108 protein-coding genes and 1 tRNA gene (2 of these 109 running past the window's edge) are annotated in these 114,608 nt (G+C 52.2%); 56 read left to right on the top strand and 53 right to left on the bottom strand.

The window, feature by feature from the left end; all coding sequences use genetic code 11:
- Together OQ371_RS24380 and OQ371_RS24385 are read right to left on the bottom strand one after the other, a co-directional pair.
- Window positions 1–384, bottom strand: the 5' portion of a protein-coding gene (locus OQ371_RS24380) for an EcsC family protein (RefSeq protein ID WP_265991036.1). 357 nt of this gene lie to the left of the window's left edge; 384 of the gene's 741 nt are visible here — the first part of the coding sequence; its start codon is at window positions 382–384; the stop codon falls past the left edge of the window.
- A 20-nt stretch (window positions 385–404) separates the two neighbouring features.
- Window positions 405–1,850, bottom strand: coding sequence for a hypothetical protein (locus OQ371_RS24385; RefSeq protein ID WP_265991037.1), 1,446 nt, complete (start codon window positions 1,848–1,850; stop codon window positions 405–407).
- 94 nt (window positions 1,851–1,944) lie between these two features.
- Here OQ371_RS24385 and OQ371_RS24390 point away from each other — a divergent pair, with 94 nt between their 5' ends.
- A complete protein-coding gene (locus tag OQ371_RS24390; RefSeq protein ID WP_265991039.1) occupies window positions 1,945–2,625 on the top strand; it encodes a murein L,D-transpeptidase catalytic domain family protein in 681 nt (226 codons plus the stop codon).
- 4 nt (window positions 2,626–2,629) lie between these two features.
- On the opposite strand, the gene OQ371_RS24395 is transcribed toward OQ371_RS24390, so the two are convergent.
- Window positions 2,630–3,838 (bottom strand): L,D-transpeptidase family protein, encoded by a 1,209-nt coding sequence (locus OQ371_RS24395; protein ID WP_265991041.1) that lies wholly within the window; start codon window positions 3,836–3,838, stop codon window positions 2,630–2,632.
- A gap of 258 nt (window positions 3,839–4,096) precedes the next feature.
- Window positions 4,097–5,059 carry an MBL fold metallo-hydrolase gene (locus OQ371_RS24400; protein ID WP_265991043.1) on the bottom strand — a complete coding sequence of 321 codons (963 nt, stop codon included), beginning with the start codon at window positions 5,057–5,059 and terminating at the stop codon, window positions 4,097–4,099.
- A gap of 237 nt (window positions 5,060–5,296) precedes the next feature.
- Between OQ371_RS24400 and OQ371_RS24405 the strand changes: the two genes are divergently transcribed.
- On the top strand, window positions 5,297–5,596 hold the full coding sequence (locus OQ371_RS24405; protein WP_265991044.1) for a hypothetical protein: 300 nt from the start codon (window positions 5,297–5,299) through the stop codon (window positions 5,594–5,596).
- Here OQ371_RS24405 and OQ371_RS24410 read toward each other — a convergent pair.
- Window positions 5,593–6,345: a DeoR/GlpR family DNA-binding transcription regulator gene (locus OQ371_RS24410; protein ID WP_265991045.1), complete on the bottom strand. Its 753-nt coding sequence runs from the start codon at window positions 6,343–6,345 to the stop codon at window positions 5,593–5,595. The genes OQ371_RS24405 and OQ371_RS24410 overlap by 4 nt on opposite strands.
- 65 nt (window positions 6,346–6,410) lie before the next feature.
- Here OQ371_RS24410 and nudK point away from each other — a divergent pair, with 65 nt between their 5' ends.
- The 4 genes from nudK to OQ371_RS24430 all read left to right on the top strand — a co-directional run bounded on the left by nudK (window position 6,411) and on the right by OQ371_RS24430 (window position 10,797).
- The gene (nudK, locus tag OQ371_RS24415; RefSeq protein WP_265991047.1) at window positions 6,411–6,992 is read left to right on the top strand and encodes a GDP-mannose pyrophosphatase NudK; all 582 of its coding nucleotides are present in this window, start codon (window positions 6,411–6,413) and stop codon (window positions 6,990–6,992) included.
- Window positions 6,993–7,538: 546 nt separating this feature from the next.
- Window positions 7,539–7,802, top strand: a complete 264-nt coding sequence (locus tag OQ371_RS24420; RefSeq protein WP_265991049.1) for a hypothetical protein — start codon at window positions 7,539–7,541, stop codon at window positions 7,800–7,802.
- Window positions 7,803–7,980: 178 nt separating this feature from the next.
- Complete coding sequence (locus OQ371_RS24425) at window positions 7,981–10,113, top strand: Tex family protein (RefSeq protein ID WP_265991051.1); 2,133 nt, start codon at window positions 7,981–7,983, stop codon at window positions 10,111–10,113.
- A 114-nt stretch (window positions 10,114–10,227) separates the two neighbouring features.
- On the top strand, window positions 10,228–10,797 hold the full coding sequence (locus OQ371_RS24430; RefSeq protein ID WP_265991053.1) for a C40 family peptidase: 570 nt from the start codon (window positions 10,228–10,230) through the stop codon (window positions 10,795–10,797).
- On the opposite strand, the gene OQ371_RS24435 is transcribed toward OQ371_RS24430, so the two are convergent.
- From OQ371_RS24435 to OQ371_RS24460, 6 genes are all read right to left on the bottom strand, one after another.
- The gene (locus OQ371_RS24435) at window positions 10,794–11,387 is read right to left on the bottom strand and encodes an NUDIX hydrolase (protein WP_265991055.1); all 594 of its coding nucleotides are present in this window, start codon (window positions 11,385–11,387) and stop codon (window positions 10,794–10,796) included. The genes OQ371_RS24430 and OQ371_RS24435 overlap by 4 nt on opposite strands.
- 77 nt (window positions 11,388–11,464) lie before the next feature.
- Window positions 11,465–12,145, bottom strand: coding sequence for a ClpP family protease (locus OQ371_RS24440; RefSeq protein ID WP_265991056.1), 681 nt, complete (start codon window positions 12,143–12,145; stop codon window positions 11,465–11,467).
- A 117-nt stretch (window positions 12,146–12,262) separates the two neighbouring features.
- Window positions 12,263–12,481: a hypothetical protein gene (locus tag OQ371_RS24445; protein ID WP_265991058.1), complete on the bottom strand. Its 219-nt coding sequence runs from the start codon at window positions 12,479–12,481 to the stop codon at window positions 12,263–12,265.
- A gap of 5 nt (window positions 12,482–12,486) precedes the next feature.
- On the bottom strand, window positions 12,487–13,044 hold the full coding sequence (locus tag OQ371_RS24450; protein ID WP_265991060.1) for an RNA polymerase sigma factor: 558 nt from the start codon (window positions 13,042–13,044) through the stop codon (window positions 12,487–12,489).
- Window positions 13,045–13,168: 124 nt separating this feature from the next.
- Window positions 13,169–13,245, bottom strand: a tRNA-Ala gene (locus OQ371_RS24455).
- Between the two features lie 94 nt (window positions 13,246–13,339).
- Window positions 13,340–13,825, bottom strand: a complete 486-nt coding sequence (locus OQ371_RS24460; protein WP_265991061.1) for a DUF3299 domain-containing protein — start codon at window positions 13,823–13,825, stop codon at window positions 13,340–13,342.
- Window positions 13,826–14,121: 296 nt separating this feature from the next.
- Here OQ371_RS24460 and OQ371_RS24465 point away from each other — a divergent pair, with 296 nt between their 5' ends.
- The 7 genes from OQ371_RS24465 (at window position 14,122) to OQ371_RS24495 (ending at window position 20,856) form a co-directional block, all read left to right on the top strand.
- Complete coding sequence (locus OQ371_RS24465; RefSeq protein ID WP_265991063.1) at window positions 14,122–15,519, top strand: sensor histidine kinase; 1,398 nt, start codon at window positions 14,122–14,124, stop codon at window positions 15,517–15,519.
- Window positions 15,491–16,144, top strand: coding sequence for a response regulator transcription factor (locus tag OQ371_RS24470; protein ID WP_510186336.1), 654 nt, complete (start codon window positions 15,491–15,493; stop codon window positions 16,142–16,144). Before OQ371_RS24465 ends, OQ371_RS24470 begins: the two co-directional genes overlap by 29 nt.
- A gap of 141 nt (window positions 16,145–16,285) precedes the next feature.
- On the top strand, window positions 16,286–16,921 hold the full coding sequence (locus OQ371_RS24475; RefSeq protein WP_111627664.1) for a peroxiredoxin: 636 nt from the start codon (window positions 16,286–16,288) through the stop codon (window positions 16,919–16,921).
- 151 nt (window positions 16,922–17,072) lie between these two features.
- The gene (locus tag OQ371_RS24480; protein WP_265991065.1) at window positions 17,073–17,345 is read left to right on the top strand and encodes a hypothetical protein; all 273 of its coding nucleotides are present in this window, start codon (window positions 17,073–17,075) and stop codon (window positions 17,343–17,345) included.
- 103 nt (window positions 17,346–17,448) lie between these two features.
- On the top strand, window positions 17,449–18,234 hold the full coding sequence (locus OQ371_RS24485; protein WP_265991067.1) for a glycoside hydrolase family 25 protein: 786 nt from the start codon (window positions 17,449–17,451) through the stop codon (window positions 18,232–18,234).
- Window positions 18,235–18,245: 11 nt separating this feature from the next.
- Window positions 18,246–19,916 (top strand): glucose-6-phosphate isomerase, encoded by a 1,671-nt coding sequence (gene pgi / locus OQ371_RS24490; RefSeq protein WP_265991068.1) that lies wholly within the window; start codon window positions 18,246–18,248, stop codon window positions 19,914–19,916.
- 337 nt (window positions 19,917–20,253) lie between these two features.
- On the top strand, window positions 20,254–20,856 hold the full coding sequence (locus OQ371_RS24495) for a hypothetical protein (RefSeq protein ID WP_265991070.1): 603 nt from the start codon (window positions 20,254–20,256) through the stop codon (window positions 20,854–20,856).
- 60 nt (window positions 20,857–20,916) lie between these two features.
- Here the strand turns inward: OQ371_RS24495 and hisS are convergent, their stop codons facing one another.
- Window positions 20,917–22,296 carry a histidine--tRNA ligase gene (hisS, locus tag OQ371_RS24500; protein ID WP_265991071.1) on the bottom strand — a complete coding sequence of 460 codons (1,380 nt, stop codon included), beginning with the start codon at window positions 22,294–22,296 and terminating at the stop codon, window positions 20,917–20,919.
- A 100-nt stretch (window positions 22,297–22,396) separates the two neighbouring features.
- On the opposite strand from hisS, the gene OQ371_RS24505 reads away from it, so the two are divergent.
- A complete protein-coding gene (locus OQ371_RS24505) occupies window positions 22,397–22,564 on the top strand; it encodes a hypothetical protein (protein ID WP_265991072.1) in 168 nt (55 codons plus the stop codon).
- Window positions 22,565–22,624: 60 nt separating this feature from the next.
- Here the strand turns inward: OQ371_RS24505 and OQ371_RS24510 are convergent, their stop codons facing one another.
- On the bottom strand, window positions 22,625–22,915 hold the full coding sequence (locus OQ371_RS24510; protein ID WP_265991074.1) for a hypothetical protein: 291 nt from the start codon (window positions 22,913–22,915) through the stop codon (window positions 22,625–22,627).
- A gap of 184 nt (window positions 22,916–23,099) precedes the next feature.
- On the opposite strand from OQ371_RS24510, the gene OQ371_RS24515 reads away from it, so the two are divergent.
- Entirely contained in the window at window positions 23,100–23,864 is a 765-nt protein-coding gene (locus OQ371_RS24515; RefSeq protein WP_265991076.1) for a methyltransferase domain-containing protein, read from the top strand.
- A gap of 16 nt (window positions 23,865–23,880) precedes the next feature.
- On the opposite strand, the gene OQ371_RS24520 is transcribed toward OQ371_RS24515, so the two are convergent.
- From OQ371_RS24520 to OQ371_RS24555, 8 genes are all read right to left on the bottom strand, one after another.
- Complete coding sequence (locus OQ371_RS24520) at window positions 23,881–24,864, bottom strand: NAD-dependent epimerase/dehydratase family protein (protein ID WP_265991078.1); 984 nt, start codon at window positions 24,862–24,864, stop codon at window positions 23,881–23,883.
- Window positions 24,865–24,971: 107 nt separating this feature from the next.
- Window positions 24,972–25,985 (bottom strand): glycosyltransferase family 2 protein, encoded by a 1,014-nt coding sequence (locus OQ371_RS24525; protein ID WP_265991079.1) that lies wholly within the window; start codon window positions 25,983–25,985, stop codon window positions 24,972–24,974.
- A 42-nt stretch (window positions 25,986–26,027) separates the two neighbouring features.
- Entirely contained in the window at window positions 26,028–26,672 is a 645-nt protein-coding gene (locus tag OQ371_RS24530; protein WP_265991080.1) for an HAD family hydrolase, read from the bottom strand.
- An 11-nt stretch (window positions 26,673–26,683) separates the two neighbouring features.
- Entirely contained in the window at window positions 26,684–27,967 is a 1,284-nt protein-coding gene (gene hemL, locus OQ371_RS24535; RefSeq protein WP_265991081.1) for a glutamate-1-semialdehyde 2,1-aminomutase, read from the bottom strand.
- 99 nt (window positions 27,968–28,066) lie between these two features.
- Window positions 28,067–29,788 (bottom strand): ABC transporter substrate-binding protein, encoded by a 1,722-nt coding sequence (locus OQ371_RS24540; protein ID WP_265991083.1) that lies wholly within the window; start codon window positions 29,786–29,788, stop codon window positions 28,067–28,069.
- 89 nt (window positions 29,789–29,877) lie between these two features.
- Window positions 29,878–31,719 (bottom strand): membrane protein insertase YidC, encoded by a 1,842-nt coding sequence (yidC, locus tag OQ371_RS24545; protein WP_265991085.1) that lies wholly within the window; start codon window positions 31,717–31,719, stop codon window positions 29,878–29,880.
- A 114-nt stretch (window positions 31,720–31,833) separates the two neighbouring features.
- Window positions 31,834–33,498, bottom strand: coding sequence for a CTP synthase (gene pyrG / locus OQ371_RS24550; protein WP_265991087.1), 1,665 nt, complete (start codon window positions 33,496–33,498; stop codon window positions 31,834–31,836).
- A gap of 126 nt (window positions 33,499–33,624) precedes the next feature.
- Complete coding sequence (locus tag OQ371_RS24555; protein ID WP_265991089.1) at window positions 33,625–34,605, bottom strand: GlxA family transcriptional regulator; 981 nt, start codon at window positions 34,603–34,605, stop codon at window positions 33,625–33,627.
- A 241-nt stretch (window positions 34,606–34,846) separates the two neighbouring features.
- On the opposite strand from OQ371_RS24555, the gene OQ371_RS24560 reads away from it, so the two are divergent.
- The 3 genes from OQ371_RS24560 (at window position 34,847) to OQ371_RS24570 (ending at window position 36,401) form a co-directional block, all read left to right on the top strand.
- Complete coding sequence (locus OQ371_RS24560) at window positions 34,847–35,446, top strand: RBBP9/YdeN family alpha/beta hydrolase (protein WP_265991090.1); 600 nt, start codon at window positions 34,847–34,849, stop codon at window positions 35,444–35,446.
- 143 nt (window positions 35,447–35,589) lie between these two features.
- Window positions 35,590–36,030, top strand: a complete 441-nt coding sequence (locus tag OQ371_RS24565; RefSeq protein WP_265991092.1) for a VOC family protein — start codon at window positions 35,590–35,592, stop codon at window positions 36,028–36,030.
- A 149-nt stretch (window positions 36,031–36,179) separates the two neighbouring features.
- A complete protein-coding gene (locus OQ371_RS24570) occupies window positions 36,180–36,401 on the top strand; it encodes a hypothetical protein (RefSeq protein WP_265991094.1) in 222 nt (73 codons plus the stop codon).
- Window positions 36,402–36,539: 138 nt separating this feature from the next.
- On the opposite strand, the gene nspC is transcribed toward OQ371_RS24570, so the two are convergent.
- Entirely contained in the window at window positions 36,540–37,673 is a 1,134-nt protein-coding gene (gene nspC / locus OQ371_RS24575) for a carboxynorspermidine decarboxylase (RefSeq protein WP_265991095.1), read from the bottom strand.
- Between the two features lie 115 nt (window positions 37,674–37,788).
- A complete protein-coding gene (locus tag OQ371_RS24580; protein WP_265991097.1) occupies window positions 37,789–38,610 on the bottom strand; it encodes an energy transducer TonB in 822 nt (273 codons plus the stop codon).
- A 124-nt stretch (window positions 38,611–38,734) separates the two neighbouring features.
- Between OQ371_RS24580 and OQ371_RS24585 the strand changes: the two genes are divergently transcribed.
- Window positions 38,735–40,129 carry a glucoamylase family protein gene (locus OQ371_RS24585; protein WP_265991099.1) on the top strand — a complete coding sequence of 465 codons (1,395 nt, stop codon included), beginning with the start codon at window positions 38,735–38,737 and terminating at the stop codon, window positions 40,127–40,129.
- A 73-nt stretch (window positions 40,130–40,202) separates the two neighbouring features.
- Here OQ371_RS24585 and OQ371_RS24590 read toward each other — a convergent pair whose 3' ends face one another.
- Window positions 40,203–41,441: a saccharopine dehydrogenase family protein gene (locus OQ371_RS24590; RefSeq protein WP_265991101.1), complete on the bottom strand. Its 1,239-nt coding sequence runs from the start codon at window positions 41,439–41,441 to the stop codon at window positions 40,203–40,205.
- A 220-nt stretch (window positions 41,442–41,661) separates the two neighbouring features.
- On the opposite strand from OQ371_RS24590, the gene OQ371_RS24595 reads away from it, so the two are divergent.
- The gene (locus OQ371_RS24595) at window positions 41,662–42,093 is read left to right on the top strand and encodes a WapI family immunity protein (protein WP_265991103.1); all 432 of its coding nucleotides are present in this window, start codon (window positions 41,662–41,664) and stop codon (window positions 42,091–42,093) included.
- A 314-nt stretch (window positions 42,094–42,407) separates the two neighbouring features.
- On the top strand, window positions 42,408–42,974 hold the full coding sequence (locus OQ371_RS24600) for a TetR/AcrR family transcriptional regulator (protein WP_265991104.1): 567 nt from the start codon (window positions 42,408–42,410) through the stop codon (window positions 42,972–42,974).
- 78 nt (window positions 42,975–43,052) lie between these two features.
- Here OQ371_RS24600 and OQ371_RS24605 read toward each other — a convergent pair whose 3' ends face one another.
- Entirely contained in the window at window positions 43,053–44,348 is a 1,296-nt protein-coding gene (locus tag OQ371_RS24605) for an aminopeptidase P family protein (protein WP_265991105.1), read from the bottom strand.
- A gap of 80 nt (window positions 44,349–44,428) precedes the next feature.
- Between OQ371_RS24605 and OQ371_RS24610 the strand changes: the two genes are divergently transcribed.
- Window positions 44,429–45,967: a S8 family serine peptidase gene (locus tag OQ371_RS24610; protein ID WP_265991106.1), complete on the top strand. Its 1,539-nt coding sequence runs from the start codon at window positions 44,429–44,431 to the stop codon at window positions 45,965–45,967.
- Window positions 45,968–46,035: 68 nt separating this feature from the next.
- Here the strand turns inward: OQ371_RS24610 and rfaD are convergent, their stop codons facing one another.
- On the bottom strand, window positions 46,036–47,001 hold the full coding sequence (gene rfaD, locus OQ371_RS24615) for an ADP-glyceromanno-heptose 6-epimerase (protein WP_265991107.1): 966 nt from the start codon (window positions 46,999–47,001) through the stop codon (window positions 46,036–46,038).
- Between the two features lie 310 nt (window positions 47,002–47,311).
- Between rfaD and OQ371_RS24620 the strand changes: the two genes are divergently transcribed.
- On the top strand, window positions 47,312–47,728 hold the full coding sequence (locus OQ371_RS24620) for a 6-pyruvoyl trahydropterin synthase family protein (RefSeq protein ID WP_265991108.1): 417 nt from the start codon (window positions 47,312–47,314) through the stop codon (window positions 47,726–47,728).
- A gap of 3 nt (window positions 47,729–47,731) precedes the next feature.
- Complete coding sequence (gene lpxB / locus OQ371_RS24625) at window positions 47,732–48,844, top strand: lipid-A-disaccharide synthase (protein WP_265991110.1); 1,113 nt, start codon at window positions 47,732–47,734, stop codon at window positions 48,842–48,844.
- A 28-nt stretch (window positions 48,845–48,872) separates the two neighbouring features.
- Here the strand turns inward: lpxB and OQ371_RS24630 are convergent, their stop codons facing one another.
- From OQ371_RS24630 to OQ371_RS24650, 5 genes are all read right to left on the bottom strand, one after another.
- Window positions 48,873–49,439 (bottom strand): 1-acyl-sn-glycerol-3-phosphate acyltransferase, encoded by a 567-nt coding sequence (locus OQ371_RS24630; protein ID WP_265991111.1) that lies wholly within the window; start codon window positions 49,437–49,439, stop codon window positions 48,873–48,875.
- Between the two features lie 36 nt (window positions 49,440–49,475).
- Window positions 49,476–50,621 carry a site-2 protease family protein gene (locus OQ371_RS24635; RefSeq protein ID WP_265991112.1) on the bottom strand — a complete coding sequence of 382 codons (1,146 nt, stop codon included), beginning with the start codon at window positions 50,619–50,621 and terminating at the stop codon, window positions 49,476–49,478.
- Window positions 50,584–51,249: an HAD family hydrolase gene (locus OQ371_RS24640; protein WP_265991113.1), complete on the bottom strand. Its 666-nt coding sequence runs from the start codon at window positions 51,247–51,249 to the stop codon at window positions 50,584–50,586. Before OQ371_RS24640 ends, OQ371_RS24635 begins: the two co-directional genes overlap by 38 nt.
- Before the next feature lie 11 nt (window positions 51,250–51,260).
- Window positions 51,261–52,214, bottom strand: a complete 954-nt coding sequence (locus OQ371_RS24645) for an acetyl-CoA carboxylase carboxyltransferase subunit alpha (RefSeq protein ID WP_265991114.1) — start codon at window positions 52,212–52,214, stop codon at window positions 51,261–51,263.
- Window positions 52,215–52,355: 141 nt separating this feature from the next.
- Window positions 52,356–53,792 (bottom strand): MBL fold metallo-hydrolase RNA specificity domain-containing protein, encoded by a 1,437-nt coding sequence (locus OQ371_RS24650; protein WP_265991115.1) that lies wholly within the window; start codon window positions 53,790–53,792, stop codon window positions 52,356–52,358.
- Window positions 53,793–53,960: 168 nt separating this feature from the next.
- Here OQ371_RS24650 and dacB point away from each other — a divergent pair, with 168 nt between their 5' ends.
- Window positions 53,961–55,475, top strand: a complete 1,515-nt coding sequence (gene dacB, locus OQ371_RS24655) for a D-alanyl-D-alanine carboxypeptidase/D-alanyl-D-alanine endopeptidase (RefSeq protein ID WP_265991116.1) — start codon at window positions 53,961–53,963, stop codon at window positions 55,473–55,475.
- A gap of 15 nt (window positions 55,476–55,490) precedes the next feature.
- Here dacB and OQ371_RS24660 read toward each other — a convergent pair whose 3' ends face one another.
- From OQ371_RS24660 to OQ371_RS24675, 4 genes are all read right to left on the bottom strand, one after another.
- Window positions 55,491–55,910, bottom strand: a complete 420-nt coding sequence (locus OQ371_RS24660) for a response regulator (RefSeq protein WP_374761429.1) — start codon at window positions 55,908–55,910, stop codon at window positions 55,491–55,493.
- Window positions 55,903–57,393, bottom strand: a complete 1,491-nt coding sequence (locus tag OQ371_RS24665) for a sensor histidine kinase (protein ID WP_265991118.1) — start codon at window positions 57,391–57,393, stop codon at window positions 55,903–55,905. Before OQ371_RS24665 ends, OQ371_RS24660 begins: the two co-directional genes overlap by 8 nt.
- A gap of 114 nt (window positions 57,394–57,507) precedes the next feature.
- The gene (gene hslV, locus OQ371_RS24670; protein WP_265991119.1) at window positions 57,508–58,047 is read right to left on the bottom strand and encodes an ATP-dependent protease subunit HslV; all 540 of its coding nucleotides are present in this window, start codon (window positions 58,045–58,047) and stop codon (window positions 57,508–57,510) included.
- A 106-nt stretch (window positions 58,048–58,153) separates the two neighbouring features.
- Complete coding sequence (locus OQ371_RS24675) at window positions 58,154–59,878, bottom strand: pyruvate dehydrogenase complex dihydrolipoamide acetyltransferase (RefSeq protein ID WP_265991120.1); 1,725 nt, start codon at window positions 59,876–59,878, stop codon at window positions 58,154–58,156.
- Window positions 59,879–60,030: 152 nt separating this feature from the next.
- Here OQ371_RS24675 and OQ371_RS24680 point away from each other — a divergent pair, with 152 nt between their 5' ends.
- Window positions 60,031–61,767 carry an FAD-dependent oxidoreductase gene (locus OQ371_RS24680; protein ID WP_265991121.1) on the top strand — a complete coding sequence of 579 codons (1,737 nt, stop codon included), beginning with the start codon at window positions 60,031–60,033 and terminating at the stop codon, window positions 61,765–61,767.
- A gap of 1 nt (window position 61,768) precedes the next feature.
- Here OQ371_RS24680 and OQ371_RS24685 read toward each other — a convergent pair whose 3' ends face one another.
- A complete protein-coding gene (locus OQ371_RS24685; RefSeq protein WP_265991122.1) occupies window positions 61,769–62,581 on the bottom strand; it encodes an oxygenase MpaB family protein in 813 nt (270 codons plus the stop codon).
- A 193-nt stretch (window positions 62,582–62,774) separates the two neighbouring features.
- Between OQ371_RS24685 and OQ371_RS24690 the strand changes: the two genes are divergently transcribed.
- The gene (locus OQ371_RS24690; RefSeq protein ID WP_265991123.1) at window positions 62,775–65,321 is read left to right on the top strand and encodes a TonB-dependent receptor; all 2,547 of its coding nucleotides are present in this window, start codon (window positions 62,775–62,777) and stop codon (window positions 65,319–65,321) included.
- Window positions 65,322–65,414: 93 nt separating this feature from the next.
- On the opposite strand, the gene OQ371_RS24695 is transcribed toward OQ371_RS24690, so the two are convergent.
- From OQ371_RS24695 to OQ371_RS24705, 3 genes are all read right to left on the bottom strand, one after another.
- The gene (locus OQ371_RS24695) at window positions 65,415–66,128 is read right to left on the bottom strand and encodes an OmpA family protein (protein WP_265991124.1); all 714 of its coding nucleotides are present in this window, start codon (window positions 66,126–66,128) and stop codon (window positions 65,415–65,417) included.
- A 115-nt stretch (window positions 66,129–66,243) separates the two neighbouring features.
- Window positions 66,244–68,031, bottom strand: coding sequence for a translation elongation factor 4 (gene lepA / locus OQ371_RS24700; RefSeq protein ID WP_265991125.1), 1,788 nt, complete (start codon window positions 68,029–68,031; stop codon window positions 66,244–66,246).
- 132 nt (window positions 68,032–68,163) lie between these two features.
- The gene (locus OQ371_RS24705) at window positions 68,164–69,390 is read right to left on the bottom strand and encodes a DUF819 family protein (RefSeq protein WP_265991126.1); all 1,227 of its coding nucleotides are present in this window, start codon (window positions 69,388–69,390) and stop codon (window positions 68,164–68,166) included.
- 544 nt (window positions 69,391–69,934) lie between these two features.
- Between OQ371_RS24705 and OQ371_RS24710 the strand changes: the two genes are divergently transcribed.
- Both OQ371_RS24710 and sufB read left to right on the top strand, forming a co-directional pair.
- A complete protein-coding gene (locus OQ371_RS24710; RefSeq protein ID WP_265991127.1) occupies window positions 69,935–70,423 on the top strand; it encodes an Lrp/AsnC ligand binding domain-containing protein in 489 nt (162 codons plus the stop codon).
- A gap of 155 nt (window positions 70,424–70,578) precedes the next feature.
- A complete protein-coding gene (sufB, locus tag OQ371_RS24715) occupies window positions 70,579–72,024 on the top strand; it encodes a Fe-S cluster assembly protein SufB (protein ID WP_265991128.1) in 1,446 nt (481 codons plus the stop codon).
- 94 nt (window positions 72,025–72,118) lie between these two features.
- On the opposite strand, the gene OQ371_RS24720 is transcribed toward sufB, so the two are convergent.
- Both OQ371_RS24720 and OQ371_RS24725 read right to left on the bottom strand, forming a co-directional pair.
- Window positions 72,119–72,415: an HPF/RaiA family ribosome-associated protein gene (locus tag OQ371_RS24720; protein ID WP_265991129.1), complete on the bottom strand. Its 297-nt coding sequence runs from the start codon at window positions 72,413–72,415 to the stop codon at window positions 72,119–72,121.
- 36 nt (window positions 72,416–72,451) lie between these two features.
- On the bottom strand, window positions 72,452–73,618 hold the full coding sequence (locus OQ371_RS24725) for a baeRF7 domain-containing protein (RefSeq protein ID WP_265991130.1): 1,167 nt from the start codon (window positions 73,616–73,618) through the stop codon (window positions 72,452–72,454).
- A 393-nt stretch (window positions 73,619–74,011) separates the two neighbouring features.
- Here OQ371_RS24725 and OQ371_RS24730 point away from each other — a divergent pair, with 393 nt between their 5' ends.
- Window positions 74,012–74,326, top strand: a complete 315-nt coding sequence (locus OQ371_RS24730; RefSeq protein WP_265991131.1) for a DUF3817 domain-containing protein — start codon at window positions 74,012–74,014, stop codon at window positions 74,324–74,326.
- A 157-nt stretch (window positions 74,327–74,483) separates the two neighbouring features.
- Window positions 74,484–75,410, top strand: coding sequence for a polysaccharide deacetylase family protein (locus OQ371_RS24735; protein WP_265991132.1), 927 nt, complete (start codon window positions 74,484–74,486; stop codon window positions 75,408–75,410).
- Between the two features lie 15 nt (window positions 75,411–75,425).
- Here the strand turns inward: OQ371_RS24735 and OQ371_RS24740 are convergent, their stop codons facing one another.
- From OQ371_RS24740 to tilS, 3 genes are all read right to left on the bottom strand, one after another.
- The gene (locus OQ371_RS24740) at window positions 75,426–75,848 is read right to left on the bottom strand and encodes a GNAT family N-acetyltransferase (protein ID WP_265991133.1); all 423 of its coding nucleotides are present in this window, start codon (window positions 75,846–75,848) and stop codon (window positions 75,426–75,428) included.
- 62 nt (window positions 75,849–75,910) lie between these two features.
- A complete protein-coding gene (locus tag OQ371_RS24745) occupies window positions 75,911–78,214 on the bottom strand; it encodes an OmpA family protein (RefSeq protein WP_265991134.1) in 2,304 nt (767 codons plus the stop codon).
- A 124-nt stretch (window positions 78,215–78,338) separates the two neighbouring features.
- Window positions 78,339–79,727, bottom strand: a complete 1,389-nt coding sequence (gene tilS / locus OQ371_RS24750; RefSeq protein ID WP_265991135.1) for a tRNA lysidine(34) synthetase TilS — start codon at window positions 79,725–79,727, stop codon at window positions 78,339–78,341.
- Window positions 79,728–79,909: 182 nt separating this feature from the next.
- On the opposite strand from tilS, the gene OQ371_RS24755 reads away from it, so the two are divergent.
- The 11 genes from OQ371_RS24755 to OQ371_RS24805 all read left to right on the top strand — a co-directional run bounded on the left by OQ371_RS24755 (window position 79,910) and on the right by OQ371_RS24805 (window position 89,869).
- On the top strand, window positions 79,910–81,838 hold the full coding sequence (locus OQ371_RS24755) for an OstA-like protein (protein WP_265991136.1): 1,929 nt from the start codon (window positions 79,910–79,912) through the stop codon (window positions 81,836–81,838).
- A 188-nt stretch (window positions 81,839–82,026) separates the two neighbouring features.
- Window positions 82,027–82,671 carry a T9SS type A sorting domain-containing protein gene (locus OQ371_RS24760; protein WP_265991137.1) on the top strand — a complete coding sequence of 215 codons (645 nt, stop codon included), beginning with the start codon at window positions 82,027–82,029 and terminating at the stop codon, window positions 82,669–82,671.
- 185 nt (window positions 82,672–82,856) lie between these two features.
- On the top strand, window positions 82,857–83,696 hold the full coding sequence (locus tag OQ371_RS24765; RefSeq protein ID WP_265991138.1) for an outer membrane protein assembly factor BamD: 840 nt from the start codon (window positions 82,857–82,859) through the stop codon (window positions 83,694–83,696).
- A 61-nt stretch (window positions 83,697–83,757) separates the two neighbouring features.
- Window positions 83,758–84,078: a DNA-directed RNA polymerase subunit omega gene (locus OQ371_RS24770; protein ID WP_265991139.1), complete on the top strand. Its 321-nt coding sequence runs from the start codon at window positions 83,758–83,760 to the stop codon at window positions 84,076–84,078.
- Between the two features lie 117 nt (window positions 84,079–84,195).
- Window positions 84,196–85,422 carry a bifunctional phosphopantothenoylcysteine decarboxylase/phosphopantothenate--cysteine ligase CoaBC gene (gene coaBC / locus OQ371_RS24775; RefSeq protein WP_265991140.1) on the top strand — a complete coding sequence of 409 codons (1,227 nt, stop codon included), beginning with the start codon at window positions 84,196–84,198 and terminating at the stop codon, window positions 85,420–85,422.
- A complete protein-coding gene (gene porD / locus OQ371_RS24780) occupies window positions 85,419–86,339 on the top strand; it encodes a type IX secretion system protein PorD (RefSeq protein WP_445482326.1) in 921 nt (306 codons plus the stop codon). Before coaBC ends, porD begins: the two co-directional genes overlap by 4 nt.
- 3 nt (window positions 86,340–86,342) lie before the next feature.
- Entirely contained in the window at window positions 86,343–86,585 is a 243-nt protein-coding gene (locus OQ371_RS24785) for a hypothetical protein (protein WP_265991142.1), read from the top strand.
- Between the two features lie 9 nt (window positions 86,586–86,594).
- A complete protein-coding gene (gene recN, locus OQ371_RS24790; RefSeq protein WP_265991143.1) occupies window positions 86,595–88,253 on the top strand; it encodes a DNA repair protein RecN in 1,659 nt (552 codons plus the stop codon).
- Between the two features lie 46 nt (window positions 88,254–88,299).
- Window positions 88,300–88,734, top strand: a complete 435-nt coding sequence (locus tag OQ371_RS24795) for a hypothetical protein (RefSeq protein ID WP_265991144.1) — start codon at window positions 88,300–88,302, stop codon at window positions 88,732–88,734.
- 62 nt (window positions 88,735–88,796) lie between these two features.
- Window positions 88,797–89,444 carry an SCO family protein gene (locus OQ371_RS24800; RefSeq protein ID WP_265991145.1) on the top strand — a complete coding sequence of 216 codons (648 nt, stop codon included), beginning with the start codon at window positions 88,797–88,799 and terminating at the stop codon, window positions 89,442–89,444.
- Window positions 89,441–89,869 (top strand): c-type cytochrome, encoded by a 429-nt coding sequence (locus tag OQ371_RS24805; protein ID WP_265991146.1) that lies wholly within the window; start codon window positions 89,441–89,443, stop codon window positions 89,867–89,869. The genes OQ371_RS24800 and OQ371_RS24805 overlap by 4 nt, the downstream gene beginning before the upstream one ends.
- A 4-nt stretch (window positions 89,870–89,873) precedes the next feature.
- Here OQ371_RS24805 and lptC read toward each other — a convergent pair whose 3' ends face one another.
- The 3 genes from lptC to OQ371_RS24820 all read right to left on the bottom strand — a co-directional run bounded on the left by lptC (window position 89,874) and on the right by OQ371_RS24820 (window position 92,523).
- Entirely contained in the window at window positions 89,874–90,428 is a 555-nt protein-coding gene (lptC, locus tag OQ371_RS24810) for an LPS export ABC transporter periplasmic protein LptC (protein ID WP_265991147.1), read from the bottom strand.
- Between the two features lie 93 nt (window positions 90,429–90,521).
- Window positions 90,522–91,808, bottom strand: coding sequence for a BamG family beta-barrel-assembly machinery protein (gene bamG, locus OQ371_RS24815; protein ID WP_265991148.1), 1,287 nt, complete (start codon window positions 91,806–91,808; stop codon window positions 90,522–90,524).
- Window positions 91,792–92,523 (bottom strand): type III pantothenate kinase, encoded by a 732-nt coding sequence (locus OQ371_RS24820; protein ID WP_265991149.1) that lies wholly within the window; start codon window positions 92,521–92,523, stop codon window positions 91,792–91,794. Before OQ371_RS24820 ends, bamG begins: the two co-directional genes overlap by 17 nt.
- Window positions 92,524–92,591: 68 nt before the next feature.
- Between OQ371_RS24820 and OQ371_RS24825 the strand changes: the two genes are divergently transcribed.
- The 5 genes from OQ371_RS24825 to OQ371_RS24845 all read left to right on the top strand — a co-directional run bounded on the left by OQ371_RS24825 (window position 92,592) and on the right by OQ371_RS24845 (window position 98,382).
- Entirely contained in the window at window positions 92,592–93,713 is a 1,122-nt protein-coding gene (locus tag OQ371_RS24825) for a mechanosensitive ion channel family protein (RefSeq protein ID WP_265991150.1), read from the top strand.
- 428 nt (window positions 93,714–94,141) lie between these two features.
- Window positions 94,142–96,181 (top strand): transcription termination factor Rho, encoded by a 2,040-nt coding sequence (gene rho, locus OQ371_RS24830; protein ID WP_265991151.1) that lies wholly within the window; start codon window positions 94,142–94,144, stop codon window positions 96,179–96,181.
- 374 nt (window positions 96,182–96,555) lie between these two features.
- Entirely contained in the window at window positions 96,556–97,278 is a 723-nt protein-coding gene (locus OQ371_RS24835) for an OmpA family protein (protein WP_265991152.1), read from the top strand.
- A gap of 40 nt (window positions 97,279–97,318) precedes the next feature.
- Window positions 97,319–97,795 (top strand): helix-hairpin-helix domain-containing protein, encoded by a 477-nt coding sequence (locus tag OQ371_RS24840; RefSeq protein WP_310586600.1) that lies wholly within the window; start codon window positions 97,319–97,321, stop codon window positions 97,793–97,795.
- Between the two features lie 32 nt (window positions 97,796–97,827).
- Complete coding sequence (locus OQ371_RS24845; protein WP_265991154.1) at window positions 97,828–98,382, top strand: helix-hairpin-helix domain-containing protein; 555 nt, start codon at window positions 97,828–97,830, stop codon at window positions 98,380–98,382.
- A 78-nt stretch (window positions 98,383–98,460) separates the two neighbouring features.
- Here OQ371_RS24845 and htpG read toward each other — a convergent pair whose 3' ends face one another.
- Window positions 98,461–100,290 (bottom strand): molecular chaperone HtpG, encoded by a 1,830-nt coding sequence (gene htpG / locus OQ371_RS24850; protein ID WP_265991155.1) that lies wholly within the window; start codon window positions 100,288–100,290, stop codon window positions 98,461–98,463.
- Between the two features lie 163 nt (window positions 100,291–100,453).
- On the opposite strand from htpG, the gene OQ371_RS24855 reads away from it, so the two are divergent.
- On the top strand, window positions 100,454–100,873 hold the full coding sequence (locus OQ371_RS24855) for a rhodanese-like domain-containing protein (protein WP_310586601.1): 420 nt from the start codon (window positions 100,454–100,456) through the stop codon (window positions 100,871–100,873).
- A gap of 3 nt (window positions 100,874–100,876) precedes the next feature.
- Here the strand turns inward: OQ371_RS24855 and dapF are convergent, their stop codons facing one another.
- Both dapF and rplS read right to left on the bottom strand, forming a co-directional pair.
- A complete protein-coding gene (dapF, locus tag OQ371_RS24860; RefSeq protein WP_265994357.1) occupies window positions 100,877–101,647 on the bottom strand; it encodes a diaminopimelate epimerase in 771 nt (256 codons plus the stop codon).
- A 152-nt stretch (window positions 101,648–101,799) separates the two neighbouring features.
- Entirely contained in the window at window positions 101,800–102,177 is a 378-nt protein-coding gene (gene rplS / locus OQ371_RS24865) for a 50S ribosomal protein L19 (protein ID WP_265991156.1), read from the bottom strand.
- Between the two features lie 174 nt (window positions 102,178–102,351).
- Between rplS and OQ371_RS24870 the strand changes: the two genes are divergently transcribed.
- Entirely contained in the window at window positions 102,352–103,851 is a 1,500-nt protein-coding gene (locus OQ371_RS24870; RefSeq protein ID WP_265991157.1) for an NAD(P)H-hydrate dehydratase, read from the top strand.
- A 732-nt stretch (window positions 103,852–104,583) separates the two neighbouring features.
- On the opposite strand, the gene feoB is transcribed toward OQ371_RS24870, so the two are convergent.
- On the bottom strand, window positions 104,584–106,722 hold the full coding sequence (gene feoB / locus OQ371_RS24875; RefSeq protein WP_265991158.1) for a ferrous iron transport protein B: 2,139 nt from the start codon (window positions 106,720–106,722) through the stop codon (window positions 104,584–104,586).
- Window positions 106,723–106,781: 59 nt separating this feature from the next.
- Entirely contained in the window at window positions 106,782–107,021 is a 240-nt protein-coding gene (locus OQ371_RS24880; RefSeq protein WP_265991159.1) for a FeoA family protein, read from the bottom strand.
- A 313-nt stretch (window positions 107,022–107,334) separates the two neighbouring features.
- Between OQ371_RS24880 and OQ371_RS24885 the strand changes: the two genes are divergently transcribed.
- The 7 genes from OQ371_RS24885 (at window position 107,335) to OQ371_RS24915 (ending at window position 113,934) form a co-directional block, all read left to right on the top strand.
- Window positions 107,335–108,003, top strand: a complete 669-nt coding sequence (locus tag OQ371_RS24885) for a heme exporter protein CcmB (protein ID WP_265991160.1) — start codon at window positions 107,335–107,337, stop codon at window positions 108,001–108,003.
- Between the two features lie 7 nt (window positions 108,004–108,010).
- Window positions 108,011–108,709, top strand: coding sequence for a cytochrome c biogenesis protein CcsA (gene ccsA / locus OQ371_RS24890; protein WP_265991161.1), 699 nt, complete (start codon window positions 108,011–108,013; stop codon window positions 108,707–108,709).
- 41 nt (window positions 108,710–108,750) lie between these two features.
- Window positions 108,751–108,957, top strand: a complete 207-nt coding sequence (locus OQ371_RS24895; protein WP_265991162.1) for a CcmD family protein — start codon at window positions 108,751–108,753, stop codon at window positions 108,955–108,957.
- Window positions 108,958–109,066: 109 nt separating this feature from the next.
- The gene (locus tag OQ371_RS24900) at window positions 109,067–109,507 is read left to right on the top strand and encodes a cytochrome c maturation protein CcmE domain-containing protein (protein WP_265991163.1); all 441 of its coding nucleotides are present in this window, start codon (window positions 109,067–109,069) and stop codon (window positions 109,505–109,507) included.
- Between the two features lie 105 nt (window positions 109,508–109,612).
- Window positions 109,613–112,264: a cytochrome c biogenesis protein CcsA gene (ccsA, locus tag OQ371_RS24905; protein ID WP_265991164.1), complete on the top strand. Its 2,652-nt coding sequence runs from the start codon at window positions 109,613–109,615 to the stop codon at window positions 112,262–112,264.
- Entirely contained in the window at window positions 112,261–112,488 is a 228-nt protein-coding gene (locus OQ371_RS24910; protein ID WP_265991165.1) for a hypothetical protein, read from the top strand. Before ccsA (OQ371_RS24905) ends, OQ371_RS24910 begins: the two co-directional genes overlap by 4 nt.
- 123 nt (window positions 112,489–112,611) lie before the next feature.
- Entirely contained in the window at window positions 112,612–113,934 is a 1,323-nt protein-coding gene (locus OQ371_RS24915) for a hemolysin family protein (RefSeq protein WP_265991166.1), read from the top strand.
- Window positions 113,935–113,940: 6 nt separating this feature from the next.
- On the opposite strand, the gene OQ371_RS24920 is transcribed toward OQ371_RS24915, so the two are convergent.
- Window positions 113,941–114,608: the 3' portion of a helix-turn-helix transcriptional regulator gene (locus OQ371_RS24920; protein ID WP_265991167.1), read on the bottom strand. The gene runs 289 nt beyond the window's last position; 668 of the gene's 957 nt are visible here — the last part of the coding sequence; its start codon lies off the right edge, out of view; the stop codon is at window positions 113,941–113,943.

Here is a 114,608-nt window from a genome sequence, read left to right on the forward strand (position 1 = left end):
TTCGAAGAGCAACTTCATTTTCAGGGCGAGCAGAATCGGAAAATCGGCCAGACCGAGAAGAATGCCGCCGGCGCCGGTCACGCCCCCCTCTGCAGCTCCGGCGGTTTTGTAGAAGGCGATCCGGGCCCGAGCACGGTCTTCGCGCTCTTCCAGAGAAAGGTGATGCAACACGGGCTGACGGGTCAGGAATTCGGCCCCAAACAACACGGCCCGCGTCATTTGCTTAATGGCGGCTGTAATAGCCTGGTGAATCTTCTCGGGGATGATGCGATTCATCCGGACCTGCAGATTTTTAGAAAGCCGGTTGAACATTGATGGCCGACGCATCATTTTCTGACGCCAGGTGGTTAATTCGCGCACAACAGCGTCTTCGTAGGGAGACATGGTTAATTCTGGTTTTGGCATTAGCGCGGCCCCTGCCGCCGGGTGGTTTGCCGCACCCCCGCACCCATTTTGGCGTTATTCGAGACTTTGTTATAGCCTTCAAACGTTGAATTCTCGACGGTTGTGTTGTAAGAGTCGAGACTCAGTTGAATGGCGGTTCTCGTGCTGTCCGTGGTAATAAACCGGCTTCCGTCCGTGATCCGGCTCTGTTTGATGCGCGCACCCACAATTCCGCTGTTAATAAACTGGCTGTTCTTAACCAGCAATTCGGTAAGCTGGCCGTTGTAATACCGGATGTTGCCCCCCCGGAACGTCGCCCCGTTGACCGTAATCCGGCGCGACCCGGAGTTTTCGTAACTAATGTACGCATCTTTATCAAACTCACAACCGGGCCCGATTAGGGTTTCTTCGTTCGTGGACGCACTTCCTCCGTAATTGGCAAACGAGTTGCGGGCCACGGTATTAACGGTTTTTACCCTGGTGAGCGTCACCGGTCCGCTAAACGTCAGGGCACCGTCGGTATCAGTAGCCTCCAGCCCTTTGCCGCAGTTTCGGGCGGTAAAATTCGTAACCACGATGCGGTACTGATGGTGCAGTCCTTTGATGGCATTCACGCATTGTTCGGCTTCTCCATTCAGGATGGTGGCTTTCACCCGCTCCGAAATTCCGAATCCAACGCGAAAGCCAGTGGCCCGGCAGTGATTCCAGGTCACCCGGTGATCCGAATCGGGTTGTTCTCCCTCAGACCAGAACCCGGCATACGGGCTCGTACCTTTGGTGCTGCGGGCTACGCAGAAGTTAAATACCGTACCGGGAGCATTATCACTGTCGAAGGCATCACCCACACAGTCGGTGACGGTACAGAATTCAAAACGGGTATTCCTGGCGTACCCACCGGCAATAAACGGCGATTTGCCCCCAACGTCGTGGTACCGTTTCTGTCCGGTAGCCCGGCAGTTGCGAAACACGTTGCGATCCGATGCTGCCTTCTTTCCGCCCCCGTTCAGCAGTTCATTTTCCACAACAAACGTCGAGGCATCTGCATTTGAAATGGCCACCCGGTCGGCCCCGCTGCCTGTGCAGCCGCCGAAGTATATACCGCCTTCAATGGGGCTTTTGTCGCAGTCGATGCTCAGGTCCCGGATAAATACGCCCCGCTGCTGGTTCGCCCAGAAGGCGTACCCGCGCTGTGTATTTCGGATGATGACGGTTCGTCCAATACCGGCTCCCTGAATGCTAATTGAGGACCCCGTTATTTCAACCGGCCCCTGCACAAACCGTCCAGCCGGGTATTTTAAGGTACCACCGCCCCGTTTTTTCAAGTCCGCAATGGCCCGGTTAGCCGCTGGTGTCAATTCGGTTTCACCCGGTTTTTTATAGGTTAAAATCGAAACAACGGGCAGTCCAAAAGCCACTGATCCCCAAAACATTAGGATCACAAACGGCATGAAAATTGTTCGAGTCATGCAGAAATTAATTTTGATTAACGAATTTTTACCCCTCGATTGGCGTTAACTACCTACATCCCTTTTTACATAGTAGACACACTTTCAACGTTTTATGAAAAAAGCGCTGTTATTCATTTTTGCCATTCTGCCCCTTAGCCTTGCTAGTATCGGTACAACCGTCAAGCACACTTCCCACTCAACTCTCAACCGAACGAGCCTCTGGTCGGGCGTTTACGACGACCTGAAACTAGACAGCAACGGGCTCCGCAGAGAAGTATTTGAGTATGCACTCCGCGGGCTTCAGAAAACCAATTTTCCTAAATCTGTGCTCAGCATCGTCGATCTGAGCCAGCCCTCCAGCAAAAAGCGGCTCTACGTGATCGATCTTGATACGCGTCGGCTGCTGTTTCAAACGTACGTGGCCCACGGCCGTAACTCGGGCGAGTTGATGGCGGCTACGTTTTCTAATACTCATTCTTCTTATCAATCCAGCCTCGGGTTTTATCAAACGCTCGGCACCTACCAGGGAAAACACGGTTTATCGCTTCAATTGAAGGGTCTGGAGCGGGGTTTCAATGACAACGCTTTCAGCCGCGCCATTGTGATACACGGAGCCGATTATGTCTGCGAAGATTTTATCCGGCGGACCGGTCGGCTGGGTCGCAGTCAGGGCTGCCCGGCGGTTGAAAATGCCCTCAGTAAAGACATTATTCAGGCCATCAAAGGCGGCTCGTGCCTGTTTGTCTTTTCGCCCAACAAAAACTACTTACAGAAATCATCATTTCTGCTTTGATGAATTAGATCGGTCGGCCACCGTCTAACCCGTACACATCTTTATAACCCCGCAGATTGCCGCTCTCATCAACGTCGACCCGGTTGTAAACCACGAATACCGGGAAGGGCTTGGGTAGCTTCAGCGTCTGCGGTTTCTGATCGACCATGCAGCGGTTCATAAACCCTTCGTCGAGTACGGGTTTTTCCATCAGGTAATTGGCCAGCTCAACGGGTTTCTGCACCCGCATACAACCGTGGCTCCGCCAGCGGTCGGAGGTCTGGTCGAACAGGTCACGGGCGTTGGTGTCGTGCAGGTAGATGGCACCGGGGCCGGTCAGGTTAAACTTAATCAGACCCAGTGAATTGCTGCAACCGGACGCCTGCCGGAACCGGTATGGGAAGTTTTCCGCGGAAAGAGAGGCCCAGTCAATCTCGTAAGGATCTACGACCTGTTCTTTGGCGTCCAGCACTTCCATGTTCTGATTTTCCAGATACTGCACGTTTGCCTGTACTTTGGGCAGAATTTCCTTGATGCCAATTCCGCGCGGCACATTCCAGTACGGATACGTAATAATATCCGTCAGGTACGTAGTGAAAAACGGCGTTTTGGAATCTCTTTTACCGGCTATTACGTCCATCGGCAGCAGGCATTTGCCACTCCGGTCGTAGATGTTTAACTGAGCCGCCGGAATATTCACCACCAGGAACCGGTCAAACTCGAAGCGGTTTAAATACCGGTAGAAATTCAGCGTCTGCCGAACATACTTGGCCGTATCGTAAACGCCGGCTTTCCGCAGACGGGTGTAGTGGTTGACCAGGGTGGTATAATGCCCAAAAACTGACGTCTTTTTCAGCGAATCCAGCGCCGACCGCCCTTCGTCTTTTTTCAGCATGGCAATCGCCCATACCGTATCAATTTTCTCGGGCAGTTTGGTGTAAGTAATCCGCGACGGTTTGAGTCCGTACCGCAGTTCCAGCAGCAGGCCGGTGAACTTTTCGCCAAACTCTTTTTTCGTATCGTTGACCTGAAAAGAATACCGGTTGGTATCAATCCCGACCGAGTCGGCCGCCCGGCATAATTGCCGCATCACCACCTCGGCCTGCTCGCGGTTCCAGCCCTCCGCCGGAACGTCATTCTTGTTTAAAACTCCAAAATGCTTCAGCGCAAACCATCCCACAAGCAAAACAACTACGGCGCTGGCAACTAGTATGATAATATTACGGCGTTCCATGATTCAAAACTCACATAGGTTGTACTTACTTTATCTAAAACGATCAGGAAGCCGTTGCTGTTTGAAAAAACTCGGTTTTTGACGATTGAAGTATAAACTCATTGTAACTAATAAGCTTTACCTGGTCGCTTCAATGACCCCATCAGAAGCCTAACCAAACCGAGCAGAATGATGATCGGGCGTTTATTAGCGCAACCCGATTGGCACAAAAAAGCCCCGGAATCACTGACTCCGGGGCTTTCACGCACGCTCTAAACCTTACTTTTTCCGACTGCTTCCAACCAAGTATAAAACCGTTCCGACGATGAATCCGATACCGATGGCCCGGGCCACGTGGTACGAAACCGGGGGCGGCATGTCGACAATGCCCTGCTCATCGGTGTGGGCGGGCTGTTTAACATACCGACCGCCTTTGGGAACTTCTCTATTTTCGAAATTGTGAATCAGGTCTTCCAGTAATTGCGGCAACTGGATTCCCCGGATTGCTTTACCGTGCCCCGTTCCGGCGGCCGTTGGATTCAGCGCGGCCAGTTCCTGAATTGAGCGTTTGGAGGCTACCCAGTCAAAGGTAAAATAAGCCGGCGGGCCGTGCAGTTCCTCTTTTTGAGTCATCACCGCGAACGCCGAATTTTGGTTGGTGTTTGTAAACGCATCACCCGCAATCAGAGACCGGTCACTTTCGCGGAACAGCGAAACATGGCCCGGTGCGTGGCCCGGCGTGTGAATCACCCGCCAGCCGGGTAATTCCGGAATGGTCCCATCTGCGGGAAACGGGCGCACCTGATCACCAAAATCGTAAGGGCTGTTCGGAAACATCCACGATAGATACGCCATGGCACCCCCGCCCACTGCCGGATCCGGTGGCGGATAGTGCGATTTTCCCTGCAGATACGGCAATTCCAGTGGATGTGCATAGATCGGAACATCGCCCCATTCTTTCAGCAGGCTTTCCAGGGATCCAGCGTGATCGAAGTGACCATGTGTCAGCACAATGGCTTGTGGGGGGTTGTTTTCACCGAACAGTTCACGGGCTTTTTGACGAATCGGGTCCGCTCCGCTCGGCGTTCCGGCATCAACCAGAACCCACTTGCCGCCCTGTTGGGCTTCTCCGACAAAGTACACATTCACAAAAATGTTCTTGATTCCGCGCACGTCTTCCGCGACATCGTACGGCCCCAGTTCAACACTGGTACCCGGCTTTGCTGTCATTTGGCTTTCCATACCCTGTTTTTGGTTTGTTTCCTGATTAACTGCAATGTTTCCGGATTGTTGGTGTTCGTTGCGAGTTTAAAGGCTATGGTCTACGGTTGTCTATGGGTATTTTGGGGAAGCAACGGTAATTAAAATCAAGGGTGTCTGCGATCCGCCACCGGGGTTCTGTGCAGTCCTAAAGTAGAAAGCAAATTAGTACCTGGTTGCAAAAATTAGTATCTTTACGGCCGAAAACCGCCGTCGAGAATGCGAGTTCTGAAAGTGACTAAATACAGCCCGATTCTGCACGAACTGCGGGCTTCGTGGGGTGTGCTTCAGGCCGGAAAATATCTTCTGACTGAGTCTATGCAAAATCAGGCCCCACACGAAGACTTTTTCGCCTACCAAAACGCCGTTGCTGAAATCGGGCGAATCGAGCGGAAACTTGATATTTTATTCGATGAAATCCAGGCCGTTGAATTGCTGCACCAGGCCGCTATCCTGATCGGAAACTACGAAGATTTGTCGGACCGTAAACGCTCGGGCGACAGCTCCCCCCTGAACTAATTCATTACCCGGACCCCCCGCTCACGGTATAATGCCAGCACTTCCGGCCGGGCATCCGGGTCCGTCACCAGCGTATGAATCAGACTGAGCGGGGCAAACTGCACGTACTTTTCTTTTTCCAGCTTCGTAGAGTCGCACAGCAGAAAGGTTTCTTCCGCCTGGGCCGCCATCGCCAGTGTCATCCCGGCTTCGGTTTCGCTGTGAGCCGACAACCCGTTGGCCGCCGAAATACCGTCTACTCCCAGAAACGCCTTTTGAGCACGGTAACGGGCGATGTGTTCGTGCGCCATCAGACCGTGAACGGCCTGCCGCTTCGCATCGACCTCCCCACCCACCAGATTAACCGTTACATCTGACGACATCAACTCATTCACCACCGGCAACGAGTTGGTCACTACCTGGATGCGTTTGTTGCGGATAAACGGGCACAGCCGGAACACCGTACTCCCGCAATCCATAAAAATAACGTCTCCCTCCTGAATCTGCTGGGCCGCCAGCCGGCAGATGTGATCTTTGTTTTCGGAATTAACGGCGGTTTTATTGACAAACTGCACCGGGTTATTCGCTAGACTGACTTTCATAGCGCCCCCGTGGGTGCGATAAATCAGGCCGTCGCTCGCCAGCAACGTTAAATCCCGGCGAACGGTGATTTCCGATGTTTGCAACAACTCGGCCAGTTCCTTCACATCAATGGATCCCTTCTCATCGACCGTTTGTAAAATAATCCGCTTTCTGTTTGGGAAATTCATGGCGTTGTAGTTCATTTGTTCGATCAAAACTAATCAACAATAATCAAAAACAAACAAATACTACCATGAATAATGAACGGGTACAATTGGTAAGAGAAGAAGTCTTGTCTGACAACTGGTATATCCTACGGAAGGTCACCTTTAATTACCAGCGAAAAAATGGAATTTGGGAAACGCAGTCGCGGGAAGCGTACGACCGCGGCAACGGCGCTACCATCCTGCTGCACAACCCGGAAAAAAATACCGTTATCCTGACGCGGCAGTTTCGGATGCCTACCTACGTCAACGGTAACAGCAGCGGTTTACTGATTGAAGCCTGCGCGGGTTTGTTGGATAATGACAATCCAGAAGATGCCATTCGTCGGGAAACCGAAGAAGAAACCGGCTTCGTGGTGACCAACATCCGGAAAGTTTTTGAAGCTTACATGAGCCCGGGATCGGTAACCGAGAAGCTTTACTTTTTTACCGCCGACTATTCGGATTCTACCGAGAAGCGGACCGGGGGCGGCATTGAGGAAGAAGAGATTGATGTGCTGGAACTGCCCCTGCCGCAGGCCATGCAGATGATTGCTCAAGGGGAAATCGTGGATGGCAAAACCATCATGCTGCTTCAGCACCTCTGCTTGCAGCAGTTTCAGGCTGCATAAAAAATTCGGCCCCACCTCCCTTCTCACAGGCTTTGCACTGGAGAATGGGGCCAATGTTCAAGTATACGGTGAAAAACGGAATCGGATAGCAACTAAATAAAACTACGTCTCGCATTTCGGCGAATCACCGGCGGCAAACCGCTCAAGTAGAAATCATCGATCGGCTGATTCCAGACTTGCTTGAAACGCTCTTCCAGCGCCCTGCTATCAGGCTGCTTAGTCTTGGTATCTTTCAATTTGTATAACTCATCTCCCATTAAACACGAGAGCAAAAAGAACGAATCGTAATGCATGGCGGTAGGATGATTTTATATTACAAAGTACGGACCGCCCGATTAAAATCGTATGTAATCCAAATTAAACCGGACTTAAATTGCCCTTGAATAGGTCAACACGGATTAAAATGAAATTAAACCCGGTTTAACCCCTGTTGACATATTTCACCCAAAAATACCAACTGTCCGTCGGAAGATGGAGCAGTATGCCAATTCAAAAAATGGTTTTGCGTAAAAAGTTGTTATACGGTTAGAAACCAACTGTTGCACCATGACAACGCTGACTGAAACCTACACGGATATGCTCCGGTCGCTGATTGCGCTCCGGAAATACGTCAAGATTTTTTATACAACCGACCTAAATGAATTGCTCTCGGTGACTTCAATCATGACGGAGTTGCAGTCGGGCCCCGACGGCGATTTTGTCCGGCTGACGTCGGGCCAGTTAATCCGCACCGACCGCCTGGTGAACGTAAACGGGGTATACGCCCCGGGCCACGAAGAATACGAGAGTTGTCTGGATTGCCGGATCTAAGGCGGATTCAAACCGTCAGACACCGGTTCTACTCCAAAAATCAGGCTGTATGGCCTGATTTTTTTTGTCCGCTGAGGCAGAAACAGATACGGCGCCCGGTTGACATTTCTCATTATTTTATATTGACAAACCAGCCTTTCCTGTTTTTTTTGTGGCTCAAATTCAGTAAACCGAATACATGAGCTCATCCCATGAATCTGGTAATGTGCCCGCGCGCATTGCGGCATTGCTCAGTCTGACCGCCCGGCAGGTCGCCAATACCGTTCAATTACTCGATGAGGGCGCAACCGTTCCCTTCATCGCCCGGTACCGCAAAGAGGCCACTTCACAACTGGATGAAGTCCAGATTGGCGCCATCAAAGATACGTATCAAAAGCTGCTGGAACTCGACAAACGCCGGGACGCGATCCTGAAATCCGTTGGAGATCAGGGCAAGCTCACCGTCGAACTTCGTCAGAAAATCGAAGCCGCCGACTCGCTGACCGAACTGGAAGATTTGTATTTGCCCTACAAACCCAAACGGAAAACGCGAGCCACCATCGCCGTTGAAAAAGGATTGGAACCACTGGCCAAGCTTATTTTCAGCCAGCGCGAAAACACCATCGAACGAAAAGCCGCTACGTACCTGAACGATCAGGTTGGCAGTGTGGAAGAGGCCCTACAGGGAGCCCGCGACATCATGGCCGAGTGGATCAGCGAAAACGCCGACGCCCGCCAGCGCATCCGGAATCTGTTCGAGCGGGAAGCCATTATCCGGTCGGTGGTGAAGAAAGATAAGGCGACGGTCGGGATTAAGTACAAAGACTATTTTGATTTTGCCGAACCGCTCCGCCGGGTTCCCTCCCACCGGTTGCTGGCCATCCGGCGCGGAGAAGCCGAGGGCATTTTGTCAGTCAGTATTTCGCCCGACGAAGATGCCGCCCTCGACCGGCTCGACCGGCAGTTTCTGCGTTCGGGTTCGTCGGAAAGCATCGATCAAGTGGCCATTGCCATCAAGGACAGCTACAAACGCCTGATCAAACCGTCCATTGAAACCGAATTCGACAACGTATCCAAAAACAAAGCCGATCAGGAAGCCATCAAGATATTTGCCGACAACCTCCGCCAGTTGCTGCTCTCGCCCCCGCTGGGTCAGAAACGGGTGCTGGCCATCGACCCGGGTTTCCGAACCGGCTGCAAAGTGGTTTGTCTCGATGCGCAGGGTAATTTGCGGGCCAACGACGTGATTTATCCGGACATGCGTCGGGATCAGGCGCAGCAAACGTTGCTGAAGCTGGTTTCCCAACACCAGATTGAAGCCATCACAATTGGAAACGGGACCGCCGGACGCGAAACGGAAGAGTTTGTCCGCAGCCTGGATTTTGGAAAAACCGTTCCGGTGTTCATGGTCAGCGAGCAGGGTGCTTCCATTTATTCGGCCTCGGAAGTGGCCCGTCAGGAGTTCCCGAATCACGACGTGACTGTTCGGGGGGCGGTTTCCATTGGTCGAAGGTTGATGGATCCGCTGGCCGAACTGGTCAAAATTGACCCCAAATCCATCGGTGTGGGGCAATACCAGCACGACGTTGATCAGACGGAACTAAAAAGCAGCCTGGACCGGGTGGTGGAAAGCTGCGTGAACCAGGTGGGCGTCTCGCTCAACACGGCCAGCAGCCACCTGCTGCGCTATGTATCTGGCCTGGGGCCGCAACTGGCCACTAACATTGTGGAATTCCGGGCTCAGAACGGACCGTTCCAATCGCGCGACCAGTTGAAGAAAGTCCCCCGGCTGGGCAACAAAGCCTACGAACAGTGTGCCGGTTTTCTGCGGATTGATGCGGGCAAAAACCCGCTTGATAACAGCGCCGTTCACCCGGAAAGCTACCCGGTGGTGGAGCGCATGGCCCGCGATCTGAGCTGCACGGTTGCGGATTTGATAAAAAAAGCTGACCTCCGCAAGCAGATTAAGCCCGAACAGTACGTTACCGAAACAGTGGGTCTGCCCACGTTGCGCGATATTCTGGCCGAACTCGAGAAGCCGGGTCGTGATCCTCGCGAAATGCTGACGGTTTTTGCGTACGACGAGCGGGTGCGCAAACCGGAGGACCTGCGCGAGGGCATGCAGCTGCCCGGCATTGTTACCAACGTGACGGCTTTCGGCGCGTTTGTCGATATTGGCGTCAAGCAGGACGGGCTGGTGCATATTTCGCAGCTCTCCAATCAATACGTCACGGACCCGCGGCAGGTTGTCAGCGTTCATCAGAAAGTACAGGTGAAGGTGCTGGAAGTGGATTTGCAGCGCAAGCGGATTGCCTTGACGATGAAATTTTGATAGCTTGACCTGCGCATTACGACGCCGGAAGGAATCGGTTCACCCTGGGCTTCTTTCTTCCGGTGTCGTGCTAACTGGACCGTAACCATTCATGCAAAACAACAGAACCCTATAATGAAGACCTTACTACGCCCTTTCTGGCCTGCTGCTCTTCTGGTGTTGACCTTATCGTCCTGTTCTTTTTTTAAGACCTCTCACTATACCCCGCCCGCCCAGCGGAGAACTCCGGTAGCCAATCGCAAGCCGGCCGTATCAAAACCGCTGAAAACCGTCGATACGCGTACTTACCAGAAAGGCTACGTTCCCCAGGTCGTTAAAATTGCCCGGACGTACACCGGAACCCCCTACCGGCTGGGTGGCAATACCTCGTCGGGCATCGATTGCTCGGGCCTGATATTTGCCGCTTTCAACACCGTGGGTCTGCAAATGCCGCGTGTTTCCTGGCAGCAGGCCGAAGTAGGTTTCGAAGTAGAAGTTCCGCAAATTCAGGCGGGAGATCTGCTGTTTTTTGTACCCGATGACGGAAAATCCGGTTACGTCTCGCACACCGGCATTGTCACGGAGGTACTTGGTCCGAACAACATCCGGTTCATTCACGCATCGTCCTCCCGCGGGGTTCGGGAAGACAACCTGTTTTCCAATTATTTCAAGGGCCGGTTTGTCAAAGCCGTGCGTCCGTTTTAACCGTTGTTTTGCAGAAAAGCCGCGGCCATTTCGAGCGTCTTCAGATACGAATACTGCGGTGGTGTGTAATACAGCGAATTTTTCCCGGACCGGAATTCTTCCAGAAGGGTAGCCAGCGAAACGAACTGCAACGCGGCTACCTCGTCGGGTTGCATCACAAACTGGTCGATCGTCCGGTCGGTCTGGAACAGATACACCGCAGCGTGCTCCCGATCGTACAACGAAACCGCTTCGTCGATTGCCACCACGTCTACATTGCCCAGGTAATGAAGTTCGGTTTCCTGGGGCCGTACGCCAATCTCCTCCTCCACTTCCCGAATGGCGCACTGTTCGTAGGTCTCGCCCGGATCGAGGTGACCGCCCACGCACACATCCCAGAAATTCGGCAGGTAGCGCTTATCCGGATGACGCAGGCTCAGCAAGACCTCGTTTTGGTGATTCAGGACAACGATTTCGGAAGTACGGTGCCAGTCGCCGTCGCGGTGGGCATCGGTTTTCGGTTTGGTGAAGCCCAGTGGTTGATTTTGGGCATCGAAGATTTCCAGTAAGTCCATAAAAAAAAGCCGCATGGCTGCGGCTGTTATGTTCATCAACGTGGTTTCAACGCAGCACGGCAAAGATGGCCGTTTTTGCGCATGTGTTCCTACTGGTTTGCCAAAAATTGCGTTCAGACCCGCTGCAACACGTCGTCGATAAACCCGTATTGCCGGGCCTCCTCGGCTTTCATCCAGTAGTCGCGGTCGGCATTGCGCTCCAGTTCCTCGACCGACCGGCCGGTATGACGCGCCATAATTTCGTACAGTTCCTGCCGTAAAATCACAATCTGGCGGGCCGTGATTTCAATATCGACCGACTGCCCCTGAGCCCCTCCGTGCGGCTGGTGGATCATCACGCGGGCGTGCGGCAAAGCCGAACGTTTGCCGGGCGCTCCGGCGCAGAGCAGAACCGCCCCAAAGGAAAGCGCCACACTCGTACAAATGGTTGCAACGTCGGGCCGAACGTACTGCATGGTATCGTAGATGCCCAGACCGGCATAAACCGATCCGCCCGGGCTGTTGATGTACAGCAGAATATCTTTTTTGGGGTCGGCCGATTCCAGAAACAACAACTGCGCAATGATGACATTGGCAATCTTATCGTCGACGGCGGTGCCGAGGAAAACGATCCGGTCGGCCATGAGCCGGGAAAACACATCGACCTCCCGGAAGTTCATGGGCCGCTCTTCAATGACAGCCCGGGTCATGTTTTCAATCTGGTGCAGGTAACGGTCTACCGTCAGGCCGTTCAGGTGCTGCCCGCGCACGGCAAATTTACGAAACTCACGTCGGCTACGTTCGGGATAATACATGATGTAAGAAGGGGTTACGAATGAAAGTTTGGCAAGGGCAATACTGTACCACCCGGCTTCCGGAAGCCGCAATGGAAAGAAGGCAAACTATAAGGTGGGGTATTTTACCGGACCGACTTAGCCGAATAACCGGACGTATATGAAATCCAGTTCGTGACGAAGTTGCTGCCGCCCGGCCAGCCGTAACGCCTGATACGCCCGTTTCTGAGCTGCCAGTTTTTGCTGCCAGTCCTGATCCCAGAGTAACCGAACAGACACCTCAAGCTGCTGTTCTTCGCTCAGGCTACCCTGCAGGTACGCTTCCAGCAATTGTACTTCTTCCAGTTCGGGGCGCATGGCGGTCAGGGTTTGAAATTCTCGATGGACAGATGGCCGACGGCTTTCCGGAGCCGCTCCAGGCACTTGTACTTCTGGACGGTCGCCGATCGAACGGTGCGGTACCCCTGCTGCGTGGCAATTTGCTCGAGTCGCTGGCCGAAGTAGTAGAAACCAACCAGGATAGCTTGACAGGTTTCGCCCAATTGCTCCACAAACGTCAAAAGCTTTAGCGGAGCGGGTTCCTCTTCCCCACCGGACGGCTCCCCGGCGATCTCGGCCTGACTTTCGGTCAACGGCTGCTGCCGCCCCCGTTTTTCGAGTTCCTGCCGCCAGAGGTTCTTGCAAATACCCATCAGGTAGGTACTCACGGAGGCCGTCAGCGTCAGTTGTTCCTGCACCATCTTTTCGTAAAACAGGATCATGGCTTCGTGAAAGATGTCCTTCGCGTCGTCGGTTGTCCCGCCCCGTTCTCTCACGTAATGCCGTACCATCGGAAACGTTTGGGCGTAAATCCGTTCCAATGTTCGCTCCCGGTCGGTTAAGAGGGCGACGTTCATCGACAAACTCTGAGTTGCATTCATACGCTTTTTAACGGTTTATCGGCATTACGCTCACGTATCACCCAAGGGTACGAAAAAAATTTGCAGCAAAAGCCGTAAAACAAAGAAGCCCCAAATCTATCGGATTTGGGGCTTCTGCGAAATCTGGTGGAGATAGTCGGATTCGAACCGACGGCCTCTACAATGCCATTGTAGCGCTCTAGCCAACTGAGCTATACCCCCTTTTTTTCGTGGTGCAAAGATCAGAAAAATCTGAAATAATGCAAGGGGGCCTGAAAAGATTTCGTTTAGCCAGAAAAAACTTTTTACGAATTCCTTATTGCGCCACCATTTCGGCATCGGCAATGATGTAATTCAGTTCGTAGATGTTATCGGCGTTCAACTTGAGTGTACCCCGGAACGTCCGGCGTTCATCCGTCTTGAACTTCATCCCCGGCTTTTTAAACTTGAGTGATACCACCGACTCCGGCCCGGCTCCTCCGCAGAAGAAGCACGCGCTGTAGGGAAAGGCGGAAAGAACATATGTATTCGACTCAATGTCAACCGGAAGCACGTATCCCGTCAGCTCCACCGGCTTGCCACTCAGCTTCTGGATTCCGGCGCCGAAGGTTGGATACAGCATGTACACCGATTCTTCCGGATACCATTTTTTCTTAAAAGTCACATCGCGCAAGGTCTCCCAGGACAGTTTAACCGGCTCGGCAACCGTCGTGACCGGACGCTCACCCACTTCGCTGGACGGGGTAAACGATGCGAAAGTCAACAGTCCTAAAAGAGCGATGAAGCAGCTAGTTTTTTTCATGATCAGGCCGTGTTCAGATAAACACAAATCTACGTCGTTTTACGGTTTAAAAACAACACTATTTACGGTTTGGTTCGGGTTTTCAGACTCATAAATTACGAAGTTAAAGGTGTGTTCCTTTAATTTTCACAAATTTTGTTACCTTTACCTTAATCAACGTTCGTTGCATCATATAAACTGTGTCGGAAGTAGATAACGTTATACCCCAGACCACTCAGCCTTCGGCCCGCCATTTCAACCGTTTATTCCTGATAACACTGGTGTTTATTGCCGTGTTAATAACGGTGGCCGAGGTTGTGACTCAGCTTCAAACCCGACGCGAAGCCGAACGGGTTATGATCATCGGAATGGCTTCGGCCCAGCGCCACCACAGCCAGCGCATTGTCAATAAGATCCTGCAACTCAGTCGTCCCAGCGAACACGCTCGTTTTCAAAGCAATCTGACCGAAATCAAGACGCTGTTTTCGGAGTTTGAAACCAACCACCTGCACATCGAACAGGGAACGGTGCCGGGCTACCCAATTATGGTGCAGAACAGCGACAGCGTCAAAATTCGCTTCCAGTTTCTGAAACCGTATTATTTCGGGTTCCGGGAGTCGGTGCAGCGCGTGATTCAGGAAGCCGAACAGGTCAATAGTCCCGAGGAGTTTACGTCCAAAGTCGACCTGACCGCCTTGCTGGCCAACGAAACACCGTTTCTGGAAAATATGGACGCGGTGGTGCAGCAATACACCCGCGAAACGCTCGCTAATGTAGACACCACCCGCCTGATCGAGTTTACCATTTACCTCTTCACGCTGCTGGCACTGGTGTTTGCCGGTTGGTATATTTTGCGGCCCGCAATCAATAAATTTGAAGCGGTTATCGTTCAACTAGTTGAAGCAGAGACCCGGACGGCTACCACCAACCGGAAACTGCTCTCGCTGAACCGGGCCCTGAAAGAAACCCGTCAGCAACTCTTCGATGCCACTCGCCAGCAATACCAGCAGCAGATGGACGAACAAAAACTTCGGACCTCGTATCTGGTTGCTGGTCAGGAAGAAGAACGAAAGCGGCTTTCCCGCGAACTGCACGACGGTATTGGTCAAATGCTGACAGCTATTAAATTGCAGGTCGAAAGCTTTGAGCGCAGCCTGAACGGCAAGGAAAAAGAGATTAAAAGTTTTGTCGTACTGAAAGACCTGATCGCCCAGACCATTCAGGAAACCCGCAACGTATCAAACAACCTGATGCCAACGGTTTTGAGTGATTTTGGGCTGATCCCGGCGGTAAAAATGCTGGCCGATTCGCACGATAAAAACAGCAAGACAGACATTACTTTTCACACAAATTTGTCCAATGTTCGTCTGGACAAAAGCGTAGAGATTGGCGTTTACCGCATTGCGCAGGAAGCCGTGAGCAACGCGCTCCGTCACGCTGAGCCCACTCAGATAACCATTGATTTATTCGAAAAAGATAATTACTTGCATTTGATTGTCAACGACGATGGCAAAGGGTTCCGGATTCACCGCAGCCGGAAAGAAGACACCAAACGACCGTCGCAGGGCATTCACAACATGCACGAACGAGCCGCCCTGATCAACGGCAAATTCAAGATTTCCTCTGCGCCCGACAAGGGCACTAAAGTCCAGGTAAGTATACCTTTTAAACTTGTACAGCAAGAATATGAGTACACTAAAGTTAATGCTGGTTGATGACCATTCCATCGTCAGAAACGGAATTCGCTCCCTCCTCGAGCAAAATGAAGAATTTGAGATTATCGACGAAGCCGGTGACGGTGAAGAGGCCCTTGAAAAACTGAAGACGCAGCAACCGGACGTGGTGTTGATGGACATTTCGCTGCCCGGCATGTCGGGAATTCAGACGACCCAGATCATCTCACGGCTGTACAAGAACATCAAAACGCTGATGCTTTCGATGCACAACAACGAAGATTACATTCTTCGTTCGGTGGAAGCCGGTGCCTTCGGTTACATTCTGAAAGACTCCTCGAGCGACGAAATGATGAAAGCGCTCCGAACCATTGCCAGTGGCGAAAAATACTTTAGCTCGCCCGTAGCCACGATTATTCTCAACGGCTACATGCACCAGTTGAAGAAAACGGAACGCACCAGCAAAGTCCGGCGCTCGAAGCTTTCGAAGAAGGAAAAAGAGATTCTGCAGTTCCTTGTAGATGGCATGAGCAGCCGCGAAATTGCCGAAAAACTGCAGCTTTCGGTTCGCACCGTCGACAACCACCGCGCCAACATGATGCGCCGTCTTCAGGTGAAAAATGCCGCCGAGTTGGTTAAAATGGCCGTTGAAGAAAAATTGATCTGAAAAACTATTTCGGGCCACGGTAGTGTTATACCGTCGCAGTCTTTTTAAACACATGCAGTGTTTTGCACAAGTTTTATACATTTTTGTAACAAAGACTATAGCATAAGTATAGTATTGTACTTTAACCAAACGAATTTACGTATGGCACTCCGATTAGGTGACATTGCTCCGGATTTCACCGCTGAAACCACCGAGGGCACCATCAATTTCCACGAATGGCTGGGCAATTCCTGGGGAATGATCTTTTCCCACCCCGCCGATTTTACCCCCGTATGCACGACCGAGCTGGGTCGAACGGCTCAATTAAAAGATGAGTTCGAAAAGCGCGGGGTTAAGGTCATAGCGGTCAGCGTTGATCCGCTCGATTCCCACCGGGAGTGGGTGAAAGACATCAACGAGACCCAGAACACCACGGTCGATTTTCCGCTGATTGCCGACCACGACCGTAAAGTGGCCGAACTCTACGACATGATTCACCCCAATGCGTCGGAAAAAGCGACCGTTCGCTCGGTGTTCATCATTGGTCCCGATAAAAAAATCAAACTGACGCTGACATACCCGGCTTCGACGGGCCGCAACTTCTTCGAAATCCTGCGGGTCATCGATTCGCTGCAACTGACGGCCAATTACCAGGTGGCTACCCCCGCCGACTGGCAGGAAGGCCAGGATGTGATTGTCGTACCGGCCGTCAGCACCGAGGACGCCGTGAAGAAATTCCCAAAAGGCGTCAACATCGTAAAGCCGTATCTGCGGACCACTCCGCAACCCAATAAATAAGGTTTCGGCCTGAACCTAAAACGGGTGCTGACTGGTTTCTGAGCCATCAGCACCCGTTTTTGTTTTACAGCCCACCGGAATTTGCCTCATTTTTTCGAACATTCTCTTTTTCTCCTGGTTTGGTTTGTGTAATCACTATTAAACAAACGTTATGAACGTCTTAGAACGCAATCCAACCAAAGGATCGGTGAAAAACCCGAATCCATCGCACAAAGAGGGACCTGTGGCTGAAGCTATCGAAGAGCAAACCGCCAAACTGCCATCTGATCTGTTTCTGTGGGCTTCCGTAGCATCGATGGGTGTTTCCCTGTTTTATAAGTTTCAACATGAAAATGACAAGGCTTTGTTCGTCGGCCAGTGGGCAGCACCCTTTTTGCTGTTAGGTCTCTACAACAAAATTGTGAAGCTGGAAGGCCACGATTAATCCGAAAAAGCCCTGAAGAAGAGAGGCAGAACGGAAAGGGGTAATGGTAACATTCCTTTGTCCATTCTTCCTCTCTTCTTTTTTCTCCTTATTTTTGCCCGGTATGAGCCAGATTGTTCTGTATTTATATCGGAAAAGAAAGTACCTCCGCTGGCCCTTTTTGGCGTTCTGTCTTCTGGTGGTCGGTCTCTGGTGGTACCGTTCCCTCGAAAAGGTCAATGAATTACAGTGGCAATATGTAAACGGCTACGGGATTCGGATGCCGCTGAAGTACACCATTCACGGCATTGACGTTTCACACCACAACAGCCGGATCAACTGGAAACGCGTCTGTCAGGCCCAGGCCAACGGCGTAAGCCTGCAATTTGTTTTTGTAAAGGCCACCGAAGGCGCCACGCTGGTTGACCGCCGGTTTAAACACAACTGGAAGGAAGCCCGGAAGGCCGGTTTGATGCGCGGTGCCTACCATTTTTACCATCCCAAGCGCGATCCCGCCAAACAAGCCCGGAATTTCATCAACACCGTCACGCTCAAACCCGGTGACTTCGCCCCCGTGCTGGACCTCGAACGCAACGACAAAGGCCGGGTGCCCGCCGATAAGTTGATTGCCGATATTCGCGTCTGGCTGCGCCTGGTGGAAGATCATTACGGGATGCGGCCCATTATTTATGTCAACCGGCATTTCTATTTGCTCTACATTGCCGGTAACTTTGACGATTACCCGCTCTGGCTTGCCGATTATTCCAGCGATACACCCCGCCAGTTTAAGGCGGACCGCTTGTATATTTGGCAGCATAACGAAAAAGGCTCTGTAGACGGAATCCGCGGAAAAGTCGACTTTAACGTATTCGTTTGCGAACCCGAACGATTGAAAGAAATTTGTCTTTGACCCCAAATCCAATGTTACCTACCCAATCTTTCCTCCAACTTCCTGCTTATCAGCAGTTGCAGAACCACTATCAGCAAATTAAAGACCGTCACCTGCGGGATTTGTTTGCCGAAAATCCAAAACGGTTTGACCATTTCTCACTGCGGTTTGAAGACATTCTGGTCGATTTCTCCAAAAACCGGATCGACAACGAAACCCTGACCCTGCTGCGCCGACTGGCCAGTGAAGCGGGCCTTTCCGAAGCCATTGAAAAAATGTTTTCCGGCGACCGCATCAACGCAACCGAAAACCGTTCCGTTCTGCACGTAGCCCTGCGAAACCGCTCCAACTCCCCCATCGAGGTAGACGGCAAGGATGTTATGCCGGAGGTAAACGTCGTGCTCGACAAAATGAAAAGCTTCGCCGACCGCCTTACTTCGGGCGAATGGAAAGGCTATACCGGGAAACCGATCACGCAGTTGGTCAACATTGGCATTGGCGGTTCGGATCTGGGTCCGGTTATGGTCACGACGGCGCTGAAGCCGTATGCCGTTCAGAAGGATGGGAAGCCGCAATTTGGAGTCCATTTTGTTTCGAACGTCGATGGTGTGCACATCTACGAAACACTCCAGGACCTCGATCCGGAAACGACGCTGTTCATGATCGCGTCGAAAACTTTCACGACGCAGGAAACCATGGCCAACGCCCACTCGGCCCGCGACTGGTTTCTCAAGCACGCCCAGGACGAATCGGCGGTGGCAAAACATTTTGTTGCCATTTCCACCAATAAGTCGGAGGTTGAAAAATTTGGCATCGACCCCGAAAACATGTTTGTCTTCTGGGATTGGGTCGGCGGACGGTATTCGCTCTGGTCGGCCATCGGTCTGTCGATAGCCTGTTACATCGGATTCGAAAATTTTGCGGAATTGCTGGAAGGTGGTCACGCGATGGATCAGCACTTCAAAAACACGCCCCTGGAGGAAAATATTCCGGCGACACTGGCCCTGGTCGGCATCTGGTACAATAATTTTTTCGGGGCCGAATCGCACGCGATTTTACCGTACGATCAATACATGAGCCGGTTTGCCGCTTATTTCCAGCAGGGCGATATGGAGAGCAACGGAAAGTCTGTCGACCGGAACGGCCAGCCAGCGGCTTACCAGACCGGCCCGGTAATCTGGGGCGAACCCGGCACGAACGGCCAGCACGCTTTTTACCAGCTCATTCACCAGGGCACCAAGCTGATTCCCTGCGACTTCATCGCACCGGCCATTAGCCACCGGCCGCTGGGAGAACACCATAACATGCTGCTTTCCAACTTCTTTGCCCAAACCGAAGCCCTGATGAACGGCAAATCCGGCGAAGAAGTCGTAAGCGAGTTGGAGAAGTCGGGAAAAACCAGGGAAGAAGTCGAACTGCTGATGCCGTTTAAGGTCTTCTCGGGAAATCGCCCCACGAACTCGATTCTCGTCAAGCAGATCACCCCCCGGACGCTCGGCAGTTTGATTGCGCTGTACGAACACAAGATTTTCACCCAGGGCGTTATCTGGAATATCTTTAGTTTTGACCAGTGGGGCGTTGAATTAGGTAAGCAACTGGCGAACCGCATCCTGCCAGAACTGACCGACAACCAACCGGTCTCTTCACACGACAGCTCAACGAATGGATTGATTAATTATTTTAAAGAATTACGTCGGTCGTAAACAATCCAAGAATTCCGTGGTTTAAGAGGTGTATGTGGTGACATACACCCGCTTCGGCGGTCTGATTTTTTTACAAAACTTCAACAACGTTATAATCATGAAACGCAACAGTACAATGCTTGCGCTTTGCCTTTTGGGAACGTGGAGCGCATTTGCTCAGACCATTTCGTCCGATACGACCAGAACGACGACAACAACTGTAACTACCAGCCAAACTGATACAACCTATCGCTCCAACTCGGCGAATTCGTCCAGCTCTACGATGGATAACACGTCGACCACCACACCAGCGAACAGTTCTTCGTATTCGACGACGCCCAGCAACAGCAGCTCATCCATGTCTAGCTCTGCCACCGACAACAGCAGCCGGGAAACGCGCACCAAACGCGAGAAAGCAGAGAAACCTTACAAAGCATTCACCGGCGGTTTTTACGTGGGTGCCAACACAACCCGCTACAAAGGTGAAGACATCGATGGCGACAACCCATCAGGCCGTCTGGGCTACCAGATTGGTGCCTTCGTGCGGGGTGGTGGCCGGTTGTACGGTCAGTTAGGGGTTGAGTATTTTGCGTCCAGCTCCAACTATTTCCGCCCCGGTGACGGTTCTTCGCTTTCGGATATTTCCGGACGAATCAACACCAAATGGCTGCAAATCCCGGTACTTGTGGGTGTGAAACTGGCGCAGTCTGAGCGCGGTATTTCCGCCGTACGTCTGGGTGTTGGTGCTGAATACGCCAACCGGTTGAGCGGTAGCAACACCATTGAAATTGACAACGACGAGATTAAAAGCGGAACCTTCCTGGGGCTGGTCAACCTGGGCTTTGATGTAGGTCCTGTGCTGATCGATCTGATGTACCACCACGGTTTCTCGGACGCTATCGGCGGATTCAATAATTCGCAACGTCGGTCACTGGGTGTAAACTTCGGCTTTAAGTTCTAAGTAGCGTGCTGTTTCCTAGTTGAACGGTGCCACGGCTCAAATTCGTGGCACCGTTTTTTATTATAGCAGCGTAGCCTCCTGCGCTATCTTTTCCACAATCTGGTCGGCCGTTAGCTTTTGCTGCTCCCCCGTTACCATATTCTTAAGCGTCAGTTGACCCGTCTGGATTTCTTCCGAACCGATCAGAACAACGTACGGAATCCGCTTGGCATTGGCGTAATCCAGTTGTTTCTTCACTTTCGCCGTATCCGGATACGCTTCCGCCGAAATATTACTGGCCCGCAGCTGACTCAGCAGAGGCAACCCAATCGAGCGCCCCTCTGCATCCAGGTGAACCACCAGTACTTGGGTTGACTGCAAGCCGGTTTCGGGAAACAACTTCAATTCTTCCATCACGTCGTAAATCCGATCGACGCCCAGCGAAATTCCTACGCCCGACAGGCCCGGCATTCCGAATGCCCCGGTTAGGTTATCGTAACGACCGCCCCCGCTGATGCTGCCGATCTGCACTCCGTTGGCTTTTACCTCGAAAATGGCACCGGTGTAGTAAGACAACCCCCGGGCCAGCGTTACGTCCAGTTGAATTCGGGCATCGGCCAATCCGTACTGCGCCACCAGCGCCCAGACTTCCTCCAATTCCGCAACGCCTTTCAAGCCCACTTCCGAGCCCGCCAGCCAGGTTTTCAATTGCGCAAAAGCCGCCTGAGTTTCGGTTGGAAACTGAAACATGGGTTCCAGCTTTTCAATGGATCCGTCCGAAAAACCGCGCTGCTTCAATTCTTCCACCACTTTTTCCTTCCCGATTTTGTCGAGCTTATCAATGGCAACAGCCAGCGGTCCCTCCTGCCCTTCGGCCCCAACCACCTCTGAAATACCAGTCAAAATCTTCCGGTTATTGATTTTTACCGTAAAATCCCGAATGCCGAGATTGCGCAGACTCTCGTGCAGCATCAGGACGATTTCCGCTTCGCACAGCAGCGAGTCCGTCCCTACTACATCGGCGTCGCACTGCACAAACTCCCGGTAACGACCCTTCTGAGGCCGGTCGGCCCGCCAGACCGGCTGAATCTGATACCGTTTAAACGGCATGGCCAGGGCGTGCCGGTTCATGACTACGTAGCGGGCGAAGGGCACCGTTAGATCGTAACGTAGTCCTTTTTCCGAAATTTTCAGCGTTAACTTCCGGGCATTTTCCTGCCAGTCGGCTCCGGTCAAACCGTTGGCAAAGTCGCCCGAATTAAGAATCTTAAACAGCAATTGATCCCCTTCCTCGCCGTATTTTCCCATCAGCACCGACAGGTTTTCGAGGGCGGGTGTTTCAATGGGTTGAAAGCCATAACGCCGGAATGTCTGCCGGATGGTTTCCAGCAGAAAAAGCCGTTTGCTCATTTGCTCCGGCCCAAAATCGCGGGTTCCGCGGGGTACACTCGGTTTTTGCATGGCGCAAAAATAGCAAGCCCGGCGGATAGATTATTGGTTTTGTGCAGCTTTTCCGCTAATTTTGCGGACCATTTGGAATCAACTTATTATTTATACAATCATGGGAGTTACAGAACTGAAACGGAAGGACAAAAAAAATAAAGCGCGGGCCAACAACAAAACGGCGAAAATCAAACAATTGCTACGCCGTCCTGACATCAAAAACGTTGATGTAGACGCGATCAAAGCCTCTTTTGCGGAGAAAAAAGGCCAGACAACGGAAGCGTAAGCTACCGGGTCGGCTGCTCAGTTTTTTTTGCAAACTGGTCACTGTCACTTGATTGCCTCGTTACGCTCGACGGACGGGGTTTTCTTTTTTTTGCCGCTCCCGTAGCATCTTTTTCAGGTACCGGCGAATTGTTCTGCGGTTTTCAATTCGCACCCGGAAAATAATAGCCTGCCCAAACAGCGCAATTCCAGCGTTGATGACGATGAGGCTATACGTTCCGAGCAGAAACCAGCGGTTGAATGGTTCGTTGGCGTGCATTAGGTTCGCAGCCTGGCTAAACACGCACAAGCCGTAGCCAATCAGCATGAGGCTGAAAGGAGCCAGCAAAAGCCATTTGGTGCGCGTACTCATTCGCTTAAGAAGTCGCCGACCGGGAGGTTTAGAAGAAGCGATGGCCATCGTGTTTATTTTCTACGTGGATCAAAGCTCTAATTTAACAGACGAAGTCGCATTTCTTTTATAATCTGTTAATAATTGCTTATTCGGACCCAATACGGCCACTGTCGGTTGACTGGGCTTCCGAGTTTGAGGGGGTATGAAACAGCTCATCAGCTTTATATTACGCAACGTACCGCGCCCGGCCTTACAGCGCGTCAGCCATTACGCCATGAAAGTGATGATGGTTTTCTACCGGGGAAACAACGTGGAATGCACGGTTTGCGGCAAACACTTCCGGGAGTTTATGCCGTTTGGCCGAACCAACCCGCGCCCGAATGCCCTGTGTCCGAACTGCCTGGCCCTGGAACGGCACCGGCTGATGAACCTCTACCTGGAGCGTAAAACCAATTTCTACCGGGATCCGCTGAAGGTGCTGCACGTGGCCCCGGAATACTGCTTTATCGACCGGTTCGATAAATTACCCAACCTGGATTACATCACCGCCGACATTGAGTCCCCCCTGGCGAAGGTGAAGATGGATATTCATCAGATTCCGTTTCCCGACAACACGTTCGATGTGGCGTTTTGCAACCACGTGATGGAGCACGTGGAGGACGACGTGAAAGCCAGCAGCGAGCTCCACCGCGTCCTGAAACCCGGCGGTTGGGCCATCATCCAGTCTCCGATTGATTACAACCTCCCCACCACCTTCGAGGACCCCACCGTTACCGACCCGAAGGAGCGGGAACGGCTTTTCTGGCAGAGCGACCACCTGCGGCTTTTTGGCCGGGACTACGCACAGCGGCTGGCCAAAGGCGGCTTTACCGTGATCGAGGATCGGTTCGTTTTTGATTTGCCCAGGGAAGAAGTCAAACGGTTTTCCCTGCCCGCTGGCGAGGTCATTTACCTCTGTAAAAAGTAATTGCTTACCCGCTTCCTTACTCCACCGGATACGGTCCTTCCGAAAAGGTGCCGGTATGGTACCCTTTTGAACCGATTTGTTTCGCTAACGGACTTTTCAGGTCATCGCCCACGGCAAGGCGGTTGATAACGGCTTTGAAATCGTGCCGGGGCTGCCAGCCCAATTCGGTTCTGGCCCGCTCGTTGACGTACACCCGGTCAATAGACGGCGGGAGTTGCCAGCCGCGACGCTGATACTCGGTCTGATACTTCGGCACCAACCGCGCAACTACCTGGGGCGCATCGGCCCGCAGTTCCGCCGTGTCGTTTGGCGAGAAAGGCGTTGTTGCGCTGATAATGTACGTTCCGAAGCCGATGGATCGCGCCCGTTCAGCCGCCAGCAGGTGGGCGCTTACGGCATCTTCGATGTCCACGCGCCGGAACAGATATTCATTGGCTTTTAGGTTATCGTCCGCGAACGTGTCCCGCACCCCCTTGTTGTCATCGTCTTCGGGGAAAAACCGGGAGGTTCGCAGGACCAGACAGGGCAGGCCGTAGTTCCGGTAAAAAAGCTGGCAGAGGTTTTCAGCGGCCGCCTTGGTCACTCCATAGATGTTCTTGGGAATGGGCGTTACGTCCTCCGTTATCCAGGCTGCGGGCACTCCGGGCGGGGGTACGAGCGCATCTCCAAAAACGCTGGTTGTACTGGTAAAGATAAATTGCTGCACCCCGGCCCCCAACGACTCCTGCAACAGATGGAGGGTACCAGTGATGTTGGTATCAATAAAGTCTTGATAAGTGTGGGTTGCCACGTGCGGTTTGTGCAGCGTTGCCGTGTGAAAAACCGTTTCTACGCCCACCAGACACTTCCTAACAAAATCGCGATCGGTGATTGACCCAACGTGCGTTGTACAGGAAGATGCCAGAACATCAAGCCCAATAACCTCGTAACCCTGATTTTTTAACGTACGAACCAGGGCTTCACCCAGGTGCCCGGTACTTCCAGTGACCAAGATTTTCATGCGATAACCGTATTAGATATGTCTTTAGTCCGTGCAGCCCGGGAGCCGGCTTTTACACGGTCCACGTTCTGCTCAACAAAGTGAACGTCTTGAAGAAAGGTGGTAAATCAAGATGGGTATTCCAGATTTGCCCCCGTCTCCTGATGACCTTTGGGTTCGCGCAGCCGTTTCCAGCCCTCCGTTAAAAATCCAATGCCGTACCCAATCAGTTGAACAAAAGCCGCTTCTACGCTCAGGAAGGCTACTTTCCAGCTTTTTTCTTTTCGGTACGCATCCAGCAAAATCAGCCCGGAGAACACCAGTAGGGCAGACACCGCCAGTCCGAACAGAACCGGATGAATCAGCCACCAGATGGGCACCGAAAAAACGAAAAGGGTAAAAAGGGCGGGAAACGTATGCACCAACCGGAGTTCTGAAGGGTAAAACCGGGCGATGTTGATGCGGGCCCGGCCAAAAAACCGGAGCTGTCGGTAAAACTGCCCGAGACTCGTCCGGCGCTTGTGATAGATAAAAGCGTCCGGCAGCAGACCGGTTTTGAAACCCGTTTCAATAATTCGAATGGCAAATTCGATGTCTTCCCCCATCCGACTGATTTTATACCCACCAATGGTCTCGTACACCTTCCGCGAAAAGCCCATATTGAAGCTGCGTGGGTGATACTTGCCGCCCAGATTTTTCTTGCTGCCCCGAATACCGCCCGTCGTAAACGGAGAAGTCATTGAATAACTGATGGCTTTCTGGATGGGCGTAAAGTTTGGATGGGCCGCATCCGGACCGCCGTAGGCATCGAGCCAGTCGGTTTGCAGGTGCCGCTCAACGGCTTCAAAATAATGCGGAGGTACCAGCGCGTCGGAATCAAAAATCACGAAATAATCGCTGGTGGCCCGCTCGAAGCCGTAGTTGCGGGTAAAGCCCTGCCCGCTGTTGGGCTTGAAATAATAGTGAATATTCAGCCGATTTTTAAACGACTCCACCACGCCGTCCGCCCGGTTTACCGAACCGTCTTCCACAACCACAATCTCGTCGGGCATACGGGTTTGCCGACAGAGCGAATCGAGCAGCTCGCGCAGCTCGTCCGGGCGGTTGTAAACGGGGATGATGACGGAAAATCGGAGAATCATTGCTGATTGAATTAAAAAAAGTACCGGGTTAAAGGTCAGAAGTTAACTAGCCAGTTTCGCTTCCAGCCAGCGCTGCAGGTCTGGCACGGAGAAGAGGAGGGCATCCGGCTCCATCGAGCGTAGCAAATCCGGCTCCGCCGTTGCGGCCCAAGCCGCCGAAACAATTGCCACTCCGGCTTCCCGGCAGGCCGTTATGTCGCTGGGTGCATCGCCCACGTAAACCACTTCATCGGGTTCCAGCCCCCATTCCGTCAGGATGCGCCGGATGTTCTTTGCCTTGTGGCCTTTCGTCAAATCCCCGTGACCAATTTGTTCGAAACAGTCCTTGATTCGGTAAAAATCCAGCGAAATTAAAGCGCTTTTTAGGGCCTTGCCGGTAACGAGCGCCAGCCGGACTCCCCGCTGCCGCAGCAACGCCAGCAGTTCTTCCACCCCTTCAAAAAGCGTCGGGACCTCCGAATGGTAGGAAGTGTAGTACTCATGATAAGCCGATAGCCCTTCGTCAAACCGGTCGGGAATCAGCGACTTGATGGTTCCCTCTTCCGAAGGCCCAAACGTAGCAATAATCTCTTCATCGCTGACGGTACGGCTCAAATGCGGCTCAATTGCCATTCGGAATGCCTTGATACACAACGGAAGGGTATCGGCCAGGGTGCCATCAAAATCAAATATTACGGCTTTTAACATGCCTTTACCGCTCAAATTACTTCTTTCAATGATTCTTCGTTGGCCCAGATGATCTGATCGACCAGTTCGTCGGTCAGGGCAACGGATAGAAACAGGCTTTCAAATTGCGAGGGCGCCAGGTACACACCGCGCTTGAGCATGGCCTGGAAATACCGTCCGAACAGGGCCAGATCGGCGGTTTTGGCATCAACGAAATTGGAAACGGGTCGCTCGGTCATGAACAGCGTGTACATGGAACCGATGTGGTTGATCGTAAAATTCAAGCCCAGTTTGAGCAGGCTGTTACGGAAACCTTCGGTGAGTTTGGCACCGGTTGCTTCCAGTTGCGTGTAAACCTCCGGATGCTCGTTCAGGTGGCGAAGCATGGCCAGACCGGCCGACATTGCAATGGGATTTCCCGACAAGGTTCCGGCCTGGTAAACCGGTCCGGCGGGCGAAACCATATCCATGATCTCCTGACGCCCTCCGTAGGCTCCCACCGGCATTCCTCCCCCGATAATTTTCCCCATCGTTGTCAGGTCAGGCCGGATGCCGAAACGCTCCTGAGCACCGCCTTTAGCCAGTCGAAAACCGGTCATTACTTCGTCAAAAATCAGGATAATACCGTGTTGGTCGCACAAATCCCGCAGGCCCTGCAGGAAGCCCGGATCGGGCAACACACAGCCCATGTTACCAACAACCGGCTCCAGAATGACAGCCGCAATCTGGTTGGCGTTGACTTCGATCAGTTTTTCGACGGCCCCCAGGTCGTTGTAGGGAGCGGTTAAGGTATCCAAAGCCGTTGCTCTGGTAACACCGGGACTGTCGGGCGTCCCCATCGTTACGGCCCCACTCCCCGCGGCAATCAGAAACGAGTCGCCGTGGCCGTGGTAACAACCTTCAAATTTGATCAGCTTATCGCGTCCGGTAAACCCGCGGGCTACCCGAATGGCCGCCATCGTGGCTTCCGTACCGGAGTTGACCATCCGCACTTTCTCGACCGATGGCACCATCTCGACGATCAGTTCAGCCATTTCGACTTCTTTGCGGGTGGGCGCACCAAACGAAAACGAATGCTGTATGGCCTCCCGAACGGCTTCCTCTACCGGCTCAAACGCATGGCCCAGAATCATCGGTCCCCACGAATTGATCAGTTCAATATACCGGTTACCGTCCTCGTCGAACAGGTACGGTCCATTCGCCGATTTAATAAATAGCGGATTGCCACCCACGGCCCGAAAGGCCCGGACCGGCGAATTTACCCCGCCAGGTATCAATGTTTTTGCTTTCTCGAAAAGTTGTTCGCTCTTTGTCATTTTTTTACTGAGTAAAAGAAGGTTACTGCGAACGGGTAAAACGCTTCGTGGCAGGTTTACAGCTGCCTTTCTCCCGGTCTCTCCGGCCTTCTTTTTCCATTAGTTAGCTAATACAAAACGGGTTCCGTCAAACTTGATGATAGGAACCACCTGATTTTCGTTGCTGGCCGTATAGTCGTAGCCCGACAGCAGATAACCGTCTTCCGGTTCGGCCCGGAGTTGCGACCGGTTGGTTAATTCACCCCGGGTACGGGCCAGCGCGCGGCCGAAAAACAGCAGCATGTCGTACCCCTGATAGGCGTAGGTCGATGGAATCAGGTTGCGTTGCTCCAGGTATTGCTCCTCAAATTCGGTCGCCTGTGGGCGTTGCTGGTCAACAAATTCGGGATACACCAGATACAGATCGCTTTTTGAAAACGTTGATAACGGTTCCTTCACAAAGTCGAAGGCCGAGGAGGTGGCAATCACCGGCACCGCAACCTTCCGCTGGGCCAATAACCGGAGCAGCTTCGGTCCCGCTTTATCGTCGCTGCTGACCAGAAAAATATGGCCCGGCTTGCTGGTCTCAGTTACCCGAATAACCTCCGGGTCCGGGCCGATTTTTCGAAAATCCATGACGGCAAATCCCAGCCGTTTCATCTCATTCTGGTACAGGGCAGCCAGCGTCGAATCTTTGCGGGTATTTCCAAAATAAATGGCTGCTTTCCGAACGGTGGACAGCGTTCGGGCAAAGGCCGCCGTTTTGAGTGCCTGCTGGTTCAGCGAAGGCGCAGCCAGGAAAGCCTGCGGCTGGTTGGCAACCAGTTCGCTGCTGGTGGAGATTGGGTTAACCAGCAAAATATTATTTTTATTGGCAAATTCGGTAGCAATGCGGTTTGGTTCGGCGTAGAGCGGACCAATTAGCAGATCATTCTGCACGAAAGCCGGATTGTTCACCAAAGCCGTCATTTTGGATGCGTCGTTGTCTACATCATAGGCAAACAGGTTGACCGTTATCCCTTCCGACTGCAGTTTGCTCTTGGCCAGCTTCATGCCGTTGTACAAATCGAGCGCGTACTGATTTGAACGACCCGTTGCTCCCGGATCAATTTCGTTGACCCGAAAAGGAAACAGCACTGCTACGTTGTAATAACCCTTATTCCGATTTTTTTCCGGCTTGGAAGTCGTGCTTGTGCTGGCCGTCGGCTCCGTCGTAACGGGTCGCGTGACGGGCGGTACCCCAAACCGGTTGGACAGGCGATCCGACAGTTCCAGATCAGCCGTAGCCGTCGATGTCCGCTGAATCAATCCGATCAGGGCCAGCGCCAGATTGCGATTGTCCGGAAACTCCTTCTGCATCTGCTTCAGGCGATTCAAATCGGTGATCCGGCTGTAATGCAGCGTTTCCAGCTTCCCAGCCTCCGTTTTTAACGCTGAATCACCAATACGGTTCAGGCTTTGCGCACCTTCCTCGTATTGCCCTCCTTCAAAATAAGCCGCCCCCATCAGGTAGTGGGCGTCGTCCATCATTTTCCAGTTGGGAAACCGGTCCATCAGCTGCCGCAGCATCATCCGGGCTTCTGAAAACTGTTTCAGGTTAAAATCAGCCAGTGCGTGGTAGTAATAGGCAAACGGTACAACACCACCGGAACGCAACTGGGTCAAAGGCGCCAGTTCTGCTTTCGCCTTTACATACTCCTTTTGTTGAATCAAACGCGCCCCTGACCGAAATCGGCGCTCGTTCGCATCGGTCTGCGCCAATGCCGCGTGCACAGTCGTCCACAAAAGAAGGCTCAAACTGAACGATCGTAAACGAGTCTGAGCGTGAGAAATCAGTTTCATCGGTTTGAATTGGGAAGCTGCACAAAACTAACAAAACCAACGCAGACGCGTTGGTTTTGGTTATTAATGATAATAAATTTCGGATAAACTTACTGCTTTTTCGTCCGCTTTTTAGCGTCTTCAGCCTGTTTTTTAGCTTCTTCGGCCTGCTGAAGTGAGCGTTGCAGCATCTCCTGAAACTTCGACTTCTTAACGTCGCCTTTGGCAAACTTCTTCCGGTTTTCTTCCAGCACGTCCTTGATCTTGTCTTCGTTTACAAACTTCCGAATCAGCAATTGCTGAGCGATCGTAACGACGTTAGACACGAAATAGTAAAACGTTAACCCGGCCGGGAACGAGTTCAGCACGAACATGAACATCAGCGGAAACACGTAGCCCATGGCCTTCATGTTTACCGGGCTGTTGGGCTGGGCGGGCGTCATCTGGTTGTTGTAATACGCGTACGCCAAACTCGAAGCCGTCATGAAGATTGTGAACAAACTCAGGTGCGAACCCAGGAACGGAATCGTGAACGGAAACTTGATGAACGAATCGTAGGTCGACAAGTCGTTGGACCAGAGAAACGTCTTCTGCCGCAGTTCGATCAGGTTCGGAAACAAGAAAAACAGCGACATCAGGATGGGCATCGTTGCCAGCACCGGTATACAACCGCTCAGCGGACTAACGCCCACCTGCTGGTACAGCTTCATGGTTTCCTGCTGCTGTTTGGCCATGTCGTCGCCCACTTTCTCCCGGATTGCGTTTACCTCCGGCGCCAGCACCCGCATTTTCGCCATGCTAACGTACGAGCGGTAGGTCAGCGGAGTCAGCAGCAATTTTACAAAAACCACCAGAACAATGATCAACACCCCGTAGTTGGAGATAAACTGCTCAAGGAGGTTAAACATCGGCACAAAAAAGTACTTGTTGACCGGCTTCAGAAAAGCGTACCCCAGGTAAACGTTGCGGTCAAATTCGGGCGCCACCTCATCAAGCAACTGGTAATCGTTCGGGCCGAAGTAAAACCGGTAATTTCCTTTTCCGCTTTTCACGTCGGCCATCGGAATCGTCACGTCGGCAATGGCGGTTTTTACCGTAACGGAATCGTTGGGATTCACCAGGGTTTTAAAGGTGGCATTTTTAAACGCACTGCTTTCGGAAATAAATCCGGCCAGAAAGTATTTATGCTTGATGGTGAACCACTTAACGGGTTCCTCCAGGGTAGCTTCATGGTCGCTGGCGCCTTCCGACAGGCCGTCAAAATTGTCGTCGGCCGACAGGTAATTGATGGTCGCCGACTTGCGGTTTTCGGCCATGTCGTTCTCGAACTGCCGCATTTTGTCCTGCCAGAAAAACCGGATGTCGTTGTTGGTCACCACATTGTCCAGGCCGTTCAATTTCAGATCATAATCAACCACGTAGCCTTCGGCCGGAATGGTATACGTCTGCTCGACGGATTGGTTGGGTGACAGCGCCAGTTTAAACGTGACGGTCTGGGCGTTCCCCTGAACCGCCGACTGCGCCGGTGTTGTGGTTTCAAAATACAGCTTTTCAACGTTGACCTTGCCGCGGTTGGTGGGCAACTCCAGGGCCATCTGGCTGCTCTGTTCGTTGATCAGGATCAGCGGTTTCTGGTCGTACGTCTTGTAGTTTTTCAGCAACACTTCCTTCACCCGTCCGCCCTGGGTGCTGAACGTCACCCGAATGTCGGAGTTTTCAACAACGATATCACGGCTTTGACCCGTTGCAGCCGCGGCAAAATCACCGTACAGGCGCCGGGAAGCAACCGAATCCAAGGGTTGCTCAGCTTTGGGGGCAGTTTGTTGAGAAGGAGCAGAAGTCGTTTTTTCCTGTTCGGGTTTCTGTTCCGGAGCGGGCTTAGGCATGAGCAGCTGGTAGCCCAGCAGCATCCCCAGAATCAGTACAATACCAATAATTTGATTACGATCCATTTTTTTTGTTTAATGCCTAAGGTTTGAGGTTTAACGTGGTCGTCGGACGCTTGAAACGTTAAACCTCAAACTTTAAACCAATTTTAGTCAGCAAAAGTACGGATAAGCCTATGCTTAACCAACATTTGCTGTCGTGTCGACCATGCGTTTTTCCTGCGAGTGCCCCAGCGACGCCCGCACGAACTGCACAAACAACGGATGCGGGTCCATTACCGTGCTCCGGAGTTCGGGGTGAAACTGTACACCAACAAACCACGGATGGTTTTTCAGCTCCACAATTTCGACCAGTCCGGTTTCCGGATTGATCCCCGTCGCTGCCATTCCGGCTTTATCAAACTGAGTGAGAAATTCGTTATTGAACTCGTACCGATGACGGTGACGCTCGTTGATTTGCGTCTTTCCGTAAATCTGATGCGCCAGTGAATCTTTCTTAATCTTACAGGGATACGCGCCCAGACGCATCGTGCCGCCTTTGTTGGTCACCTTTTTCTGGCTCTCCATCATGTCGATAACCCGGTGCGACGCATTTGGGTTCATCTCGGCCGAGTGGGATTCGGTCCAGCCCAACACGTTCCGCGCAAATTCAATACAGGCACACTGCATCCCCAGACAAATCCCGAAGAAAGGCACACCATTTTCACGGGCGTACCGGATGGCGTTGATCTTGCCTTCGATACCGCGTTCGCCAAAACCGGGGGCCACCAGAATACCGTCCAGATCGCGCAGCCGCTCGGCTACCTGGTCAAAATCGCCCAGCGTTTCCGATTGAATCCACTCAATGTTAACCTTGCATTCATTTTCGGCACCAGCGTGTATAAACGCTTCAGCAATGGATTTGTACGCATCGCGCAGCTCAACGTATTTTCCGATCAGCCCAATCGTAACGCTATCGGTTGGATTTTTCAGGTGGCCCAGAAATTCCTTCCAGCTGTCGAGATCGGCGTCCTGATCGTTGTAGAGGTCGAGCATGTACAGCACCCGCTGATCAAGTTTTTCTTTCTTCATCAACAGCGGTACGTCGTAGATCGTCTCGGCATCAATGGCTTCGATGACCGAATTAACCTGTACGTTGCAGAAGAGGGCAATTTTCCGACGGATGTCGTTGGGCAGCGGATGTTCGGTGCGGCAGACGATGATGTCGGGCTGAACTCCGTTTTCGAGCAGCATCCGAACCGAGTGCTGGGTTGGTTTGGTTTTGAGCTCGCCCGCCGACGCCAGGTACGGCACCAGGGTCAGGTGCACCACCAGCGTGTCGTGCTCGCCCAGCTCAAATTTCAACTGCCGGACAGCCTCCACAAACGGCAGCGATTCGATGTCGCCCACGCAACCACCAATTTCGGTAATAACGATGTCGTATTCGCCGGTTTCACCCAGCAGCCGGATGTTGCGCTTGATTTCGTCGGTAATGTGGGGGACCACCTGCACCGTCCGCCCGAGGAAGTCGCCCTTGCGTTCGCGGGTGATGACGTTGTTATAAATCCGTCCCGTGGTAACGTTGTTGGCCTGCGACGTACGAATGTTCAGGAACCGTTCGTAGTGGCCCAGGTCGAGGTCGGTTTCTGCGCCGTCGTCTGTGACGTAGCACTCACCGTGCTCGTAAGGATTGAGCGTTCCAGGATCAATATTTATATATGGATCAAATTTTTGAATCGTGACCGACAGGCCGCGAGACTGAAGCAATTTTGCCAGCGAAGAAGCGATAATGCCCTTGCCTAATGATGAAGTTACACCGCCCGTAACGAATATGTACTTAGCGGTTTTCTGACCGGATGAAGCCATGTCTGAAAACGAATTGGGATTGTTACGGGATATAAAGGTACGGAAACTTCCGGAGAAAAGGCGGGTCTGGGTCGATAAAAAGTTAATAAATTCCAATAAACGGCTGACGATCAGCAGAGCGCCCCCCTAAGCAACAGCCGCCATCTTGTTGTATTTGTTGCGGTATTCGATGGGCGACAGGCCGGTAATTTTTTTGAAGATCGTGCGGAACGCCTTCGTGTCGGAATACCCCACGTCGTACATGATTTCGTTGACGTTCTTCCGGCTGATCTCCAGGTTTTTCTTGGCCGCTTCGATCTTCACGCGCTGGATGTATTCGGCAACGGTATTGGAGGTAGCTTTCTTAAAACGGCGTTCCAGGTTCCGGCGGCCCAGGGCGTGCATCTCCGCCAGCTGATCGATGGTAATCTTGTCCTGAAAGTTGTTTTCGATAAATTCCTGCGCCTTTCTGACCGGCTCGTCCTCGTGTTCTTTCTGCCCCTGGAAAATTGTAAACGGCGACTGGGTATCCCGGTCAATTTCAATGGCAAACACCTTGGCCGACAGCACGGCGATGTCGCGACCGGCGTATTTTTCGATGAGGTACAGAATCAGGTTGAGGTACGAGAACGCCCCCCCGCTGGAATAAATACCAAGTTCGTCGGTGATAATTTTCTCCGTCACCAGGTTGACGTCCGGAAACCACTGGCGGAAGTCGTTGGCCGCCATCCAGTGCGTTGCGCAGCTCCGCCCGCTGAGCAGCCCGGTCGACGCCAGCAGAAAGGCGCCCAGGCACAGGCTGGCCACTTCCGCTCCATTTTTGTAGTGCTGGGTAATCCAGGGAATAAAGTCCCGGTTCTTTTCAACGGCCAGCCGCAGATCGCCATCGAGGGCCGGAATGATGATTAAATCGGTTTTCGTTACTTCGTCGATCAGAACGTCGGTATGGACCGTAAATAAACCGCCACTAAGCGGAGTTTCGTTGGAAAGCCCCACCAGTTGGACCTGAAACATGGGAGGTGCGCCTTTGGCGGCCGCAAACTGATTTACCTGCGTAAACAGCTGGCGGGTTCCTTCCAGGCTACCTAAAATAGCCCCCTTCGGGACTAAAATCGATATATGCTTCATAGCTCAAATGTAACGAAACCGAATGTCGTAATCAACCCCGCGGATTGCCGCGTTTGCCCCTCCCCGCTCTTGCCTGAATACCGTAAATTTGCATCGTTGCTTGAGCGTCAACCGGATAAGAAGTCTGAACGGCAGGAAGGTCCGCCGGTGAAAATTCCGGAATTGATTGAACGGTTGACTTCTCACCGAAAAGCGGGCTAAACGACGCAGCCTTCTGGTTATTTTTCTTAAACGCCACGTCATGAAAAAGCAGGTTCTGTTCATTCACTGCGCGGGTCCGCAGGGACCGCATACCGGCAGCGACAACCTGGTGTCCGACTTGCGACAGAGGCTGGGAGCGCAGTATCGGGTCCGGTATCCCCAGATGCCCAATCCGGACGCCCCTCACTATACGCCCTGGAAAAAACGGTTGGAAGCAGAACTTGCCGCGACCGACGGCACCGTCGTTTTGGTAGGTCATTCGCTGGGCGGTTCGGTGATTCTGAAGTACCTGGCCGAAGAAAATCCCGCTAACCCGATTGCGGGCGTATGCGTTGTTGCGGCACCTTACTGGGGAAAAAAAGGGTGGAAAAGCCGGGATTTTACCCTGCCCAAAAACCTGTCGACCTTATCGCTCATTCCGCAGATCATTTTTTTTCACAGCCACGACGATGAGGTAGTTCCTTTTTTTCATGCAATTCGCTACGCCGAGCTCCTTCCGGACGTCAGGGTTTGTGCGCTCGAGCATCTGGGCCACCTGTTCACGGAAGGGTGCGCAGAACTAGCCCATGAAATTAGGCGGTTATCGGAAAAACCCCGGCGCCGGAAGCGGTTTAAAACACCCCTTTCGCAGGGCGCTTAAGCGCCCGGGCTTCCGAAAAGAATGAATTTGGTAAATGTCGTACGTCTCCCGGCTACTTGCCGCATTTTTACCTGACCGAACGCTAAAATCTATGGACTTTTATCGCCCGAAATTCTTCAAGTTTACCTTAAACAATCAATACAATGGCACGATTCAATCCCTACCTCAATTTTAACGGAAACACGGAGGAGGCTTTCAACTTTTACAAATCTGTATTCGGTGGCGAGTTTGTCATGGTGCAGCGGTTTAAAGAGATGCAGCAGACACCAGGAATGGGCCAGGTGTCCGAAGAAGACGCCAATAAGATTCTGCACATTGCCCTGCCCCTTAGCAAAAATACCATTTTGATGGGAACCGACGCGCTGGAATCAATGGGGCAGCGGCTGGTGGTGGGCAACAATTTCTATCTCTCCGTCAGCACCGACACCAAGGAGCAGGCTGACCAGTTTTTCAAGGCGCTCTCCGACGGTGGGCTCGTCGAAATGCCAATGGATATTACCTTCTGGGGCGCTTATTACGGTTCCCTGACCGATAAGTTCGGAATTCAATGGCAGATCAGTTATGACAAAAATTATAGCGAGTAATTGGATTAAGCCGCGGCATTCAGAGCAGTAACGACAAATTACAGAATGAATTACCTTCCCGAATGACTAGCGTTTAATCCACGTTTACACGGGCTCTCTCGCTAGCTATTTTCTTGTTTTGCATCCAAAGAACCTGACCTATAAAATCCATGATAGAAGTTTTTAAAACCGATGTCAAAGACACGCGCCACGCCAAGCAATTGATCTGGCAAATCCAGCAGTCTTTTGCGGACTACAGCGTTAATTTCGACCTGGAAGATTGCGATAAAATCTTACGGATTAGAAGCGAAACTGGTTTGGTACAGGCTTCCGATGTCATTACTATTCTGCATAATTCCGGTTTCAAAGCCGAGGTATTACCCGACGACTGACGGGTGCTAATTCCAGTCCGGTTTGCCTAAATGATTAAGGGAGGTTGGAGTCGTCTTTCGTTCGACTCCAACCTCCCTTAATCATTTAGGCCGCTCACTTTTTACGGCGTTTGTTCATTCCCAAAGACGGGTTGTCGATTAGCTCAACCGGTCTTTAAAGCTTTCGTAACCGTAGGTCTTTACCAGCCGGAACGTGTTGTCTTCCTGCCAGATGCCGATGGCGGGCAGATTGACCCCGTTGAAGGTCGTGGTTTTCACCATCGTGTAGTGAATCATGTCGTCAAAAATCACCCGGTCACCAACCTTCAGGGGGTCATCGAAACTGTAATCACCCATGAAGTCGCCCGCCAGACAGGTCATGCCGCCGAGCCGGTAGGTTGGTTTCCCCGCCACCGGTTCGTGGTACGAATTCAGGATACGGGGTTTGTAGGGCATTTCGAGCGTGTCGGGCATGTGGGCCGCAAAGGACGTATCCAGAATGGCCACCTCAATTCCCTGGCTGTTCACCAGGTCCAGCACGGTGGAAACCAGAACGCCCGTCTGCCAGGCGATGGCCGAACCAGGTTCCAGAATCACCTGCACATCGTATTTTGTCCGAAAAGCCGTCAGCAACTGCACCAGGTGGTCGGTGTTGTATCCTTCCCGCGTCATGAGGTGCCCCCCGCCCATGTTCACCCATTTGGCCTGGTGCAGCAAATCGCCAAAGCGGCTTTCCAGGGCTTCGAGCGTGCGCTCGAGCGTGAACGAATCGTTTTCGCAGAGGGTATGAAAATGAATACCTTCAATACCGTCGGGCAACGCATCCCCAATCAGGTCCCGGGTGATGCCCAGCCGGGATCCCGGAACGCAGGGATTGTACATGTCCGTGCCCACTTCCGAGTACTGCGGATTGACGCGAATCCCGCAGGAAACATCCGCATTTTTCGCGCGGTCTTTGAACCGTTCCCACTGGCTGAGCGAGTTGAAGGTAATGTGGCCGCTGCGCTCCAGAATTTCGTTGAACTCGTCGTCGCGGATGGCCGGAATGTACGTGTGCGCCTTTACGCCCATGTAATCGTTTACCAGCTTGATTTCGTTCAGTGAACTGGCGGTGGCTCCGGACAGATACTGCCTGACCAGCGGAAAGGCGCTATACATCGAAAACCCTTTGAGGGCCAGAATAATTTGAATACCCGCCCGTTGCTGAACGGAATTGATCAGCTCCAGATTGGCGCGCAATTTAGCTTCCTCCAGGACGAAACAGGGCGAGGGAATATGGCTATAGTCGATCATCAGATTATGCAAACTTGGTTTCCAAACCGCAAAACTAGCGAAAACCGTCGTTTGCTAACCATAAAAAATCCCCGCTGGTTCCAAACCAGCGGGGCAGCTAAACCCATTCCATTCGCTATTCGAGGGCAAATACCACCGGCAGCGTAAATTTGACCCGTACCGGACGCCCCCCCTGCTTACCCGGTTGCCAGGGCGGCATTTTCTTCACCACCCGCATGGCTTCTTCATCACAGCCAAAGCCAATTCCTTTCACCACCGACACGTCGACAATGCTCCCGTCGGTGTTGACCACAAATTGCAGGTAAACCCGGCCGGAAACGTTGGTTCGGGCGGCTGCGGGCGGATAATTCAGGTTCTTCTGCAAGAAACTGGCCATGGCCTTGTTCCCCCCGGGAAACTGCGGGTACTGCTCAACGGTAATGAACACTTCATCCGGCTTACGTTCCACCTCAAGTGCCTGCTCGACGGGAGCGGGGCCAGTCGTTTCTGCCGGAGCCTCGATGGCGTCCAGCGCGTTGGGGTCGCCTTCTACGGTTTTGTCACTCGACACTTTGTCTTTCAGATCGTCGACCGTCGGCACCGTCACCTCATCGGGTGCTTCCGTAACCACTTCGGGCGGGAGGTTGCGAATCGTAGGGACTTGCGGAGCCACTTGTTTCGGCGGAGGTACCACAACGGGCGGTTCTTCCTGCGGCAGCGTTTTAAGATCCATCAACGTTATTGGCTCCATGTACTCCACCGGCGCCTGCTCGGGCTTCAGCCGGTTGTAGAGCGTTGGCGTTATCAAAGCGGCCAGAAACAGGGCTACGCCCAGCCAGAGCGCCCGGTTGGTGATGCGGTGGTAAGACCGTCTCAGGTCGTAAGCGCCATACAATTTGTTGCGGTTTTCAAACACAATGTCGTCAAGCGACGCGACTTGGAGCTGTTCGGATGTCATAGGGGCTAAGATTTATGATTACGTCAAATATATATAAATAAATTATATATAAAACATATAGCTAATTTATTTTAGTGTTTAACCTTTATCTTTCGGTATTATTCCGCCTAGACTTGTGGTTCTCATGCGACTCAACGGGTTTTTAGAACTGTGGGACAGCTTTTATGCCCGCTCCCTGCTCCGATCGGGACTAATTCTGTTCCTGCTCGCTTGCTTTCAGCCTGCTGCACAAGCCCAGTTGCGGGGCATTTCCCATTCGAAACGCTTTCTGGATTCCCTCCAACGGGATACATTTCGGTATTTCTGGGAGCTGGGCGACAATCCGCACGGCCTGATTCCCGACCGCTCCCCAACGCCTTCCTTTGCGAGTATTGCGGCTACGGGTTTCGGTCTGACGGCTTACCTGGTGGGGGTGGAACGGGGGTACATCAGCCGTCAGCAGGCTGCGGAGCGGACCCTGAGAACGGTGCGTTTTTTCAACACCGCATCGCAATCGGCCCAGGAAAAAGAGGTGACGGGATACCGCGGTTTTTTCTATCACTTTCTGGACATGCAAACCGGCCACCGTTACCAGCAGGTGGAGCTGTCAACCATCGACACGGCTCTGCTCTTGGCGGGGATGCTGAGCTGTCAATCGTATTTCAATCAGGGGACGGCGATGGAGAAAGAAATTCGAACGCTCGTCGACCGGATTTACCGGCGGGTCGACTGGCAATGGATGCAGGCCCGCAAACCGCTGGTATCGATGGGCTGGCACCCAGAGAGCGGTTTTATTGAGTCGGACTGGAAGGGCTACAACGAAGCCATGATTCTGTACATTCTGGCGCTGGCGTCGCCTACCCACCCGGTGGGTCCGGAAGCCTGGACTGCCTGGACTTCCACCTACGAATGGCGCGAGTTTCACCGCTACCCTCACGTCAATTTTGATCCGCTGTTCGGGCATCAATATTCCCACATCTGGATCGACTTCCGGAGCATCAAAGACGCCTATATGCGTCAGAAAGGAATTGATTATTTTGAGAACAGCCGCCGGGCTACACTCGCCAACCGGGCGCACTGCCTGGAAAATCCGGGGAAATTTAAGGGGTACGAAGCTGACCTGTGGGGCTTAACGGCCTGCGACGGCCCCAAAGATACCGTCATCAACGGTCAGGCGTTCTTTTCCTACCGCGCGCGCGGGGCCGCAGCAACGCAGGTTGTCGACGATGGTACGATTGCGCCCACCGCAGCCGGGGGCTCCATCGCTTTTACGCCCGAAGAAAGCATCCGGGCCCTTCAACTCATGAAATACCGGTACGGCAAAAAACTCTACGGTTCTTACGGCTTTAAGGATGCGTTCAACCTCTCCTATCCGGGCCAATGGTTCGACCCCGATTACCTGGGCATCGACAGCGGTCCTATTCTGCTGATGACCGAGAATTACCGCACCAACCTGATCTGGAACCTGATGATGCACAACGCAACGCTCCGCAAAGGCCTGCTCCGCGCCGGTTTCCGGGGCGGGTGGCTAAGGAATTAAGAGGTAAGAGGTAAGAGTTAAGAGTTGGCTACCGCAGCGCAACTTTTAACTCTTACCTCTTAACTCTTACCTCTTAATTCTCAACAGTAAGCGGCTGGTTGATTTGTTCCTGAACGGGGAGGCCCTGCTGGTTCATTTGTTCGATGAACGGATCGGGGTCCAATTGTTCGCAGTTCCAGACACCGGGTTGCATCCAGACTCCTTTTAGCATCAGCATAGCGCCGATCATGGCCGGAACACCCGTGGTGTAGCTGACGGCCTGTCCGCGGACTTCTTTATAGGTTTCGGCGTGGTCGCAGTTGTTCCAGATGAAATACGTTTTTTCCTGACCGTCTTTAATGCCCTTGATCTGGCAGCCAATTGACGTCTGGCCGGTGTAGTTTTCGCCGAGCGTGTCGGGCGGGGGCAATACGGCTTTCAGAAACTCCAGCGGAACAATTTCGGTTCCTTGAAATTTGATGGGTTTGATGCTGGTCATACCCACATTCTCCAGCACCTGCAAGTGGGTGATGTACTGCTGTCCAAACGTCATCCAGAAGCGCGCCCGCTTCAGGGTTGGGAAGTGTTTGACCAGCGATTCGAGCTCTTCGTGAAAGAGCACGTACGATTCCCGGGGGCCAATTTCGGGGTATTCAATTGGTTTGTGAATCGACATGGGTTCGATCTCGATCCATTCGCCGTTTTCCCAATACCGTCCGGGCTGGGTAATCTCCCGGATGTTGATTTCGGGGTTGAAGTTGGTAGCAAAGGCCTTGCCGTGGTTTCCAGCGTTGCAGTCGACGATGTCCAGGTAATGCATCTCGTCAAAATGATGCTTAGCCGCGTAGGCCGTAAAGACCTGCGTAGCGCCGGGATCGAAACCACAACCGAGCAGCGCCATCAGACCGGCCTGCTTAAACCGTTCCTGGTACGCCCATTGCCAGCTATACTCAAATTTGGCCACATCTTTGGGCTCGTAGTTGGCCGTGTCGAGGTAATGAACTTTGGTTTCCAGACAAGCCTCCATGATGGTCAAATCCTGGTACGGCAGGGCAACGTTGATCACCAGCTCGGGTTTGAATTGCTTGATCAGGATCACCAGTTCGGCCACAATATCGGCATCGACCTGCGCCGTTTTGATTGCCACCCCGTGCATTTCCCGGATTTCGGCGGCAATTTTTTCGCATTTGGACACCGTCCGACTGGCCAGCATAATCTCCGTAAAGACGTCCGCATTCATCGCGCATTTGTGCGCTACGACACTGCCGACTCCACCGGCACCAATAATGAGCACTTTAGCCATTGCGTAATTTTCGCGATTTAAGGTTGCCATTCATCAATCTGATAACACAACTGAATAATGGCAAGATGGGTTAAACAAATTCGCGCAAAGATAGACAGACCCATCGCCTAGTCGCTAGAAAACAAAAAAAAGATTCTGAGCGGGTCATTCAAAAAGATTCCTTTCAACAACTAGGACTTCTGTATGTTAAATACTATATTTGACTAATAGGCAAGCCGTTATCACTCAATTCAACCCTCCCCGCGACGTTATGAAACTTACTAGCAAAACCGGTTCATTCGAACTCCTCATCAAAGGGTACGGCATCAAAGCCACCAACTGGCGTGAACGCAACAGCCTGCTCTGCGAGCTATCGACCGAACGGCATCAGGAATGCTGCAAACGATCGGCCCCCCTGCAAACGTATGAAATCCGGCGGCTGATTAACAACCTGAAACAGCTCTGGGATCGTGCCAGCAACCACGTTACGGTTTCTTTTGCCGAACCGGGGCTGAATATGGAAGGATCTTCCCTGCCCAACGGGAATTATCATCTCCAGATTCAACTCGATCATTCGCTGACGCCGACCTGGCATACGTACCCTGACTTTCCGTTGCAGATGGATGTAACCTTAACCCGGCTCCAGCTGCGTGAAACCATCAAGGACCTGGCCAGACAGCTCTCTCTTTTTCCCGAACGATAATTTTTTACGACACATCACGGATTGGTCGTTTTGGCATTTCCAGAGTTACCGGAGTGCTGAAACGACCATTTCTATTTACAAGACAGCAAAACAGCACAATTAGCAAGGTTTCATATGTTACCGTTTTCTACATTTTTTTAACTTATTGTAAACAGTTTCTTCCTTACTAACATCTTTTTCGGGAATATATCCCTAAATTTGTCCTGCTTTACACACAAACTACCCTAAATAAACCGTCAACGCGCTTTGCCGCCGAAACACGGTTTACGAACAGACGAATGACAGAAGTACGGAAAAGGAATCGTACGCAGACGATGGCACGCTTACTTCAGGCCGTCGGTGAGGTAATTTCAGAACGAGGTGTCAACCGGGTTGGGATCAATGCAGTGGCCGAAAAGGCTGGCGTCAACAAAGTACTTATCTACCGGTATTTTGGCGGCTGGGACGGTCTTCTCCAGCAGTTTCTGACGGAAGGCAATTTTCTGACAGAATACAATAAACAGTTCCTGGAAACGAATACAGCGTCTGCGCCGAACGCTTGTCAAACCCGCATTGACTACCTGACAGGTCTGCTCCGCCAATTGAAGAGCCACCCCCCTGCCCAGGAGATGCTGAAATGGGAAATCAGTAACCCCAGTTCATCGGTAAGCCAGCAACTGGTTATCAACCGGAATGAATCGTACCAACAAGTCCTCGACAAATTCTTTAAGACTGAAAATGAGGACCTTAATACCGTTACGGCCGTTCTGACCTCGGGAATTGCCATGTTGCTGTTGATTGCGCCCAGCCAGAAGCAATTCATGGATCTCAACTTACAATCCGAAGAAGGCTGGCAGCGAATCGAGCACGCCATTGGCCGGATTTATAATTCGTTGCAGTAACATTGCGTTTGTCCTTGCAGAAGGAGACAGCCTCTCTATGGTTCAGGCCGTTCTCCTTCTACAAAGACGAATTCACCGTTATTTATTCATCAGGTCCTCGATTTCTTCAATTTCCACCGGAATGGAAGCCATTAAATCGATGTTCCCGTCGTCCGTAATCAGGATGTTGTTTTCGAGCCGGATGCCCAGGCCCTCCTGGCGTATATAGATGCCCGGTTCGCAGGTAAAAACCATGCCTGACTCAAACCGCCGGTATTTGTTGCCGACATCGTGAACGTCCAGACCCAGGAAGTGCGAGGTCCCGTGCATGAAATACTTCCGGTACAGGGGAGCATCCGGGTCTTGCTTGGCCACTTCGTGGCGATCGAGCAGGCCCAGACCAATCAGCTCCGATTCCATAACCTTGCCTACTTCCTTGTGGTATTCATCCCAGAGGTTACCCGGCACCAGCATCTTTGTGGCTTCCTTCATCACGTTTAGCACAGCCTGGTAGACGGCTTTCTGCCGGTCCGTAAACCGGCCGCTCACGGGTATGCTGCGCGTCAGGTCGGCGTTGTAATTGCCGTATTCGGCGGCCACATCCAGCAGAATCACCTGCCCGTCCTGGCATTGCTGGTTATTCTGGAGGTAGTGCAGTACGCAGGCGTTGGGACCTGTGGCAATAATGGGTTCGTAAGCAAACCCGCGCGAACGCTGCCGGACAAACTCGTGTAGCAACTCGGCCTCGATCTCGTACTCCCAAACCCCGGGTTTAACAAAGCCGAGTAGCCGCCGAAAACCGTCTTCCGTGATCCGAACGGCTTCCTTGAGCAGCGTCACTTCTTCGGGTTGTTTGATGGCGCGCAGGTTGTGCATCAGCGGAGCCAGCCGCTCATAGTGGTGGAGCGGATACTTTTCCCTGAACTGCCGGATGTTGCGGGCATCACGCGTTTCCACCTCCGACGAATTGCGGGTGTGTTCGTTGGTATTCAGGTAGATGTGCTCGGCTTCAAACACCATCTGAATAAAAACCCGCTCGAACTCGTGGGTCCAGAATACCGTTTTCCGGGAAATGCCCGAGGTTTGTTCGGCTTCCTCTTTGGTGAGTTTGTGGCCTTCCCAGATTTCAATTAGTTCGTTGGTTTCGCGCAGAAACAAAACTTCCCGAAACCGCTCGTCCGGGTGATCGGGAAACAGCACCAGAATGGTTTCTTCCTGATCCACACCAGAGAGGTAGAAGAGGTCGTTGCTCTGCCGGAAGCCCATCGAGCCGTCGGCATTCGTCGGCATAATGTCGTTGGCGTGCAGAACCACCAGCGATTTAGGCTTTAATAATTCCGCCAGTCGCCGGCGGTTTCGGATGAACAATTCGTTGCTAATGGACGTATATTTCATAGGGTTACTATTTCAAAAGCCATGCGGTAATCTGATCATCATTTTGTACTTTAATGCCTAAAATTGACGCTTTCGTTTCAATGAAAAAAATTGTTTTGCTTCTTTTTGGGATAATAGTCGGCTGGACCGGTACCACGAACGCCCAATCCAAGTACTGGATTACGCTGACGGACAAGCCGTCTACCAGCCCGCCATCCCTTTCCATCCGCACCATTGCCAATCGACAGTCGCTGGGCCTGCCCGTCGACGAAACCGACCTGCCGCTCAACCCGGCTTACCTGCAAGCCTTGTCGGATGGGGGCATTCGCCCGCTGCACCAGTCGCGCTGGCTTAACGCCGTCTCGGCGGAACTGAGTCCCGCGCAAATTCAGCAGGTTAAAGCCTTACCGTTCGTGAAAGAATTGGTCCCGCTTGATCGAAATATTGTCATTAATAGCATCGACCACGACGTTACCAAAACCCAGATGGCGCCGGTGATGTCGCAAATTCAAGCCGATGTATTCGGGCGGGCGGGCATCTCGGCCAAAAATGTAACCATCGGCGTTATTGATGCCGGTTATTTCGGGGCCGACTCCGCCAGCGCGTTGAAGCATATTTTTCAGCGCAACGGGATTAAAGCCATCCGGGATCACGTCAATCCGGGCCGCGCCCGCGACGCTTTTTTCGGTTCACTCGAAACCCTGTCCGATTTCCACGGTACGGAAGTGATGGCGGCCATTGCGGGGCACGATCCAAACGAAAATATTCAGTACGGTCTGGCAACAGAAGCAACCTTCTACCTGGCCCGCACCGACCACGGCGCCCGCGAATTCCGGGGTGAAGAAGACAACTGGATTGCCGCCATGGAGTGGATGGACAGCCTGGGGGTGCGCATTATCAACACCTCGCTCGGTTACGCCAAAGGGTTTACCAATCCGAAAGAAAACTACCAGCCCAGCCAGATGGACGGCCATACGAGCCTCATCAGCAAAGCCGCGCAACTGGCCGCGGATAAAAAAGGAATTCTGGTCATTGTGTCGGCCGGTAACGAGGGCGACGACCGCTCGTGGCGCATCATCTCCACCCCCGCCGACGCGCAAGGCGTTCTGGCCGTTGGCGCCACCAACCACAAAGTTTGGAACCGCATCGGCTACAGCAGCATCGGTCCCGAATTTCTGCCCTACATGAAGCCCAATGTTTCCTGCTTCTCGTTGTACGGCACCTCCCTCTCCGCGCCCGTCATCACCGGTTTTGCGGCCTGTCTGATGCAGGCCAATCCCAAATTGACAAACAAGGAGTTGATCAGCATTATCGAAAAATCGTCGCACCTGTACCCCTACGGTAATAATTACATCGGCTACGGTGTTCCGCAGGCTTCCCGGGCGCTGGCGCTGGCAAAAGGTCAGTCGACGGCCGCCACGGCCCGTTCCATCAAGGCTTCCGGCAAAACGTACTCGTTGCCGCTGGCGGAGTATGCTGATGCCTCGGTATCAGTTTTTCACAAGAAAGACGACTTTAGGGTTATTCAGCAGGAGGCCATGCGCGTCCAGAACGGCGCACTCGTTCTGCGCCGAAACCACGACGAGAAGCGCACGACGGTGGATTTGAAAAAGGAAGTAATCGAGATTATCTGGCAGTAAGGATTTTCCCGGAAAGCACGAAGCCCGTTTCTCTTTACCAGAGAAACGGGCTTCGTGCTTTTTATCCCTTACAGATAGTTGCCCGGAACGAGGTAGTTTTTCACGTAATCGGCGATGCCTTCTTCCAGCGATTGAAACGGCTGCGTGTAGCCGATGGACCGCAGTTTGCTCATGGAAGCCTGCGTATAGTACTGGTATTTATCGCGAATGTCTTCGGGTGTGTCGACGAATTCGATCTGGGGCGTTACCCCCATCGCCTGAAACGTGTTATTGGCTAAATCGAGGAACGTGCGGGCTTTGCCGCTGCCGAGGTTGTAGATGCCGGAGTTCCGGCGGTGGTGCATCAAAAACAGGCAAACGTCCACGACATCCTTCACGTAAATAAAATCACGCATCTGTTCGCCATCCGCAAAATTAGGGTTGTGTGACCGGAACAGCTTCATGGACCCCTTCACCCTGACCTGACAAAACGCGTGGTAGATCACCGACGCCATCCGGTCTTTGTGGTACTCATTCGGACCGTAAACGTTGAAGAACTTTAGCCCGGCCCAGAAAAACGGGTGTCGTTCCTGCTCCAGTACCCATTTATCGAAATCGTTTTTCGAATCGCCGTACGGATTGAGCGGTTTCAACTGCGGGATCAGCGATTCGTTGTCATCATACCCCAACTCACCCAAACCGTAGGTAGCCGCTGAAGAAGCGTACACCAGGGGAATCTGATAGTCGATGCACTTCTGCCAGATTTTTTTCGAATACTCAACATTCAGGTGTTCAAAAATGCTCCGGTCGAACTCGGTTGTGTCGGTCCGGGCACCGATGTGGAACAGAAATTCAATTTCGTGGTAATTGTCATCGAGCCAGCTAAAAAACTCTTCGCGGTCGACCCGTTCCAGGATCCGTTTTCCTTCCAGGTTGGCAAGCTTATCTTCCCGTGAAAAATCATCAACGGCAATGATGGCGTTGAAGTTTTCCTGATTCAATCTTGAGATCAGACAGCTCCCAATGAAGCCGGTTGCGCCCGTAACAATTATCATATTTAGTAGAAATTGAGCAACGATTCTTTTAGGTTAGATTAATTTTGTGTGATCTTTCGTATAAAGTGGTTGTAAAGTTAGAATAATTCACTACACCAACCTATCCACCATTTAATGAAAAAATTGGATTATTTCACTATTAAACCCCTATGTCGTTCACTAAATCACAGCGTTAAAGGATTTGTCCGTTTCGTCGGGTATCGCTGAATTTGGATTTTTATTAACGCTCCGAAGGCCGTAATTTTGTTGTCAGATAAGGGCGGGTCTGTGGCCTGCTGAAAATGACGCATCGCTCCGGCGGTGGTATGTAATGGTATACGTTAGCAGAAAAGAACACTTCAACGCGGCACACCGGCTTTTTAACCCGGCCTGGTCGGACGAAAAGAATAGAGAGGTATTTGGCGCCTGTGCCAATGTAAACGGCCACGGCCACAATTTCGAATTGATTGTCACCGTTAAAGGGCAACCTCATCCGGACACGGGTTTTGTGATCGACCTCAAAGTGCTGGGCGATCTGGTAAAAGAAGAAATCATTGATAAAGTCGACCATAAAAATTTGAACATAGATGTCGACTTCATGCAGGGCAAAATGGCCAGTTGCGAGGTGTTTATCGTTCAAATCTGGAAAATCCTGGAACGCGCCCTCGCCAAGATTTCCGACGCCCGGCTGCACCAGATCCGGCTCTACGAAACCCCCAAAAACTACGTAGACTACTACGGGGAATAAACGATGATGTATTACCTGATTGCCGGTGAACGCTCGGGCGACCTGCACGGCGGAAACCTGATCAAAGCCATCCGGCGGCACGACCCCGACGCCCGCTTTCGGGCCTGGGGAGGAGAGCAGATGGAGGAAGCCGGGGCCACGCTCGTGCGGCATTACCGCGAAATGGCGTTCATGGGCTTTCTGGAGGTCATTCAGAACCTGGGCACCATCCGGCGAAACCTGCGCGACTGTCAAAAGGATCTGCTTGAAACCCGGCCCGATGTGCTGATCCTGATCGACTACGCGGGTTTTAACCTGCGCATGGCCCGGTTTGCGAAAAAACACGGCATTCGGGTGTTCTACTACATCTCCCCCAAAGTCTGGGCCTGGAACCAGAAGAGAGCCCTGAAAATAAAAGCCGTGGTGGATCGCATGTTTGTGATTTTTCCGTTCGAGGTCGGGTTTTATGACACGTTTGATTACCGGGTCGATTACGTAGGCAATCCGTTGATGGACGCCATTGCTGCGTTCCGGCCCGACCCGGCTTTTCGTCAACAATACCGGCTGGGCGACAAACCCGTCATTGCACTCCTGCCGGGCAGCCGTCGGCAGGAAGTAATTCAAATGTTGCCGGCCATGCTCGAAACCGTCCGCCATTTTCCGGGCTATCAGTTTGTTGTTTCCGGCGTCAGCAACCTGCCGGAATCGCTCTATAAAACGGCCATGACCACCTGCCCCGATCTACCCGTGGTGGTCGACGACGCCTACAATCTGCTGGCCGTTGCCGATGCCGCCCTGGTCACCTCCGGAACGGCTACGCTGGAAACCGCCCTGCTGAATACGCCGGAAGTGGTTTGCTACAAAACGTCATGGATATCGTTTGAAGTCGCCCGGCGCCTGATTGCCGTTTCTTACATTTCGCTGGTCAATCTGATTCTGGACCGGGAAGCCGTTAAGGAATTGACGCAGCACCTGCTGACGCCGGAAAACCTCGTTCGGGAACTGGGCAAAATTCTGCCCGGAGGCTCCGACCACGCGCGTCAGCAGGCCGATTACGCCGAACTACGGGAAAAAGTGGGCGGGCCGGGCGCATCCGACCGGGCGGGCGAGCTGATGGTGCAGTACTTACGCGCCTGAGGTCTTTGCGCCACAGGCACTTTGTCCGTCAGGAAATGATGCCCGTTTGTTCGTATCGTTTCAGCCACGTTTTTTTCTTGCCCTGGATCTGGCTAAAAAACTCGTAGATGGGACGCATGTCGGTTTCAAAATTGCCGGTAACGTACAAGGGTTCGCTCAAAAAAATCGTCTTGCGTGGGTAATCAAACCCCGTCAGAACCAGAGGCACTTTGGCTTTGAGGGCAATATAGTAGAAACCGGTTTTGAGTCGCTCCACGTCTGAGCGCGTGCCTTCGGGCAGGATGCAGACGTGCAGGTAATCGTTCTGATTAAGCACATCGGCCATTGCATCGACGAGGTTGTTGGATCGGCTGCGGTCGACCGGCTTGCCCCCCAGAAGCCGGAAAAGCCAACCGGCGTACCAGGTAAAGAGTTCTTTCTTCGCTAAATACTGAATCCGGACGCCGGTCGTGGCCCTTCCCCCCAACCCCACCGGAAAATCCCAGTTGGTAGTGTGCGGAGCCAGTACCCAAAGGGCCTTCGGAACCGTCGGAACGGGTCCAACGAGTTTCCAGCCAGCCAGTTTATAAAGCCACCGGGCGATTGCATTGAACATACGCTTCAGAAACAGGTTAGACGAACGACTTCGGGGTTAGGAAAATATAAATGGTTTCGGACTGAAACAGAGCACAAAGATGAGCAGCGCGAGCCAGCCGAGAATAACCCGTCCGGTACCCAGCGGCTGATCATCTTCGGTTTCGGGATGATAAACCCCCAAAAACCGCCCCAATATCAGAACAAATAATAAGAATCCGGGATAGCCTTCCACCGTCGGGAAAAAGAACGATACCAGAAACTGCCCGGCACCGACGCTCAGCGCCAGCGTCAGCGTGGTCATCCGGTTTTCGCTGATGCTCCGGAAACTGGTAAATAACCCCAGCACATACAAACCGAGATAGCCCAGTTCATTAATGAAATCACGGTCTTTGGGAACCATGAAATCCGTTGGCTTAATGAACCCCAGACCGGCGTAAAACGCAAAAGCCACAAACAGCACGGGTGCAACCTTCCGAAAAGCCCGCCGACCGATCAGGCTGTAAAGCACGTGGCCGCCGTCCAGTTGTCCGATCGGAATTAGGTTAAGCGCCGTGAAAAATAAGGCAAAATAGCCCGCCATCAGATACGGGTAATGAATCATTTCGTAAGGATGGGGTAACCGGGCCGGATCCGCAACGTAGGTTTTAAAGAACCAGAAGATCAGGTTATCGCCCAGACTCATGACGCTATCGGGCGGCAGGTTTTTGTAAACGTGCTCACCAAACGCCAAACCATATTGCTGGTATTCGGGGTGGATCGTAAAGATAAACTCCGGGGGCGGCAGGTGCGTAAAACCGTACCAGAGCACCACCAGCGCCAGCACAAATCCCGCCAGCGGACCGGCAATCCCGATGTCGAAAAACTTTTTACGGCTGTTAATGAAATCCTGAATCCGGATGAAAGCCCCCAAGGTACCGAGCGTTTGCCCGATGCCAAACCAGAGCGGAATGTAGTAGGGCAACGTGACCCGGACGTGATGGTAGCGGGCCGTAAAAAAATGCCCGAATTCGTGCACCGTCAGAATTGCCAGAAACGGGATGGAATAATGCAACCCGTCCCAGAATTCGGGCCAGCCGATACCGTGTTCCGGGTCCAGAAAAAAACGACCGTAAATCCATTCCGCACCAGCCGCGGTCGTCGAAAACAGCGTAAGGACGAAAAGGCTAGCTTGAATGAGGTACGTCCTCGTTTGTGGATTCATCGCGAAGATAATCAAGAATCGTCAGGGGCGGTTGTACCTGCACCGCCTGAATACCTAACTCGGCAGCCGCCCGGATGTTATGCGGATTGTCGTCTAGAAAAAGGGTCTCTTCCGCTTGCAGCCCCGACGTATTCAGCACGTACTGGTAAATCTCCGGCGACGGTTTGGCCAGCCTCACCTCGTACGAATAATACACCCGCTCGAACAGGTCTTCGAGCGGTGGCTGCCCCATTTCGGAAAATATTTTATTGACCTTGGCAATGTGAATAGCGCTGGTGTTGCTCAGCAGAAACAGCCGGTATTGGCCCCTAAGCTCCCGAATGCGCTGGACCCGTTCAACAGGCAAATCGAGCAGGACGGTGTTCCAGGCGGTATCAATCACCTCGTCGGCCCAGGAATCATTTTTCAATAACTGCCGAACGTGCTGCCGAAAACCGTCGTCGTCAATCAGCCCCGTTTCGTACTGCAGCGTCAGACCGTGTTCGCGCCAGAGCGCTTCCACTTCGTCTTCACTCAGGCCAGAAAGCACGGCAAAATTTCGGATAGGCCCCCGCAGATCAATCGGGATGATGACGTCGCCGAGGTCAAAAATGATGTTTTTAATACCGGGTTTTAAAACACCTGCCATTGATGGTTCAATTATTCAAGTACCACTCCCATTGCACAGAATTTCTCGATCCGCTGATCGATGCGTTCTTCGGGCGTCAATTTATTTAACTCAGCCAGGGTATCGATGATGGTCTGTTTAATCCGCCGGGCCATTTCCGGGTGATCGGTATGGGCCCCGCCCTGCGGTTCCTCGATGATACCGTCCACGAGCTTGTTTTTCTCCATGTCGCGAGCCGTTACTTTCATGGCTTCCGCGGCCTGTTCCTTGTAATCCCAGCTCCGCCAGAGAATGGTCGAACAGTTTTCGGGCGAAATCACCGAATACCAAGTGTTTTCGAGCATCAGCACGCGGTCGCCAATGGCAATTCCGAGAGCCCCGCCCGACGCGCCTTCTCCGATGACAATACAAATAACCGGCACCTGGAGCATAAACATCTCCTTCAAGTTGCGGGCAATGGCTTCGCCCTGACCGCGCTCTTCGGCTTCCAGACCCGGAAAGGCGCCCGGCGTGTCGATCATCGTGACGATGGGCTTGTTGAATTTCTCGGCCAGTTTCATCAGCCGCAGCGCCTTGCGGTAGCCTTCCGGATTGGGCATTCCAAAATTCCGGTGCTGGCGTTGCTTGGTGTTTCGTCCTTTCTGCTGACCGATCAGCATGACCGTCTGGCCGTCGATCTCCACAAAACCGCCCACCATAGCCGGGTCATCCCGAACGGTGCGGTCGCCGTGGAGTTCAACGAACTGCTCGCTCATCAACGCGATATAGTCAAGCGTGTAAGGCCGGTCTGGATGGCGGGAAAGCTGTACGCGCTGCCAGCGGGTAAGGTTGTCAAAAATCTCCTTACGAAGTTTTTCGATGCTGATTTCCAGCGACGCTACAGCTCCAGTGACATCTACGTTACTGGTTTCGGCCAGTTTTTTCATTTCGACCAGTCGTACTTCTAAATCAGCGATGGGTTTTTCAAAATCCAAATACGTCCTCATCCAAAAATGGGTTGGGTTACCAATGTTTTACTGGCAGCCCCACTTACCTCCAACACACAGGGGTAAGCGGAAACCGACGACTGGTAACTTTTTTTCAGTTGGCAAAGTTAGCGGAAAATCCGGATCAGCAACCTTCCAATGTTATAACTCGTACTCTTGCCCCTTGGCCGGGAGTTCTACCTGATTAAATCCTTCCTCCTGTAGGGTCTGCTGAAAAGCCACCATACTTGTGTAGTCTCCGTGGACCAGAAAGATTTTTTTGAGCCTGTCGGGCGACTGGTGTTTCACAAAACGAACCAGGTCGTCGCGGTCGCCGTGGCCGCTGAACACGTCGGTGCGCTCCACTTTTGCCAGGACGGGTTCTTCCTTGTCTTTGATCGAGATCGTCGGCTGGCCGTTCAGCAGCCGCCAGCCCAGCGTCCCCTCCGCGCAATAGCCGATGATCAGAATGGTGCAGTACGGATTGCTGATGTTGGCCGCGACGTGCTGTTCGACCCGTCCACCCTGAACCATCCCCGACGACGAGATGATGATACAGGGTTGGTTGTAATTGGAAACCTCCCGGCTGGCCTTTGAACTTTCCAGGTATTCAAAATTGGCGAAGTCGAACAACGACTCGTTTTCGTCGTAATAGTCCTTGGCTTCCCGGTTCAGGAGCCGCAGATTTTTCTGGTAGACCTTCGTGCTTTCCAGCGCCAGCGGACTGTCGGAGAAAACTTTAATGTTCTCGAATCCCTGTTCCGTATACAACCGGTTAAGCGTGTAGAGCAGCGCCTGCGTGCGGCCCACCGAAAAAGAAGGAATAATCAAACGGCCCGGAATGTCGATACACGTCCGCTTAATTACGTCGGCCAGCACCGACTCCGGAGTTTGGGTATCGATGTGCAACCGGTTGCCGTAAGTCGACTCGCAAATCAGGTAATCAACCGGCGGCAAGGGTTCGGGATCGGCCAGCAGCGGGTAGTTCCGACGGCCAATATCGCCCGAAAAACCGATGCTTTTCTTCTCGCCGTTTTCGTAGACGTTGATGACAAGGTGGGCCGCACCGAGTAAGTGCCCGGCCGGAATAAACGTAACATCCACGCCATCGGCCAGCTTAAACTTCCGGTTGTATTGGATCGTGACCACACTCTCCATGGACTCACGCACCTGTTTTTCCAGAAACAGGTCTTTCTGCAGCGAAGCAAATTTCTTGCGGACCTTCTGTTTCTTGCTTTTGCCCATCTCGTTCAGTCGCCGGGAATTGAGCGAAGCCGCGTCCTGCAACAGCAGGTTGGTGAGCGAGAAAGTCGGATCTGTACACAACACCTGGCCTTCGTAGCCTTCCCGGTACAAATTCGGAATGTTACCGCTGTGGTCGATGTGGGCGTGGGTCAACAGAACAACGTTGATTGTGGAAGCCTCAAACGGAAAAAAACCGGTGTCTAATTTCGGAGTTTCGTCTTCCTGGCCGTTCGAGCCGGCTTTTTTGTCCATATCTGCCCCGCAATCAATCAGAATCCGGTAATTATCCTCGGTTTCTAACAGAAACATGCTACCGGTTACCTGACGGGTTGCCCCCCAAAATGTTAACTTCATTCGATTCAGTTATGCCTAAAATGCCTGATTTTCACGATTATGTAGCTTCAAAGAGCACTACAAATCTTCATTATTTTGCTAGAACAACAGAAATGGGCTTTAAATTCTATCTATTTTTGCAAAGCTACAAATCCGCTTTCATATTCCATCAGTACTTTCTGTACTTCCATGCACCGGTCCTTTGCCTGTCTGTTAAGTTGTATTTTCATAATTGCCCAGGTTGGCTACTCGCGGCCGCTTACCGATTCGCTGGCCCTGCAACGGTTGCAAAATACCGTCAATCAATTGCAAACCAGTCCTTTGGTTCGCAACGGAACGGCGGCCCTTTCGGTGCGACGCGTACGGGATGGCGCAGTCCTGCTGGCGTATAACGCCCAGTTAAGCCTGCCTTCAGCCTCAACGCTGAAGCTGGCCACAACGGCGACCGCCCTGGCTGTCATGGGCGACAATTACACCTACCGCACTACCCTGGAATACGACGGAACCATTCGGGATAGTGTGCTGAATGGAAATTTATACATCCGGGGTTCGGGCGACCCTTCGCTGGGAAGCAACCGCTTCGCCGAGTTTGCCGCCGCCCCCACCCTGCTGCGCACCTGGACGGAAATGGTGCAGAGTGCCGGTATCAAACAAATTGCGGGTGCCGTGATCGGGGATGCCACGGCGATCCGATCGCTGCCGGTACCCGACACCTGGGTTTGGGGAGATATGGGGAATTACTACGGCGCGGGGGTTTCTGGCCTGAATTTCAACGAAAATCTTTACCGGGCAGTGTTCAAACCCGCCAAAACCGTGGGGCAACCCGCTCCGCTGCTCCGCACCGAACCCGCTACGCCCTTTCTGCGGCTACAGAACAATGTCCGAACCGGCCCGCCAGGTTCGGGCGATGAAGTGATTATTTACAATGCGCCCTTCACGACCCAGGCATTTCTGGAAGGAACCGTTCCGGCGGGTGTGAGCGAATTCGGAGTAAAAGGCTCGCTGCCGGACCCGGCGTTTTTCACGGCCTTTGCCCTCCACGAACGGCTCGCCAAAGTGGGTATTGTGGTCAATAATGCGCCATTGGCTATTGGGCCGGGCCGTAATCCGGAAATGCCCCTTGCTCCGGGCGGCAAACGAACCCAACTCCACCTTCATACGTCGGTGCCGCTGGCCGAACTGGCCCGGCTCACCAATCACCAGAGCATTAATTTATACGCGGAGTCGCTGCTGTTGCTGGCCGGTACCACGCTGGCCAAAGCACCGGTAACGACCGAACAGGCCATTCAGTACCTGGTCCGGTTCTGGCAAAGCAAGGGGGTTGATTTGAGCGGCTTCCGGCCAAAGGACGGCAGCGGACTATCGCCCGTTGGGGCGGTGACAGCCACCAGCCTGTCCGGCATATTGGCAGCCATGTCGAAGGAAAAGAGTTTTCTTCCGTTTTACGACAGCATTCCCGTGGTGGGTGAGTCCGGTACGGTGAAAAGCCTGGGACGCGGTACGGCGGCTGCGGGCAACGTACGGGCCAAAAGCGGCACCATCGAGGGCGTTCGGGCCTATGCCGGTTATGCCACTTCGGCCGACGGTGAATTACTGAGTTTTACCGTACTGGTCAATAAATACCAACCCGGCTCACTGAAAGGGGTAATGAACTACCTGGAGCAAATCATGGCGCAACTAACGGCCCTAAATGCCAACAATTAACCTGGCAAGGCAAACTCATCCCGGACGACCGCTTACCTTAACGACGTTGAACCAATATTCCCCGATCGTCTGCGTAATATCCATTAGTTTTTTAAACGATGCGGGTTTGGTGATGAAGCTGTTGGCACCCCACAAGTACGAATTATCAATATCGATGCTGGCGTCGGACGTGGTAAGTACCACCACCGGAATGTGCCGCAGATCGCGGTCGGCTTTAATCTCCTGCAGGGCTTCCCGGCCGTCTTTGCGCGGCATGTTCAAATCCAGCAAAATCAACTCCGGCAGGGGATGCTCAGCGCTCTCGTAACGGCCTGTACGACGCAGGAATTCCATCAATTCCTCGCCATCCTCCACCACATTCATTTCGGTCACGGGAAACTGCTGACGAAAGGCTTCACGCGTCAGGAAGCGGTCATCTTCGTCGTCATCAGCCAAGAGAATATGTACTGGTTTCGTGAGTTGCTGCATTGTCATGAACAGATTGGGTCTGTTTTTCGGGTAAAATAATAATAAAGGTTGTGCCGACACCGGGTTGGCTTTGGGCGGTAATCAGACCTTTGTGATAACTAACGATCCGCTTACAAATGGCCAATCCGATGCCCGTTCCTTCATACGAATTCTTCCCGTGTAGGCGTTGAAAAATTTTAAAAATGTGGTCAATGTACTTCTCATTGAAACCAATCCCATTGTCGCCAACGGTTATCTTATAATATTTTTTACCAGGAATTAGTTCTTCATAGACTTCCCCTTCCACCGCTTCACCCGTAATTTTTATCAACGGTACCTGATCGGGTTTGGTAAACTTCAGGGCGTTCGAAATCAGATTGGCGAAAAGATGGTCCATCTGACTCTGAACAGCTTCAATCTCCCCTAACGTATCCATCTCAAACGCGGCTCCGACGGCTTTGATCGTAACTTCCTGATCACTCAGCACCCCCTCCAGTACCTCCGACAACAGAACCGGCTGGAACGGCTCTTTTTTGCTGGAAATCCGGGAAAAATCCAGCAAATCCTTAATCATCTTCGACATCCGCTCCGCCGACTGCAGGATTTTACCTAAATAGACCATTGCTTCGGGCCGGAGGTCACTTCCGTACCGGTCGCGCATCAGGTAACCAAACGACTGTATTTTTCGGAGCGGTTCCTGCAGGTCATGCGAGGCCACAAAGGCAAACCGTTCCAGTTCTTCGTTAGATATTTCCAGTAATTGAATCTTCTCCTGAAGCTCATCTTCGTAAGCCCGTAGCTGATCTTCGGTCGACTGCCGCGTATTCAACTCATTCTCAAGGACATTGTAAGAAAGAATGAGCGTAACGAACATTAAGAGCGTGACCGTAAAGATTCCGACGAGCGTATTCCAGAAGTAGGCCGTAGCGGACCTAGAGCAAATATTGAACCGTTCCTGTTCAGATTTGTTCATCAATCTTATCTGGTCGCGAACCCGGTCCATACGGCTTATTCCCAGCATCATATACGTCCGGGCGATGGAAAGGGGCAGCTTTCTTTTGACGGCATCCACCTGCTGCCCGGCCATCTCAATTTTCATATTGATTCGTTTCGACAGCGAATCGAGGTTCTGGAGTTGAACCGGACGGTCGGCCAGCAGTTTGCTGAGCGAATCCAGTTCAGTCGGAAACTGGGGCAGCGCATTTTCGTACGCTTTCAGGTAAATGGGGTCGCCCGAGGAAGCTAAAAAGCCCCGCTCGCCGGTTTCCACTTCCGTAATGAGCGACGAAATACGGCCCAGCCGGTTCATGACCTCCTGGCTGTGCTTGATCTGATCGCTGGCTTTGCGGTACTGGTTGTAGGTGTATAACGTCAGCCCGAGTGCCACGACTATTAAAGCCAGAGCCACCCCGAATCCAATAACAATCCGTTTTTTAACGGTTTTTGGTAAAACTGATCGCAAACCCTTCATATAAACAGCTGGTCAGTTTCTGAATCGTGTTTTCAGTTGCATACTGCTGTATTGCCACCACATCGGTGGGGGCTAGGTCCATTTCTGAAAACCCTTACAAAAGTTGGCTATTTGTTACCGAATAGTTTCAACCACCAGATTATGGTTGGTGTAAATACAAATATCCGCTGCAATATGCAAACTTTCCCGAACCATTTCTTCAGCCGTTAGCTGAGAAGCGTGTTTTTTTAAGGCAACGGCCGCCGATTGGGCATACATACTGCCCGATCCGATGGCCGCAATCTGATTGTCGGGTTCCAGCACATCGCCGGTACCCGAAATTACCAGCAGATCTTCCTTGGAGGCCACAATCAGCATGGCTTCCAGCCGGCGCAGATACCGGTCCGTCCGCCATTCCTTGGCCAGCTCAATGGCCGCCCGCTTTAAATTTCCGCCGTAGGCATTGAGTTTTTCTTCAAACCGTTCGATCAGCGTAAAGGCATCCGCCGTAGACCCGGCGAAACCCGCCAGTACTTTGCCGTTCATCAGGCTCCGGACTTTGCGTACATTACTTTTTGCAATGGTATTGCCCATGGTGGCCTGTCCGTCGGCCCCCAGTGCGATTTCGCCGTTGTGCAGAATACCAACGACGGTTGTGGCGTGAATCTTTTGCATTCGTTCTATATATCAATGGATAAGGTTTAACACCTGACTGCGGAAAATCGGAATTCGATCTCCAGACCGGTCAGACGCTAAACCTTAAACGAAACAACTATTTTTTTTATACCAGCATGGTGAACGGATTTTCCAGCAAGCCCTTGAAGGTTTGCAGGAACGACGCGCCCGTAGCGCCGTCGACCGTCCGGTGGTCGCACGAAAGCGTCACTTTCATCACGTTGGTCGGTTTGGGCACCAGAACACCCGTTTCGTCTTTTTCAAACATGACGGTTTGTTTAATCGCGCCAACTGCCATGATGCAGGAATCGGGCGGATTGATGATGGCCGTAAATTCGTCGATGCCAAACATACCGAGGTTGGAAATCGAGAACGTGCTGCCTTCCCAGTCTTTCGGCTGAAGTTTTTTGTCTTTGGCTTTTCCGGCCAGATCCTTCACTTCACCCGAAATCGCCGACAGCGTTTTCTGGTCCGCATTCCGGATAACCGGCACAAGCAGCCCTTCGTCGACGGCCACGGCAACACCGATGTTGACGTAATTGTACCGCCGGATTTTGTCGCCCAGCCACGAAGAGTTCACCGCCGGGTGTTTTTTCAGCGCCAGGGCCGCGGCTTTCAGCACGAAATCGTTGAACGACACTTTCACCGGGCTGACCTCGTTGACCTTGCCGCGCAGTTCCATCGCCTTGTCCATGTTAATTTCCATGGTCAGGTAGAAATGCGGAGCGGTAAACAGACTTTCCGACAGACGACGGGCAATGGTTTTCCGCATCTGCGAAACCGGAATGTCCTCGTAGCTTCCTGCCGGAGCCGGAGCGGGCTGGGCCGACGGTGCTGCGGGGGCTGGTTGCTGAGCCGCCGGTTTTTCGGCCGGAGCGGGGGCCGGAGCCGATTTGGCCGCGGGCTGGAAGCTTTCCACATCCCGTTTCACAATCCGTCCTTCCGGACCGGAGCCCTGTACATCGGACAGATTAACCCCTTTCTCTTTGGCAATTTGCTTAGCCAGCGGAGAAGCCAGCACCCGATCGTGCCCGTTGCTGCCCGCGTTCTCAGCCGAGGCCGATTTTTCGGCCGGTTTAACTTCGGCCTGGGGAGCTTCCGAAGCGGAAGCTTCCGGCTGCGGAGCCGCTTCAGGTTGCCCTCCGCCCTGGAGTAATACTTTGAAGTCGGCGCCTTTCTCGCCCACCACCGCAATAACTTCGTCCACGGCAACGGAGCTACCTTCTTTGACACCGACGTAGAGCAAGGTTCCTTCTTCGTAGGCTTCGAGGTCCATCGTGGCTTTGTCGGTTTCAACTTCCGCCAGTACGTCACCCGATTTAACGGTATCACCTTCTTTTTTGTGCCAGGCCACGATGGTGCCTTCGGTCATGGTATCGCTCATTTTCGGCATCCGAATCACCGTCGCATTGACGTTCGGAGCCGGAGCCGCCGAAACGGCTTTCGGATCGGGCGTCTGGCTGGTGGCCTGATCGGCCTGCGAACCGGCCGGGCTAGGCGCCGGATTTGGTTTTTCGGCGGGTGCTTCAGCTTTGGTTTCGGAAGAACCGTTGGAAGAATCAGCGCCCTCCAGCAATCCTTTATAATCTTCGCCAGCTTTCCCGATTACGGCAATTACTCCGTCGATTGGTACAGACTGACCTTTCTCAACACCAATGTATAACAACGTTCCTTCGTCGTATGCTTCCAGGTCCATTGTCGCCTTATCGGTTTCGACCTCGGCCAGCACGTCGCCCGACTTGACGGTGTCGCCCACTTTCTTATGCCATTCAGCGATGACACCTTCGGTCATGGTGTCGCTCATCTTGGGCATTCGGATTAATTCTGCCATATGCGGTTTTGTGCAAGTATATCAGTAGTTCTACTTCGAGTGTCCAAAATTAGAAGAAAGCGGGGAAAGTTGGTTAACCTGACGCGAAGTTTCCACTTATCCGCTTTGATTTGCAAATTGCCGCCGAATTGTCACCCACCCCTTATTCCGGTATGAATCGCAGAAATTTCCTTGAATCCGTCACCCTCGGCAGCGCGGCTGCCTCCGCCTTCTCACCTGGTATGATCAGCCCGGCGCAGGCCGAACCACGCTGGACCGCGCCCGTCAAATCTAGTAACGAATTTTCGGCGGATGTGGTTATTGCAGGCGGTGGATTGGGCGGTTGCGCAGCAGCTCTGGCGGCTTTGCGGTCTGGTCTACGGGTTATCCTGACGGAAGAAACCGACTGGATCGGCGGGCAAATCAGCCAGCAGGGCGTGCCCCCCGACGAACACCAGTGGATTGAAACCCACGGAGCCACCCGGCTCTACCGGACGTTCCGCACGGCGGTTCGGGAGTACTACATCCGGAATTATCCCCTGACCGAGGAAGCCCGCAACCGGCAGCACCTGAATCCCGGCGACGGCGCGGTTTCCCGGCTGTGTCACGAACCCCGCGTGGCCGTGGCAGTTTTGCTGGACATGCTGGCACCCTACCAGAGTTCCCAACAATTGACGATCTTACTCGACCATAAAGTGGTTAGCGCCGACACCACCGGTGACCGCGTACGGGCGTTGAAGGCCCTTAGTTTCCGCAGCGGCAAGGAAGTCGTGCTGACGGCCCCGTATTTTGTGGATGCCACCGAACTGGGCGATCTGCTACCGCTGACCGGCACCGAATTTGTTACCGGTACGGAATCCAAAAAAGAAACCGGCGAGCTGCACGCGCCCGAGCAGGCCGATCCGAATAACCAGCAGTCGTTCACGGTTTGCTTTGCGATGGATTATGTGCCGATGCTTCAGAACAAACCCGTTCAGCACCTGATTGAAAAGCCGAAAGAATACGATTTCTGGCGCAACCTGGTGCCGAAGCTGACCCCCGCCTGGTCCGGAAAACTGCTCGACCTTTCCTATTCAAACCCATCAACGCTGGAACCCAAGAAACTCGGCTTCCACCCCGAAGGCATCGCAACCGGGTCGCTGCTCAACCTGTGGAATTACCGGCGGCTGATCAACAAGAATAACTTCAAACCCGGCACGTTCCAGAGCGACATAACCGTTGTGAACTGGCCGCAGAATGATTATATGCTGGGCAATCTGGTGGGCGTCGGCGAAAAGGAATTTAAAAAACACGTCGACCGGGCCAAGCAGCTCAGCCTGTCGCTTTTCTACTGGCTCCAAACCGAAGCGCCCCGCCCGGACGGTGGGCTGGGCTGGCCCGGCCTGCGGCTGCGCCCCGACATCATGGGAACGGAAGACGGCATGGCCAAATACCCGTACGTTCGGGAGTCGCGCCGGATCAAGGCGGTCTTTACGGTTCGGGAAGAACACGTCGGAGCGGCCAACCGGGCCATGATAACGGGCCAGAAGTCGGGCAACAAAGCCGCCGATTTCTACGACAGCGTCGGCACCGGCTATTACCACATTGATTTGCACCCGAGCAGTGGCGGCAACAACTACATTGATTTTGCTTCGCTGCCTTTCCAGATTCCGCTGGGGGCGCTGCTCCCCAACCGAATGGAAAACCTGTTGCCCGCCAACAAAAACATCGGCACCACCCACATCACCAACGGCTGTTACCGCCTGCATCCGGTGGAATGGAGCATCGGCGAAGCGGTTGGCCAGTTGGTGGCGTTTTCGCTCGGTAAGAACGTGATCCCCCGCGCCGTTCGGGAGCAAAAACCGTTACTGGACGAGTTTCAGAACCTGGTGCGCAAACACGGCATTGAAACGAACTGGCCGAAATCGTAACCTAGTTGTGTTCGGACAGAACACCCGTCGGTCGGGCGGAGGAACCTCCCCGCCCCTTCTTCTGGTCCAGCGCCCGGACCTGCTGAAGGTACTCGTTCGGCAGCAGGATTTGCTGGGTGATGGCCCGTAACCGAAGCCGAAGCAAGACTTTATAAAGCCACATCATCGACGCCAATAGCGGTCGGTTGGGTAAGTTCAACCGGCTGCTGACGGCTTCGGGCACCAGCAGGGACTGCGCCTGAAGAAGCAGGCCGTACCGCCAGTTTCCCAATTCTTCCCGGTAGCGCATAAAAAGTTTTTCCGTAAACGGGCTGTGTACCAGATCCCGATCCAGGTGAACCTGCCGGTCTACCTGCCACTCAGCGTAGGTTCGTGGCAAATCCGGAACCCCCATGCCTTCCCCCACCCGCCGGAACGTATCAAAAACCTCTTCCCGTTCCGGGGCCGTCAGGGGCCGGTGCAGTAGTTCGAAGGCCCGTTCCGAGTAATCCATCAGCATGTACAAAACGTCGCGGTAGGCCCAATCCGGAATCTGCGCTCCCCGGCTTTTTTCCACCCCGCCGTGAATCGCCCGCATCCGGTTGATGGCCCCGACGGCTTTTTCGTAGGGCATAAACACAATCTCCTGGGCGTATTTAACGGTTGAAAACAAACGACCAATGGGATCGGCGGGAAGCTTGCCGGTGAAAAACAGCCAGTCAACGGCCCGGTTAACGGCAAACTCGGCGGCTCCACCCGCAAAAATCAGCAAAATCACATCGGCGTCTCCCCATATTTTCCGCACAATGGAATCTTCACGAACAAAGTAACGCATACCAAAATTCTGAATTTTTAAGCTGGCCGATTGAATTTCTGACCAGCACACAACGGAAGAACAATTTCCTGTTTTTTTTCGATCAGGCTACAAAATAAGAAAGAGCTAAACAATACGGCTTCCATTTTGAGAAGCCGTTTACTTTCATTTTATTTTGCGCATTCACTGAATCAACAATCAATCGTTCTATTTAATGAAAATTTACTTATCTATTGTTTTAATTTTCTGTGCCGCATCAGTATTTGCTCAGAAACTAACGGTAACGGGCAAAGTAACCGATCCCAGAGGAGAGGTACTTCCCGGCGCTACCGTCATCGAGAAAGGAACGAACAACGGCGTCAGTTCGGATGTTGCCGGAACTTATACGATAACGTGCCGAACCGACAATCCGGTATTAATCATTTCCTTCGTTGGTTTTCAGAACGCGGAGATTCTGGTAAACAGCCGGACAACACTGGATGTAACGCTGGAAAGCGCCACCGAACTCCAGGAAGTTAACATCGTCGGTTCACGAAATCTAAACCGGTCGGTGACGGATTCCCCCTCCCCGATTGACCTGATCGACATCAAAGATGTGACGACCAAAACCGGGCAGCTCGACCTCAATCAGTTGCTGCAGTTTGCGGCTCCGTCGTTCAATTCCAACCGTCAAACCGGTTCGGACGGCGCCGACCACGTGGACCCGGCCACGCTCCGGGGGTTGGGTCCTGATCAGACGCTGGTGCTGATCAACGGCAAACGGCGGCACCAGTCTTCGCTCATCAATTTATTCGGCACGCGCGGCCGGGGCAACACGGGAACCGACCTGAATGCCATTCCGGCCGCGGCCATCGAACGCATCGAGATTCTGCGCGATGGAGCGGCTGCGCAATACGGTTCCGACGCCATCGCGGGGGTGATCAACATCGTCCTGAAAACCAGCGCCAATGAGTTTACGGGGAATGTCAACTACGGTGCTTATTCGGCCAAATACCGCTTTGACGACAAAAAATTTGACGGTGGTAACTTCAACATCAATGGCAATTACGGTTTCCGGATCGGGCAGGGAGGTTTTCTTAACCTGACCGCCGATTACAATTACCGGGGTCATACGCAACGGGCCAACGTTGCTACGAGTGTCGAGGAGCTGTCGCGCCGGGAGTTTGGCGACCCGCAGGTTCAGAACACGTCCTTTTACGCCAACTCGAAAATACCGGTCAGCCCGAACGCCCACGTCTACGCGTTTGGCGGGTTAAACCTGCGCAAGGGCGATTCCTACGCCTGGACGCGTTTTGCCGACAGCCCGCGGAACATCCCCAGCATTTACCCCAACGGCTTCGACCCGATCATCACCAGCGACATTACCGACGGCTCCATTGCCGCCGGAATCCGGGGGAAGTGGAAAGGCTGGGATGTGGACCTGGGAAATGTTTTTGGCAGCAATAAATTTCACTACGGCGTCCGCAATACGCTGAACACGTCGTTGGGTCCGCAATCGCCCACTTCGTTTGACGCGGGCGGCTTCCAGTTGCAGCAAAACGTCACGGGACTGCATTTCTCCCGGCTTTTTCAGGAAACACTTCAGGGCTTGAACATTGCGTTCGGGGCCGAATTCCGGGCGGAAAACTACCAGATTTTCGCGGGCGAAGAAGCCTCTTACCGCAACTACGACCCGACCAAACCGGGCGGATCGCAAGGCTTTCCGGGATTCCAGCCGGGCGACGTTGTAAACGAAGACCGTACCAACCTCGGTATTTATTTCGATACCGAGGCCGACATCACGAAAGCATTTATGGTCGGGGCAGCGCTGCGTTTTGAAAACTACAGCGACTTTGGCAGTACCCTGAACGGCAAGATTTCCTCGCGGCTGAAACTGGGCAGCAATTTTACCGTGCGGGGAACGGTCAGCACGGGTTTTCGCGCCCCCTCGCTGGCCCAGATTTACTTCAACTCCACGTTCACCAATTTTGTGGAAGGACAACCCGTCGAAGTGTTGCTGGCCCGAAACGAAAGCCCGGTAACCCAGAAACTGGGCATTCCGAAGCTAAAACAGGAGACGTCCCGCAACGCCAGTCTGGGCTTTACGGGCCGGTTTGGCAGCGGCTTTTCGCTGACGGTAGACGGTTATTACGTCAAGGTGCGGGATCGGGTAGTGCTGACGGGTGCCTTTACCGCCGACGATCCGGACATCGGGGCGGATTTGCAGGAACTGAACGTAGGTCAGGCCCAATTTTTCACGAATGCCGTTACTACTTCCACCCGCGGGCTGGATGTTATTCTGGCCAATGGTTCGTCCGTCGGGCGGGGCCGGTTGAACACAACGCTGGCGGCTAACTTTAACAAGCTGACTGTGGACGAGGTCAAAACCAACGCCCGGCTGGCCGGCAAAGAAGATACCTATTTTGACCTACGGGAACGGAAATTTGTAGAAGCTTCGGCCCCGCCGTCAAAGATCAACCTGACGCTCGATTACGGCATTGACCGCTGGAGTTTCGTGGCCCGCGCCATCCGGTTTGGCGAAATTACCCTGGCCGATTACGACTACGAGCTGAACGTCTACAAACCCCGCGTAACCACGGATTTCTCTGTCGGTTACAAGCTTGCCAAAAATGTAAACCTGATTGTAGGGGGCACCAACGTCTTCAACGTTTACCCAAACCGCTTTAACCCAACGCTTACCGAATCCGGAGGAGCCTGGGACCCGGTTCAGATGGGCAGCAATGGCGCGTACTGGTACGGCAAGCTAAACCTGCGGTTTTAGGAAGAGTTCTGAATGATGAGTTTAGAGTGAAGAGTTGCTTCGCAGAATAGAATGCGTCAGCCAACTCTTCACTCTAAACTCATCACTCTTCACTCAATTTGCCAGCACGGTAAACTCGACGCGCCGGTTTTTCTTTTTGTTTGCTTCGTTGTCGTTTGGGGCCGCCGGACGGGTGTCGCCGTAGCCCTGGTATTGCAACCGCTGGGCGGCAACTCCCCGCTGGATGAGGTAATTGGTGATCACACGCGCCCGGTTTTCAGACAGTAACTGATTTAGCCGCCGGTCGCCGACGTTGTCGGTGTGTCCGGCAATTTCGATAACTAGTTTGGAGTAACGGTTGAGGGTGTTGAGCAACTTATCAAGCTGCGGGTATGATTCTTTCCGCAGGATGTAACTGCTTTGATCAAAGTAAACATTATCGAGCCGGATTTTATCGTTTACTTTCAGGTTCCGGAAAATACTGTCGGTTTCCGTCGTCTTCTCCTTCTCAACCTTTTCCATCAACGCCAGGTGCTCGTAATTGGCGCAGGTATCACACGGCACCAGCAGAACTTCTTCCATCGGGTAGTACCCCTTCGCCGTCGTCTTGATAATCAACGTGTCCGTTTTGCCAAGGGAAAACTGAAAAGTTTGCCCCGGTAAGCTCTGCCCGTCAAATTCCCGCTTCGACAGCACCACCTTGATCCGGTAAGTGGCCGGAATTTCCGCTCTGGTCCGTTCATCCAACGCTTTGAGAATGAAGTCTGTTACGTGGGTTCTCACCAATCGGGGGCCAGACTGGGCTACCACCAGGCCTCGACCAACCATAGTTAGCCAAACAATTATCAATAAGGGTCGCATCGAAAAATTATCCGAATTCACGCGTTTAGGATAAAGCTTCGTTGACCGCTTAGCTGCGGTCAACGAAGCTTCCGTTGGTATTCTAGTTGATTTTCAGAACGGCCATGAAGGCTTCCTGCGGAATTTCGACGTTGCCTACCTGGCGCATCCGCTTCTTCCCTTTCTTCTGCTTTTCGAGCAATTTCCGTTTCCGGCTAATGTCACCACCGTAACACTTGGCCAATACGTCTTTTCGAAGGGCTTTCACGGTTTCGCGGGCGATAATCTTTTGCCCGATAGCTGCCTGAATGGCAATTTCAAACTGTTGCCGGGGCAGCAGCTCGCGAAGTTTCTCGCAGAGTTTTTTCCCCCACTCATAGGCTTTGTCGCGGTGTACGATGGCCGAAAGTGCATCGACCCCTTCACCATTCAGCATGATATCAAGTTTCACCATGGTCGACTCGCGGTTGCCCAAGAACTCGTAATCGAGCGAAGCGTACCCGCGTGAAATGGTTTTCAGCTTGTCGAAAAAGTCGAACACCACCTCCGCCAGCGGCATTTCGAACTGGAGTTCAACGCGATCAGCCGTCAGGTAAAGCTGATTTTTGAAGACCGAGCGCTTGTCCATACACAGACCGATGATCGCGCCGACGTATTCGGCTTTGGAAATGATCTGCGCCTTGATGAACGGTTCTTCAATCCAGTCGATGCTGCTGGGATCGGGCATGTCGGCCGGAGCGCTCACCTGAAGCGTTTCTCCCTTCGTCGTAATAACCTCAAACCGCACGGACGGCACGGTAGTAATCACGGTCATATCGAACTCGCGTTCCAGGCGTTCCTGCACGATTTCCATGTGCAGCATTCCGAGGAAGCCGCACCGGAAACCAAAACCGAGAGCCGCCGATGTTTCCGGCTCCCAGACAAGCGAGGCATCGTTTAGCTGGAGCTTTTCCATGGCTTCCCGCAACTCTTCGAACTCACTGGTATCCACCGGGTAAATCCCGGCAAAAACCATCGGTTTAACCTCCTCAAAACCCTGAATGGCCGAGGAAGCAGGACGTGCCAGGTTCGTGATGGTGTCTCCCACCTTGACTTCCTTCGCCACTTTAATGCCCGAAATCAGGTAGCCTACGTCACCGCATTCAATCACGTCTTTGGGTTCCTGACCCAACTTAAGCGTCCCAATTTCGTCGGCAATATATTCCTTGCCAGTCGCCATAAACTTGACCTTGTCGCCCTTGCGGATACGGCCATTTTTAACCCGGAAGATAACCTCGATACCGCGGTAAGAGTTGAACTGCGAGTCGAAAATCAGGGCCTGTAATTCGCCATCCGGATCACCCGTCGGGGGCGGAATCCGCTCAACAATGGCGTTCAGGATAGCTTCAATACCGATGCCTTCTTTACCGCTGGCCGGAATGATATCATCCCGTTCGCAGCCAATCAGGTCGACCATCTCGTCCTTGACCTCTTCGGGCATGGCACCGGGCAGGTCAATTTTATTCAGGACGGGAATGATAACCAGGTCATTATTCATGGCCAGGTACAGGTTCGAAATCGTCTGGGCCTCCGTCCCCTGCGAGGCATCCACCAGCAGCAGAGCGCCTTCGCAGGCGGCAATGGAACGGGATACTTCGTAGGAAAAGTCGACGTGACCCGGGGTATCGATCAGGTTGAGGGTATAGCGTTCGCCTTTGTACAGATAGTTCATCTGAATAGCGTGGCTCTTGATGGTGATACCCCGCTCCCGTTCCAGATCCATGTCATCCAGCAACTGGGCCTGCATGTCGCGCTCCCCAACGGTTTTGGTAAATTCCAGCAATCGGTCGGCCAGGGTGCTTTTACCGTGGTCGATGTGGGCAATAATGCAAAAATTACGAATATGCTTCACGCTGTGAAAACGGTTGTCTATCTCGGTGTAAATACAAAATTACTTAAAAAAGCGCAGATTGTCGTCGAACCACAAAAGCTGTCCGCCCGGACGTGGATTCTTTTTGATTAAGCTTCGGTTTTTGCCGAAAAATCAGGGCGAAACCAGCTGCATCAGAATCCCGCAAACATACCCCATGTAAGTACCAACGGCGTAGCCCAGGATGGCCATTAGCACCCCCACCGGGGCCAGAACCGGATGAAAGGCGGCCGCAATGATCGGTGCCGTAGCCGGCCCACCAATGCAAGCCTGGCTGCCCACTGCCATAAAAAAATACGGCGCCCGTATTAACCGGCTGAACCCGATCATGAGCAGCACGTGAAACAACATCCAGACCAGTCCGACCAGCATCAAACCGGGATGGTCGGCAATGGCCAGGATGTTCATTTTCAGGCCAATGGTGGCAATCATCAGGTATAGAAAAACCGTGGCGACTTTCGACGCCCCGGCCCCTTCCAGGTTGCGGGCTCTGGTAAACGACAGGCCAATACCGATGGCGGTCGCCAGCCCGACAATCCAGAAAAACGGCGCGTTCAGACTGAATTGGCTCAACAAAGCGGAATGCTGATCAATATAGGGCGCAATTACGTCAGCCAGCGCGTGGGCAACCGCCGTAGCGCCAAATCCAATGGCCAGAATCACGACCAGATCCGTAGAGGACGGTATTCGGCGAAGGGCTTCCACCTGGCTGCGCACCCGCTCTTTGACCTCTTCAACGGCACTGGCGTCGGCCCGCAGCCAGCGGTCGATTCGGGGTGCCTGCCCGGCCCCGTACAGCAAAACGCCCAGCCACAGGTTGGAAACAAAAACATCGACGGTTACGATCGCCGAAAACAGGTTGCTGCTGGGCTGAAAAACTTCCTTTAAAGCCGTCTGGTTAGCCCCTCCACCGATCCAGGTCCCGGCCAGTGTTGCCAGCCCACGCCAGACGGCATCCGGCCCCTGTCCGCCCACCAGCTCCGGGGCCAGCTGCGCAATAAGCCAAACCGCCAGCGGACCACCCAGCATGATGCTGATGGCCGAAGCGGCAAACATCAGAACGGATCTTCGGCCCAGCCGCCGAAAGGCCCTGAAATCAACGCTGAGCGTGAAAAGCACCAGGGATGCGGGCAGCAGAACGCGCGAGACGATCGGATACAAAGCCGTGTTATCGGCATCCACCCAACCAAATGTATTTAACAGGGAAGGCAGAAAGTAACACAGTAACGTTGCCGGGACGTAATGATAAAACCGTTGCCAGAAAGGCCGCGGACTACTGGCCGTGGAAAGAACAACCGCTAAAATAAGGAAGAGAACACCAAGCGTGATGGGGTCGGACATTGTAATCGTTCAGTTTGGCGGAGATGAGCCCTGTTCGCCGTCAGAACGACAAAGAAAAGGCAAAAGGCGTAAAAACAAACAACGCCGGCCTCAACCTGAGCCGGCGTGTTAAGATTACACTTCATCAACAAACTAAAAACCAATCGGAATGCAGCTACAGAATTGAGCTGCCGAAGCCATTAATTTTGTTGCGGCATTTAAGCCAGTGCTGTAGGAGGGGGACTCGAACCACCCACGGTGCGGTTAGCTACAGTACAACTTCTGGTGGTCAACCCCAGTCGCTTTTGCAAGCGGCATTATGCTGCGTTTATCCCGAACTCACCACCCCCGAGACAGGAGGGCACGTCTGCCAATTTCGACACCCTACAGTGTAGTAGAACTTTGTTAAAGGGATGCTGCTTGACCTGCCTGCTTCGATTTAACACTACAAAGTTAATACAAAACTTCGCCTATTTGCAAATATTCTATAAAAATTTTGTAAAAATTTCTGTTTTCTCAAAATACAGCGTATTTTGTTGATGAAATTAAAATTTCCTGGACTTAGATGGAAAAAAATTTAGAGATTGATAATGTCGATCTCAAGATCCTGACCCTGCTGATGGAAGATGCCAACATGGCGTATACCGAAATTGGAAAACGGATTTTCGTCTCGGGAGGAACGGTGCACGTCCGGATGAAGAAAATGGAACAGATGGGAATCGTGCGGGGATCGCAACTGGTCATCGACCACACGAAACTGGGGTGGGACATCAGCGGCTTCCTGGGCATTTACCTCGACAAGAGTTCACTGTACGAAACCGTAGCCACCGAATTGCTGAAGATTCCGGAGGTGGTCAACATTCATTATACCACGGGTATTTACAGCATTTTTGCCAAAATCGTCTGCCGCGATACCCAGCACCTGCGCGAAGTGCTGCACGACAAAATTCAGAAAGTAGCCGGAATTCAGCGGACCGAAACCTTTATTTCGCTGGAAGAACGAATTTCGCGCCCGATTCCATTCGGGGTCAATGTACCCATGGATAAAGAGTAGCAGGGGCCTTCTTCCCTTCGGACGACCGCCGGATTCTAGACATTTCTACCAAGTAACGGGAAACTTTCCGATATTTGCCTACTCTGAGCGGAACAGACCTCCTATCCGTTTTGTTTATCCTATAGACTTTTGCGTGTATTAGTCCGCAATCCATCATGAGCAAAGACGTTGAAATTTTAGAAAGTATTACCAATTCCGAATACAAATACGGTTTCGAAACATTAATCGAAGCGGATGAAGCGCCGGTCGGTCTCAGCGAGGACATTGTACGGTTTATCTCCGCCAAGAAAAACGAGCCGGAATGGTTACTGGAATGGCGGTTGAAAGCATATCGGTATTGGGAAACTTTGAAAGAACCACATTGGTCGAACTTGAAGCACCCCCCAATTGACTACCAAGCACTTAAATATTATTCCGCTCCGAAGCAGAAGAAAACCGTAAACAGCCTGGACGAGATTGATCCGGAGCTGCGGGCTACTTTTGAGCGGCTGGGTATCTCGTTGCAGGAACAGGAACGTCTGTCGGGCGTGGCCGTGGATGCCGTTATCGACTCGGTGTCTATTGCTACTACGTTTAAGGATAAACTGAAAGACCTGGGCATTATCTTCTGCTCCATGACCGAAGCAGTTCAGGAACACCCTGAGCTGGTCCGGAAGTACCTGGGGTCGGTGGTGCCGCCCCGCGACAACTATTTTGCGGCTCTCAACTCGGCCGTCTTCTCCGACGGTTCGTTCTGTTACATCCCGAAAGGCGTTCGTTGCCCAATGGAATTGTCGACCTATTTCCGGATCAATGCCGCGGGAACCGGGCAGTTTGAACGGACGCTGATCGTAGCAGACGAAGGTTCATACGTAAGTTACCTGGAAGGCTGTACGGCCCCGATGCGCGACGAAAATCAGTTGCACGCGGCCGTAGTTGAGCTGGTTGCAGCCAAAGAAGCCGAAATCAAATATTCAACGGTACAAAACTGGTACCCGGGCGATAAGGAAGGAAAAGGTGGGATTTATAACTTCGTTACCAAACGCGGTATTTGCGAAGGAGCTCACTCCAAAATCTCCTGGACGCAGGTTGAAACGGGATCGGCCATCACCTGGAAATACCCGTCTGTGATCCTGAAAGGCGATTACTCCATCGGTGAATTTTACTCGGTAGCCGTTACGAACAACTACCAGCAGGCCGACACTGGAACCAAAATGATCCACGTTGGCAAGAACACCAAAAGCCGGATCGTATCGAAAGGGATTTCGGCGGGTCGGAGCCAGAACGCTTACCGCGGCTTGGTGCAGGTATTCAAACGGGCCGAAAACGCCCGGAATTATTCGCAATGTGACTCCCTCCTGCTGGGCGACCGCTGCGGAGCGCACACCTTCCCGTACATCGAAGTAAACAACCAGACTGCGACCGTTGAGCACGAAGCAACGACGTCTAAAATCGGTGAAGATCAGTTGTTTTACTGCAACCAGCGGGGTATTCCGACGGAACAGGCCGTGGCTCTGATCATTAACGGGTACGCCAAGGAAGTTCTGAATCAGTTGCCGATGGAATTTGCCGTAGAAGCCCAGAAACTTCTGGAGATTAGTCTGGAAGGCAGCGTTGGTTGATGCAGATTAATTATCAAAGAATTTAATAACAAAAAAGGTAGACCCGAAGGTCTACCTTTTTTGTTGAGTGTAAGTGCTGAACGGGCCCGCTTGCCTAGTCAACAAACTGCCGACGCAGTTTTTCGCTGGTAGCCCGCAGCCCTTCCGGCCACGAGCCGCCATTCCCTTCGGCAAACAAATCGTTGCCCGGAACTCCCAGCCGCCAGCGGACAACCTTGTTGTTGGCCGGATTGGTGCCGTCTTCGCGTAGGTAAATATCGGCGGCCACTATGTCATTCCGGAAGCGCATGATCCGACGGAGCTCTTTTTCTACCTGATCAAGCAGTTCGGGCGTTTCGCTGAACCCCACCGTTTGCAGATCAATCTTGATGCTATCCATATTATATTCCATGATTCGTCGTGTTAATGTGAGTTTGTGCTTTTGGACTTAAAAGCGGAACAATGCCGCGGCTTTTACCGGATCCTGCCGATTCAGCAAATCGACTTCATCCAGGACGTAAACTTCCCCGTTGTACCGCAGGGTTAACAGCGCCAGTTTGTCGATCAGTGATTCGCTGTCTTCCTGTTGCTCGTCATGCAGGGTAACCGACAGGGTATCTTCGTTAAATTGCCCACATGCATCGGTATTGGCTTGTACAAAAAGAGCTTCGATCCGGCTCGCTGCGGCTGCTTCCAGTAATTCCCGCAGGTCGGTTGAGGTCAGCCCGTTTCCACTGTTGTTTTGAAATTGCTCGATCCGAAGCTGTCGTTCCTTTTCCAGCGTATCGCCCAGTAATTCGTTGGCCATTCGGTGCAATTCATTGATCTCGACAGTGTCGAAGCTGCCCGTAAGCCCACTTTCAAGCAGGTGCGGATAGGTGTTCACTTCCCGGTAGATGGGTTGCAGGTATTCCACCGACGCCAGCACGAGCGGGACGTTTTGATCACCAATCTGGTTTCGAACACCTTCATCAATCAACCGGAAGAAATCAGCCAGCAGGTGTTTTTTCTCTTTATTGGCTAAATCGTCGCTCGTGTACATGGTGGCATACGCTCCGTTACCCGCATTAAAGCCCTGGAGTTCCTTCTGGAATCGGTAGTACCTGGTTACTTTTTCCATTCCGGAAGGCATATCCTCATCCGTATCCAGGGGCACAATGGAGAAATAATTGGCCCGGTATAGTTCTGCTCCATCTTTGTTGAACCGCAATATGTAGTATTCAGGAAACGGTTGCGCAAACGGCAACAACGGATGCACCTGAAACCGGGATGCAAGCTGGAGATTGTTTTCCAACGGCAGCGGACTATGGTAAACCGCAAAGTAATCGGAACTTCGGAAAGCCGCTAAACCTTCCTGCTGGTAACGCCAGAAATTCGGATCATCGAGCAACGCTTCCAGGGGTTCCAGTAGATCGTCAATGTCGTTCTGACGGACATCCTGCTCTTTGAGCGTTTGCCGCACCGTTTGAAGGTGGTTTTTGAATGTTAGCGCGTCCTGCCGCTCGAGTACTTCCTTTCCCCGGCGATGCGTCGGCATAAAAATAGAGATGGAATGCTCGTGCGCCTGATCCGCTAGTTCGAGCAATTTTTCTTTTCCTGAATTTACTAATGTCATAACGTTTCATGTTTATCCGGCTTATCAGAAAGCCGTGACTACCCATTGAATTTGTACTATTCTCTTTTTTAATAACAGAAAGAAAGTACATATGGCTTATGAAAATTGTAATTCTAAGGTTTTTCTAAGGTGAGATCATTCAGACAAAAACACAAGTAGCCATTTCCCGAACGACTTCTTTCCTGCTATACGCTGGCCGCAGTACACCCCTATAGAAAGGAATCAAATTCAAAACAACCTCTTCATAATCAAAAAATTGCGCAAAAACGCATCCTGTATTCTGCAAGCCTAAATTTTGAGGAATAGAGAAACTAAAACCGCGTCTTCTCAGTGCCGGCAATTTTTATACACTACTTTTGCAAAAACAGTGATTAACGCTTCCATCTAGACTTCATGCAATTCTCGCTTAAATCTCCGCTCGGCCGTTTTCGCTTTATTGGTATTCTGGAAGGCATCTCCTATCTGGTTCTGCTCGGAATCGCTATGCCCTTAAAATATTGGGCTAACCTCCCGATGGCCGTAAAACTGGTGGGCTGGGCGCACGGTGTTTTATTTATTGCGTATATGCTCGCCCTGGTGTCCGTTACTTTTGACCGGCGCTGGTCCTTTGGCCGGGTTGTCGTTGCTTTCATTGCTTCACTGGTTCCCTTTGGCACCTTCTGGCTGGATACCCGGCTGAAAAAAGAAGAACAGCAATCCACAGCCTAGTCCGATCAAAATGCCGGAAAATCAATTTTAAAGCTCCTAAAACCTGATTGTCAACCTGTAATGATTTCACCGATTCGTGTATCGCTTTGAAAAGTGTCTTTTCCGTATATTGCTCAAAATTGAGTTCAAATTAACATCTTACTTGTACGGATTAACGATGATTTTCAAAGGTCGCCATCTCTTACCCATACTAATTGCGTCACTCACCGCCGGATCGTTTTCTTCCTGCACACAACAGCAAACTTCGAATAACACACTGGAAGCCAGCGCTGTACCCGTCGAAGACCCGAAAGAGAAAAGCGCTCCTGAAGCCAAGGTCGTCGCTACGGCCAACATCGATCCCGCGACTATTCCGGCCAGCAAAATAGCCGATGCCGCCACGATCTTAGGCCGTAAGCAGGTTCCCATTTTGTGTTACCACCAGATCCGCGAATGGCGCCCGAAAGACTCGGAAAACGCCCGCAGTTACATCATGCCGGTGCAGGTGTTCAAGGATCAGATTAAAATGCTGGCCGACAGCGGCTACCAATCCATCACGCCCGATCAGCTTTACGCTTACCTGACCATCGGTGCTCCCCTGCCCGAGAAACCGGTTATGATTACCTTCGACGACGGCGATCTGGAACAATACGAACTGGCCGCCCCCGAACTGGAAAAGCACGGCTTTAAAGGCGCTTTTTTTATCATGACGGCGTCCATCGGCCGCCGGGGATACCAGCATTACATGGACAAGCAGCAAATAAAAGACCTGGCCGACCGGGGCCACACCATTGGCTGCCACACCTGGGACCATCATAATGTAAAGAAATATCAGGGCGAAGACTGGGTTACGCAGATTGAGGAACCCACGAAAAAACTGGAAACCATTACCGGCAAACCCGTTCGGCACTTCGCCTATCCGTTCGGACTCTGGAACCACGACGCTACCGTCGAATTGAAGAAACGGGGCTATTTCAGCGCCTTTCAACTGGCCGAAAAGAAACGCGATGACGAAAATCCGTTACTGAGCGTTCGGCGGATTATTGCCAGCGGCTACTGGAGCCCCCGGACGTTGCACAACAGCATGGTCAACAGCTTCAAATGATCACCAGCCCACGGCTTAAACCGTGGGCTGATTGTTTAAAAGGAGCACATACTTCGAACACGGTATTTCTCCTTTGTAGAATACCTCACCTTCCGGTTTCATACCGAACCGCTGGTAGAAAGCAGCCGCCGAAAGACGCGCATCGCACCAGAGCGTATGCGCCCCCAGTCGCCGGGCTTCTTCGATCACCTGGTTCAACAAACGGGTGCCGATGCCCTGCCGCTGGGAGTCGGGGCGGGTGGCAAACTTCCGGAAGCGGGCCGTCCCGTCCCGCACAAAAAGGGAGATAACCGCTAACAGCCTGGTTTCCTGAAAAGCGCCGAAATGATATCCATCGGCATCGTTGTCCAGCATCACGTATTCTACCGGTTTGTCGGGCCACAAAACGTCGTGACGAAGCGGGTATGTTTCCTCCGGTTTGATGGGTCGAATCGTCATCGAAAAATCACCTTTTGGCCGTGAAGATACGGCTTCAACCTTCCCAAACGACCCGGCAGTTTTTATTTCCCCGTTATTTCCGGGTTACTCCGCTGCACCGTCACGATTTTGAATTCGGTTCGGCGGTTTTGCTGGTGTTTACTTTCGGGGCACGCAATCCAATCCGTGCATCCGTTCAGAATTTCGCTTTCGCCGTAGCCCTGAGCGCTGAGGCGGTTGGGGTCAATACCCCGGTTAACGAGGTAGTCAACGGCGGCCCGGGCGCGGTAAGTCGACAGTTGCAGGTTGTAGGCGTCGCTGGCGCGGCTGTCAGTGTGGGAACGCAGCTCAATTTTCATTTCCGGATATTTCCGCAGCAACGTTGCCAGGTGGTCCAGTTCGCGGGCGGCATCCGGCCGAATAAAAAACTTGTTGTAATCGTAGTAAATGTTTTTCAGTTCGAACACATCCCCTTCTCCATAGATGCCCTGCTGTTTTTCAATCAGTTTGGGATTTTTCCCCGCTTTCATTTTTGGAAGTTGCTCCCGGTTGGCCGTATACCGGTTTTTTTCAGTCGTCAGCGTGTAGGGCGCACCCGGCTTCATCTCGAATTCATACTTGCCGTCGGGTCCGGTTACCACCCGCTGCTCGGATTTGTCCTTGTCATTTCGCAGGGTGACGGTTACCCCCGGGGCGGGTTGCTGATTCACTTCCGTTTTTACCGTTCCTTTCACCAGCGTGTTTTCGCTTTTTTCCAGATAGATCGACACGTTCATGACCGGCCGCTCCGACTGCGTTAAGGTCGAAAACCGAACGCTGTTGGTTGCGTAGCCCTCCTTGATGGCCTTGAATTCATAGTCCACATTGGCATCTACGCAAAAACCGGTCTTGCCGTCGGGTCCGGTAAAGCGTAAGTCCTGGTTCACACCCGCTTTAATAACCCGAACATCAGCCACGGGAAGCGGCTCGTTGGTTTTCGCGTCATACACAAAAATGTTTAGCTGTTTGCAGGTCCGCCGAAAACTGTACAGGTTATCATCGCTGACACCGCGTTTCCGGTTGCTGCTGAAATAACCGGTCGAACGGTTCTGGCTGGTAATCAATCCGAAATCATCTTTTTCCGAATTAAGCGGATACCCCAGATTCTGAACGCCTTTAAAAGCAACACCGTCGCGCAGTTCGGCGTAAAACAAATCCAGCCCGCCCAGCCCTTCGTGCCCATCCGACGAGAAGTACAGGTTGTTATTTTCGTCTACAAACGGAAACATCTCGTTACCTTCGGTATTGATCTCCCGGCCCATGTTTACGGGCGTCGACCACTGGCCGTCCTTGTATTCGACCACGTACAGGTCCGTTCCGCCAAAACCACCCGGCATATCCGACACAAAAAATAGTTTGGAATCGTCCGCTGACAGGGCCGGATGCCCCACCGAATAGTCGTTGCTGCAAAAAGGTAGTTCCTCGATGTTCTGCCAGCTTCCGTTTTTATTTTCGGCGCTATACAGTTTCAGTTTCCGGATGCCGTCGTTACTCTTTCCGCTTTTTCCCTTCGCCGTGTTGTTGCGCGTAAAGATGATCCGGCTCTGGTCTTTGAAAAACGTCATGGGTCCTTCGTGGTACTTCGTATTGAGCGTTCGGCTGAACACTTCTGTTTTTGAAAGTGACCGGTCGTTGGCCGGTGCGCCCTCCGCCCCTTCCGTTGTGGCCTCTCCTCCCCCCAGCGAAGCGGCCTGCGTACTCGGATTGGAAGTCGCCCGCAGTTCGGTGGTATCGGGAAAGAAATAGAGGTTCAGAAACGGTGTCTGGTTCCACCCGAAGACTCGTTTGACGGGCCCCGATTCGTTGCGGGCTGATACAAACACCAGTCCGTTCTGGTAATACATCGGGCTAAAATCGGCCTGTTGTGAATTGATGGGCAGGTAATCAACCCGGTATGAAGACGAATCCTGAAAAAACCGACTCATGTCCATGTAGGAAACCGTAAACTTCCGCCCGCGCAAATCTTCTTTCTGCCGCTCGCCGTACTTGCTGTACATCTTTTGCGAATCCCGGTATTTTCCGTTGGTGGCCAGTGCCTGCGCGTAATACAGGTAGTTTTTTGAGTCGGTATCCGGAAAGTCCCTAATCAAGTCCGCATAAATCCGCTCGGCATTTTTTGTGTCCTGCAAGGACCGGTAGCTGTACGCCAGCTTCGTGTAGGCTTCCTGGGTCTCGGCGGGATCTTTCCGCTTATCCCCCCGCAAAAAATCTTCGTACGACTGCGCGGCATGGGCATAGGCCAGGTTTTCAAACTGCTTGTTGGCAGTTTTCAGCCGGGCGCTTTGCCCCTGAACCGCCAATGTCACCACCGAAAAGAGAATACTCAGCAGTACACGTAAATAATTCATAGTGATCGAGTGGTTGCGTGAAACAATATCGGACTTTACAAATATTGTTTGTACATCGCACAATTATACTAGTAATTTCCGAATTTGCCAGCAAACAGGGCAGAAAAACAAAAGGTTGAAAGCGCTAGCGGTTTTCGGCCGGGGGTTGGCCCCGAAGCCGCCGTTCAATCTTCAGGATGGTTTGTGTCTGGTCGGTAATCCGGAAATGGTCATCGGGCCGGTACCCAATCAGCCAGGCAATGCGATCGTCCGACACCAGCACTTGGGCCGCCTGCCGCTCGGCGACCGTTGCTTTCCGGTTTGTCAGAAAATTGCCGACGGTCTGGTTGCCTTTTACGCCCAGCGGCCGGAACCGATCTCCGTTTTGCCAGACCCGGATGGTCAGGGGCCATTGAATCCGCGTAGCGTCCAGGCAGGCAATGTTGGCATCCGCCGGTATTTGAAAGCCGTCTGAATATGGAATAAATTCAAAATAAAGCTCGTACTGCTCGGAAATGCTCAGGCTGTCGGCGGGCATTGCTTCCAGCACCAAAGCCTGCGCCGAAGCCGTCTGCTTGATTTGAATGATTAAAAAGTCGCGATCCCGGATGAGTTGGTGGGTGGTCGAGTAAAATTGCTGCCCGAAGCCATCCAACCGTACGGCCCGCAATATATCTTCCAGTTGCGCGTACTGAAAACCGTACGGCTTCAGCCATTCCGATAATTGGTACTCCCATTCATCCAGCAGAAGAAGCTGCCCGATCGAAAGAAAGATTCCTTCCGGACGGAATTCAGCCAGCAGGTGCCACGACCGGCGGACCAGGGCATCGACCAGTCCGTCCGCCGACCGCAACCGGGCAACCGTCGTCTGCAAGGTCTCCAGCAGATTCGGGTTGATCTGTTTCAAAACCGGAACCACCTGGTGGCGCAGCCGGTTTCGGTGGTATTTGTCGGACGAGTTTGAACTGTCTTCCCGCCAGCTTATGCCACGGTCTTGGGCGTACGTTTCGATCTGAGCCCGGTCGGCAAACCACAGCGGCCGGATGATCCGCCCCTGACGGACAGGAACCCCCTTGAGGCCGGTCAAGCCCGTTCCGCGCACCAGATTCAACAGGATAGTCTCCAGCACATCGTCCTGGTGGTGCGCCGTTGCGATACCGGCATACCCGAACTCGTCGGCTACCTGCTCAAACCAGGCATACCGCAGTTGCCGGGCGGCCATCTGGGTCGAGATTCCCCGCGCTTCGGCCTCCTGCTTGGCCGCTAGCCGGATCGTGTGAAACCGGACACCGTGCTGTTCCGCCAGTTTCTGCACAAAAATTTCATCCCCGTCGGACTCGGTTGCTCGGAGCTGGAAGTTGACGTGGGCCATTCCATACCGCAATCCCGCCGACCGAAACAGCTCGGCCATCACCACCGAATCCAATCCTCCGCTAATTGTCAGCAGGATGCAATCAGTTTGGTCGAAAAGTTGTTGTGTGTTAATAAAGCTTAAAAACCGGCGCTCCAGCGCCCCGTTTTGCAGTAAAGCCATACTTTTGTACTTGAATGTCTAAACCGATTCCGCGGCCCAGTCGGATTAGCTGGTACTCGACAACCGGGAAATATCCTAGTTAATCCTTTAATCGGCAGAATCCAAGTCTAGACGGTTCAGAAGATTTTTTTTCCATGTTTCGCAACCCTTTGAATAAAACAAGCGTCTATAACAACAGAACGATGAACAGGCTACTGGTTTGGTTACTGGTTTTGCTGGCAGGTACGGCAAACGCCCAAATCGGCAGTTCCCCGACTGGCGGTCCGAACGAGCTTGTGATTTTGAAACGCGCCGACCAACTGGAAGGTCTGCAGTCGGGAACGGAAGAGATTCGGAAACTGATCGGCAACGTGCAGCTTCAGCAAAAAAACGTGCTGATGTACTGCGACTTAGCGATTCAGAACTTAACCACCAACGTCATCGAAGCCTACGGGAACGTGCGCATGACGCAGGGAGACACGCTGAGCGTTCGGGGGGATACCATGTTCTACTACGGGTCTACGCGTCTGGCCAAAGTGACGGGCCGTACGGTGGTTCTGAAGGACCGCAAAATGACGCTGACAACCCGCCGTCTGGATTACGACCTGAGCACCGGCATCGCCTATTACCCCGTAAAGGGCCGGATTGTTGACCGGGAAAACATCCTGACCAGCCGCGAAGGGTATTACGACACCCGAACCAAGCTGTTTACTTTCCGTCAGGATGTTCGATTGGTCAACCCAAAGTATACGCTGACCGCTGATTCGTTGCTGTATAACTCGTTGAGTAAAATTGCCACATTTCAGGGACCGACCAAAATTGTGAGCAAGGAAGGGACACTGATGGCCAAAGACGGTGATTACAACACCGTGTCCCGCCTGTCGAACTTTCAGCGCCGGGCCACGATTGAAACTGAGAAATATACCCTGACGGGCGATACGTTGGTTGGCAACAACGCCAGTGACTTTTATACCGCTCGCGGTAACGTTGTGCTGGTGGCCAAAAATGATCAAACAACGCTGACGGGCGATTTCGGGCGGTACAACCGAAAAGCCGGGGTAGCCCGGATGACGGGGCACGCGCTCGTCAGGAGCGTAACCAAAGCCGATACAATGTTTATGCGGGCCGACACGCTCTGGTCATTCGAGCTGCCAAATCCGAAACGGATAAAAGGCAGCAAGACGGCCGATTCAACGTACCGGAGGCTGATTGGGCATAAGAACGTGCTGGTTTTTAAGAGTGATTTGCAGAGTAAGTGTGATTCCATTGTGTACGAAACTGTCGATTCAACGATCTATTTTTTCCGGGATCCAATCGTGTGGAGCACTAATTATCAAATGGAAGGCGACTCTGTGACGGCTTTGTTAAAGAATAACCGAATCTATAAAATGTTACTTCGGGGCCATTCTTTCGTCATATCACAGGACACGTTGCAGAATTTTAACCAGGTAAAAGGCCGGACGCTGACCGCATTTTTCGGGTATGATCCGCAGAAAGACCGCTCGGACATCGACCGGGTCATTGTGGAAGGCAACGGAGAGAGCCTCTACTTTGCCGTCGACGACCAAAATAAAATGGTGGGCATGAACCGGGTGCTGTGCAGTAAAATGACCATTCGGTTTACCGACCGCAAAGTGAAAAAGATTAGTTTCTACGGACAACCTGATTCAAAACTAGTACCTCCGCAGGAACTGAAGGAAGCGGAAAAGAAGCTGGATGGCTTTAACTGGCGCATCGCCGAACGACCGACGAAAGCACGTTTGCTTGGCTTACCGGAACCGTCGGCGGGTGGGCCAATCAGCTCGAGAACCAACCCGGGTAAAGAGGGTCCGGCTCCGGCGGAGGCTTCCGCAACGCTGAAACGGGAAGTGCCGGTTGGCGAATCGAAGTTGAAGGGCTTGATTCGAAAGACGTCGGCCAGCCCGGATACAAAAGCAGCGGTTCAGGCAGGGTCTGCGACCCAAAAAACCGTCAGCCCGGTTACGAAAAAAAATTCTCAACCCGCAGACAGCGTATCTACCGGAACAGTAAAAGCAGTCAACACCGGCACGCAACCCGTAAGCTCCCCGGCAGCAGAAAGCGACCTGGAACGGGAGCTTAACAAGAAGCCGGTTCGCAAGAAAGGTAATTAAAAGTCAGTCTGGTATTTATAAATATTTTTTTGAAACTCTTTTAAACCTTTAGGTTACTGGAAGGTTCTAATTGATAAAAAAGAAGTTAGCACTAGCAATTTTTCGAGTTTGCGGTCGTTGACTTTCCCGATTTTTTAAATATGTTTGTGATGGGGTAATATATCCACCCAATTATTGCATGGATTTTTATGAAACAACCTGTACGTCTATATGCCTGGTTAACCGGACTAGTCTTTCTGGTATCGCAGAGCCTGTTGGCTCAAACCGATAGCAGCAAGCCCAAGAGTCGGTTGGAGCTGGGGCAAAAACCAGCCCCGACCAGCCGTGTTATCCATTCCCGCAATTTCCCGTTCTTGAAGCATCCTACAGTTGCCAGCCTGGATCGGGGCGTAACGGTTCAGAAAAATACCGCGATCAATCAATACTACCGGAATCAACTGCTGAATGCTACCACCACTAAAACGGCTCGTGCAACCGGCACGGAATCCAGCAACGTAGCAACCCCTGAGAACCGCCAGATATCAGCCGAGGAAACCCGAAAAAGTGACAAAGACTTCATGTATTCGAATGACCAGATTACGGTGTCTAACATCTACCCTAATCCGGCCAACGAATTTGCCGAGATTGATTACAAAATCACTGGTAACGTTAAAGATGCCAAGCTGACGTTCTACAATGTGCTAGGAGCTCAGGTAGCTGATCATACGTTGGATGGCAACGAAGGCAAAGTCCGGATTGTAACCCGAGACATGAATTCTGGACTATACTTTTATCGGTTATCCATCGATAATCAAAAGATTGTTACGAAAAAATTAATGGTCAGCCACCAGTAGTACCATCATTATCTCCAGAATAAGCAGTAAACAGCAGCCTGTTTACTGCTTATTTTTTAACAGGGATCTTTCCCGGATTCTGCACTATTTCCCCCCCGTAATCGTTACTCTTACAGAGATTTTTATTAATTTTGCATACTATGCAGCATTGTTTGAAAGCAAGTACTTTAGTAGTTGCGTTGCTGATGCTTTTTGCATCATGCAGCCCGTTTCAGAAATTACAGAAAACGGGCACGGACGAACAAAAATACCAAGCGGCCGTTGCCTATTTCAAGAAAGGCGAATTTTACAAAGCGGGTTTGTTATTTGAGGAGTTGATTCCCATTTTAAAAGGAAGCACGGAGTCTGAAATGGCCCAGTTTTACCGGGCTCACTGCGAATACCAGCAGCAGAACTACCAACTCTCGGCGTTTCATTTCAAGCAATTTTACGAAACCTTTGCCCGAAGCGATTATGCCCACGAAGCGATGTATTTTTATGCGCTTTCCCTGTATAAAGATTCGCCAAATTATAACTTAGATCAATCGAACACACTGACGGCCATGGCCGCCCTGCAGGATTTTATCAATGCCAACCCGCAGAGTCCCTTCCGTCAGGAATGTACCCAATACATCACCGACCTGCGTAACAAGCTTGAACTAAAGGCCTACGATAAGGCCAAACTCTACTATAAAACCAGCGCGGCTAATATTGCTAATTACCGTTCATCGGTGGTGTCGATTACCAACTTTTTGCGTGAATATCCTGATTCAAAATACAACCAGGAACTGGCTTACCTGCGGGTGGATGCTCAATACAATTTGGCTAAAAATAGCTTCGCAGATAAGTTAAAGGAACGCCACCAGGATGTGGTTACCTATTACCTAGCTTTGGTTGATAAGTTTCCGAAAAGCCCGGATCTCAAAAAGGCCGAACGCATGTACGAAGACAGCCGGGCAGAGTTGGAAAAAATCGCTACCCAGGAAAAAGAAAAACAAAATCAGCAGCAAAAGCCCGCAAAAGTTACTGCGACGGCCTCTAATTAAACAATCTGTGCGGCAACAGACGAGCTGTTGGTCGCATTCGTTCATAAAACAAAAGACAACTATGGCAAGTAATCCTTCTCTCATCACCCGTGACACTGATAAGATTGCGGCAGCAACGGGTAATCTGTATGAATCCGTATCGATCATTTCGAAACGGGCCCGGCAGATTTCGAGTAAAATGAAAGAAGAACTCAGCAATAAATTATCAGAGTTTGCTTCGGCAGTCGACAACCTGGAGGAAGTGTTTGAGAACCGCGAGCAGATCGAAATTTCGAAATACTACGAGCGCCTTCCCAAACCGACAACCGTAGCAACGGATGAGTTTCTGGAAGGAAAGCTGCAATGGCGGACGGTCGACGAAGAAACCTCGAACACCCTGTAATTCTACCGTATCAACAAGAACCGGGGAAGCACAGAGATCACGGAGAAACGCCACCAGCGCCCTCTCTTTTGATCTTTGCGCTTCCCCGGTTCATTTGTGTTTTTACCACCTGAAAGGATGTCGAACTTAAGCGGGAAAAAGATTCTGCTGGGCGTTACGGGAAGCATCGCGGCTTACAAATCGGCCTTGTTGATCCGGCTGTTGGTTAAACTCGGCGCAGAGGTGCAGGTCGTTATGACCCCGGCCGCCAAAGATTTCATTACTCCGCTGACGCTGGCGACCCTGTCAAAACGGCCGGTTTATTCGGATTTTTTCGATACGGCCTCAGGGGATCAGGGAGATGGACACTGGAACAATCACGTTGAACTCGCTCTGTGGGCCGATCTGATCGTGATCGCTCCAGTTTCGGCGCACACGCTGGCCAAACTGGCCCACGGTTTTTGCGATGATTTGTTGTCAGCCGTTTACCTGTCGGCCAAGTGCCCGGTTTTTCTGGCTCCGGCGATGGATTTGGACATGTACCGTCATCCAACGACCCTGGAAAATCTCCGTCGGCTCGACTCGTTTGGCAACCGGCTGATTCAGGCCGAACACGGTGAACTGGCGAGCGGTCTGGTGGGGGAAGGCCGGTTGGCCGAACCGGAGCACATCGTTCAGGACCTGGAACGGCATCTGGCCCAACGCCCGATTTTCAGACACAAGCGGGTTCTCATCACGGCTGGTCCAACGCAGGAAGCCATTGATCCCGTTCGGTTCATCAGTAATCATTCCAGCGGCAAAATGGGCTACGCGATAGCCCGGGCTTTTGCTCACGCTGGTGCCGAAGTGACGCTTGTGAGCGGGCCTACGGTGTTGCCCCTACCCGACCCAATGGTCCGGCGGATTTCGGTGCGTTCGGCCCGGGAAATGTACGAAGCGACGGCGGAAGAGTTTTCCAAGGCCCACGTGATTATTCTGGCTGCTGCCGTAGCCGACTATACACCGCTTCATCCGGCGGATCAAAAGATAAAAAAGAAGGAAACGGCCTTTTCGCTGGAAATGACAAAAACCGTTGATATTGCCGCCACGCTGGGACAACAGAAACGGCCGGACCAAATTACCGTGGGGTTTGCCTTGGAAACCAACGATGAGTTGGCCAATGCGACGACCAAGCTTCGGGCCAAAAACTTTGATTTTATCGTTCTGAATTCTTTACGGGATCAGGGTGCTGGTTTCGGACACGATACCAACAAAATTACCGTTATTGATAAAGACGAACGGGTTTACGAATTTGATCTGAAATCCAAGGACAAAGTGGCCGAAGATTTGCTAAATCTCGTTCAGGAACAGCTCTTGATGGTATGAAACTCCGAATGATAGTTTTGATTTTAGTGGTGCTGGGCGGCCTGTCGCCCCGCAGGGGTCTGGCTCAGGAACTCAACTGCCAGGTGACGGTCAATTTCAACCAGGCTAATTCGGCCCAGGTGACGGATCGGCAGATTTTCCCGCAGATGCAGGCTTTTATCACAGATTTCATGAACAACCGGCGTTGGACCAGCGACGCCTTTAATCCGGAGGAACGCATCAACTGCAAGCTGGTGATCGATATCCTGAAAGTGCCCGCCCAGAACTATTACGAAGGGCGCGCCCAGGTCATTGTGACCCGCCCGGTCTACGGCAGCAATTACGAGACGGTTACGCTTCGGTACATCGACAACGCGTTTAACTTCCCGTATCGGCAGAGTGATCCCATGTATTTCAACGAGAATTCGTACCAAAACGAACTCACCTCGCTGCTGGCTTTTCACGCGCTTATTATGCTGGGCGTTGATTACGATTCGTTTAGCAAGCAGGGCGGAAAGCTCTTTTTTCAGCGGGCTTACAACGTGATGTCACTGGCCAATCAGAGTGCCGTCGGCGGGGGTGCGTGGGGGGCGCAGGGCGATATCCGGAACCGATACTGGTTAATTGAGAATCTTCAAAGTCAACAATTTGTTCCTTACCACGAAGCGTTGTATACTTACCACCGCCAGGCACTGGACAATTTTACGGCCAACCCCGCCGGTTCGCGCCAGCAGGTTCTGGAGGTTTTAGGGGCTATCCGGCAGGTAAGCCAGCAGCGGCCTAACTCCGTGGTTATCAACACGTTTTTCGACGCCAAAGGAGAAGAATTATTTAATATTATGAACGAAGGATCCCGCGAGGACCGGCAGAAAGCTTTTACGCTGCTGTCGACGCTTGATCCGGCTAAAACCGAAGTTTACCGAAAGCTACTCCGATAATTCATGGGTAAACGATTAATTCGCGTTCGGGCAACGGAAATTCTAAACGATCGTTTGGCCGAACGGGTTACCAAATTAGTAAATGCCGAAGTAGATGTTGTTTTCATCGACGGCCGGACGCTCCACGGTCGACTCCTCGGTATTCAGGGCGTTGAGTTGTCGGTGCGTGACAATCGGGGGCACGGGCATACCGTTCCGATTGCAACCGTCGACGAAGTCATTCTGGACGAAAAAGCTCTTTTTTAGAATTGTGTTATGCTTTCGCATTTATTGATAAAAAATTACGCCCTGATCGAACAACTGGAAATGGATCCCGATACCGCGCTGAACATCATCACGGGTGAAACGGGAGCCGGTAAATCCATTATGCTCGGCGCCATCGGTTTGCTGATGGGAAATCGGGCAGACACCAAAGTTCTTTATAACCCGGCCGAAAAATGCGTCATTGAAGGCATGTTCGACGTGTCCGGCTACGTTATTGAAAATTTGTTCGAAGAAATCGACCTCGATTACGACACCAACTGCGTGGTTCGGCGGGAAATTAGCCCCAGTGGCAAATCCCGCTCTTTCGTCAATGACACCCCCGTCACACTCGATATTCTCCGGCGGGTTACAAGTCAGTTGATGGATATTCACTCGCAGCACGACACCATTTTGCTGGGTTCTAACGAGTATCAGTTACAAATTGTTGACACTTATGCTCAGAACGATACCCTGCTGCGGCAATATCGTACAGATTACCGGGATTACCGGATTCAGCAGGATGCCTACCAGCAGTTGCTGAACGAAACGGCCAGCATGAAAAAGGAGTTTGACTACAACAACTTTTTGTACGAAGAACTGCAGAAACTCGAATTGCAGGCCGACGAACAGGAATTGTTGGAGCAGGAGCTGACAATTCTGGAGAACGCCGAGGACATCAAAGAACGGCTCCAGTTGTCATCGGACTACCTGGACAATGCCGAGCAGTCGGTGGTGGTTTACCTCCGAAACGTGGTCAACAACCTGAATTACGTCACGCGTTTGGCCGAGCGGTTCAACCAGCTCCGTGACCGGGCCCAGAGTTCCCTCATTGAACTGCGGGATTTGGCCAATGAAATTAGCAGTGAGGAAGATAGCATCGAGACCAATGATTTGCGGGCTGAAACCATCCGCGAACGCCTAAACCTGATCTACCAGCTTCAGACCAAACACGCCGTCAAAACCGTCGCTGAACTGCTGGCAATCCAGGCCGACCTGGAGAAAAAAGTCAGCAAGATTCTGAATTCGGACGAAGAACTAGCCACGGCCAAAGCCGCCAGCGAAGCCGCCTTGCAGCAATTGATGCAAAGCGCTGAGACCCTGTCGGACTCCCGTCAGGCCGTGCTTCACCTCATTGAACAACAAATTGACGGTTTGTTGACGGATTTGGGAATGCCCAATGCTTCGTTAAAAATTAGCCGGGAGACCGGCAAACCCACGAGCACCGGTATTGATACGGTGTCGTTTTTATTCAGTGCCAACAAGGGTGTGAAGCCGCAGCAGTTGAAAAACGTTGCTTCCGGGGGCGAGTTTTCCCGGCTGATGATGGCAATTAAGTACATTCTGGCCAGCAAACGCTCACTCCCTACCATCATTTTTGATGAAATTGACACGGGGGTTTCGGGCGAAATTGCCATTAAAATGGGGAATATGATGCGAGACATGGCGCATAATCACCAGATCATTGCCATTACGCACCTCCACCAGATTGCCGCTCAGGGTAAAGCCCATTATTTTGTTTACAAAGACCACTCGGGCAACCGAACGGTCAGCCGGGTTAAAAAGCTCAGCCAAAACGAACGGATTCAGGAGATCGCCCAAATGATCGGCGGAAACAACCCGTCGGCCAGCGTTTTGAAAAACGCGAAAGAACTCTTGTCTCAAAAAGCGTAGTAGCAAACAATATCGAAGTCGTATTGCACCTTTCTCTTAATAATTCATGAAAAATAGCCTTCTCTCCACCGTAGTATTCAGTATACTTGTTGCCGCCTGCCAGCAATCTGACGATAAAAAAGAAATTCAGCAGATACAGGATCAGGTTATGGTTGTTCACGATGAAGTGATGCCGCGCTCGGGCGAACTGATGGATTTGAAAGAGGAGATTAGCCAGCAAATTGATAGTCTATCCAAGATCACTCCCGCGACAACCAGCCTGAAAAGCCGTCAGGAAGAAGGAATGGCGATTTCTAAATCGCTGACTGAGGCCGATAGCTTGATGGAAGACTGGATGCATCAGTACAATGCCGATACACTCAAGGGAATGGATGCCGCACAAGCCAAAGTGTATCTGGATCAGGAACTGGCGAAGATCACCATCGTAAAAGAGAAAATAAACAGCGGAATTACGGTTGCCAAGAAATTCTTAGGCCGCTAAGCGTGTTGAATGTTTATAAGGTTCACCACCGTATTTCGACTCTTTATTTCTTTTGATTCAGTATGCATTCCCTTCTTAAAAATAGTATCCGGGTCGCCGTTCTGACCTTTTTTGCGGCTTGTTCTTCGTCGGAAAACCGTTTACCTATTCTGGGCGAACGCGATACCGTTTCCAAAGTCGTCGACGGTGAAACCGTAACCGATACGGTTTATTACCAAATTCCGCCGTTTCAGTTTGTCAATCAGGATAGCCTGCCCATCAGTGACAAAACCTACGACGGCAAGATTTACGTAACCGACTTCTTTTTTGTTACCTGCCCGACGATCTGTCCGAAAATGAAAACCCAAATGAAACGGGTTTACGATAAATTCAAGGGTAATTCGGACGTTATGTTTCTTTCTTACACGATTGATCCCCGGCACGATACGCCCGCCGTTTTGAAAGAGTTTGCGACCAATCTGGGGATTACCGGCAACCAGTGGCAGTTTGCCACCGGTCCAAAAGAAGAGATCTTTAAAACCGGGAAAAGCTACATGGTGGTGGCCCAGGAAGACGCTGGCGCACCGGGCGGATTGCTGCATAGCGGCCATTTTGTGCTCGTCGATAAGGAGAAGCACGTTCGGGGCATGTACGACGGCACTACGGAAGAAGGAGCCGATAAACTGATGACCGATATCAACAAGCTTCTGGCTGAATACCAAAAACAATGAAACGAGTATTGATCGGACTGGCGGTATCCTTCCTTTTTTTTCAGACGGCCTGTCAGAGCCAGGAAGAGCTGAAAAAAGAAAAGTATTTTGTGGAAGGGTACCAGCTTTACACCGAACACTGCGCCAATTGCCACCAAACCGACGGCAAAGGGCTCGAAGCGCTTTACCCCCCTATCAACGCATCTGACTACCTTCAACACAAAGAAAAAGTGATCTGCCTGATTCGCTTCGGGCAGAATGAACCCATTACCGTAAACGGGAAACGGTTTTCGCGGCCCATGCCGGCCAATCCGCAGCTGACGGATATTGATGTAGCCGCCATTACGACTTACATCTACAACAAGTGGGGCAATGAAACCGTCATTTCAGAGGTGAAAGACGTTAGCAAGGTGCTGGACGTGTGCCGGGCTCAGCAGCAACGGTGACGACTTACGGATTGCCTTCGGCAAGCCGGAAAATACCCGTAGGCTTGCGAATAAAGTAGTGCGAAAACGACTGATCGGTATCCAGACCAATTCCTTCGAGCCGCTCGTTTGTGGCTTTGCTCAGGATTTTAACCGGCTTTTCCGTGTAAACCTTCTTTGTCGTCGGGTTCCAGTTCAACTCGGGCGTGTATAAATCCTGGTTCTTCTTTTTGTTGACTACCACCACATTCCCCATCACCCGGTAGAAGTTCTGGGCGTGCACGTAACGACCGGAGTCGGCCCGAAGCGTGGTCTCGATCTGCCCATCAGGGCCGTAAAACTCAATGTTGACGGTTTTTGGATAAACCCGGTCGTTCGTTTGGTATTTGTACTGCAACGGTGTCGTCATCTTCACCTTCAACTGTGCCGCTTCGCTGTACAAAACCTGTACATTATTGATTTCCTCTAACGGACCGGTATAGGGTTTTGTATCCTTGGCTGCGGGCTCATCCTTGCAACCGCTCAGACCAATGCCAATCAAGCCAACGAATAAAACCGCGGAGATACGCTTAGTGATCATTGTTTTGTTGTGTACTATTCCGACGTTAGAACATAAGTCCGGGCGGTCTGGTTCACCCGTTTGAGTAAACGGTAACGAACCAGCCGGTACGCCTTAGTCGACCTTATACCGTACAAACCATTGCTGATTGAGCGAGAAGCCAAGACCAATTTTAAAATACCGTTCCCGAATTTGCCCTTCCGTAACGGTTCCCCGCTGCCCGCCAATCAGCGAGATCGTCATGGAATTGACGAATTGTCCAACGGGTAGTGAAAGTCCCAGACTGACATTCATATCCGTCGGCTGCTTTCCGCCTACTGAATACGGCAACGTTCCATAATTAACGCCCAGCCGGTAAGGAATCAAATCCAGGTAACGACTCGAGCGCACTTTGGGCGTGTACTCCAGACCCGCGCCGATTGAATAACTGTCTTTCAAACCGCCCGACTCACCGTTCAGATTCGTAAACTTGGACCAGGGCTGATACCCGAATTCCAGCCCGACGGCCAGCTTCTGGGATTTTTCGAGCACAATACCGCCCCGCAATTGCGCCGGCAAGGTAATGGAACCTTTACTGCGGGTACTCACCGTGTCAGGGTTGGAAATCAGCGTTCCGCCCGCGTCGATTTGCTGATACGTATCCACCGAATTTCCATTGAGTTTCGTCAGGGGCTCAACTGTTGCCCCGACATTAAGGAACCAGTCTTTGTTTAACTTGGGACGCCAGGCTGCTCCCAAGCGCCAGAGAACGTCGCTGTAGCTATTTAACGTCGAACGCTTGACCGTAATGTCGTCCCCCCCGATCAACAGCCGTGAATCCGAATCGTTCGTAATGTTCCCGAAAATGAAAGAGGCTTCAAAACCGACAAAAAGACTTCGGGTCAGGCTAAACCCGTTCGTAAACGTGGCTTTGTTGAGGCCACCCCGTCCGTGGTAGATGTATTCGGATTCGTAAATGGTACCGGGTATCCGCTGGTATTGCGTCGTCTGGTAGTCAACGTAGCTGTAGGGCCGCAAGCCGATGCCCGCCGACCAGAATTTGGTCACGGGAAACGCCAGCGTCAGGTAGCTCAGGTTAGCCCCGAAATCCTGCTGGTTTTGCCCGCGGTTATCCGCCAGCGTTTTGCTTTGCCCCAACAGCCCCACTTCAAAAATGGTGTACCGGTTTCGAACCAGGAGGGCCGGGTTGGCACTGTTAAGAAAAAAGCCGTTTGCGTAGGCCGTTCCCAGCCCGCCCATGCCCAGATTGGTGATGTTGTTGTTCCCGTGAATTTCGCCAATACCCAGCGACGAATAAGGAGAATTGCCTAAACCTTGTGCCTGAGCGGTCAATTGGGCTACGCCCAGGAGGAAAAGGCCGGTAAATAAGACGGATTTGAGTCCGTTACGAGAGGTAGACATTATGTTGTAAAATACGATTCAATCCAATCAGCACTAATTCCGGAACTACAAAGATGGGAGGTTTCAGGCTACTTTCAAAAAAAGGAGCATCCCCCCCACAGATTAACACCTTTACGTTGGGGTGTTCCCGGCGGTGTGCGTCCATAATCCCGTTTAATTCAGCCCGTAACCCGTTGATGACACCCGCCTGCATAGCCTGCCGGGTATTTTTCCCGAACAACGTAGGCCGGGGTTCCTCGGGTTCAACCAACGGCAGTCTTTCTGTAAACGAATGCATGGCCCGGAATCGCATACGAAAGCCGGGAGAAATCATCCCGCCGTGAAAAACAAAATCCGCATCGACGTAATCGTAAGTAATGCACGTTCCCATGTCGATCACCAGACAATCGTCATCCGGAAAGCGAACCTTTGCCCCCACGGCGGCCGCAATCCGGTCCGTACCAAGGGTATTGGGGGTATCATACCGTTTCTCCATCGGCAACGGAGTATAACCGGTAACCGTCAGCCAGTACGTTTCCGGTTTGAGCGGAAGCTGTTCCCGCAACTGCTCCGCCGGACGGCTGGTCGACGAAATAACGACGGCATCCGGCGGCTGCTCCCGGACCCGCTGCTGCAGGTCTTCAATGGATAGATGGGGATACCCTTCGATCAATTCTCCGTTTTCAAAAAAGCCGGCTTTAATTGCGCTGTTCCCCCAGTCGATGGCAATGTTCATTGATGCAAAAATTGCAAATAGAGGGCAGATTCCTCAATTTTGGGTGTTAAAAATGCTTAAAATGCAGCATGGAATCACTGGAATTATGGCTTAAGCAGGAGTTATTGGGCAATTCTGTTGGAAATCTGCTGGTCTTTGCCATCCTTATCTTACTGGCGCTGGTGCTGAAACGGGTGTTGTCGATGCTGCTGAGCCGTTTTTTTTACCGATTGGTAAAGCCCGATTCCGGTGCGATTCCCGTCAGCGACTTCATCCGGCTGATGCGGCAGCCCATCGAGTTTCTGATTCTGCTGCTCATGCTTTTTCTGGCCTTCAATCGCCTGGCTGTCCCCAACGAATGGGGCCTGGCTCCGCCGACGGAATTTGGCTACCGCTTCGTCCTGATCCGGTTGTACCAGACCGTCCTGATGCTTACGCTGTCCTGGATTGCCATTCGGTTTGTCAAATTCGTGGGGCTGATCTTCCAGAAACGAGCTGAACTGACCGAAACCAAACTCGACGACCAACTGGTGCCGTTTGTTCGCGATCTGATGATTATGGCGGTGTCGGCCATCACCTTTTTTGCTACCCTCAGCATCGTCTTCGACGTTAACGTCATTGCCCTTGTCACCAGTTTGGGGATCGGTGGTCTGGCCATTGCCCTGGCGGCCCGCGAAACCCTCGAAAATCTGTTTGCTTCCTTCGCCATTTTGCTCGACCGCCCGTTCATTACAGGTGACACCGTTACCGCCGGAACCGGCCCGAACCAGGTTACGGGAACCGTTGAAAAAATCGGTTTTCGCAGCACCCGGCTACGAACCGACGACGGCAGCCAGATTGCCGTTCCAAACCGGCTCATGATCTCGCAATCACTCGACAACATGACCCAGCGCAGCCAGCGCCGGGCGAAGTATTTCCTACGGCTTACGCTCGACACCCCCGCGGAGACGCTCCGGGCCATCGTCGACGACATTCGTCAGTATCTTGACAGCCAGCCCGAAACCAGCCAGAGCCCGGCGCTCATTCAGTTCGATGCGTTCGGGGAAAGTTCACTCGATATCCTGGTTCAGTTTTACGTAGCGACCGGCGACTGGCGGGAATTCAACAAGATTAAGGAGACCGTGAACTATCGATTGCTGGAGATTGTTAAGTCTCATAGCGGGGAGTTTGCCCTCCCATCGCGAACGTTGTATTTGAGACCGCAGACCTAGTATCCGCTCGATCATTAGTGAGGAAAATACTCACTGATTTTAATTATTCGTCAAAACATTTGCAGGTTTTGCGCGTTCTTATTGACAAAGCGGGATTAATATCTTAACATTGTGGTCACATAGGTTCTGACACCGTTTCTCGGGTGTTCTGCCTTTTATCCATGTAATCTGAGGCTGCCAGCCAAATTCACCTGACCAGACTGTCCTGTTAAACCGCACACGCATTCGCGTTGTTGTGTCTGTATACCGAAACAGTTGCCGCAAGTGTATAGGTCATGCAAATCATCTGACTTGTAGTTATCGAAAACATTTAAGCACTATTTTCCCCGTTTGGATTCATTCATCCCCGTTCGCCGTAACGACGATTCAACTAGCGACATTATCTCACACTTATCAAGTAAAGCCCTCTTTGCTTACTCTGGCTTTTTATGTATAATAAGGAAGAACTCGAACTGAAACTCTTATCAGAATTGAGAGTGATTGCTGAATCGTTCAGCATTCGCGACATTAGTAAATTGAACAAAAAGGAGCTGGTTTACAAAATATTGGATCAGCAAGCCTTGCTACCGGATCCGGTACCGGCTGCTGCAGAAAATGCCGAGCCCGGCGCTGTGGCTGCTCCGGCAGCGCGCAAAGGGCGCCGTACCCGGCAGGAACCGGCACCAGTGGTAGCCGAAGCAACACCGGAACCGGTAGCATCCCAGGAAGTTGCTCCACCAGCATCGGCTCCAGCCCCTGAACAACCCGAAGCACCGGCTCCGGCCCCAAATAATCGTACCGAAGAACGCAGTAACCCTGCGAACCGTCCTACGCGGGAAAATACGCCGAGAAACGGACGCGCCACCGAACAGCCCAGCAACCGGCCACAAAACCGCCGTGGACCAGAGCAAAACGTCGGTCGTCCCGCCCGGAACGAACAAACTGATCCGCAGGACGCCCGCCGGGTTCGGCAACGCATCCGTAAAGATGAGGGCTTGTCGGAAGAAACACCGGCGGCAGCAACCAACGGAAAACCAGCCGAAAGAAAACCCGGCCTTCCCGACCGCATGGCTCGTCCGGAGCAACCGCGGAATCGGAAAAACGAACTGGAACAACCGGCACTGGACCTTTCCATCGAACCAGAGGCCGATGATTTTTATACAGCTCCGGTCGAAACACCGGCGGCTGAACCTGAAATTCCGGCAGTTAGCCCCGAGGTTTCGGAAGCTCCCGCTCAGGTGGCTCAGCCCGAACCAACGGTTTCTGCCCCGCAGCCCTCCGTACAAGCCGAGCGTCAGCAACGCGACATTACGCGCCCGGACGATTATACCAACCGCATTCGTCGGCAGTATAACCAGCACGTTCGGGAGTTCGACGGGATTATCGAAAACGAGGGAGTTCTGGAAATTATGTCCGACGGCGGCTACGGCTTCCTGCGCTCGGCAGATTACAACTACCTCGCCAGCCCGGACGACATATATGTATCACCGTCACAAATCAAACTCTTCGGTCTGAAAACCGGAGACACGGTTCGGGGACAGATTCGCCCGCCAAAAGAAGGGGAAAAATACTTCGCTCTGCTGCGCGTGTCGTCCGTCAACGGGAAGACTACGGAAGAAATCCGCGACCGGATCCCGTTTGAGTACCTGACTCCGCTTTTCCCGGAAGAAAAACTGAACCTGAGCTACCGCCCGGATCAGTATTCAACCCGGATTGTTGACCTCTTTGCCCCCATCGGTAAGGGCCAACGCGGAATGATCGTGGCTCAGCCTAAAACCGGTAAGACGGTTTTGCTCAAGGATATCGCCAACGCCATTACGAAAAATCACCCGGAAGTTTACCTCATCATTCTGCTGATTGACGAGCGGCCGGAAGAGGTTACCGACATGGCCCGTAGCGTTAACGCGGAGGTTATTTCGTCCACGTTCGACGAGCAGGCGGAGCGGCACGTAAAAGTATCATCGATGGTCCTGGAAAAAGCCAAACGGATGGTAGAATGTGGTCACGACGTGGTAATTCTGCTCGACTCGATTACGCGTCTGGCGCGGGCTTACAATACCGTTGTACCGTCGTCGGGTAAAATCCTGTCGGGTGGTGTGGATGCCAATGCGCTGCACAAACCCAAGCGGTTCTTCGGGGCTGCCCGGAACGTTGAGAACGGCGGTTCGCTGACCATCATCGCCACGGCCCTGATCGACACCGGTTCCAAAATGGACGAAGTAATTTTTGAAGAGTTCAAGGGAACGGGTAACATGGAACTCCAGCTCGACCGGAAACTGTCGAACAAGCGCGTTTACCCAGCCGTTGATGTGCAGGCTTCGGGTACCCGTCGCGAGGATCTGCTGCTCGACAAAGAAACCCTGCAACGTACCTGGATCCTTCGCAAACACATGGCCGACATGAATCCGATGGAGTCCATGGACTTCCTGCTCGACCGGATGCGCGGAACCCGAAACAATGACGAATTCCTGGTTTCGATGAACCGCTAAAATCGGTTTATTCGCTAAGCTTTAACCGAAAAGCCGTACCCGTGTCTACCCAGACGCTGGTACGGCTTTTTATTTGTGTTGACAAAAGCATTGAATTTGAATGACTTTCCGCAGTGCCCTCCGTCATAAGGATACATTGCAACCTTCAAATTTTCTGTACTTTCATGTTCACCACAAAAACGCCCTGGGCTGTTCTGCTGCTTCTTTGGATGGGTGGTTCAACCTACTGGCACGTTTGCCACATCAAACAGTTATGCCCGGCCGACCGTGAGCCTTCTACCACGGTGTCTGTTAGCGTTCCAACTACGACGTTTATAATTCCCGCCCTACAATTTTCCGACGGGCCTTCGGCAACATTTCATTCACCCGGACATTTGGCTTTTGCAAAATCTGGCGCGGATGCCAACTTCAACAGTGTCCTTCCGTTGCTCGATTCGCTGGCCTTATACCTGAAATCGAATCCCGGTAAGCAACTGCAACTGACGGGTTTTTACGACGGTAGAGAACACAACACGACTTCTGAACCGAATCTGGGTGCGGCCCGGGCCAGCAGCATCCGGGCTTACCTGACCGGTTTAGGAGTTCCCGAAAATCAGTTTCAGATCGTTGGTATTGAGAAGTCGAACCTGTCTTTTACGCCCGCCGGTGACTCGCTCTACGGTGGTGTTCAGTTCGCTTTTCCAGATGCCGTTCTGGTCAAAGGCAATAAGCCGACCGGGGAAGATAGTCTGGCCAACGGTGCCACGTTTACCTCCATCTTCGAGCCGATGGACCTTTATTTCAACACCGGAAAAACCGATTACATCCAGACCGCCGAGACGACGGAGTTTCTGGAGCGAACTAAAGCCTACCTGAAAGAGCACCCCGATCAGAAACTGCTGGTAACCGGCCATACCGATAACAGCGGGCCTGATGCGCTTAACCTGATGCTCTCGAAAAAGCGGGCCGCTGCCGTAAAAACGCAGTTTATTCAGGCCGGTATTGCTTCCAGCCAGATTGAAGTTGCAGGCAAAGGGGAATCCCGGCCGGTTGCCTCCAACAACACCGCAGACGGTCGCCGGGCCAATCGCCGAACCTCCGTTGTCGTGACAAAATAACCACTTTCTTTCATCTTAATTCGTTTGCACCATGTTTGAAATGAATCCCCATCAGCTGCCTGATGCCACCCTACAGCACTGGATTATGTTGGTGGTCGCCGGCACACTGGGCTTTATCATTGGATACATCGCCCGGAAAGCAACCATTCATCAACTTGAAGAGCAGGTTCATACCGCGGAACTCCTTGTCGCAGATTGCCGGAAAACCACGGCGAACCAGCGGGAGAATGAGATTTTGCAGCGCATTGCCTCCCGGGCGTCAGAATTGAACTTTACCCGGATTGGCCTGGCGACTGATGCCGAATCCGACGATCTCAAAGAAATCAACGGCATCGGTCCTTTCTTCGAGAAAAAACTGCATAGTCTGCGCATCTACACCTTTCGTCAACTAGCCAATTTTACCGCCGAAGACATTCAGAAACTCAGCGACATCATCGAGTTTTTTCCCGACCGCATCGAACGCGAAGACTGGATTGGTCAGGCAAGAGCGTTGCACCGCCAGAAACACAGCGTCTAATCTCCACCGTTTGATTTAAAACTTTTCATCCTATGTTTCATCTAGATCCGTTCAACCGGGGCGTTGCCATTTCCGAAATCCTACTCTTGTTAGCCTTTGCCGCTTTGGTCGGTTACTTCCTCGCCCGACTGCTAACCAACGGCCGCATTCATGACTTACGAGCCCGACTGGCCGAACATGAAGTAGCGTTGGATGAATGCCAGCGCAACCGAAAAGAGACAACTACCAGCGTAAATTCTTCCCTATTGGTCCCGAAACCCGTTTTCAAGCAAGCTGCTACGAGTGAAGACGCTGTCTGGAAGAAGCTTGCCTCCCGGGCGTCAGAATTAAACTTTAACCGAATTGGGTATGCAACCCTGGAAGAGGCCGATGACTTGAAGGAAATTGTGGGCGTTGGCCCTTTCTTTGAACGCAAGCTAAACACGCTCGGCATTCATAGCTTCCGGCAGTTGGCCAACTTTACCGCGGAAGACGTGGAAAAACTCAGCGACATCATCGAGTTTTTCCCTGACCGCATTGAGCGGGAGAACTGGGTTGGACAGTCTAAACACTTATACGCGGCCAAGTACGGACGGACTGTTCAATAGCCGTAAAAAGAAAAGCGGACGGCTTCGAAAAGCCGTCCGCTTATTAATGGTGAAACTCGTTTGAGAAGGCCGGCTGGGTTACAGCGTCTCGACGGTCCGGCGGATAAACGCCGTCAGGTCAGAACCGGAAAGCATTCCTTGCGCCAGTTTGGCCAGATCCAGGCTTTGCTTAATCAGCACCTTTTGCTCACCGGCATCGCCTATTTTCAGGATGCGGTCAGCCAGCGGGTGGTTGGCGTTAACGGCCACGTTGTAACTATCCGGCATCGGGCCAAACATGCTGCGTTCTCCGCTCAGCGCCGACATGTCTTTCATTCGACGGAAAAACTCCGGCAACGTAATGATAACCGGTAGTTCGTCGGTTGGCATGGCTTCGACGGAAACTGATGCGGTCTTGTTGTCCAGAACTTCTTCAAACAACGTTTTCAGATTGTTCCGATCGTCTTCCGATAAGACGCTTTCGTTATTCAGCCCTTTATCAATCAGTTTGTCGAACGTATCGGAGTCAACCCGCTTCAGGCTGGTTTTTTCAAGCTTGTACTCCAGCGTGTTGATAAAGTGGCTGTCGATGACGGTATCAAACAGCAGGACTTCGTAGCCACGCTTTTTGGCCGAATCGATAAACCCGTCCTGCTTCTGACGGTCGTTGGTATACAACCAGACAGCTGTTCCGTTTTTGTCCGTTTGGTTTTCCTTAACGGCTTCGGTAAACTCTTCAAACGTGAAGTACTTGCCGTCTACAGTTTTCACCAGGCAGAAATCCTTGGCTTTTTCGTAGAATTTGTCGTCGCTGATGATCCCGTACTTGACAAACAGGCCAATATCATCAAACTTCTGCTCGAAGCCCGCGCGGTCGTTCCGGAAAATTTCAGAAAGTTTGTCCGCAACTTTACGCGTGATGTAGCCGTTGATTTTCTTAACGTTGCTGTCGGCTTGCAGGAAGCTCCGGGAAACGTTCAGCGGAATATCGGGTGAATCAATCACGCCGTGCAGCATCATCAGAAAGTCGGGGACGATGTCTTTTACCTCGTCCGTGATAAACACCTGCCGACTGTACAACTGAATCTTTTCGCGCCGGATCTGGAAATCGTTTTTCAGCCGTGGGAAATACAGCACCCCCGTCAGGTTAAACGGATAATCAACGTTCAGGTGAATCCAGAACAACGGCTCTTCCGACATCGGATAGAGTTCTTTGTAGAAGTTCTGATAATCTTCATCCGTTAATTCAGACGGTGACTTCGTCCAGATGGGTGCGGTATTGTTGATCGTTGTCCCGTCAAACTCAATGGGGATGGGCAGAAAACGACCGTATTTTTCCAGAATAGCCCGCAGCCGGTTTTTATCCAGAAACTCTTCCGAATCCGGCGCAATGTGCAGAATCACGTCTGTGCCGTGTTCGTCGCGTTCGGCCTGCGTAATCTCAAACTCGGTGGAACCGTCGCAAATCCAGCGGGCCGCTTCCGAGCCCTCGCGGTAGGATTTGGTCACAATTTCAACCTGCTGAGCCACCATAAAAGCCGAGTAAAACCCTAAGCCAAAATGGCCGATGATGGCGCCCTTTTCATCGAGTTTATCTTTGTATTTCTCCAGAAATTCCGACGCTCCCGAAAAAGCAATCTGGTTGATGTACTTTTTAATTTCTTCCGCCGTCATACCGATGCCCCGGTCGCTGACGGTAATCGTCTTCGCTTCTTCGTTAAGGGTTACGGTTACTTTCTGCTCGCCCAACTCCCCGTTGAACTCGCCGAACCCCGCCAGCTTTTTCAGTTTTTGGGAAGCATCAACGGCATTGGAAACCAGCTCCCTCAGAAAAATCTCGTGATCGGAATAGAGAAATTTCTTGATGATCGGAAAGATGTTTTCCGTATGAATTGAAATTTGACCTTTTTCCTGTATGGTCGAGTTCATAACAAGTGAAATTAGTATGATTGACGGAAATAATCTGACGTCGATACGGTACCAAGAACTGTTCCAGAGCCGATAAATATGACAAGTTGGCAGGTATTTTAACGAAACGTTCTCTCATTAGCCTATATCTAGGACAGCTTCGACGGCTAGGTGGAAAGGTCGAATGAAAACCATCTACTATTCCGGCAAGAATTCCGGGACGGGCAAAACACCCCTTGTCTATTTTGTGTTACTTATTTCAGTAAGTCGGATGATCCACACCAACCTTGATACCGTGAGCCAGAAAACGTATACCGACATTACGACGGAAGAAATGGAGACGCTAGTGATGGAGCCGGAAACCGTCATTGTCGACGTCCGCGATGAGTGGGAATTTGAGGAGTTTAATATCGGTGGGCTGAACATTCCGCTGGCCGAGATCCGGGACAAGCGCCATTATCTGCTTCCCTACGACAACGTGATTGTTGTCTGCACCAATGGGATCCGGAGCCGGGTGGCGGCCAAGGATTTCTGCCGCCACCCCGAACTACAGGCCAAGACTATGTATCACCTGAAGGGTGGTATTCTGGGTGTTGACGAATAAGCCTCAGGCATCAACCGAACCGCTGTAAACCCGGACGGCGGGGCCAATCAGGTATAAATCGCTGAAGTGATCGTTGTCGTGGGCGACGAACGAAACGCGCAGGTTGCCGCCCAGGGTCCGGATCGACACGGGGCTTTGCATCCCGAGCTGGCGATGCGCCACCAGTGCCGATGCCGTCACGCCAGTCCCGCAGGAATACGTTTCATCTTCTACGCCCCGTTCATACGTCCGGACAAACAAGGTATCCTCACCGATCGGCTCCATAAAATTGGCGTTGGTTCCCCCGGGAGCAAACCGCTCACTGTACCGAACCGGGCGGCCTTCCGCAACGACATCCATCGACTCGATATCTTCCACCACTTTTACGTAATGCGGAGAACCGGTATTCAGGAAGGCATAGTCTGCGTGCTGCTCAATCCCGGCAATTTCGTTCATCTTCAGCGACACTTCTCCCCCGTTCACCACGGCCTGGTGTTCGCCATCGACGGCCACAAAACGCGTTTCTTTTTCAAATAGCCCCAGATCGTGCGCAAATCGAACGATGCACCGTCCTCCGTTGCCGCACATGCTGCCTTCCGCACCGTCGGAATTGAAGTAAACCATCTGAAAGTCGTACTCTGGATGATTTCGGAGCAGGATCAGCCCGTCTGCACCGATTCCAAAACGCCGGTGACACAGCCGGGCAATCCGTTCCTGGGAGATGGGAAATGTTTCGGTACGGTCGTCAATGAGGATAAAATCGTTGCCGGTTCCTTGGTATTTGAAAAAGTCAATCATGGCTAGGAAGAAAGATGGTCGGTAAAAATGAGGAGTTAAGCGGTGCTCTGCGGAATAGTCTGGAACAGCCAGTGCTCAACTCCTTACTTTTTGGGTACAAAAAAAGCCGTCTTTCCAGACAGCTTCTTGTTCGTAAGTCACAACAGAGCTTATGCCTGTGGCTGCCGACTTTTTGCTTTCCGCTCCTTAATACGTGCAGCTTTGCCTTGACGGCCGCGTAGGTAAAACAAACGAGCGCGACGAACTCTACCCAGACGAACCACTTCAACTTTATCGATGTTCGGAGAAAGAACCGGGAAAATCCGTTCTACACCCACACCGTTTGAAATTTTACGTACCGTAAACGTCTCTCCGTTGGAGTTCGGATTCCGGCGCTGAATCACCGTACCCGAGTAAACCTGAATCCGCTCTTTGTTTCCTTCGCGGATTTTAACGTGTACATTGACTGTATCGCCTGATTGGAAGTCCGGAAAACCTTCCCGGCGGCTTGCGTTGTCAGCTTCGACCAGTTTAATTAATTCACTCATGACCGTAGATATCTTCGGGGGTATGAAATTTCTTTATAAGCCGCAAATGTAGGGATTAATTTCCGTTTTATAAAGGGTTGGGCTGAAATAAATTGCTGAACAAACGGTTTGGATGCTGACGAGGTTTTTAGCTATTTCGCCACCATAACCGCTTATCCCGTCAATTTTTCGCTAATGAAGATTCTCAACGTTGAACAAACGCGCGCCCTCGACCAATATACCATCGAACACCAACCCGTTGCCCCTATTAACCTCATGGAACGGGCCGCGCAGGCTTTTACGGACTGGTACACGGCGCGTTTTGACAAAAACCGTCCGGTTCGGGTGTTCTGCGGTTTGGGCAACAACGGGGGCGACGGTCTGGCCATTGCTCGTCTGCTGACGCAATTGGAATACAAGGTTCAGACGTACGTGGTTCGGTATGCGCCCCGCGAATCGGACGACTTTATGCACAACCACCGGCGTCTGAAACTGATTGCCCCCATTAGTTACATTGAAAACGAACGCGATATTCCGGTGATTCGCAACCGTGAAGTGGTCATTGACGCCATTCTGGGGTCGGGGTTATCGCGGACGACGGAGGGCATTGTGCAATCGGTGATCGATGCCATTAACCACAGTCCGGCCACCGTGGTAGCCGTCGATATTGCCAGTGGCCTTTTTTCTGACTCGGCCAACGGCCCCAACGCTACGATTATCCGGCCCGACTATACCGTTACCTTTCAACTGCCCAAGCTGGCATTTTTGCTACCGTCCCAAAGTCAGTATGTGGGAGAATGGCACGTAGTCGACATTAACCTGAGCCGAACGTTTATCGACCGGACACCCACCACGTACTTTTACACGACCGAAAAAGAGGTTCGGCATCTGCTGCGGCCCCGGAGCCGCTTTTCCCACAAAGGTTCGTTTGGTCACGCCCTGCTGTTTGCCGGGAGCTACGGCAAAATCGGGGCGGCAGTGCTGGCTTCCCGGGCGTGCCTGCGGTCGGGGGTTGGCCTGTTGACGGTGCAGGTGCCCCGCTGCGGCTACGATATTATCCAGACCACCGTTCCCGAGGCCATGTGCCAGCCCGACGGTCATCAGCACATCCTGACGGGCCAGCCTGAACTGGAAGAGATTGATCTGAGTAAGTACGCAGCCATTGGGGTTGGTCCCGGTATCGGTACGGCCCCCGAAACGCTGGCCATGCTCACCAAATTACTTTCCGATGCCCAGAAACCGCTGGTGATCGACGCTGACGCCCTTAATCTGGTCGCTCAGAACCGTGAGTTGATTGCTAAAATTCCTAAGAACAGCATTTTGACTCCGCACCCGAAGGAATTTGAGCGGTTGACCCGGCGCTGGACCAGTGATTATGACAAATTGGGTATTTTGCGGGATTTCGCCCAGCGAAACCGCCTGGTCGTGGTGCTGAAAGGCGCTTACTCGGCCATTGCCACCCCCGACGGAACGACCCATTTTAACTCAACCGGTAACCCTGGCATGAGCACTGGGGGCACCGGCGACGTGCTGACGGGTATCCTGACGGGCTTGCTCGCGCAGGGGTATGATCCGGTGGAAGCTGCCGTGCTGGGGGTTTTCGAACACGGGCGGGCGGGCGATCGGGTAGCCCACCAGCGCGGGCAAATCGGTCTGACCGCGCAAGATATCATCGAGTCACTACGGTGGGATTAATCCACCGTTTTTGAATAAGGCACTTCACTCTTTCAAAAGGATTAACCCGGCAGAATCAGGCAGATAGCTATTTTTTCAAAAAATATTTCCTTACTCAATCCAAACCACTTCCAACCCTCGTAAATAACGCAGGGTCATTAGGTGTGTAAGGGATTCCCAGGGAGTGTAGAAACTATTCCACAAATAAGGTCTTTTTTCCGGTAGACAGTACTGTGATGCGTAAGCTTTTAACGCCCCATTTCATACGTAACCGACTAATGATCAACAGTGTACCTATTGTTCCTTAATAGAATAGGCATTGTCCTTTAAATGGAATGGAATTTGAAAATAGTTAAGTAGATCAGTTGAATCAGGGATGGTATAACTACTCGAATTTGAAATCGCGTAGTTATACGCTTAACAGAATCGGGCTGATTGTCCAAATTTGCACTATATCCAACACCGAGTTACACCACACCATAATTTGTAAGTTACCATGAGAAATAGTGTCCCCAAAGAATGGAAAGTAAGTCGCCCAGGGCGTCGGGTCCGTTTTGAAATTGATCAGATCTCCTTACTTGGCGTATTGACCGTCATGATTTTTGCTTACATTCTTTTTCACTTTGTTTATCCGATCATCTCGAAAGGACTGCTCTGGTGACCGACAAAACCTTAAAGAATTAAATATAAGAAACAGATTTCATGCAGAGATGCGGCCCCAAGTGCCTGCTGCTCTTTTTGAAATCTGTTTTTTTATTTCATCAGCTGGTAAACCAGAAAAGCGGAAACATAAGCCAGCACGCTCATATACCCCAGCTGAATCAGCGGCCACTTCCAACCTTTTGTTTCGCGGTAAACAGTAGCAATGGTGCTCATACACATCATCGCAAAAACGTAAAAGACTAACAGCGAAAACGCTACCGCCGGAGTATACATCGGGCCGCCCGTCTCCGGATTTACTTCCGATGCCAGCTTCTGCCGAACCGTACTCTCATTTTCCCCATCGGCGCTGCCAATGCTGTAAATCGTCGCAATGGTTCCGACGAATACTTCGCGGGCGGCAAACGAGCTGATGAGGGCAATGCCAATTTTCCAGTCGTAGCCCAGCGGCTTAATGGCGGGTTCGAGGATTCTTCCGAACCGTCCGGCGTACGACGCTTCAAGCCGTTCGGAAGCAACCCGGTTTTCAATTTGTTCGGTTGGGAGGCTACGGTACTGCTGCCGCGCCCGGTTTTCGGCCTGCTCCATATCATCGCCGGGGCCGTAGGAAGCCAGCACCCAGAGTACGATGGAAATGGCAACAATAACCCGCCCAGCCTGCCAGACAAACGATTTCACGCTGTCCCACACCGTGATGCCAACGTGATTCCAGCGCGGCCACTTGTAAGTTGGCAATTCCATCACAAACAATCCTTTGTCGCGCGCCTTAACCAGTTTTTTAAAGACGTAAGCGGCTACCAGCGCAGCCACCAGGCCCAGCAGATAAAGTCCCATCATCACCAGACCCTGCATATTCAGAAAACCCAGTACGGTTTTTTCCGGCACAACCAGGGCAATCAGGATGGTATAAATGGGCAAGCGGGCGGAGCAGCTCATTAGCGGTGTCACCAGAATCGTAATCAGCCGTTCGCGCCAGGAGCCGATGCTGCGGGTAGCCATGATGGCCGGCACCGCGCAGGCGACTCCCGATATCAGGGGAACGACACTCCGCCCGTTCAGGCCAAACTGCCGCATAATACGGTCCATCAGAACCATCACGCGCGACATGTAGCCGGACTCTTCCAGCAACGAAACCAGAAAAAACAAAAAGGCGATCTGCGGGATAAATACCACGACGCCCCCCACACCGGCGATAATTCCGTCGGTCAGCAGATCGGTCAGCGGGCCTTCGGGTAGCTGTTCGTGCAGGGTCGTGTTTATCCAGGCTACCCCTTCGTCAATTCCATCGACAAACGGTTGCGCCCAGGCAAAAATAGCCTGGAAGATCAGCAGCAAGATGGTCAGAAAAATGGCGTACCCCCAGAACGGATGCAGTAGAATCCGGTCAATCCGCTGGCTCCAAGTGGGCTGGTCGAGCGGGCGGTTGTTGGTAACGGCTTCTTTGGCCACTTCGCCAATCCGCTCGTAACGGCCGATGGTTTCTTTGGCCTGAAAATCCAGCTCGTTAAAACCGTACTGATCAATCAGACCGTCCAGCCGAACCCGCTGCGGTTGATCGAGAAACGTAAAACCGTCGTGTTGAATGAGGTATTGCAGGGCAACGTAATTGTTGTCCAGGCGGTAGTTCTCCCGCACATCGGAGATCAGGCCCTTCATGTCCAGCCCCGGAGAGACGGTAGCCTGCGTGGGATCAAAAAAAAGCTTGCTGGTCACTACCGGCTCGCTTAGTTGCTGCTCAACGGCTTTTTTCAGCAGGTCGAGCCCCTCGCCCACCCGCGCGTTGATTTTCACAACCGGCACGCCCAGTTGCATCGACAACCGGACCGCGTTGATTTCCAGTTGCTGCTGCCGGGCAATATCCAGCATGTTGAGTGCCATGATCACCGGCACGCCCAAATCCTGAATTTGACTAAAAAGCAGGAGATTACGGTTTAGGTTGGAGGCATCCACCACCACAACGGCAACATCCGGGTAGTCGGGATGGCCGGGGTTGGCCAGGATATCGGTAACTACCTGCTCGTCCAGCGACTTGGGGTAAATGCTATACACCCCCGGCAGATCGACGATCAGGACTTCGGTTGTTCCGTTTAGAAAGGCCGTCCCCGACTTCTTATCGACCGTCACCCCGGGGAAGTTGCCCACTTTCTGGCGCAGACCGGTCAGTTGATTAAACAGCGATGATTTTCCGGAGTTCGGATTGCCCACCAGGGCGATGACTGGTTTTGATTTCAACGATTCAATAAGTATTGATAGCCGGAACCGGCGGGCAGTTCCGATCTATACAGTTCATGTTAGTCGACCAAAATGGTTGCGGCTTCGGCCTTCCGCATGGAGAGACAATATCCGGAAACATTCAGACAAATCGGATCACCCAGGGGCGCTTTGCAGTGCAGCGAAACCTCGGTTCCGGGTAGGCATCCCATTTCCAGCAACTTCAACGACATCCACTGATCACGAAACGACCGGATCACGGCTTTTTCACCGGGCTTCAAATCTGCCACACTGCGTATGCTCTCTTTCAGTTGGGCCATAGTCGTTCCAAAATTATTTAGAATTATTACAAATTAACGCAAGTTACGCCTTATCCATTCGCTTTCACAAGAAATAATTTAAAAAATGCGGGTACTACGAACCGGAGGACCTAAACGGCAAAAATAGTTGAAAGCAATGGATTCCGAAAACCCGGCTCTTTGTTACAAGCTTCTTGCCGATTTTGCGAAAAAACCGGCTTTCTTATCAAGCGGAACTGGGGTTTGTGTTGTAATTTTGTAAAATCTGGTATAACTAATTAGTAAGAAGTACTTCATTTCCGAACGATTGACGGGCTGATGCCCAAGGCTAGCAATGCAACAGATTGGTGTCCTGATCGGCAAAGAATTTCGACTGGAGTGGCGGCAACGCTACGCCCTGAACGGGATGCTGCTTTACATTGTAAGCACGGTTTTCGTCTGTTTTCTAAGCTTTAGTCTGCGCCGGAATCAACTGACCCCGATGGTCTGGAACGCCTTGTTCTGGATCATTCTGCTCTTTACGGCCATCAATGCGATTGCCAAAAGCTTCGTGCAGGAACGTTCCGGACGGCTTTTGTATTACTATACGCTGATCAGTCCGCAGAAAATAATCCTGTCCAAAATTCTGTACAATACGATGCTGATGCTGGTGCTGGCGGGGCTTGGGTTCAGCATTTACACGCTGGTGATGGGCGTACCCGGGCAGGACATGGACATGCCGCTGTTTGTGCTCAACCTGCTGCTGGGAGCCGTCGGGTTTGCCGCTTCGCTGACGCTGGTGGCGGGCATTGCTTCCAAGGCCGAAAACAGCGCAACGCTGATGGCGGTGCTGAGCTTTCCGGTGGTACTTCCGTTGCTGTTGATGCTGATTCGTGTATCAAAAAACGCACTTGATGGATTAGACCGTAGCGTTAGTCTGGACGAAATCGGTACTTTACTGGCAATTGACGCCATCGTCCTGGCGTTATCGGTAATGTTGTTTCCCTATTTGTGGAGAAGTTAAAATGACTATGAAAAAACATTGGTGGAAAGCCCTGGCCGTCGTCATCATGACGTACGTGATCTGGGTCGGTCTGATGGGTGACGTTCCCCGGCAACCCATTCTGAACGAGAGCATTCGCAACGTTTACTTCCACGTACCGTTGTGGTTTTCGATGGTAATTCTGATGCTGACTTCCATGATTTTCGCCATACGCTACCTGCGCAAAGGCCGTCTGGACGACGATCATATTTCCGTTGAATTTGCCAACAGCGCCATCTTATACGGTATTCTGGGCTGCGCAACCGGCTCGCTCTGGGCCAGCGTTACCTGGGGTGATCCCTGGCCGAACGACCCCAAGCTGAACAGCGTGGCGGTCGGGATGCTGATGTATTTCGCCTACCTGATCCTCCGGAATTCGTTTGACGATGAACTCCGGCGCGCGCGGGTTTCGGCGATTTATAACATTTTCGCCTTTGCGGTCTTCGTACCGCTCATCTTTGTGCTGCCCCGCCTGACCGACTCGCTGCACCCGGGCAACGGCGGCAACCCGGCCTTCGGACAATACGATATGGACAACGGGATGCGGCTGGTGCTGTACCCGAGCGTGATCGGGATGACGCTGATTGGCGTCTGGATTACGCAGTTGCGCGTCCGCCTACGCCGACTGCGCGACCGGCTGGACAACGTCAACGATTCCTTGCCCAAAGCGCATTCCACTGCGGAATGATTAACCGTTTAAACTTGTTATCACTTTACACTGCTCACTGTATGCTACATAGATTTCTGGTTCTTTGCTTTTTACTGTTGCTGTCGTTCAGCAGCCAGGCTCAGGAGATTGAGATGGCCGACCGGCTGCGGGCCGATGGTAAAATCTGGGTTGTAGTGGCCGTTTTTCTGGTCACGTTTGCTGGGGTACTTATTTACCTCATCCGACTGGACACGAAAATCAGTAAGCTGGAAAAAGAGATTAAGTGAACCCTTGCTAAGCGAAAAGGAGAAACGAATGAGGAAAAACTGATTGTTGTCATTCGCATTTCAGTCATCATTCCTAATCTTTCCTTCTCCAATTCTTTCCTGTATAAAAATGAAAAAAACACATATTCTTGGGATTATCATCATTGCGCTGGCCATTGGTATCATCATCTCAACGGCCGGAGATGCCAGTTCATACGTTTCCTTCACGCAGGCGGCTGAAATGGCCCAAAGTGGTGAAAATGACGGTGTTCACGTTGTCGGCAAGCTGACCAAAGACCCACAAGGCCAGATTACCAACATGGTGTATCAACCCCAGATTGATCCCAATCACTTCGAATTTACGCTGGTCGACAACGAAAACCGTACGCAGAAGGTGGTTTACAATGCCCCCAAACCGCAGGATTTCGACCGTTCAGAGCAGGTGGTCGTTATCGGCTCAATGGATGGTGATCACTTCCGTGCCGATAAAATTCTCCTGAAATGCCCGTCGAAATACCAGGAAAACAAACTGGAAACGAAGGAGTACGAAGCGAAAAAAGCAACGATGTAAGATGGTTGTAACGGGCGGAATGGTTGGCGGGTCCGGATGGTTTTTAACCCTGGAAGCCATCGAACCATTTCAACCAAAAAGTCCCATTCCTTTAGTCATTCAATCATGATTCATACGACGGTTGGTCAAATTGGCCACTTTTTTGTAATTCTTTCTTTTGTAACCTCCCTGATGGCGACGGCGGCCTATCTGCGGATTTCGCTGGCGGGCAACGATCTTCTCCAGAACAAACGGGAGCTTACGCAATGGCGCTGGCTGGCCCGGGGATCTTTCTACGTCCACGGCCTGACCATCCTGGGAATTGTCGGCAGCCTTTTCTACATCATTTTCAACCATTACTACGAATACCATTACGCCTGGAGCTATTCGTCGCGGGCTTTACCGGCGGAATACGTTCTCTCGAGCTTCTGGCACGGCCAGGAAGGGAGTTTTCTGCTCTGGCTGTTCTGGAATGCAGTACTGGGTGTTATTCTGATCCAGACTAACCGGGACGACCGCACCAACGGTACGCGGCAGTGGGAAGCGCCCATGATGACGGTTTTTGCGCTGGTGCAGGCCTTTCTGGCGTCCATGATTCTGGGCGTGGTCTTCGGCGATACCTTCAAGATCGGCAGTTCGCCGTTTCTGCTGCTACGGGAAGCCATGCCGGATGCGCCAATTTTCACCAGCAACCCTAATTACATTCCGGAAGACGGCAAGGGAATGAACCCACTGCTGCAGAATTACTGGATGGTGATCCACCCGCCGACCCTGTTCCTGGGGTATGCTACTACGCTGATTCCTTTTGCGTTCTGCATTGCCGGTTTGTGGAAAAACGAATCGAAAGAATGGATTCGTCCCGCCCTGCCCTGGGCGTTGTTTTCGGCGATGGTATTAGGCGTCGGAATTCTGATGGGTGGTTACTGGGCTTACGAAACGCTCAATTTCGGGGGGTATTGGAACTGGGACCCGGTCGAAAACTCGGTGTTGGTTCCCTGGATGGTGCTGGTCGCGGGCATTCACGCCATGCTCATTGCCAAAAAGAGCTCAACGGGTTTGAAAACGGCCATCATTCTGTCGGTTTCCTGCTTTCTGCTGATTCTGTATTCCACCTTCCTGACCCGCAGCGGTATTCTGGGAAACTCCTCGGTGCACTCCTTCACCGATTTAGGCTTGTCGGGCCAGCTGCTGATTTACATGCTGGCTTTTATGGCCATTGCCATTGTCCTGATCTCGGTAAAGTGGAAACTGATCGAGAAAGACGAAGAAGAAACCTCGGTTTACTCGAAAGAATTCTGGCTTTTCATCGGCGCTGTTGTGCTCTGTCTGGCCGGTTTCCAGATTTTAAACACCACCTCCTTCCCGGTTTACAATAAAATTGGCGAAGCTTTTGGCTTCAACCCCAATATTGCCATGCCGGCCGATCAGGTGGCCCACTTCAACAAATTTCAGGTTTGGTTTTTCGCGGTGATCGCAGTTCTGACGGGAATTGGGCAATACGTCTGGTGGCGTAAAACCGCAAAAAATAACCTGAACGCACTGATTACCCCCGCAGTCATTTCGCTCCTGATCAGCGGTGGGCTGATTGCCTACGGAAACATCACCAAACCGGCATTCATGGCGCTGCTGACGACCTCCGTTTTTGCCGTGGTGGCCAACTCAAGCATTCTGTTCGGGGTTGTTCGGGGCAATTACAAGCTTTCGGGCGGGGCGGTCACCCACATTGGTGCGGCCCTGATGCTGATTGGCGTCCTGTTTTCGTCGGGTTACTCGAAAATTGTGTCCATCAACAACACCGGTTTGCTGATTTCGAAAAGCGAAGATTTCACGAAAAACGACAACAAGGAGAACAAGGAAAACGTCATTCTGTGGTTGAATCAGCCCCAGAAAATGAGCGGTTACCTGCTGACTTATCGTGGACAGCGGATCGAAATTCGCGGGGTTCCGGATTACGTCCCTCGCAACTGGGTTGAACCGCTCCTGGGTGCCAGCCCGGAATTCAGCTACCACGGTATTGCCCTGCGGGACATTGAGCAAAAAGGCAAGCTTTATCATAAAAAAGGCGATACCGTAGCGCTGCACCCCGAAAATACCTACTACGAGGTTGAATACCGGGAACCAGGTGGCAAGGTCTTTACGCTGTTCCCGCGCGGGCAGATCAACGAGCAGATGGGCGCGGGCGGTTTCCTGCCTTCCCCCGACATTCGCCGGATGCCGGAGAAAGACCTCTACACCTACGTGGCTACAGTTCCTGACCCCAGCAGCGAAGGCACCTGGAGCCCCGCCGAAACGTACCGGATTGCGCCCCGCGATACCTTCTTCGTCAACGATTACGTAGCGGTTTTTGATAACATCGAGCAGACCCGCGAAGTCGACGGGACTCCGCTGGGCCCCAACGACGCGGCCGTGAAGGCCGTGGTCCGGGTGTTGGACAAGGAGCGGGAGTACGTCCTGAAACCCGCATTCATCATCAAAGACCGGATGGTGGGCCGGAAGTCGGAAACAAACGAAGAACTTGGCCTACGGCTTCAACTCGATGAAATCGATCCGCGGACGGGCCTGTTTACCTTTACCGCCAACACCACCCAGCGCGATTACATTGTGATGAAGGCGAAGGAAATGCCGCTGATCAATCTGCTCTGGATCGGAACGTTTGTGCTGGTGATTGGCTTTACAATGGCGGCCATCCGGCGATACCGTGAATTCACCAAAATGCGGGACAAGGATAAAAAGAAACCGCCCGTTGTGGTGAAACAGCCCTCCGTAAACCGCATATGAAGATTACAGAAACCGTTCTTGGTGCGCTCTCCCTCGGTTGTCTTATCCTCTGGGTGCTAGAGGTCAGGCGGACGGGCACATTCGGCGAACACTACTGGCTCCTGATGCTATGTCTGGCCTTTTTGCTCGCTTTTATGTATGTTCGTGGGGTACACCTGAACCGGCCCGAACAAAAACCGTCGGTTTCAGTTAAAGCGAACAAACGCAAAAAAAAGAAGTCCTGAATCGGGACGGTCTGGAGTGGGATTCCACGGAGGAAGCGATTGGCTAAGATGATACTTGTATCCTAGTACATCCTTCCTCCGTGGAATTGCCGTTCAAGACGATTTCGCTTCAGATGATCGTGTATGGAATCATACAGCATTCTGCTCGGGGCTTTAATCGCCCTGATACTGGCCGGTTTCTTCTCGGCAGTCGAGATGGCCTACCAATCGGTCAACCGGCTCTATTTTGAGCTTCACAGCAAACAAGGCCCCCTGGGTGAGAAACTGGTTTCGGCCTTTTTAAAACAACCCATCCTGTTTGTGGGCACTACGCTGACGGGCAACACCCTGTTTCTGGTGTTGTACGGTGTGCTGGGCGTAACGGTTTTAAATCCCATCCTGGCGGCTTATCTCCCAGATTTGCTCACGCACCCGGTCACGCTCATCGTGATCGAAACCTTCATCCTCACGTTTCTCTTCATGCCCTTTGGTGATTACGTGCCCAAAAGTCTGGCGCTGATACATCCCGATGCGCTCATGGAACGGCTGGCGATTCCCATCTGGATTATTTACAAGGCCATTGCTCCCATTGTCCGGCTGATGGTCTGGCTAACCAAAGGCATCGTCAAAATTATTCCCGGCAGCAAATATTCCGAGATTCGGCCGGTATTCGGGCTGATTGATCTGAACCACTACCTCCAGCAGTTCAACCAGCAGAAACAACCCGACCAGAACGACGAGGAAGAAATTGATATTGACACCGAAATCCTAAACAATGCCATCGACTTCCGCAATGTGTCGGTGCGGGATTGCATGATTCCGCGGACGGACATTACGGCCATCGAGGTAGACGATAGCATCGAAAAACTTAAGCAGTGCTTTCAGGAGAGCGGCCATTCCAAAATTGTAGTGTACCGCGACAACATCGACGATGTGATCGGCTACTGCCACGCCCTGTCGCTGTTTCAGAAGCCGCAAACCATTGAAAGCATTCTGACCCCGATCCGGGTGGTTCCGGATAGTATGCCCGCCCGGCTGCTGCTCGAGAAATTCCTGGCCGAACGCAAAAGTCTGGCGCTGGTGGTCGATGAATTCGGCGGCACGTCGGGGCTGGTCAGCGTGGAAGATCTGGTCGAACAGATTTTTGGCGAGATTCAGGACGAATACGACACCAACGAAGACTGGGATGAACGCCAGCTCGACGATCACACCTGGCTGCTGAGCGCCCGGCACGAAATTGAAAGCTTAAATGAAAAATACGGCTGGGACATTCCCGAAGGTGATTACGATACGCTGGGCGGTCTGATTTTAGCCGTCAACGGTGAGATTCCGAACGTGAGCGATGTGATTAAAATGCCGCCCTTTACCTTTACCATCCTGTCGATGAACGAAGCCCGGATTAACCTGGTCAAGGTGTCGACGGACCCGGATGGCGACGATCAGCAAAGCGATCCGGACGAGGACTGAGCGGGTTTACTTGTGCAGTTCACTCGGCAGGCTGTTGAAATACCGTTTGTAGGCCGCCGTGAAGTGGGCGTGGTTTTTATACCCGACCAGGTGCGCAATTTCGCCAATCGAACGGTCCTCCCCCAGCAACCAACGACGGGCCTGCTCCATCCGTAACTGGTTGACGTACCCGTAGATGGTCGTTCCCCACTGCTCTTTAAATCCTTTTTTGAGTTTGAATTCGTTCAGGCCGGTCAGCCGGGCCAGCTCCAGAATTGTCGGCGGTTTCTGGTAATTCTCTTCCAAAATCTCGCGGGCTTCCTGAATTTTCCGCCTGTCATCTCCTTTCAGGGCGATACTCAGAACGCCATCCGCGTTGATCTGCTCGAGCTGGAGCATGAGCAATTCCAGCACCTTCGCTTCTAGAAACAACTTTTTCAAATCCCCGGTCCGCTGGCACTGCCGGATATCCTGAATGACCCCCTTCATGGCGGGGGTAATGCAACGGTTGGAGGCATCCATGTACAGCGCGTTGCCGTGTTTGATGCGCCGGGAAAAATCGGCGTGCAGGTGGCTGGCCTGCGATAGAATCGTAAAATAAACTTCTTTGGGAATGATGACCGTAAAGTACGAAACCGACTCACCTGCCGCCGTCAGATTGTAGATACTTTCCGAGTCGGGCAGGTAGCCGATGG

Source organism: Larkinella insperata (genome assembly GCF_026248825.1).
GTDB lineage: Bacteria > Bacteroidota > Bacteroidia > Cytophagales > Spirosomataceae > Larkinella > Larkinella insperata.

What these genes read in the sequence shown, in the direction of transcription:
- OQ371_RS24385 (WP_265991037.1), bottom strand. Translation starts at nt 1,850, where the DNA reads ATGACTCGAACAATTTTCATGCCGTTTGTGATCCTAATGTTTTGGGGA.
- OQ371_RS24390 (WP_265991039.1), top strand. Translation starts at nt 1,945, where the DNA reads ATGAAAAAAGCGCTGTTATTCATTTTTGCCATTCTGCCCCTTAGCCTT.
- OQ371_RS24395 (WP_265991041.1), bottom strand. Translation starts at nt 3,838, where the DNA reads ATGGAACGCCGTAATATTATCATACTAGTTGCCAGCGCCGTAGTTGTT.
- OQ371_RS24400 (WP_265991043.1), bottom strand. Translation starts at nt 5,059, where the DNA reads ATGGAAAGCCAAATGACAGCAAAGCCGGGTACCAGTGTTGAACTGGGG.
- OQ371_RS24405 (WP_265991044.1), top strand. Translation starts at nt 5,297, where the DNA reads ATGCGAGTTCTGAAAGTGACTAAATACAGCCCGATTCTGCACGAACTG.
- OQ371_RS24410 (WP_265991045.1), bottom strand. Translation starts at nt 6,345, where the DNA reads ATGAATTTCCCAAACAGAAAGCGGATTATTTTACAAACGGTCGATGAG.
- nudK (WP_265991047.1), top strand. Translation starts at nt 6,411, where the DNA reads ATGAATAATGAACGGGTACAATTGGTAAGAGAAGAAGTCTTGTCTGAC.
- OQ371_RS24420 (WP_265991049.1), top strand. Translation starts at nt 7,539, where the DNA reads ATGACAACGCTGACTGAAACCTACACGGATATGCTCCGGTCGCTGATT.
- OQ371_RS24425 (WP_265991051.1), top strand. Translation starts at nt 7,981, where the DNA reads ATGAGCTCATCCCATGAATCTGGTAATGTGCCCGCGCGCATTGCGGCA.
- OQ371_RS24430 (WP_265991053.1), top strand. Translation starts at nt 10,228, where the DNA reads ATGAAGACCTTACTACGCCCTTTCTGGCCTGCTGCTCTTCTGGTGTTG.
- OQ371_RS24435 (WP_265991055.1), bottom strand. Translation starts at nt 11,387, where the DNA reads ATGAACATAACAGCCGCAGCCATGCGGCTTTTTTTTATGGACTTACTG.
- OQ371_RS24440 (WP_265991056.1), bottom strand. Translation starts at nt 12,145, where the DNA reads ATGTATTATCCCGAACGTAGCCGACGTGAGTTTCGTAAATTTGCCGTG.
- OQ371_RS24445 (WP_265991058.1), bottom strand. Translation starts at nt 12,481, where the DNA reads ATGCGCCCCGAACTGGAAGAAGTACAATTGCTGGAAGCGTACCTGCAG.
- OQ371_RS24450 (WP_265991060.1), bottom strand. Translation starts at nt 13,044, where the DNA reads ATGAATGCAACTCAGAGTTTGTCGATGAACGTCGCCCTCTTAACCGAC.
- OQ371_RS24460 (WP_265991061.1), bottom strand. Translation starts at nt 13,825, where the DNA reads ATGAAAAAAACTAGCTGCTTCATCGCTCTTTTAGGACTGTTGACTTTC.
- OQ371_RS24470 (WP_510186336.1), top strand. Translation starts at nt 15,491, where the DNA reads ATGAGTACACTAAAGTTAATGCTGGTTGATGACCATTCCATCGTCAGA.
- OQ371_RS24475 (WP_111627664.1), top strand. Translation starts at nt 16,286, where the DNA reads ATGGCACTCCGATTAGGTGACATTGCTCCGGATTTCACCGCTGAAACC.
- OQ371_RS24480 (WP_265991065.1), top strand. Translation starts at nt 17,073, where the DNA reads ATGAACGTCTTAGAACGCAATCCAACCAAAGGATCGGTGAAAAACCCG.
- OQ371_RS24485 (WP_265991067.1), top strand. Translation starts at nt 17,449, where the DNA reads ATGAGCCAGATTGTTCTGTATTTATATCGGAAAAGAAAGTACCTCCGC.
- pgi (WP_265991068.1), top strand. Translation starts at nt 18,246, where the DNA reads ATGTTACCTACCCAATCTTTCCTCCAACTTCCTGCTTATCAGCAGTTG.
- OQ371_RS24495 (WP_265991070.1), top strand. Translation starts at nt 20,254, where the DNA reads ATGTCTAGCTCTGCCACCGACAACAGCAGCCGGGAAACGCGCACCAAA.
- hisS (WP_265991071.1), bottom strand. Translation starts at nt 22,296, where the DNA reads ATGCAAAAACCGAGTGTACCCCGCGGAACCCGCGATTTTGGGCCGGAG.
- OQ371_RS24505 (WP_265991072.1), top strand. Translation starts at nt 22,397, where the DNA reads ATGGGAGTTACAGAACTGAAACGGAAGGACAAAAAAAATAAAGCGCGG.
- OQ371_RS24510 (WP_265991074.1), bottom strand. Translation starts at nt 22,915, where the DNA reads ATGAGTACGCGCACCAAATGGCTTTTGCTGGCTCCTTTCAGCCTCATG.
- OQ371_RS24515 (WP_265991076.1), top strand. Translation starts at nt 23,100, where the DNA reads ATGAAACAGCTCATCAGCTTTATATTACGCAACGTACCGCGCCCGGCC.
- OQ371_RS24520 (WP_265991078.1), bottom strand. Translation starts at nt 24,864, where the DNA reads ATGAAAATCTTGGTCACTGGAAGTACCGGGCACCTGGGTGAAGCCCTG.
- OQ371_RS24525 (WP_265991079.1), bottom strand. Translation starts at nt 25,985, where the DNA reads ATGATTCTCCGATTTTCCGTCATCATCCCCGTTTACAACCGCCCGGAC.
- OQ371_RS24530 (WP_265991080.1), bottom strand. Translation starts at nt 26,672, where the DNA reads ATGTTAAAAGCCGTAATATTTGATTTTGATGGCACCCTGGCCGATACC.
- hemL (WP_265991081.1), bottom strand. Translation starts at nt 27,967, where the DNA reads ATGACAAAGAGCGAACAACTTTTCGAGAAAGCAAAAACATTGATACCT.
- OQ371_RS24540 (WP_265991083.1), bottom strand. Translation starts at nt 29,788, where the DNA reads ATGAAACTGATTTCTCACGCTCAGACTCGTTTACGATCGTTCAGTTTG.
- yidC (WP_265991085.1), bottom strand. Translation starts at nt 31,719, where the DNA reads ATGGATCGTAATCAAATTATTGGTATTGTACTGATTCTGGGGATGCTG.
- pyrG (WP_265991087.1), bottom strand. Translation starts at nt 33,498, where the DNA reads ATGGCTTCATCCGGTCAGAAAACCGCTAAGTACATATTCGTTACGGGC.
- OQ371_RS24555 (WP_265991089.1), bottom strand. Translation starts at nt 34,605, where the DNA reads ATGAAGCATATATCGATTTTAGTCCCGAAGGGGGCTATTTTAGGTAGC.
- OQ371_RS24560 (WP_265991090.1), top strand. Translation starts at nt 34,847, where the DNA reads ATGAAAAAGCAGGTTCTGTTCATTCACTGCGCGGGTCCGCAGGGACCG.
- OQ371_RS24565 (WP_265991092.1), top strand. Translation starts at nt 35,590, where the DNA reads ATGGCACGATTCAATCCCTACCTCAATTTTAACGGAAACACGGAGGAG.
- OQ371_RS24570 (WP_265991094.1), top strand. Translation starts at nt 36,180, where the DNA reads ATGATAGAAGTTTTTAAAACCGATGTCAAAGACACGCGCCACGCCAAG.
- nspC (WP_265991095.1), bottom strand. Translation starts at nt 37,673, where the DNA reads ATGATCGACTATAGCCATATTCCCTCGCCCTGTTTCGTCCTGGAGGAA.
- OQ371_RS24580 (WP_265991097.1), bottom strand. Translation starts at nt 38,610, where the DNA reads ATGACATCCGAACAGCTCCAAGTCGCGTCGCTTGACGACATTGTGTTT.
- OQ371_RS24585 (WP_265991099.1), top strand. Translation starts at nt 38,735, where the DNA reads ATGCGACTCAACGGGTTTTTAGAACTGTGGGACAGCTTTTATGCCCGC.
- OQ371_RS24590 (WP_265991101.1), bottom strand. Translation starts at nt 41,441, where the DNA reads ATGGCAACCTTAAATCGCGAAAATTACGCAATGGCTAAAGTGCTCATT.
- OQ371_RS24595 (WP_265991103.1), top strand. Translation starts at nt 41,662, where the DNA reads ATGAAACTTACTAGCAAAACCGGTTCATTCGAACTCCTCATCAAAGGG.
- OQ371_RS24600 (WP_265991104.1), top strand. Translation starts at nt 42,408, where the DNA reads ATGGCACGCTTACTTCAGGCCGTCGGTGAGGTAATTTCAGAACGAGGT.
- OQ371_RS24605 (WP_265991105.1), bottom strand. Translation starts at nt 44,348, where the DNA reads ATGAAATATACGTCCATTAGCAACGAATTGTTCATCCGAAACCGCCGG.
- OQ371_RS24610 (WP_265991106.1), top strand. Translation starts at nt 44,429, where the DNA reads ATGAAAAAAATTGTTTTGCTTCTTTTTGGGATAATAGTCGGCTGGACC.
- rfaD (WP_265991107.1), bottom strand. Translation starts at nt 47,001, where the DNA reads ATGATAATTGTTACGGGCGCAACCGGCTTCATTGGGAGCTGTCTGATC.
- OQ371_RS24620 (WP_265991108.1), top strand. Translation starts at nt 47,312, where the DNA reads ATGGTATACGTTAGCAGAAAAGAACACTTCAACGCGGCACACCGGCTT.
- lpxB (WP_265991110.1), top strand. Translation starts at nt 47,732, where the DNA reads ATGATGTATTACCTGATTGCCGGTGAACGCTCGGGCGACCTGCACGGC.
- OQ371_RS24630 (WP_265991111.1), bottom strand. Translation starts at nt 49,439, where the DNA reads ATGTTCAATGCAATCGCCCGGTGGCTTTATAAACTGGCTGGCTGGAAA.
- OQ371_RS24635 (WP_265991112.1), bottom strand. Translation starts at nt 50,621, where the DNA reads ATGAATCCACAAACGAGGACGTACCTCATTCAAGCTAGCCTTTTCGTC.
- OQ371_RS24640 (WP_265991113.1), bottom strand. Translation starts at nt 51,249, where the DNA reads ATGGCAGGTGTTTTAAAACCCGGTATTAAAAACATCATTTTTGACCTC.
- OQ371_RS24645 (WP_265991114.1), bottom strand. Translation starts at nt 52,214, where the DNA reads ATGAGGACGTATTTGGATTTTGAAAAACCCATCGCTGATTTAGAAGTA.
- OQ371_RS24650 (WP_265991115.1), bottom strand. Translation starts at nt 53,792, where the DNA reads ATGAAGTTAACATTTTGGGGGGCAACCCGTCAGGTAACCGGTAGCATG.
- dacB (WP_265991116.1), top strand. Translation starts at nt 53,961, where the DNA reads ATGCACCGGTCCTTTGCCTGTCTGTTAAGTTGTATTTTCATAATTGCC.
- OQ371_RS24665 (WP_265991118.1), bottom strand. Translation starts at nt 57,393, where the DNA reads ATGAAGGGTTTGCGATCAGTTTTACCAAAAACCGTTAAAAAACGGATT.
- hslV (WP_265991119.1), bottom strand. Translation starts at nt 58,047, where the DNA reads ATGCAAAAGATTCACGCCACAACCGTCGTTGGTATTCTGCACAACGGC.
- OQ371_RS24675 (WP_265991120.1), bottom strand. Translation starts at nt 59,878, where the DNA reads ATGGCAGAATTAATCCGAATGCCCAAGATGAGCGACACCATGACCGAA.
- OQ371_RS24680 (WP_265991121.1), top strand. Translation starts at nt 60,031, where the DNA reads ATGAATCGCAGAAATTTCCTTGAATCCGTCACCCTCGGCAGCGCGGCT.
- OQ371_RS24685 (WP_265991122.1), bottom strand. Translation starts at nt 62,581, where the DNA reads ATGCGTTACTTTGTTCGTGAAGATTCCATTGTGCGGAAAATATGGGGA.
- OQ371_RS24690 (WP_265991123.1), top strand. Translation starts at nt 62,775, where the DNA reads ATGAAAATTTACTTATCTATTGTTTTAATTTTCTGTGCCGCATCAGTA.
- OQ371_RS24695 (WP_265991124.1), bottom strand. Translation starts at nt 66,128, where the DNA reads ATGGTTGGTCGAGGCCTGGTGGTAGCCCAGTCTGGCCCCCGATTGGTG.
- OQ371_RS24705 (WP_265991126.1), bottom strand. Translation starts at nt 69,390, where the DNA reads ATGTCCGACCCCATCACGCTTGGTGTTCTCTTCCTTATTTTAGCGGTT.
- OQ371_RS24710 (WP_265991127.1), top strand. Translation starts at nt 69,935, where the DNA reads ATGGAAAAAAATTTAGAGATTGATAATGTCGATCTCAAGATCCTGACC.
- sufB (WP_265991128.1), top strand. Translation starts at nt 70,579, where the DNA reads ATGAGCAAAGACGTTGAAATTTTAGAAAGTATTACCAATTCCGAATAC.
- OQ371_RS24720 (WP_265991129.1), bottom strand. Translation starts at nt 72,415, where the DNA reads ATGGAATATAATATGGATAGCATCAAGATTGATCTGCAAACGGTGGGG.
- OQ371_RS24725 (WP_265991130.1), bottom strand. Translation starts at nt 73,618, where the DNA reads ATGACATTAGTAAATTCAGGAAAAGAAAAATTGCTCGAACTAGCGGAT.
- OQ371_RS24730 (WP_265991131.1), top strand. Translation starts at nt 74,012, where the DNA reads ATGCAATTCTCGCTTAAATCTCCGCTCGGCCGTTTTCGCTTTATTGGT.
- OQ371_RS24735 (WP_265991132.1), top strand. Translation starts at nt 74,484, where the DNA reads ATGATTTTCAAAGGTCGCCATCTCTTACCCATACTAATTGCGTCACTC.
- OQ371_RS24740 (WP_265991133.1), bottom strand. Translation starts at nt 75,848, where the DNA reads ATGACGATTCGACCCATCAAACCGGAGGAAACATACCCGCTTCGTCAC.
- OQ371_RS24745 (WP_265991134.1), bottom strand. Translation starts at nt 78,214, where the DNA reads ATGAATTATTTACGTGTACTGCTGAGTATTCTCTTTTCGGTGGTGACA.
- tilS (WP_265991135.1), bottom strand. Translation starts at nt 79,727, where the DNA reads ATGGCTTTACTGCAAAACGGGGCGCTGGAGCGCCGGTTTTTAAGCTTT.
- OQ371_RS24755 (WP_265991136.1), top strand. Translation starts at nt 79,910, where the DNA reads ATGAACAGGCTACTGGTTTGGTTACTGGTTTTGCTGGCAGGTACGGCA.
- OQ371_RS24760 (WP_265991137.1), top strand. Translation starts at nt 82,027, where the DNA reads ATGAAACAACCTGTACGTCTATATGCCTGGTTAACCGGACTAGTCTTT.
- OQ371_RS24765 (WP_265991138.1), top strand. Translation starts at nt 82,857, where the DNA reads ATGCTTTTTGCATCATGCAGCCCGTTTCAGAAATTACAGAAAACGGGC.
- OQ371_RS24770 (WP_265991139.1), top strand. Translation starts at nt 83,758, where the DNA reads ATGGCAAGTAATCCTTCTCTCATCACCCGTGACACTGATAAGATTGCG.
- coaBC (WP_265991140.1), top strand. Translation starts at nt 84,196, where the DNA reads ATGTCGAACTTAAGCGGGAAAAAGATTCTGCTGGGCGTTACGGGAAGC.
- porD (WP_445482326.1), top strand. Translation starts at nt 85,419, where the DNA reads ATGAAACTCCGAATGATAGTTTTGATTTTAGTGGTGCTGGGCGGCCTG.
- OQ371_RS24785 (WP_265991142.1), top strand. Translation starts at nt 86,343, where the DNA reads ATGGGTAAACGATTAATTCGCGTTCGGGCAACGGAAATTCTAAACGAT.
- recN (WP_265991143.1), top strand. Translation starts at nt 86,595, where the DNA reads ATGCTTTCGCATTTATTGATAAAAAATTACGCCCTGATCGAACAACTG.
- OQ371_RS24795 (WP_265991144.1), top strand. Translation starts at nt 88,300, where the DNA reads ATGAAAAATAGCCTTCTCTCCACCGTAGTATTCAGTATACTTGTTGCC.
- OQ371_RS24800 (WP_265991145.1), top strand. Translation starts at nt 88,797, where the DNA reads ATGCATTCCCTTCTTAAAAATAGTATCCGGGTCGCCGTTCTGACCTTT.
- OQ371_RS24805 (WP_265991146.1), top strand. Translation starts at nt 89,441, where the DNA reads ATGAAACGAGTATTGATCGGACTGGCGGTATCCTTCCTTTTTTTTCAG.
- lptC (WP_265991147.1), bottom strand. Translation starts at nt 90,428, where the DNA reads ATGATCACTAAGCGTATCTCCGCGGTTTTATTCGTTGGCTTGATTGGC.
- bamG (WP_265991148.1), bottom strand. Translation starts at nt 91,808, where the DNA reads ATGTCTACCTCTCGTAACGGACTCAAATCCGTCTTATTTACCGGCCTT.
- OQ371_RS24820 (WP_265991149.1), bottom strand. Translation starts at nt 92,523, where the DNA reads ATGAACATTGCCATCGACTGGGGGAACAGCGCAATTAAAGCCGGCTTT.
- OQ371_RS24825 (WP_265991150.1), top strand. Translation starts at nt 92,592, where the DNA reads ATGGAATCACTGGAATTATGGCTTAAGCAGGAGTTATTGGGCAATTCT.
- rho (WP_265991151.1), top strand. Translation starts at nt 94,142, where the DNA reads ATGTATAATAAGGAAGAACTCGAACTGAAACTCTTATCAGAATTGAGA.
- OQ371_RS24840 (WP_310586600.1), top strand. Translation starts at nt 97,319, where the DNA reads ATGAATCCCCATCAGCTGCCTGATGCCACCCTACAGCACTGGATTATG.
- OQ371_RS24845 (WP_265991154.1), top strand. Translation starts at nt 97,828, where the DNA reads ATGTTTCATCTAGATCCGTTCAACCGGGGCGTTGCCATTTCCGAAATC.
- htpG (WP_265991155.1), bottom strand. Translation starts at nt 100,290, where the DNA reads ATGAACTCGACCATACAGGAAAAAGGTCAAATTTCAATTCATACGGAA.
- OQ371_RS24855 (WP_310586601.1), top strand. Translation starts at nt 100,454, where the DNA reads ATGAAAACCATCTACTATTCCGGCAAGAATTCCGGGACGGGCAAAACA.
- rplS (WP_265991156.1), bottom strand. Translation starts at nt 102,177, where the DNA reads ATGAGTGAATTAATTAAACTGGTCGAAGCTGACAACGCAAGCCGCCGG.
- OQ371_RS24870 (WP_265991157.1), top strand. Translation starts at nt 102,352, where the DNA reads ATGAAGATTCTCAACGTTGAACAAACGCGCGCCCTCGACCAATATACC.
- OQ371_RS24880 (WP_265991159.1), bottom strand. Translation starts at nt 107,021, where the DNA reads ATGGCCCAACTGAAAGAGAGCATACGCAGTGTGGCAGATTTGAAGCCC.
- OQ371_RS24885 (WP_265991160.1), top strand. Translation starts at nt 107,335, where the DNA reads ATGCAACAGATTGGTGTCCTGATCGGCAAAGAATTTCGACTGGAGTGG.
- ccsA (WP_265991161.1), top strand. Translation starts at nt 108,011, where the DNA reads ATGAAAAAACATTGGTGGAAAGCCCTGGCCGTCGTCATCATGACGTAC.
- OQ371_RS24895 (WP_265991162.1), top strand. Translation starts at nt 108,751, where the DNA reads ATGCTACATAGATTTCTGGTTCTTTGCTTTTTACTGTTGCTGTCGTTC.
- OQ371_RS24900 (WP_265991163.1), top strand. Translation starts at nt 109,067, where the DNA reads ATGAAAAAAACACATATTCTTGGGATTATCATCATTGCGCTGGCCATT.
- ccsA (WP_265991164.1), top strand. Translation starts at nt 109,613, where the DNA reads ATGATTCATACGACGGTTGGTCAAATTGGCCACTTTTTTGTAATTCTT.
- OQ371_RS24910 (WP_265991165.1), top strand. Translation starts at nt 112,261, where the DNA reads ATGAAGATTACAGAAACCGTTCTTGGTGCGCTCTCCCTCGGTTGTCTT.
- OQ371_RS24915 (WP_265991166.1), top strand. Translation starts at nt 112,612, where the DNA reads ATGGAATCATACAGCATTCTGCTCGGGGCTTTAATCGCCCTGATACTG.